Origin of the sequence: Micromonospora arida (assembly GCF_042873195.1) — a bacterium.
GTDB classification, from domain to species: domain Bacteria; phylum Actinomycetota; class Actinomycetes; order Mycobacteriales; family Micromonosporaceae; genus Micromonospora; species Micromonospora arida.
On the sequence record NZ_JBIALC010000003.1, the window covers coordinates 171,255 to 285,169 of the forward strand.

Sequence of the window (113,915 nt, forward strand, 5' to 3'; positions counted from 1 at the left end):
GGCCACGTCCCGTACTGCCGACCGGGGCCGGTAGGAGATGACGTTGGCGACCTGGGCGGCGTGCTCCCGGCCATAACGGGTGTAGACGTGCTGGATCACCTCCTCCCGGCGGTCGGACTCGATGTCCACGTCGATGTCGGGTGGGCCGTCCCGTTCCGGGGCGAGGAACCGCTCGAAGAGCAGTTGGTGCCGAACCGCGTCCACATTGGTGATCCGCAACGCGTAGCAGACCGCCGAGTTGGCCGCCGAACCCCGACCCTGGCAGTAGATGTCCTGGTCGCGGCAGAACGTGACGATGTCGTAGACCACCAGGAAGTAGCCGGGGAAACCCAGCTCCTCGATCATGTTCAGTTCGTGGTCGAGTTGCGCATACGCCGTCGGGTGCGCCTGCGGCGGCCCGTAGCGCTCGTGCGCCCCGTCAGCGGTCAGCTTCCGCAGCCAGCTCATCTCGGTGTGCCCCGGCGGCACCGGGTACGCCGGTAGCTGCGGCGCGACGAGCTGGAGGTCGAAGGCCAACTCGGCGCCGAACTCGGCGGCCCGCGCCACCGCACCCGGGTACGCGGCGAACCGGGCCGCCATCTCCGCGCCGCTGCGCAGGTGGGCGGTGGCCGCCGCGGGCAACCAGCCGTCGATCTCGTCCAGGCTGCGTCGGGCCCGGACCGCGGCGACGGTGGTGGCCAGCCGACGCCGGCCGGGGCTGGCGTAGTGCACGTTGTTGCTGGCCACCGTCGGCAACCCGGCCGCGGCGGCCAGCTCGGCGAGCGCGTCGTTACGGTCGGCGTCGATGGGATGGCCGTGGTCGGTCAGCTCCACGGCCACCGTCTCCGCGCCGAAGAGCGCGGTCAGCCGGTCCAACTCGCGGGCCGCCGCGTCCACCCCCTCGGTGAGCAGCGCCCCCGGCACGTGCCCCTTGCGGCAGCCGGTCAGCACCAGCACATGGTCACGCAGCTCGGCGGCGACCTCCTCCAGGTCCCCGTAGTCCGGGCGGCCCTTCTCCCCGCCACGTAGCTGGGCGCGGGCGATGGTGGTGGCCAGCCGGGCGTACCCCTCGTGGCCGTGCGCGAGCACCAGCAGGTGCGCGCCGTGCGGGTCGGGCTCGCCGTTCTGCGGGCCGGGCAGGCCGAGGGACAGCTCCGCGCCGAAGATGGTCGGCAGGCCCAGCGTACGAGCCGCCTCGGCGAAGCGGACCACCCCGTAGAAGCCGTCGTGGTCGGTGACGGCGAGCGCGGTGAGCCCCAGCCGGGCCGCCTCCTCGGCCAGCTCCTCCGGGTGGCTGGCGCCGTCGAGGAAGCTGAAGTTGGTGTGCGCGTGCAGCTCCGCGTAGGGCACCACGCCGTCGGGGCGGGTCAGCTCCGGTGGCTGGTACTGCTCGCGGCGGCGGCTCCAGGCCGGGGAGTCGCCGCCATCGGCGTCCACGGCGAGCGGATCCACCACGTGCAGGTGCCGCTCGCCCCGGCTCCCCCGCTTGTCTCCGGCCCGCCCGGAGAGCACCCGCTCCAGCTCCGACCAGGGCATCTTCGGGTTGTGGAAGCTCATCCGGCCGCTCCGGCCGCGTTGCTCGGCCCGGTACTGCTCGGCCGAGGGATGCTGGGCGACCGGGTCGACGACGAACACGACGGCGGTCGCCCCGACGGCGGCGAGAGGTGCGATGAGCGTGATGACTCACAGGCATCTTGATGTCTGTGAGTCATCACGCTCATCAGGACATCTGCTCCCCGGCCAGCGCGGAGCCAGCCGACGCCGGGCAGGGATCGACCTGACTTAGTCATAGATCGCTTCTACCAACCACTGCCCCGACTCCACGGCCAGCAGCAGGGCGGCACCGTCGGCCAGGCTGACCTGGAACCGGGCCCGGCGGCGGGCCTCGACCGGCGCCCACCACCGCTCGTCCACCGGCCACGGGCCGGCCCAGCCCACGATCTCCGCCGGCTGGCCGGTGCCGACCACCAGACGAGCAGGTGGGGCGCTCACCGCCAACCGCGCGCTGATCACCACCGGCTCGCCGGCGGCGTCGTGCACAGTCGCCGCGAGCGGACTGGGCAGCACCACCGCCGGCGCGGGCGCCGGCAGCCGGCCCGGCCACGGCGGAGCCCCGCCTGCACCCCGGCCGGTGGCCGGGTCGGCGCCGGCATCGGCCGGCGGGCCAGGACGGGCGGGGACGCGTTCGTCGCCCCACGGCACCAGTCGCACCTGGTCGGCCGGGGAGCGCCCACCACCGAGCACCGCGGTGACCACCGCTTCCGGACCGAGGATGCCCTGCACCCGGCTCAACGCCCGGTGCGCGCGTTCCCGCTCCTCGCCGGTCTCCCCCCAGAGGCCGGCCTGCAGACCGGCCTGGGCGATCACCCCGTCCGGGATCAGTCGCAGCCGGATGATGCCGGCCGTCGGTCGGGCCGGTCGGGCGCCGGCGCGGCCGTTGCTGCCGGAGAGCCACCCGTCGAGCTGCCAGCGCACCCGGTCGGCGATCGCCGCGGCGGTGAGCAGGCCATCGTGCCGCCACACCCGGTGCAGCTCCTGCCCGTGCTCGGTGACCGCCTCGATGCCGAGCCGGGTGCAGGCCAGCCCGTGCCCGGCCAGCCGTTCGTGCAGCCGCTCGGCCAGCGCCCGGGCCACGAACGCCGCCGCGTCGACCCGGTCGATCGGCTCGTCGTGCTCCGCGGTCACCGTCAGGTCGGCCGGCGGCTGCCGGACGGCGAGTGGGCGGTGGTCCCGCCCGGCGGCCAGCCGGTGGGCCAGCGCACCGTCGAACCCGAACCGGGCCAGCACGTCGCCGGCCGGTAGGGCGGCGAAGTCGCCGAGGGTGCGTACCCCCAGCCGGCGCAGCAGGTCGGCCAGCGCCGACCGGCCGAGCGCCTCGACCGGCAACCCGGCCAGGAACTCCGGTGTCCCGCCCGGTGCCACCACCCGGCCAGCGCGAGCGGCCAACCCGGCCGCGAACACCCCGTCGGCGATGCCGACCTGGCTCTCCACCAGGCACGACTGCGCCACGTGCTCGATGATCCGCTCGGCGGCCGCCTCCTCGCCGCCGAGGTAACGGCCCGGCCCCCGGGCGGCCACCGCGCAGGCTCCCGGACGGACCACCTCGACGCCGGCGACCAACTCCTCCACAGCGGCGACCACCGGCTCGAACGCCCGGGCGTCCCGGCCGGGGTCGTACTCCACGACGGTGAGTTGCGGGCAGCGCCCCTGCGCCTCCCGCTTGCGCAGCCCTCGACGCACCCCCTCGGCGCGGGCCCGCTCGGAGCAGGCGACCACCCTGTTGGCGTGCAGCACGGCGACCGGGCCGGTCGCCGGCACCCCGTCGACGATCTCGGCGGCGAGCACCGGCCAGTCTGGGCACCACAGCAGCAGCGTGCGTGCCGGCGCGCCGGTCACCCCCGACCGACCAGGGCGAGTGGCACGGCCGATCGACCCACGGGCGACGGCAGCGTACGAGGGATCACCCGGGTCAGCTCGTCACCCGGGAGCCAGACCTTGATCTCCTTGGGCCGGGCGGCCGCTCCGCGCCCGCGCGCCGAGACGGTGATCTCCCGGCGGCGCAACCGCCCCCGGCCCAGCCCGAGCCCCTCCCACACTCCCCGAACCACCTGCAACGTCACGTCCGCGCCGTCCCACCGGCCGTACGGGACGAGCACACTGCCGCGCTGCCGGGCCCGGGCGGCCAGCCGGGTGGCGACCGAGGCGGAGACCGAGGCCGGCACGGTGGTGACCACGACGTCCACCCCGTCGATCAGCGCGGCGACCACGGTGGCCCACTCGGGGCCCGGGTTCGGCACCAGGGCCAGCCGGTCCAGGGCGATGCCCAGCTCAGCCGCCGCGCCCGCGCCGAACGTCGGCACCCCGACCACGGCGCACCACGAGCCGGCCCGGGACGCCTCGGCGAGCAGGGCCAGCATCAGAGAGGTGCCACCGCTGCGGCGGGGCTGGCCGGCGGCGACCGCGATGGTGCTGCCCCGGCGCAGGCCCCGGTTGGGCAGCAGACCGGTCAGCTCGGGCACCACCGGCAGCACCCGGTGGCCACCGACCGGGTCGGGTGCGCTCGCCGGGCGCACCAGATCGGCCAGCGCGGCGGAACCGACCACCATGCGGCCCGCCATTGGACCAACTCCCCCGTCGTTGCTGTGGATCAGATCAGGACCGGCACGCCGTGCCACCGGCCGCCCGGCTCCCCCCGCGGGGCGGCCGGTGGCACGGCGGGATCAGGCGGCGAGGCCGTCCAGGGCCGGTTGGTGGGCCACGCCGAGCGCGGTTTCCACCACCGTGACGAACTGTTCGGCAGCGCGGAGCAGGTCGTCGGCCTCCCGGGCGCTGACCACCCGGGGGATGCCGGCCTCGGCGGCGGCGCGCTTGCTGGCCCCTGCGGCGAAGAACCGGGACCACTCGTCGAGCTCCGGAGCGACGGCGCAGAGGAGGACCCAGACGCTGGTGATCCGGTTGCGTCGACTCGGCGCGGGTCGGGCCCGGGCGGCGAGCAGGGCCGCCGCCGCGCGCAGGGCGGCCAGGTGGGCAGCCGCGTAGCGCAGACCGTCAGGTCGGGTCTGGCCGGCCTCGACCAGCCCACGGCGGGCCAACGTGAGGAGCTGGGCGGGGGTGCGGTGCGGCAGCACGTGCGCCGGCACCGTCGGTGCCTGAGCCGGGTTGGTCGGCATGGATGTCTCTCCTCCACGTGGCCGAGACGTCACTGCGGCGGCTGATGCCGCCGACGAGACGCCGAGGTCGGGGTGGTGCGGAGGAAGACGCACCGGGTGTGGCCGGCCGGGTGTGGATGCTTCCCCACACCACACCCGGCCGGCGGACCGGCGGGTGCGTCGCCCGCCGCCCGGGGGTCGTGGGCGGCGGGCGACGCTCCTGCCTGTTGGGACCAGGCTCGCGACTGCCCGGAAACCCAGGTGCGGCCCGCGGAGCCGCACCGCCCGGAGGTGGCGCCGCGAAACGCCGCGCTCCGGCTGGTTGGAACGGGCGTTCGAGGCAATCGAACACTCGTTCTAACTGCTGCTGACAGTACACCTCCCCTCCGACGAAAATGCAACGTGTGACGCGCCGAGCGTGCCGGCCGGCTGAACCGGCCATCAGCGGACCGGGAAGAATGGCGGGATGCAGCCACACCCGAACGTACGGGCGGTGCAGAACGCGCTCACCGCCGCCGGCACGCTCGACGGCGCCGGTGAGCCCAGCATGGTCCGTCTGCTGCCCGACGCGGTGCACACCGCCGCGGCGGCCGCCGAGGCGCTCGACGTCGAGGTCGGCCAGATCGCCAACTCACTGATCTTCGACGCGGACGACGCGCCGCTGCTCGTCCTCACCTCCGGCGCGCACCGGGTCGACACCGCCGGCCTGGCGGCATCGATCGGCGTCACCCGACTGCGCCGGGCCACCCCGGAGTTCGTCCGGGCCCACACCGGGCAGCCGATCGGCGGGGTCGCCCCACTCGGGCACCCGCACCCGCTGCGCACCCTGGTGGACACGGCGCTGGCGGCGTACCCGGAGATCTGGGCCGCGGGTGGCGTACCCCAGGCGGTCTTCCCGACCACCTACCCCGAGCTGTTGCGGGTCACCGCCGGCACCCCGGCCGAGGTGGCGTGAGCGAGCGAAGCGAGCGCGCCAGCAGGCCCAGCAGCGACGCCAGCGCGGCTCCGGAGCTGGTCACGCTGCACGTGTGGCGGACCTCCCACGGTGCGCTGCCCCGGGCGCTGACCCGGATGGCGGTGGACCCCCGCCGGTTGCGGGCCCTTCCCGGCGTTCGGTTCGGCAAGCTGCTGGGCACCGGGACCGGCACCGACTTCGGGCCACGGGACGCCGACCTGACCCGGTGGGCGGCGCTGACCGTCTGGGACTCTCCCGCCGCGGCGGCCGGCTTCGACGACTCGCCGGTCGGGCGGGCCTGGGCGCGCATCGCCCACGCCCAGGCGCGAATCGACCTACGCCCGCTGACCAGCCGGGGCGAGTGGTCCGGCCAGCGGCCGTTCGGCGACCCGTCGGGCGGTCGGGTCACCGGCCCGGTGCTGGCGCTGACCCGGGCCCGGCTGCGGGCCCGCCGGGCGGCCACCTTCTGGCGGGCGATCCCGCCGGTGGCCGCCGCCCTGCGCGACGCGCCCGGGCTGCTGGCCCGGTTCGGGGTCGGAGAGGCCCCGTTGGGTTGGCAGGGCACGGTGAGCGTGTGGCGCGACCCGACGGACCTGGTGGCGTTCGCGTACCGTCACCCGGAGCATCGGGCGGCGATCATGCGAACCCCCACCGCGGGCTGGTACGCCGAGGAGCTGTTCGCCCGGTTCGAGGTACGCGGCGTGGTCGGCGACCGGTCGGTGCTCGGATGGGTCGCCGACGGCGGCCCGGAAACGGTGAAGGGTGGACGGGCATGAGGTTGGTGCGCTGGACGCCGGACGATCTCGTCCGGCGGCTGGACGACGTGGTGGCCGTCTACGGCGAGGCGATGGGATACCGCACCGACCTGCTGGAGGCCCGGCGCGGTTACATCGCCACCCACGTCCGCCGCCCGGGTTTCCGGGCGGTCGCCAGCCTGACCAGCGAGGGTCAGCTCGCCGGCTTCGGCTACGGCTACCTGGGCGCCTCCGGTCAGTGGTGGCACGACCAGGTGCACCGCGCGCTGGACGCCCCGACTCGCACGCGCTGGCTCACCCACTGCTTCGAGGTGGTCGAGCTGCACGTCCGGCCACCGGCGCAGGGGCACGGCCTGGGCGCCGGTCAGCTGCGCGCACTGCTCGGCATGGCGGAGGGCGACACCGTGCTGCTGTCCACCCCGGAGGCCGACGAGCAGACCTCGCGGGCCTGGCGGTTGTACCGACGGTTCGGCTTCGTCGACGTGCTGCGCGACTTCCACTTCCCCGGCGACGAGCGACCGTTCGGCGTACTCGGTCGGGACCTGCCGCTCGAGCCACCGGCGTCATGACCCGCCGGATCTCCTGGACGCTGCTCGCCGTCCTGGTGCTCGCCCAGATCTGCTACCCGCTCACCACCGGCGCCACCCGGGCCGGGCTCACGGTGGCCACCGTCGTCCTCGGTTGGCTGCTCTCGGTCGGCCACGCGCTGCTCAGCCGGGGCCCACGGGTGGCAGCGGCGCTGGTCGCTGTGGCCACCGGCGGCGGGTTCGCGATCGAGGCGATCGGGGTGGCCACCGGCGTGCCGTTCGGCAGCTACGACTACTCCGGAGAGCTGGGCCCCAAGCTGGCCGGCGTGCCGCTGATCATTCCGCTGGCCTGGACCTGGATGGCCTGGCCGGCCTGGCTGGCAGCGGTCCGACTGACCGGCGGCAGGGCCGCAACGGCCAACGGCAGCGGGACGACGGCCGGCGGCAGCGGGTCGACGGTGGGTCGATGGGTGGGGCGGATCGCGCTGGCCACCGTGGGGCTGGCCACCTGGGACCTCTTCCTCGACCCGCAGATGGTGGCCGAGGGCTACTGGGTCTGGCGCGACGCCACCCCGGCCCTGCCCGGCCTGGCCGGCATCCCGGTCAGCAACTACCTGGGCTGGCTGCTCTTCGCGGTGCTGATGATGAGCGCGCTGCGCCCGCTGGCCGGGCCGGCCGCCGAGCACACCGATCGGCGGGACCACCCGATGGTCGCGCTCTACCTGTGGACCTACTTCTCCAGCATCCTGGCCCACGCCGTCTTCCTCGACCTGCCCGCCTCCGCGCTCTGGGGGGCCGCCGGCATGTCGGTGACCGCCGTACCCCTGACGGTGACCCTCCTGCGTGCCCGCCGGGGCGGTGACCCCGGTCGGGAGGCCCACCAGCTCCACCGCCCCGGCGTCGACGCGACCCGATGACCGTCCTGCTCGCCCTGCTCATCGCCGTCGCCGCGTTGACCGGGCACACCTGGCTCAACGCCACCCGGTGGCTGCGCCGACCCACCGACCGGCCAAAGGACGTCGACGAGCCGGTCACCGTGCTGCTGCCGCTGCGCGACGAGGCCACCCGGGTCACGCCCTGCCTGCGCGCCCTGCTGGCCCAGCGCGGCGTACCCGGGCTGCGCGTCGTGGTCCTCGACGACGGGTCCACCGACGGCACCGCCGACGTGGTCCGCGCGGTGACCGGCGACGACCCCCGGGTCACGCTGCTCACCGGGGTCGCCCCACCGCCGGGCTGGCTGGGCAAGCCGCACGCCTGCTGGCAGCTGGCCAGCCGGGCCGACCCGGACGCCACAGCGCTGGTCTTCGTCGACGCCGACGTGGTGCTCGCCCCGCACGCCGTGGCCGCTGCCGTCACCGAGTTGCGCGCCGCCCGGGCGACGCTGCTGTCGCCGTACCCCCGGATCGTGGTGGCGACGGCCGGCGACCGGTTGGTGCAGCCGCTGTTGCAATGGCTCTGGCTGACCTTCCTGCCGCTGCGCGCGATGGAGCGCTCGTCGCGGCCGTCGCTGGCCGCGGCGGGCGGGCAGTTCCTGGTGGTGGACCGGGCCGGCTACACCGCCGCCGGCGGGCACGCCGCGGTCGCCGACAAGATCCTGGAGGACGTCGAGCTGGCCCGGGCGGTCAAGCGGGCCGGTGGGCGGATCGCCCTGGCCGACGGCTCCCGGCTGGCCACCTGCCGGATGTACGACAACTGGCCGCAACTGCGCGACGGGTACTCGAAGTCGCTCTGGTCGTCGTTCGGGCACCCGGGCGCGGCGGCAGCAGTGGTGGCGGCGCTGCTGCTGCTCTACACCGCACCACCGCTGATCGCGCTGACGAGTGCGGCGGCTGGCGCACCGAGGGTGGCCGCGGTGGGCCTGGCCGCGTACGTACTCGGGGTGGCCGGACGGGTGGTCACCGCCCGCGCGACCGGTGGCCGGTGGTGGCCCGACGCGCTCGCACACCCCGTGTCGGTCGTGGTCCTCGGTTGGTTGACCCTGCGGTCGTACCATCTGCGAAAGCGACGCCGCCTGACCTGGCGGGGTCGCCCGGTCAGCTAGGGAGGACGCGGCATGGCGCGGATCGTGGTCGTCGGCGCCGGGGTGGGTGGCCTCGCCACCGCCGCCCGGCTGGCCGCTACCGGGCACCAGGTGACCGTCTTCGAGCGGGCCGACACGGTCGGCGGCAAGCTCGGCCGGTACGCGCACGACACCCCGGCCGGGTCGTTCCACTTCGACACCGGGCCGAGCCTGCTCACCCTGCCCGAGGTCTTCCACGACCTGTTCGAGGCGACCGGGGCGAAGCTCGACGAATATCTGGACCTGGTCCCGCTGGACCCGATCGTCCGGCACGTCTTTCCCGACGGTGGCCCGACCCTGGACTCGTGCGCCGACCCGGTGGAGTTCACCGCCCGGATCGGGGCCGCGTTCGGTGACCGGGCGGCAGCCGACTGGCAGCGGCTGTGGCGCCGGGCGGCGCGGGTGTGGCAGGCCTCCTCACGGGACATCCTGCGTCGTACCGTCGACTCTCCCCGCGACCTCGCGTCGCTGGCCTGGCGTGTCGGCGACCTGGCCGCCATCGCCCCGGGCCGCAGTCTGCGCGGCCTGGGCCGCCGGCACCTGTCCGACCCGCGGCTGCGGATGCTGCTGGACCGGTACGCCACCTACACCGGCGCCGACCCACGTCGGGCGCCGGCGGCGCTGGTCGCGGTCCCCTACGCCGAGCTGGCCTTCGGCGGCTGGTACCTGCGCGGCGGGCTGGGCACGCTCGCCGACTCGCTGCTGACCCGCTGCCTGGACCTCGGCGTGGTCGTACAGACCGACGCCACGGTCACCCGGATCGACGCCACCGGCGGCCGGGTGCACGGGGTACGCCTCGCCGGCGTCACCACCCCGGTGCCCGCCGACGTGGTGGTGGCCAACGTGGACGCGCTCACCGTCTACCGTGACCTGCTGCCGCACCCGCGTCGGCTGGCCGGGCTGACCGACCGCAGCCTCGCCGGCTTCGTGCTGCTGCTCGGCGTCTCCGGCAGCACCGGGCTGGCCCACCACAACGTCTTCTTCCCGGACGACTACGACGCCGAGTTCGACGCGGTCTTCGGTGACCCCGGGCGCGGCGTTCGGGCCCGACCGGCGGCCGACCCGGCCGTGTTCGTCACCGTGGCCGACGACCCGATGGTCCGCCCAGCCGGACACGAGGCGTGGTTCGTGCTGGTCAACGCCGCCCGGCAGGGCACCGCGGCGGGCGCTGTCGACTGGCGACGCCCGGGGCTGGCCGACGCGTACGCCGACCGGATCCTGGACGTGCTGGCGCGGCGCGGCGTGGACGTGCGCGACCGGCTGCTGTTCCGCGAGGTCCGCACCCCGGCCGACCTGGACGTGGCGACCGGCGCGCCAGGTGGCTCGATCTACGGCACCGCCGGTGGGTTGCTCCGCCCGGCGAACCGGGGCCCGGCGAACGGGCTGTGGCTGGTGGGTGGCTCCACCCACCCGGGCGGCGGGTTGCCGATGGTGACCCTTTCCGCGCAGATCGTCGCCGACGAGATCGGCCCCGCCTGGTAGACCCGGCCTGCTCTACCGGTGTCTGTCTCGGCAGGCGCCTTTCAGTCGGCGCCTGTTTCGGTCGGCGTCCGGCTGGCCCGCTCAGTCCGCGTCGAGCAGGGCGCGGCGGATGCTGGAGAGCAGTTGCCCCAGGCCGAAACCGGCCAGCAGCACCCAGACCGCCGTCGCCATGGTGATGGTACCGGCGGCCAGGTCCGGCTCGATCAGCCCGGCCAGCCCGGCGACCAGCAAGCCGGCCAGCGCCACCGAGACCCGGGTGGGGCGTTCGCCCACGGTCACCGCGCCGATCTCCCGCATGCCGGCGGCGACCGCCCGCGCCCGGACGTACTCGTGCAACCAGGACAGCGCGCCGCCCGCGACGACCAGCCCACCCGGCGCGCCCACCAGCCAGAACGCCAGCAGCCACGCCACCTCACCGAGCCGGTCGGCGACCGAGTCGTAGACGTAGCCGAGCCGGGTGGTGCGGCCGGTGGCGACCGCCACCGCACCGTCCACGCTGTCCGCCACGGCGGCGAGCAGCACGAACAGCGCGCCGAGGAACGGCCCGTCCCCCGGCCGGCCCACCAGCAGCGGTACGCAGAAGCAGAGCAGCACCCCGGCCACGGTGACCGCGGTGGGGCTGACCCGCAGCCGGCCCAGCACGTATCCGACGTGGTAGGCGAATCGCAGCCAGGCGCGCACCACCGGCGCCGCGACCCGCGGGTCGAACCCGCCGTGCAACCGCGCCCACGCCGTGGCGTACTGATCCCAGTTCAGCTGTGTGCTCACCACGGATCAACCGTCGTGCCGGGCAACAGGTGTCGCAGACGCAGCGTTCACACGCGGGCGCCGGCCTTCAGGTTCTGCCAGACTTCGCGGGTCGCGGTGGACCGGTTGAGGGTGATGAAGTGGATTCCCGGCACGCCCTCGTCCAGCAGCCGGCGGCACATCTCGCTGGCCTGCTCGATGCCGAGCCGGCGGACGGCGTCCGGGTTGTCGGCGACGCGCTCGAAGCGGGCCGCCAACGCCGGTGGAAACGGCGCACCGGACAGCTGCACGGACCGCTCGATGGTGCTGAACTGGGTCACCGGCATCACGCCGGCCAGGATCGGGGTGTCACAGCCGGCGGCGGCCACCCGGTCACGTAGCCGCAGGTAGTCGTCGGCGTCGAAGAACATCTGGGTGACCGCGAACTCCGCGCCGGCCCGACACTTGCGGACGAACTGAGCGGTGTCGCTGGCCACGTCGGGCGAGCGGGGGTGCTTGTACGGGAAGGCCGCCACGCCGACGCTGAAGTCACCGGCGTCGCGCACCAGCCGGACCAGGTCCTCGGCGTAGTCCACGCCCTCGGGGTGGCGGATCCACTCGCCGCCCGGGTTGCCCGGGGGATCACCACGAACGGCCAGCACGTTGCGCACCCCCACCCCGGCGAGCCGGCCGACCACGTGCCGCAGCTCGGCCACGGAGTGGTTGACCGCGGTGAGGTGGGCCATCGGCAGCAGGGTGGTTTCCGTGGCGATCCGCTCGGTCACCGCCACGGTGGTGTCCCGGGTCGAGCCGCCGGCGCCGTACGTGATCGACACGAACGACGGGCGCAGCGACTCCAACTCGCGGATGGCCTGCCAGAGCAGTTGCTCCCCCGCCTCGGTCTTGGGCGGGAAGAACTCGAACGAGAAGGTCGGCTGGTGCTCACGGATGAGCTCCCCGATCGCCGGCTGCGGATTGGGGAGTGTCGAGGGAAGACCGAGCGCCACGACCCGACTCTAGCGGTCGATGGCACCAGGACCCAGGCCCTTCCCACCCCCGACGGCCGGGCCGGCCCCCCGCGTCCCGATCCGACGGGCGGAAAGGCGTCGTACCTCCGAGGTAGGAAAGGGCGGTGCGGGAGGGGCGGCGGGGGTGGCCCGGGTCCCGCGCGGGGGTCAGCAACCAAGCAGTGACGTCGGTCCCGTCCGGTCGGGCGGGTGGGTCGTCACCGCACCGACGCCCGCCAGGAGGACAGATGATCCCGCCCGCACCGCCGCGCCCCGCGCAGCTCGGGCCGCTGCTGGCCCGATGCCGACTCGACCGGGGCTTGAGCCAGCAGCGAGCCGCCGCCGAGTTGTGTGCCGCCGCCGGGGTGCCGACGCTCAGTCGGCACGAGGTTTCCCGGTGGGAACGACAGCGTCGCGTGCCGGGCGGGTTCTGGCTCGGCTGGCTCGCCGTCGTCCTGGACGTGCCGCTGGTGGTGCTCGCCGAGGCCGCCGCGGCCACCCGTCGGGCCGGCTCGACGCGGGCCACCGGGCCGGGCCGTGCCGCGGCGGCCGGCGCGCGACCGGCCGGGCGGACGGGCCCCGGCCGCACCGACGGGACTACGCGTGGCGGTGGAGCACGAGCACGGACGACCGGCTAGCGTCGGGGCGTGACCCACGCTGCTCCCGTGTCCCCCGTCGACCGCGCCGGCCTGCGGCAGCGGGTCGACAAGGCTCTCACCGAGTTCCTGGCCGGCCAACGGGTCCGGCTCGCCGCCGTGGACGACGCGCTGAGTCCGGTGGCCGAGACGATCGAGACGTTCGTGCTCGGCGGCGGCAAGCGGCTGCGTCCCGCATTCGCGTACTGGGGGTTCCGGGGAGCCGGCGGGCTGGACGGCGACCAGGTGCTGACCGCCCTGGCCGCACTGGAGTTCGTCCAGGCCAGCGCCCTGATCCACGACGACCTGATGGACCGTTCCGACACCCGTCGCGGTGAGCCCGCGGTACACCGACGGTTCGCCACCCGGCACCGGGAGGCCGGCTGGGGCGGCGACCCGGACGGTTTCGGCGACGCCGCGGCCATCCTGCTCGGTGACCTGTGCCTGGTCTGGTCCGACGAGCTGCTGCACTCCGCCGGCCTGGACCTGTGGTCGTTGGCCCGGGCCCGGCCGGTCTTCGACGAGATGCGCACCGAGGTCACCGTCGGGCAGTACCTCGACGTGCTGACGCAGGTCACCGGGGACACCTCGGTGGAACGGGCCAGCAAGGTCGCCCGGTACAAGTCCGCGAAGTACACGGTCGAGCGTCCGATGCTGCTCGGCGCCGCGCTGGCCGACGCGCCGGAGGACGTACGGACGGCCTACTCGGCGTACGGGCTGCCGCTGGGCGAGGCGTTCCAGCTCCGCGACGACGTGCTGGGGGTCTTCGGCGACCCGGCGCTGACCGGCAAACCGGCCGGGGACGATCTACGCGAGGGCAAGCGCACCTACCTGGTGGCGGCGGCCGTGGAGGCTACCGACGACGCGGGCCGCGAACTGCTGCTCGGCCGGCTCGGCGACCCGGAGCTGGACGAGCACGGGGTGGCCCGGCTCCGCGAGGTGATCTCGGGGAGCGGGGCGCTGGCCCGTACCGAACAGCGGATCGCCACACTCACCGACGCCGCCCTGGCTGCCCTGACCGCCGTCGACCTCGACACCGAAGCCCGCCAAGCCCTGGTAGACCTGGCCGTAGCCGCAACCCGCCGATCCGACTAACCCCCACCCTGCCCCGTCCCCCACCCCCACCCACCCCCGCCCCCACCCCCAGGGTTGATCATGAGGTTAGCGACCTTCGCCTCGGCGTGTCGCGCCGCTACCCTCATGATCAACGCGGGGGGAGGGTGGGGGGGGGAAGCAGGGGGGTTAGAAGCCTTGGGCTTGGGCTCGGCGTTTTACCTCGCGGGCCTGGTCGCCGGAGAGGGCGGCGGCCGGGGTGGCGCCGGGGAGGGTGTCGTCCGGCTCGTAGAGCCAGCGCAAGACGGCCTCGTCGTCATAGCCGTTGTCGGCGAGCAGATTGAGCACGCCGGGCAGGTGCTTGAGCACGGTCTGGTTGGCAACCAGGTCTGCTGGGATCCGGCGGACGCCGTCGCGGCGGACCGCCAACAGCTCCCGGTCACGGATCATCTGGTGCACCTTGCTGATCGACACGTCGAGGCGTTCGGCGACGTCGGGCAGGGTCAACCAGTCGGCCGGGTCGGTGGGGCCGGCGAGCTCCAGGCCGGGCGCGGCCTGGTCGGGTACGGGTTCGGTCACCCGACCACCCTGCCACGCCGTCGCCGCGACCAGCCACCGGCACCCCGGGCGGCCCATCTGCGCCTTCTTCCCTGATCGCCGCTGACCAGCGAATAAGGGGCCGGGAGCGCGGCGGGACGGACCGGTTCGGCGTACGGCTGTAGCATCCTGTTCATCCTTCACCCCCTGGACACATAGACTGCCTGCCGATGGACACTCAGGTCGCCGACACGTTGCTGGGCTCGCTGATCGACGGGCGCTACCGCATTCGCGGTCGCGTGGCCCGTGGTGGCATGGCGACCGTGTACACCGCCACCGACGAACGCCTTGAGCGCACCGTCGCTGTCAAGATCATTCACCCGACCCAGGCGAGCGAGGCACGGGCCCGGGTCGCCAACTTCGTGGCCCGGTTCACCGACGAGGCGAAGACCATCGCCCGGCTGACCCACCCGAACGTGGTGGCGGTCTACGACCAGGGCACGCACGCCGGCCTGCCGTACCTGGTGATGGAGTACGTCCGTGGCCGCACGCTGCGTGACGTGCTGGCCGAGCGACGCCGGCTCAACCCGGACGAGGCGCTGGCCATCGCCGAGCAGATGCTCGCGGCGATCGCCGCCGCGCACCGGGCCGGTCTCGTGCACCGCGACGTCAAACCGGAGAACGTGCTGGTCGCGGAGGCGCCGACCGGTGGCGTCGCCAACCTGGTCGACAGCGTCGTGAAGGTGGCCGACTTCGGGCTGGCCCGGGCGGTCGAGGCGAGCGCCGACGAGGAGCAGGGCAACCAGCTGATGGCCACCGTGGCGTACGTCGCCCCGGAGCTGGTCACCGAGGGCCGCGCCGATCCGCGCACCGACGTCTACTCGGCCGGCATCGTGCTGTTCGAGATGCTCACCGGCCGGGTGCCGTACGACGGGGCTCGCCCGGTGGACGTCGCCTGGCAGCACGTCGACCGGGACGTGCCGGCGCCCTCGACGCTGGTGCCGGGCCTGCCGTCGGTCCTCGACGACCTGGTGCAGCGGGCCACCCGCCGTGATCCGGAAGCGCGGCCCGCAGACGCCGGCGCGTTGTTGGCCGAGGTGCAGGTGGCCCGGGATCGTCTGGGCGACGCCAACAGCCACACCGCCGTACTCCGCCCGATCAGTGACGAACCGTCGCTCTCCCAGCCGACAATGATGGTCGCGACGGTCCAGCCGCCCAACCGCCCGTCGTGGGCACGACTGCCCGAGGGCGCCAGCAGCCAGGGGCCGGGGCGGCGTCGGGCCGCCCCGGAGCCGACGGAGGGCCTGGGCGCCCGGCTCGCCGCGCTGAGCAGCACGGCGCTGAGCAACCCCCGTGGCCGGCTGGCCGTCGCGGCCGTTGTCGTGACGCTGGGCCTGGTGGCCGCGCTCGGGGGTTGGTGGTTCGGCGTCGGCCGCTACACGGACGCTCCGCAACTGGTGAGTTTGAGCAAGGCCGAGGCGCAGGCGCAGGCCGACCGCACCGGGCTTCTCGTCAAGTACGCTGAGCCGCGCTTCGACGAGAAGGCCCCGAAGGACAGCGTGCTGGAGCAGAGCCCGGCGTCCGCCGCCAAGATCATCAAGGGTGGCACGATCACCCTGACCCTCTCCCTCGGCCCGGAGCGTTTCCCCGTACCGGACGTGATCGGCAAGGAGTTCGAGCTCGCCGAGGCGGACCTGGTCAACGCGAAGCTGGTGGTGGCCAAGGGCACCCCCCGTTACGACGACAGCCTGCCGGCCGGGGTCGTGGTGGACAGCTCCCCCAAGGTGGGCGCCGAGGTCAAACCAGGTGCGAAGGTCACCCTCATCCTGAGCCGGGGCAGGGCGCCGGTGACGGTGCCGAACCTGGTCGGCAAGAGCCTGACCGACGCCCGGACGGCCCTCGCCCAGCTCAACCTGGTGCTGAAGGAGACCTACAAGGACTCCGACAAGCCGAGGGACCAGATCCTCGGCCAGAGCCCGGCCGATGGCGCCGGCGTGGAGAAGGGCACCGAGGTCAAGCTGGACGTCAGCAAGGGGCCACCGCTGGTCGCCATGCCGCGGGTGATCGACCTGCCGTGCCAGCAGGCCAAGCAGGCGTTGGAGGGTCAGGGCTTCCCGGTGACGATGGCGATCAACCCGAACGCCGTGGTCCGGATCCAGCTCCCGGGCGAAAATTCGCAGGTGGCACCCGGCACCCCGGTCACACTGACGTGCTTCTGATGCCGACGATCTCCACGCGGCCGGTGGGCACGCACACTCCGACCTCGGGTGGGCTGGCGAAGGCTGCCCTGCCGTACGCCGACGCGACCGGTGCGCAGGTGGTGCAGGTCTACGTCTCCAACTCGCGAGGCTGGGCTCTGCCCAACGGCGACCCGGTGCAGGACGCCCTGTTCCGCGACGGTTGCGCCGAGCGGGGCATTCCCGCGTTCATCCACGCCGCGCTGCTGGTCAACCTCGGCTCGCCCACCCCGGCCACGGTCGAGAAGTCGGGCGAGACGCTGGCGCACGCGCTGCGGCGGGGCGTGGCGATCGGCGCGCGCGGGGTGGTGTTCCACGCGGGCAGTTCGGTGGACGAGGGGCACGCCGAGGCGGCGATGCGACAGGTCCGCGAGGTGCTGCTGCCGCTGCTCGACTGGGCTGCCGACGCTGGTGGGCCGATGTTGCTGGTCGAGCCGAGCGCCGGCGGTGGACGGTCACTTGCCTCCCGGGTGGAGCAGCTCGGGCCCTACCTGGACGCGGTGGACGGGCACCCCATGCTCGGGGTCTGCTTCGACACCTGCCACGCCTGGGCGGCCGGCCACGACCTGGCGGCCGAGGGCGGCATGACGGCGACCCTGGACACCCTGGTGGCCACTGTCGGCGCGGACCGGCTGCGGCTGGTCCACGCCAACGACTCGAAGGATCTGTGCGGCTCCACCCGGGATCGGCACGAGAACATCGGCAAGGGCAGCATCGGCGAGCCCGCCTTCGCCGAGCTGATGACGCACCCGGCGACCGCCGGCGTCCCGTTCGTGGTGGAAACGCCCAGCGAGAAGCAGTTGGGCCACGCCGCCGACATCGCCACCCTCACCCGCCTGTCCCACCCCTGACCCCAACCTTGTCGATCAAGAGGTTCGCGTCACCCGGCGACCGGAATCTGACGCGAACCTCTTGATCACCGAGGAACGCAGGGCGAGCGGGCGGGCTTCAGGCTGCGGCGAGGATGCGGGGTAGGGCTGCCAGGGCGCGGTCGATGTCCGCGTCGCTGAGGCCCAGGTGCGTGACCAGGCGGGCGGTACGGGGGCCGAGCACCGAGATCAGTACGCCCTCGGCCCGCGCTGCGGCGGCCAGGGCCCGGGCGTCCAGGGTGTGCTTGGTGAGGTCCAGCGCGACCAGGTTGGTACGGACCGTGGTGGCCAGCACACCGAACGGCGCGACCGCCTCGGCGAGCCGGGCCGCCTTCGCGTGGTCGTCGGCCAACCGGTCGATGTGCTGCGCGAGCGCGTACCGACCGGCGGCGGCGAGAATGCCGGCCTGGCGCATGCCCCCGCCCATCCGCTTGCGGATCAGCCGGGCCCGTTCGATCTTCTCCGCGCTGCCCACCACCAGCGAACCGACCGGCGCGCCAAGGCCCTTGGAGAGGCACACCGACAGCGTGTCGAAGAGCCGGCCGTACTCGATCAGCGGCACATGGTCGGCGACGTGCGCGTGCCAGATCCGGGCGCCGTCACAGTGCAGCGCGACGCCCGCCTCGTCAGCGACCCCGCGCAGATCCCGCAGGGTTGCCAGCGGAATCACCCCGCCGCCGCCGCGATTGTGGGTCTGCTCGACGGCGATCGCGCGGGTGGGGACGGCGAAGTAACCGTCCGGCCGGATCATCCCGGCCACCACCTCCGGGTCGATGTCCGCGCCCACCGCGGGCCAGGTCCGCGAGGAGATCCCGCCGTACGCGGCCGCGGCGCCGATCTCGTACGTGACCACGTGCGCGTCGGCGTCGCAGAGCAACTCCTCGGCGGGCGACACCAGCAGTTGCAGGGCGATCTGGTTCGCCATCGAACCACTCGGGGCGAACAGCGCCGCCTCGTGCCCGAACAACGCGGCGACCTCGGCCTCCAGCGCGTTGACGCTCGGGTCCTCGCCGTAGACGTCGTCACCGACCTCAGCGGCGGCCATCGCCTCCCGCATCCCGGGGGTGGGTCGGGTCACCGTGTCGGACCGCAGGTCCACGAACAGATCAGGCACTGTCATCCTTTCAACTGCCGACTGAGGGCTGGCAAGCTCACCCTCGCGTCAGCCATGGTCATCCTCTGACTTGCCGGCTGCGGGCTCGCAAGCTCAGCCACGCAGCATTTCCGCTACGAGGAAGGCCAACTCCAACGACTGCTGGGTGTTCAGTCGCGGGTCGCAGGCGGTCTCGTACCGGTCGGGCAGGTCGAGATCCTCGATCCCCTGGGCGCCACCGAGACACTCGGTGACGTCCTCGCCGGTCAACTCGACGTGCAGGCCGCCGGGGTGGGTGTCCAGCCCCCGGTGCACCTCGAAGTAGCCGAGCACCTCGTCGACGATGCGGTCGAAGTGCCGGGTCTTGTAGCCGTTGGACGACTCGTGCGTGTTGCCGTGCATCGGGTCGCACTGCCAGACCACCTTGGCGCCGGCGGCGGTGACCTTGGCGACGATCGGCGGCAGCGCGTCGCGGACCCGGTGGTTGCCCATCCGGCTGATCAGGGTGAGCCGCCCGGGGATGTTGTCCGGGTTGAGCTTCTCGCACAACTCGATCGCCTCGTCCGGGGAGGTGGTCGGGCCGAGCTTGACCCCGATCGGGTTGGCGATCCGGGAGATGAAGTCGATGTGCGCCCCGCTGATCTGCCGGGTGCGCTCGCCGATCCAGAGGAAGTGCCCGGAGAGCCCGTACGCCCGTCGGTCGGAGACCCGGGTGAGCGCCCGGTCGTACTCCAGGGCCAGGGCCTCGTGGGAGCAGTAGAGCGTGACGGTGCGCAGCGCCTCGTCGTCGGTCATGCCGCAGGCCCGGATGAAGGCCAGCGCCCGGTCGATCTCCCGAGCGATCGCCTCGTAACGCTCCCCCGCCGGGGAGTTCTTCACGAAGCCCTTGTTCCAGTCGTGCACGGCGTGCAGGTCGGCGAGCCCGCCGGCGAGGTACGCCCGGAGCATGTTCATCGCCGCCGCCGAGTTGGCGTACGCGCGGATCATGCGCTGCGGGTCGGCGACCCGGGCGGCCGGGTCGGCCTCCAGCGAGTTGATCATGTCGCCGCGGTACGCGGGCAGGCCGCGGGCGTCGGTCGGCAGTGAACGGGGCTTCGTGTACTGCCCGGCGACCCGGGCGACCTTGACCACCGGCAGCGACGCGCCGTAGGTGAGCACGATCGCCATCTGGAGCAGGGTGCGGGCGTTGGCCAGCAGGTGGCTCTCGGTGTTGTCCACGAACGTCTCGGCGCAGTCACCGCCCTGCAGCAGGAACGCCTTGCCCTCGCAGACCAGGGCGAGCTTCTGCCGGAGCTGGTCCACCTCGTAGGGCGCGACGACCGACGGCACGGTGTCGAGGACCTTGCAGACCGCGGCCACGGCAGCCGGGTCGGACCACGGCGGGACCTGCTCGCGGGGCAGCTCCCGCCATCGGTCCAGGCCGAGCGCGGCGTCCTCGGCGGAGTCGACGGTCGGTCGGCTGGTCTGCAGGCCCGGGCTGCTCACCGCGGGATGGCTCAGCTGATGCCACTCATGGCGCATGACAGAAAGCGTACGGCGACCGTCGGGGTGGCCGGGCGCCGAGGGGGACGGTTCCGGCAGATGGGAGATCAATCTGCCGGGCGCTGGTCAGGACGCGGGGGTAGGGGCGACGCCGGTCGGCGTCGCTTTGGCACCCGGCGGGCCGGTGGGCGCCTCCCCGGCGATGCACCAGTCGCTGCCGTCACGGGTCACGGTGAAGACCAGTGGCCGGATGACGGTGCGCTTGCCCGCGGTGACCGAGACCGAGACGCTGACCTCCTGTCCGCGTGGACCGGACCGGATGTCGGTGATGGCCGCCTCAGGCACCTGGAAGTGGTCGGCGAAGTCACCGTTGGGGCCGGTGGCGCCCAGGTCGAAACCGTCGTGCAGCAGAGCGCAGAGCTGGCTGCGGCCGGCGGCGACGTCCTTGGCCGCCATCGCGTCGAGGTACGCCTGCACGCGCTCACGGGAGCGGGTTGCGGCCTCCTCGGCGGGGGCCTGGGCCGGCTTGGCGGCGGACTTCTCCTCGTCCTCGTTCCCGCCGCCGATCCCGCAGCCGACCAGGGCGACCGGCAGCAGCACCAGCCCGGCGGCGGTCGCCGCCAGCCTGCGGTGGGTCGCGCGCATGATCACCTCCGTTGGCGGTGAGATCGAGACGTGCCGAGCCGCGAGTCTGCCACATCCAGCTGACCGAGCCCAACGGCGGCGGTCCGATCGACGCTGGGCGTCGACCGGACCGCTGTGTCACGGGCGGGAAGGGACGGTGCGGGCCCCTTCCCGCCGTGTGGGTGGTGCGTCGGCCCTCGGCTCAGCCGAGACCGCCCTTGATGGCGCCGATGAGCTCGCCGTTGCTCGTGTCACCGGAGAGCTCCCAGAAGAACGCGCCACCGAGGCCCTGGTTGTTGGCGTACGTCATCTTGCCGTTGATGGTCGACGGGGTGTCGTAGCTCCACCAGTTGCTGCCGCACTTGGCGTACGCGGTGCCGGCGATCGTGCCGGTGGCCGGGCAGGTGTTCTTGAGGATCTTGTAGTCCTCGATGCCGGCCTCGTAGGTGCCCGGCGCCGCGCCGGTGGCGCTGCCGCCAGGAGCGGCCTGGGTGACACCGGTCCAGCCCCGTCCGTAGAAGCCGATGCCGAGCAGCAGCTTGTTGGCCGGGACGCCCTTGCTCTTGAGCTTCTGGATCGCCGCGTCGGAGTTGAAGCCCTGCTGCGGGATGCCGGTGTACGAGGTGAGCGGTGAGTGCGGTGCCGTCGGGCCCTGGGCGGCGAAGGCGCCGAAGTAGTCGTAGGTCATCGGCATCAGCCAGTTGAGGTTGCCGATGGCGCCGGCGTAGTCGGTGGCGTCGATCTTGCCGCCGTTGCTGCCGTCCGCGGTGATGGCGGCGGTGACCAGGGCGCTGGACCCGAACTTCGACCGCAACGCGCTGATCACGTTCTTGAACGCGTTCGGGCCGCTGCTGTCACAGGTCAGACCACAGGCGTTGGGGTACTCCCAGTCGACGTCGATGCCGTCGAAGACGTCCGCCCAGCGCGGGTCCTCGACCAGGTTGTAGCAGCTCTCGGCGAAGGCGGCCGGGTTCTGCGCGGCCTGGGTGAAGCCGCCGGACCAGGTCCAGCCACCGAAGGACCAGATCACCTTGAGGTGCGGGTTCAGCTGCTTGAGCTTGCGCAGCTGGTTGAAGCTGCCGCGCAGCGGCTGGTCCCACGTGTCGGCGACGCCGTCCACGCTGTCCGCCGCGGTGTACGCCTTCTCGTAGTCGGCGTAGCTGTCGCCGATGGAGCAGCGACCGCCGGTGGTGTTGCCGAAGGCGTACAGGATGTGGGTCAGCTTGGCGGCCGACCCGCTGGTCTGGATGTTCTTGACGTGGTAATTGCGCCCGTAGACGCCCCACTCCGCGAAGTAGCCGACGACCTTCTTGCCACCCGTGTTCGGCGGTGGCGTGGTGGGCGGTGGCGTGGTCGGCGGAGGGGTGGTGGGTGGCGTCGTCGTCGGCGGAGTCGTGGTCGGCGGAGTCGTGGTCGGCGGGGTCGTTCCGCCGCCGCACGCGGCACCGTTGATGGTGCAGTTCAGCGGTGCCTTGTAGGCGCCGCTGCCGTTGTAACCCCAGCTGAACGAGGCGCCGGGAGCGATGCCGCCGGCCCAGCTCTTCTTGACTGCGACGTAGTGGTTGCCGCTGCTGGTGACGTCGGCGTCCCACGCGCTGCTGATGGTGGTGCCCGACGGCAGGTCGAACTCGATGCGCCAGGTGGTGACCGTGGCGCTGGAGCCGTTGGTGACGGTCACCCTCGTCTCGTGACCGGTCCCCCAGTCCTGCGCCTTGGTGAAGGTGGTGGTGACAGTGCCGGCGCCGAACGCGGTGGTGACCGGCACCGCTGCGACGGTCACGGCGACCACGGCACCGGCCCAGAGGGCCCGGCGGAGCGATCTTTTCATGAGACGTCTCCCGAACTGTTAGGAAACTTTCCAAAAGAGATGGTGAGACGGTACTCACGGCGTCATCAGTTCGTCAAGATGTGCATGTTTCGATTTCTTCTGGTGCACGGAGTGCGTACGCTGCGTCCACCCCCGGTCGGCACCCGGCCGGCGCGTAACCTCGGCCCATGACCGTCTTCGACATCCCGATCGACGCCCTCAACGGCGGCCCCGCCGACCTGGCCCGCCACCGCGGCAAGGCGTTGCTGGTCGTCAACGTGGCCTCCCGCTGCGGCCTCACCCCGCAGTACGCCGGCCTCCAGACGCTCGCCGACTCCTACGCCGACCAGGGCCTCGTGGTGCTCGGCGTGCCGTGCAACCAGTTCGCCGGGCAGGAGCCGGGCAGCGCCGCCGAGATCAGCGACTTCTGCCAGGTCAACTACGGGGTCACCTTCCCGCTGACCGAGAAGGTCGACGTCAACGGCCCCGACCGGCACCCGCTCTACGCCGCACTCGTGGACACCCCGGACGCCGACGGGCACACCGGTGACGTGCGTTGGAACTTCGAGAAGTTCCTGGTGGCCCCGGACGGCTCGGTCGCCGCCCGCTTCGCCCCCACTGTCGAGCCCGACTCCGACGAGCTGCGCGCAGCCATCGAAAAGACCCTCCCCACCCCCTGAGTCGACTTTCCCGACCTCCGGGCCGCCTTGATCACGCTCGAACATGGATGTAGTGGCCTCCCGGCTTCCGGACGCCACTACATCCTGGATCGAGCGCGATCAAGACCGGACCGCTCGCCACCGGAGAGTGGCAGGTCCCCGGAGTGCCGGTCGGCGATCGGCGTGAGCAGTACGTTGGGCGGGACGGGCGCGCGGCGCCGCCACCAGGCACCCGCCGGGACGGCGACGGTCGCGAGCGGTCTGCGCAGCTACCCGATGGGCGGGTGATCAAAATAACCCACCAGTCTGGTCGGGAATGCGTCGCGGGTGGACGGAGTTGGGGACGAGCATGACAACTGTGGGACTGATCGGCAGTGGCAACATCGGCGGCACCGTGGCCCGGCTGGCCGTGGACGCCGGCTACGACGTGGTGCTGAGCAACTCGCGGGGCCCGGAGACCCTCACCGACCTGGTGGAGACCCTGGGCGAGCACGCCAGCGCCGGCACCACGCAGGACGCGGCGCAGGTCGGCGACCTGGTGGTGGTCAGCGTGCCGCTGAAGGCGTACCGCGCGGTGCCCGTGGAACCGCTGGCCGGCAAGGTCGTCATCGACACCAACAACTACTACCCGCAGCGCGATGGCACCTTCCCGGAGCTGGACTCCGGCGAGACCACCAGCAGCGAGTTGCTCCAGCGACACCTGCCGGACTCGCGAGTGGTCAAGGTCTTCAACAACATCTACTTCAAGGGCCTGGCCGCGCTCCCCCGGCCGACCGGCGCGGCCGACCGCAGCGCCCTCGCGATCGCCGGTGACGACGCCGCCGCGAAGGCCGAGGTGACCGCCTTCCTGGACCGGATCGGCTACGACACGGTGGACGTCGGCCCGCTGGCCGAGGGGTGGCGCTACCAGCCGGACACCCCGGCGTACGGCACGCTCTACTCCGCGAGCCCGACCGACTGGGAGCACCCGGCCCCGGGCGACGCCGCGAAGGTGCGCGCCGCCCTGGCCGCCGCCACCCGCTGAGCAACGCCAGCCGCCGTCCTCCCCCGCGATCGCCTACCGGGTGGTCGTGCGGAGGGCGGCGGCGAGTTCGTCGTCGTAGCTGGCGATCGGCTGCCCGTCCGAGTCGTACGCGACGAGCCGACCGTGGGCCATCGTCGCGGACCGGAACGAGAAGGTACGCGAACCCGGGTAGGCGGCGAGCAGCGGAATGGCCCGGGGTGCTCCACCCGGTGCGGAGTAGTACTCCAGGCGGGTCACCTGCGGGGAGACCACGCCGTTGACCCGGACCTTGGTCTTCTCGGCGCGGGTGCCGAAGGTGACCGGCGCGCCGGTGGCGTAGTCGACGCATTCGGCCGGGCCACGGCAGACGAAGAAGTATCGCGGGTTGACCACGTCGTCGAGGCTGTACGCCTTGAAGGTGGGGTCGGCGCCGGCCGGCAGCGGCTGCACGGCGAAGAACGCGACCGCGACAGTGGCCGTGACGCCCACCCGCAGCCAGGCACGGCCGGCGGCCGGTCGTCTGCTCGTGCGCTGGGCGGCGACGGCGACACCGCCGAAGCCGACGAGGCACAGGAGGCACACCCCGACGGCACGGGCGTTCTCGAAGAGGAACTGCACCCCCGGCCGCGTCGAGACCGGGGTGAGCACCGCGCCCAACGAGACGACCATGGCGGCGAGCAGTGCCGCGCCGGCGGCCCGCTGGGTGACACCGGATGCGCCGATCAGCAGCATCGCGGCGAGCACCGGCCACACCTGGTGGTGGGTCCAGGACACCGGGGACGCGGCCACTGTGGCGCAGCCGACGAGCACGGCGGCGTGCCCGGGGCGGGCCTGCCGCGTCAGCTGCCGGGCCCGGAGCAGCGCCGCCACGCAGATCAGTGCCACCAGGGCGGCCCAGAGCAGGGGCAGCGCCGTCTCGTCGACGCCGACGCGCAGCAACATTCCGTGCAGGGACTGGTTGCCCAACGAGGACAGATTGCCGATGCGGGAGGTCTGTCGCACGGTCTCGGTCCAGTAGGCCCAGCTCTCCGAGGGCAGCACGATCGCGGCGAACCCCGCGCAGGCCACGAAGGTGGCCGCCGACCGGCCGGCGTCACGGTAGCGCCCGACGGCGAGGAAATAGACCACGAACAGCAGCGGGGTGAGCTTGATCGCCGCGGCCACCCCGACCAGCGTCCCGCGCAGTCGGGGTGGGACGACCCCCAGCCCGTCGAGCAGGGCCATCAGCACGATGAAGATGCTGACCTGCCCGAAGCGTAGGTTGCTCTGCACCGGCGCGGAGAGCATCAGCACGATGGCCGCCAGCGCCACGACGAGCGGGCGTCGGGACTGTCGGGTGGTCAACGCGACACCCACCGACCCAGCGATGGCGACGACCGCCGCGCACGTCGCCACCAGCCAGATCCCCTGGAGTACGCCCTCGCTGACGGCGGTGATCGGCCACAGCACGAGAGCGGCGAACGGCGGATAGGTGAACGGACCGCCGTTCTCCGCCACATACCCGTACAGCGGCTCGCCGGCGCGCAGGTCGGACAGCGCACCGTAGTAGATGTGCAGGTCGGAGAGGCGATCCGGACGGCGCAGAACGAGCACACAGGACACCAGCGCGACGACGACGAAGGCCGCCCACGCCAGCGTCACCCGGCGATCCCGCATCGCCCGAGAATAGGCGACCGTCGTGGTCCGTGTGGGCCCAGTAACGGCAGACGCGGGGCTTCGGCCGGGTCAGGCCAGTACCAGCCTGCGCCAGCTCCATGTCTGCCCTCGGAAGAACGGGTGTCGCTGGTTGGATGTCGATTCGTAGCCTCGGCGAATGGGGACGGCGAGCACTCCGGCGTACGACGCCCACGCGGACTGGTACGAGGGCTACATCTCCGGCGGCGGCGACTATCTGCGGCGGGTGCACGCGACGGTGGCGGACCTGCTCGGCGCGGGCGAGGGTCGCTGCCTCGACATCTGCTGCGGTACCGGCGCGCACGCCTCGGTGCCGGCGGGTCTGGGTTGGACGCCGGTGGGGGTGGACCTGTCCGGCGGGCAGTTGCGGCACGCGCGAGGGCGGTTGCCGGTGGTCCGGGGTGACGCGGGCGCCCTGCCGGTCGCCGACGCGTCGCTGCCGGCCGCGATGTGCGTGCTGGCCAGCACCGACCTGCCCGACTACCCGGCCGTGCTGCGCGAGGTCGCCCGGGTGCTGCGCCCCGGCGGACGTTTCGTGCACGTGGGTGTGCACCCGTGTTTCGTGGGCGCGTTCGCCGACTGGGGTCAGCATCCGCGTGTCGGCGTCGACGCCCGGTACGCCGACCGGTCGCGCAGCTTCGACAGTTGGAACGCCAGCGGCGTGCGGGTACGGGTGGGTGCCTGGCACCTCCCCCTCGCTGATCTGATCAACGCGACCGTCGGCGTCGGCCTGCGGCTGGTCCGGGTCGTCGAGGCGGGCCCGGGCGGGGTCCCCGACCTGTTCGGCCTCCTCGCCCTGCGCGATCGGTAGCGACAGCCGACAGAAACACCGCTGTGGCAACTTGCGCCGCAGTCCTGTTCACGGGACCCTGTTCTCTGGGTTGCCGCCCGCTCACCGAACGTGTCCCCCCGGAGGCGACATGCACACGCTCCGTACCGTGCCCCGCCGGCTGCTGGCCGGCTCCGGCGCGCTCCTGCTCGGCACCGCCCTCGCCACCGCCGCCATTCCGGTTCCGGCGAACGCCGCGACCGGCGCGGACACCGTCGGATACGTCCGGCTCGCGCACCTCTCCCCGGACACCCCGGCTGTGGACGTCTACCTTGCCGCGCCGGGCGCGGCGAAGCCGCAGGTCTTCCCCGGGGTCGGTTACGGCGTGGTCTCCGACTACCTCGAACTCGCCCCGGGCCGGTACGCGGTGGCCATGCGCGAGGCCGGCGCCCCCGCCAGCGACCCACCGGTGCTCACCACCGAGGTCGCGGTGACCAGCGGTGACGCCTTCACGGTGGCCGGTGTCGGCCGGCACGCCGACCTCGGCCTGCGGGTGCTCAACGACGATCTCAGCGCCCCCACCGACGGCCGCGCCAAGGTGCGGGTCATACAGGCGTCGGTGCGGACCCCCGTGCTCGACGTGGCCGCCGCCGACGGTCCGATGATCGCCGACGGGGTGCAGTTCGCCACCACGACCGACTACCAGCAGGTCGAGCCGGGCAGTTGGCGGCTGAAGCTCACGGGTGCCGGCGGGCCGAGCACCGACGCCGAGGTGCGGCTCACCGGCGGCGCGGTCTACTCGCTGCTGGTGCTCGACGCGAAACAGGGCGGGCTCACCGCCGAGCTGCGCCGCGACGCCGAGGGCGGCACCGTCGTCCCGGCCGGCGGGGTGGACACCGGCGCCGGTGGCACCGCCGGGGTCGGGCTCGACGCGTACCCCCTGACGGCCGGCGGTCTGGCCGCGGCGGCCGGCGCGGTGGCCCTGCTGCTCTGGCGTCGGCGACGGCGCACCACCTGGTGAGCGCCGGGCCGGACCCGTCGATCCGGCGGCACCGTGACCGCCGGATACCGCTGGCCGCGCTGGTCGCGGCCGGCGCGGCGGTCTGCCTGGCCGTCGGCACCGGGGTCGGGCTGGCCACCACCGGCCCGCCACCGCCGGTGGCGCGCTGGCACCCCGGCTGCGGCGACGCCTGCCCGTCGGTGGCCGCCGCGCCCACGCCACACGGTCCACCCACGCGGGTACGCGTACCGCGCATCGACGTCGACTCACCGCTCACCGTGCTGGGTCTGGACCGCGCCGGCGCGCTGATTCCGCCGACCGACTTCCACACCGCTGGCTGGTACGGCGGCGGCCCGGCCCCGGGCGACACCGGCCCGGCCGTACTCGCCGGGCACCTGGACTCACGACGCGGCCCGGCGGTCTTCGCCCGGCTCGGCGAGCTACGGCCCGGCGACGTCGTGGAGGTGTGGCGCGGCGGGCAGCGGTTGCCGTTCCGGGTGACCGGGTCGCTGCGTACTCCCAAGGACCAGTTTCCGACCGCCGCGGTCTACGGCCCGACGCCCGGGGCGGAGCTGCGCCTGGTCACCTGCGGGGGCGACTTCGACCGGCGGCGGGGCCACTACGTCGACAACGTGGTGGTGTTCGCGGTGACCGAGGCCCCCGACCCGGTCCTGCCGACGTCCGCCGCAGGCTGAGCCACGCACCGGGCTTGATCCACTCGGGTCCAGGGAAATCGCGGTATCCGGGAGCGCTTGATGCCCCGACTTCCCTGAACCCGAGTGGATCAAGTGGGTGGGGGCGCGAGAAGGGGCGGGCCCGGGGCGTGGCGCGGGGGCGCGGGGTTCAGAGGGGGCGGCGGCCGGCGAAGCCGCACTCGGCCCGGTGGTACCAGCGCACGTCGGAATCGCCCTCCAGCCAGCACCAGAGCACGGCGCGGCCGGCCCGCTCGCCGGGGAAGTCGAGCAGCACCGGGGCGATGCCCTTGACCTGGATGTCGTGCTGGTGCAGCTCGTCGACGACGGCGTGCAGCCGAGCTTCCAGCGCCTTGACCTCGGCCAACCCGCCGAGCGCGCTCACGCCGTGATCGGCCAGGTCGGCGCGCAACTCGGCCAGGTCGGCCCGGACCCGGATCAACTCGTCGACGCGCGGTTGCAGGGTGGCCACCAGGTGCCGGGCCTGGGCAAGTGTGAACACCGGGCCAGTATGCGGCACGCACGGCCCCGCGACGCGCCCCGACCGCTCAGTCGGCCTGTGCCGCCAGCTCGCGGGCGCGATCCCGGGCGGCCTCCAGCGCGGCGAGCAGCGCCGCCCGTACGCCGTGCTTCTCCAGCTCACGAATCGCGGAGATGGTGGTGCCGGCCGGCGAGGTGACCGCCTCGCGCAGCTTGACCGGGTGCTCGCCGGAGTCGCGCAGCATCACCGCCGACCCGATCGCGGTCTGCACGATCAACTCGTGCGCCACCTGACGGGGCAGCCCGAGCAGGATCCCCGCGTCGATCATGGCTTCGACCAGGAGGTAGAAGTAGGCCGGGCCGGAGCCGGAGAGCGCGGTGACCGCGTCCTGCTGCGACTCGGGCACCCGGATCGTCTGGCCGAGCGGCTTGAACATCTCCTCGGCCAGCGTGAGGTGCGCCCCGGTGGCGTGCGCGCCGGCGGAGATCGCGGTCATCGCCTGGTCGACCAGCGCCGGGGTGTTGGTCATCACCCGCACGACCGGGGTGCCCTCGGGCAACCGGCGGCTGAAGAAGCTGGTGGGCAGGCCGGCGCAGAGCGAGATGACCAGCTTGTCGGCCGGCACCTTGGGGCCGATCTCGTCGAGGAGCGCGGCGGCGTCCTGCGGCTTGACCGAGACCGCGAGCACTGCGGCCTCGTCCACCGCGGTCAGGTTGTCGACCACCCGTACGCCGTACCGGGCGGTCAGCTCCTCGGCGCGAGCGGGTCGGCGGGCGGTGGCCAGCAGCCGGTCCACCGGCCATCCCGAGCGCAGCAGGCCGGAGAGCATCAGCTCACCGATCTTGCCCGCGCCGATCACCGCGACCGTGTGAACTCCGGCTGACATGTCGGCCCGTACCCCCTCGAATTGGGTCGCGGCGCGGCGGACCCGCAGGCCCGCCGCGCCGCCGACGATCGATCAGCTGCCGAAGAAGACCTCAGCCTCGGCGTACCGCTCCAGCGGCACGGTCTTCAGCTCGCGGGTGGCCTCGGCGAGGGGCACCCGGACGATGTCGGTGCTCTGCATCGCGACCATCTTGCCCCAGTCGCCCTCGTTGACGGCGTCGATGGCCTGCAGGCCCAGGCGGGTGGCGAGCACCCGGTCGAAGGCGGTCGGGGTGCCACCGCGCTGGATGTGACCCAGCACCACGGTGCGGGCCTCCTTGCCGGTCTTGGCCTCCAACTGCTCGGCGAGCCACTGGCCGATGCCGCCGAGGCGGACGTGGCCGAACGAGTCGAGCTCCTGGTTGGCGAGGACCATCTGGCCGTCGAGCGGCTGTGCGCCCTCGGCGACCACGACGATCGGGGCGTACTGGTGCTGGAAGCGCTTCTCGACATAGCCGGCCACCTGGTCGACGTCGAACTGACGCTCGGGCAGCAGGATCACGTTGGCGCCGCCGGCCAGGCCGGCGTGCAGGGCGATCCAGCCGGCGTGCCGGCCCATGACCTCGACGACCAGGGTGCGGTGGTGGCTCTCCGCGGTGGTGTGCAGCCGGTCGATGGCCTCCATCGCGATGTTGACCGCGGTGTCGAAGCCGAAGGTGTAGTCGGTGGCGCCGAGGTCGTTGTCGATCGTCTTCGGCACGCCGACGACGTGCACGCCCAGCTCGTAGAGCTTGGTGGCCACGCCGAGGGTGTCCTCGCCGCCGATCGCGATCAGGGCGTCCACGCCCTGGGCGGCGAGGTTGTCCTTGATCCGCTCGACGCCGTTCTCGATCTTGAACGGGTTGGTACGGGACGAGCCGAGGATGGTGCCGCCGCGGGGCAGGATGCCGCGAACGTCGGCGATGTCCAGCGGGCGGGACAGACCCTCGAGCGGGCCCTTCCAGCCGTCCCGGAAGCCCACGAACTCGTGACCGTAAGTGGCGACGCCCTTGCGGACCACCGCCCGGATGACCGCGTTGAGACCGGGGCAGTCGCCGCCGCCGGTGAGCACGCCGATACGCATGATCCGCTCATCCTCCTGGAGCATCAGGTAAAGCCCGATATGCCCCAGGGTATGTGTCAGGTCAGACCATCGGCGCCGTTGCCGGCCCGGGGCGGGCCGTCACTGCGAACTGTAGTCGGCCCGCCAGTACGACGACAGCGCGCCCCGGGCATCCCACCCCCGGTCAGTAGGTCACCTCGTGGTTCTCGCCGCCCGTTGGTGGCCGGCCGGTGACCGCGGCCCTCGCGTAGTCGAGCAGGTTCACCACAGTGCTGTTCGGCGAGTCCCAGTACTCGGCCGAGCTGGCGTGCACCTTGATCAGCGTGAGACCGGGGGTGTCCAGCCCGTCGGGGAACCACGCCTTGAGCAGCGGGTTCCACAGCTGCTCGGCCCGGGCCCGGTCGAACCCCTCGGTGGCGGTGCCGGAGATCGACACCCACGCGTTGTGCTTCTGGTCGGAAAAGGCGACGTTGACCTCCGGGTTCACCCGGATCTGGCGGACCTTGGCCGAGTCGGCGTAGGCGAAGAACCACAGCTCGCCGTCGAACTCGGCCTCCTGGAGCCCCATCGGTCGACTCACCTGCCGCCCGTCCAGAGCAGTCGTGGTGAGCATGCAGATCCGCGCGGCCCGGGCCAGGCCGGTGACCCGGGCGCGTGCCTCCGCGGCGCTGCTCGGCTGGTCGCTCATGGCAATCTCCCTCGGCTCGGCTGGTCGAACCGTTGCCCGGGACAGAACCGGTCAAACCTACGGCGGAGGGGCCACCACTCAACGGGCGGTCATCGCCCGCCAGCGGGCCAGATTGTGCCGGGCATCGACCAGAGCGTCGTGCCGGGCCGCGTCCGCGTCCGGCAGGGGCGGCCGGCCCCGGTCGTCCCAGAGCTGCCGCAGCTCCTTGGTGTAGCGGGGAATCTCCCGGGGCAGCGCCGGCATCGCACCCCAGAGCTGGGCGAGCACCACGTGGTCGTACGCGGCGAACCAGGCCCACAGCTCCAGCTGCTCCCCCGGCCGATCCCGGATCGGCTCCACCAGGAAGTCGTACAGGTCGTCGCGGATGCGCTCACGCGAGCGCCACGCCCGGTCCGCCGGAGAGGGCAGCTTGTCCAGCACGTTGCGTCGGACCCAGGGCACGGCGCGGGAGTCGTCGAACTCGGTGGAGACCGCGTAGAACTCGCGGCCGTACTCGTCGACGACACCGATCGAGACGAGGTCGACGGTCGTGCCGTCCTCGATGAACTCGCAGTCGTAGAAGTAGCGGTAGACCATTCCGGGCATCCTCGCCCACCGCCGTACGACCGCGCCCGGCGGGGCCCGTCCGGAGGCCGACCGGCCACGGCGACACCTCGTGAACGGCGCGTCGCAGCTCGTGACGGTCACGGAAGTGCTTCGAGGGGTGTACAGCAAGCGACCGGACCGTCATGATCTGATGTGTACCGCTACCGGACGCCGAATCGGTGTCAGTTCACCTTGTCTGGGCCCATCAGGTTCGCCCGGTGAGCGAGTTGTGGTCCATGACCGGGGGAGGGGTTGGGCCGTGGAGGTTCGCCTGCCGGAGCCGGGTGACGCGCTCACGGGTGTCGAGATGTTCGCCGGGCTGGAGCCCGAGGTGCGGCAGCGTGTCATCGCCGCCGCCGTTCCGCGCACCTACCGCAAGGGCCAACTGCTCTTCGTGGAGAACGACCCGGGCGAGTCCCTGATCGTGCTGCGCCGCGGCGCGGTGGCGGTCTTTCGCACCGCACCCACCGGCGAGCGGGCCGTGCTGTCGGTTATCCGTCCACCGGACGTGCTCGGTGAGGTCTCCCTGCTCGACGCGTCCACCCGGTCCGCCTCGGCGGAGGCCATCGAGGACTGCGCGGCGCTCGCGCTCTCTCGGGGCGCGTTCATGGAGTTGGTGCACTCCAACCCCCGCATCCTGGACGCGGTGATGCGCTCACTGGGCGGGCTGATCCGCCGGCTCACCGAGCAGAACGCCGACCACGTCTTCCTCGACCTGCCCGGTCGGGTGGCCAAGACGCTGGTGCGGTTGGCCGGCGAGAGCCAGGCACCGATGATCACGATCGAGCTCAACCAGAGCCAACTGGCCGAGATGGCCGGTGGTTCCCGGCAGAGCGTCAACCAGGCGATCGGCTCGTTCGCCAGCCGTGGCTGGCTGCGCACCGAGGGCCGCCGGATCGTGGTGACCGACGTGGCCGCGCTGCGCCGCCGCGCCGGCATGGCCGACCGCTGACCGACCGACCTGTCGCCGGCCTCGTCACCGACCTGACCTCCGGTGTGGACGTCCGCCGCCAGTCGCCGACCAGCCCACCCGCAGCCACGGCTGATGCCGGCCGCCACTGGCGACCGGCATCAGCAAACGTGCAGGACAGACGGGTGCGGCCGGTGGACCGATGGCCCGCCGACCGCACCCGGGCGATCAGTTCTCCGTGCTGTCGGCCGGCGGCGCACCCGGCCCCGGCCCGATCTTCTTGGGATCGGTCGGCTTACCAGCCGTGGACGTGCTCGACGAGGTGGTCGTGGTCTCCCCCGACCCGCCCGACTGACCCTCAGGCTCTTCCACCATGCCCTGCTCCTCCAGTTCGGCGAGAGTGACCGCATCGACGTCGATCGTGTCGCCCGGCGCCCACAGCGTGCCACCCGGATCGGTCCACGAGGCGGACAGTCGTACCTGCACGGCACTCTCCCTGACATGAAACTTCCTGGTACGGAACACTAACCCCGACCGATCGATGCCGTTGCCCGTCCGCACGTCGGGTACCCGACTGGGCCGACCAGCCGCGATACTGACCTCTTTCGCCCACGGAGCTGAACATCGACCTCAAGTGTGGACACTGCGCACGCGCGGCCGGGCCGGACGACCGCTTCTGCGGCGGGTGTGGCCAGCCGCTCGGGGTCAACTGTGCGCACTGCGGGCACGCCAACAGCACCGAGGTCAACTTCTGCACGAGCTGCGGTCAACCGCTGCGGGACCACGCCGCCGCGGTGCAGGAGGACCGGCGTCAGGTCAGCGTGCTCTTCGTCGACATCGTGGACTTCACCAGCTACGCGGAGCGGGCCGACCCGGAGCAGGCCCGCAGTCTGCAGCAGACCTACTTCGCCACGGTGCGCCGCATCGTGCACCAGTACGGCGGGGTGGTCGAGAAGTACATCGGCGACGCGGCGATGGCGCTGTTCGGCGCGCCGGTGGCCACCGACAACGACGCGTTGCGGTGCGTCCGCGCCGGCCTGGAGCTGCAACGGAACCTTGCCCGCCAGCCCGCCGGGCCGCAGCCGCCGCTGGGCTTCCGGGTCGGCATCGCGACCGGCGAGGCCCTGGTCGACCTCTCCGCCACCCGTGACGGTGGGCAGGCCTTCGTGACCGGAGACGTGGTCAACACGGCCTCCCGCCTACAGGGGTTCGCCCCGCCGGGCGGTGTCGTCGTCGACGAGAGCACCTGGTCGGCCACCCGACACGAGATGGAGTACGCCGACCAGCCACCGGTCACCCTGCGCGGCCGGTCCGCGGTGAGCCGGATCTGGCTGGCCGTCCAGGTGCGACCACACCGGGACCCGCGCGGCGCCGAGCTGACTCCGATGGTGGACCGGGAACACGAGCGCGGCCTGCTGGTCAACGCGCTGCACCGGATGGTGACCGAGCGGACCTCCCAGTTGGTGACGGTGTTCGGCCCGGCCGGTGTGGGCAAGAGCCGGCTGCTGCGGGAGCTGGCCCGGCACGCCGGCAGCATGCCCGGCCCGCCGATCACCTGGCTCGTCGGGCAGTGCCCGCCGTTCGGCGAGAACGTCACCTGGGCCGCACTGTCGGACATCGTGAAGACCTGGGTGGGCGTGCCCGAGGTCGACGACCCGGTCGCGCTGCGCGAGCGGCTGCGGGCCCGGCTGGGGCAACTCGCCGACCCGCACGCGACCCGGTTGGCCGAGGCGCTCGGGCCGCTGATCGGCGTGCCCGGCGAACGGCTCACCCCCGGCGAGACCGAGGCCGCCTGGCGACGGTTCCTGCTCGCCCTGGCGACCGCCGGCCCGACCGTGCTGGTCTTCGAGGACATGCACTGGGCGGACCAGGCGATGCTCGCCTTCGTCGAGCAGTTGGGCGCGTCAGCGCGCGGCGTACCGCTGCTCGTCGTCGCGACCGCCCGGCCGGAGCTGCGGGAACGGCACCCGGCCTGGACCGGCACGATCAGTGGCGCGATGTCCATCTCGGTGCCGCCGATGCACGACACCGACATCGACACGCTCTACTCGCTGCTCCTCGGGCAGGCGACGCTGCCGTCCAGCTCGCGTACCCCGCTGATCGAGTTCGCCGACGGCAACCCGCTCTACGCCCAGGAGTACGCGCGGATGCTGCTGGACGGCGGCCTGCTCGACGCCGTCGGTTCGGCCGCCCGCCCCGACCTCGACGGTGGCGCGGAGATGCCCCGCACCGTGCAGGCGGTCATCGCCAACCGGCTCGACCTGCTGGACCCGGCCGACCGGGCGGTGCTCCAGGCCGCCGCCGTGGTCGGCGTGGTGTTCTGGGCCGCGCCGGTGGCGATGGCGTTGGGCCGGCCGGTGGAGTGGGTGGAGCGTGCGCTGGACCGCCTGCAACGTCGCGACCTGGTGTACGAGCAGAGCACGTCGACGATGCCCGGTCAGTCCGAGTACCGCTTCCGGCACATCCTGGTGCGCGACGTCTGCTACCAGCGGCTGCCCAGGGCCGAACGGGTGCTGCGCCACCAACGCACCGCCGACTGGATGGCACAGCTCACCGACGGCCGGCAGTACGACCTGGCCGAGGTGCTGGCCAACCATCGCTGGGCGGCCCACGAGATCGCCCGGACGGTCGGGCTGGACACCGCCCCCTACGCCCCGTCGGCACGGGCCGCGCTGCACCGGGCGGCCCGCCGCGCGTACGAGCTGCACGCGCTGGACACCGCCGCCGCGCTGGTCGGCCGGGCGCTGGCGATGGACGTCGGGCCGGACCCGGCACTGGAGCTGTTCGACGCCGAGTTGGCGTTCTATCGGGACGGGGACGCCTTCCTGGTGGCGGGGGGCACGGACACCCTCACCCGGCTGGCTGAGCGGCTCACCACGAGCGGCGACCGGACGGGGGCGGCGCGCGCCTGGACGCTGCTCGCCACCGCCGCCTGGAGTCGGGCCGACCGGTCGGCGACCCTGCACTGCCTGGACCAGGCGATCGGCATCTACGGCGACCTACCGGACAGTCAGGAGAAGGCGAGCGCCCTGCTGGAGCTGGCCCGGGTGCACATGCTCAACGCGGAAACCGAGCCGGCGTGCACCGCAGCGCGGGCGGCAGCGTCCCTCGCCGAGCGGCTCCAGCTGCGCGAGGTCCAGGCCAACGCTCGGATCACCCTCGCCGTGGCGCGCTACCTGGCCGGCTCCGCCTCGGCGTTCCCGGAGCTGGCGGAGGTGACCGAGCACTGCCGGGTGGAGCGGCTGACCAGTCGGCGCCGGGCGGTGCAGAACCTGGCCTGGGCGTTGCAGGAGGAGGGCGACCTGGCCGGCTCGGCCCGGTTGGTTGACGAGCAGCTCACCCTCGACCTGGGCGGCGAGCACAGCCTGGCCACCAGCTTCGCCGACCAGTGGGCGCGGTCGTACTACGCGTCCGACTGGACGGCGGCGCTGGCGATGGCGGCGGAGTCGACCCGACGGCCGACCGCCGAGTGGGATCTGCACATCGTGGCGGTCTCGGGTTGGATGCGCGGGCTGGCCGGAGCCGAGCTGGTCGGCCCCGACCGGCCCGAGGAAACTGCGGGGCCGGCCGCGACGGGTGGGGATCTGGTCGAGCAGGCGCTGGTCGCGGCGCGGCGAACCGGTTTCCACCGGGTGCTGCGCTCCACCCTGGCGCACGCCGCTCTCTGCCGGGCGGTGCAGGGCCGCCGTGACGAGGCGATGGCGCTGCTCACCGAGCTGGACGAGGACTGGCAACGGACCCGGATGATTCCGTTCGCGGAGTGGGTGCCGGCTGTCGGGCACGTCGCCGGGGTGCTCGGCGCGGACGCGGCCCGGCTGGTCCGGCAGCTGCTCGACCGGGCGCCCCGGATGACCCCGTGGGCTCACGCGGCCGGTCAGGTAGCCGACGCCACGTTGGCCCGGCACGCCGGGGACGCCTCGACCGCGGCGAGACTGCTGCGCTCGGCGGCGGCGAGCTATGCCCGGATGACCGACGTGACCGACGAGATCATCACGCTGGCGCTGGCCATCGGCCCGCTGGCCGAGACCGACCCACCCGCCGCCGCGGCGACCCGCGCCCGCCTGCACGACTTCGCCACCCGCCACCACGCGCCGGCCCTGCTCCACCTGCCCGGACCGCCGACCGGGCCGGCCCGGCGGTGACTCAGGCGGCCAACGGTGTCGGGACGGGCTGCTTGAGCTTCTGGGCGTAGACGTCCACGTACTCCCGACCGGAGAGCTCCATCAACTCGTACATGATCTCGTCGGTGACCGCGCGCTCGACGAACCGGTCGCCGGCCAGCCCGGCGTAGCGGGAGAAGTCCAGCGGCGCCCCGAACCGGATCTTCACCCGGTCGATCCTGGGGATGAGCTTGCCCGGCGGCTGGATCTCGTCGGCGTTGAGCATCGCCACCGGCACCACCACCGCGCCGCTCTCCAGGGCGAGCCGGGCCACCCCGGTCTTGCCCCGGTAGAGCCGCCCGTCGGGGGACCGGGTGCCCTCGGGGTAGATGCCGGCCACTCCCCCGGACCGCAGCACCTGCAACTGGGTGTCCAGGGCGGCGCGCGCGGCCCGGCCACCAGAGCGGTCCACCGGAATCGTGCCGGTGCCGACGAAGAACATCTTGGTCAGCCAGCCCTTGATTCCCTTGCCGGTGAAGTACTCGGCCTTGGCGACGAAGGTGACCTTCCGAGCGGTGATCAACGGTGTGAAGATCGAGTCGGAGAAGGAGAGGTGGTTGCTGGCCAGGATCACCGGGCCGGTCGCCGGCACGTTGCGCAGGCCCTCCACCTGCGGGCGGAAGATCAGCTTGAGCAGCGGACCGAGGATGACGTACTTCAGCAGCCAGTAGAGCACCGGCGTCCTTTCCCGTGCTGTGCCCGCGACAGCGCCAGCCGTCGTCGCCGACGAGCCTACGAAGCGAGCGCTCTCACCACAACGGACGACGTCCGGGGGCCGAGGCATCGCCGTCCGCGTTCACCGAGATCGCACTTGTCGCGCAAGAACGGACAAAGGAGCCGCGCCGCGACCTGCGGGAGCAGCCGTGACTTTGGAAGACGCGACACAACGCACTCCCGGAACCATGCCCTGACGTGTCACGATTCACGGGGCGTCTACCGTCCGGCCCGGTCCGGCTCCGTACGGTTCGATACGTCTGAGTACGGCTCCGTCGCCCCGTCGTCCGGCTCCGTACGGCTCCGTCGTCGCCCGTACGGCTCCGTTCCCTAACAGCGGCCCTAACCGCTAGGAGCCAAACCGCCGGCCTAGCTCATGCCCTGGTTGTAGATGTCAAACCCGACCTTCGCCACCTGCGCCAGGTTGTGCAGGTCCTGCGGAGCCCCCTCCAACAGACCCGTCGCCCGGTCAAGCAGTGCCCTGACCCAGCCCTTGTTCGGCTGGTCCTTCGTGGCCTCCCGCTCCAGCGCGGCGGCGACCTCCTCGTACTCCGGCTGCTGCTCCGCCGGCAGAAGCTGACCGAACTCGCGGAGGGCCTTTGCGAAGATCGCGAGCGCCTCGACCTGGTTGGTGTTGGTCTGGTTCTGGGCGACGTCCCGGTTCGCCACCGCGAGCTGGCCGCTGTTGTTGCCCATGATGGTCACGTTCACGCCGGCCCCGTCTCCCCGGTTCAGGTAGTCCACGACACTCCCGTACTGCTCGATGCACTCGGTCCCGGCCGGCTCGATGGTCGGGGTCTCGTCTGTCCCGCCCAGTAGCCGCCGCTCCCGGAGGAACCGGACCGACTCCACCAGGTCGGCCGCGCTGAACTGCGCTCCGTTGAACCAGCCATACGGGCTGCTGACAATCTCGGCGATGTCTGTCGGCTCGCCGTTTGCGTCCTGCTCGTATACCCAACGCAACACAGCGTCCCGGCAGGTGACGCGGCGAGTCCGGTTGTCCTTGCGGCGCTCGATCCGGGCGACCGCCTCGCGACGCCCCGCCTCGGACAGCCAGACCGCCCGAGCTACAGAGGAACTACCGCCAAGCCTGTCGGACTCATTAAGGAGTCCCATTTCGATGAGCGCATCGACAGCCACGTCAGCGTAAGACTCGACCAAGGGCGCGCGATCAGGGGCATCCGCTTGGCGCAGAAGTTCGATAACCGACGGCACCATGCCCCGCTTGCCCTCCGAGTAGATGTACGCCCAATCGATCAGCCACCCAGCGACCAATTCCGGGTACGACCACTCAACGCCCACGCCCCCGACGCTACCGCCGACCGTGGCGTGCAGGGCCACCTGCGCGGGGTCCTTTGCGAACTCCCGTTCAATCTTGCGCTTGATCTGCTGGATGCCGCGTGGATTGATCTTGAACCCGCTCGCCATGCGGTCCCCCCGAATCGCTCGTGGTCACATCGATCAGCAGGGTACTGGCTGCGTACGACACCGGAGGCTCCTGACCTGAGCGACTCTCCAGGTCTGGAAACATCGGCCTGAACGGGCAAGCCCTGCTGTCCGGCGGGGCGACACCAGCCAGCCGGAAGCCGTGGGCGGCAGCTACTTGGAGTCGCGCCCCTCGGCCACGAACACACCCTTGCCCTGCCGGCCGTAGACCAGCCCACGGTCATGTAGCAGGCCAAACGCGCGATTGACGGTCGCCCACGAGACATGGTGTTCTTCGGATAGCTCCGAGGTGGACGGCAGTTTGTCGTGCGCCTTCAACTCGCCGGACTTGATCCGCTCGGTGATCAAGTCGGCGATTCGCCGGTACTCAGCCTGCTCGTAGGGCACGGCCCAGACACTAACCGTCAAACCCATCAGTTACCACAAGATCAAACTTAGGTCAAGCTTCGACTTAAGTCAAGGTCCGACATAAGTGGCGAGGAGGCCGCCGTGTTGCCGCAGGTCAGAGAGGTCCCGTTCCTCGTGCAGATCGCCGGGACCCGCATCGACGCCCACCGAGGAGAGCGGTGCCGGGAGTGCCACCCGTGCGGTTGGTGCCCCGGGTTGGCGATGGCCCGAGCGCGGATCGCCGCGTGGCGGAAGACCCGCCCATGGTGACCGGGTTGAAGGCCGGCGACCTGCTGCAGATCGACCGGGCCGCGTCGGTCCAGTTCGCCATCCCGTTCCGGTTCCGGCTGATCAAGGTCCTGGCCGACCGGATCACCTACGACGGGTGGGTGTGGTTGGAGGGGTACCAACTCGACAGCCGGGGTGAGGCGCTCGCCCGCCGGGAGCTGTTCGTCCGCAAGGAGGGGCTGCGACTGCTGGTCGAACCGCCGCCGCAGGGTCGGCCGGTTCCGGTGCGGGGGCGGATGAACCAGGCCACCCACCGGCACCGGCAACCGGACCCGTCTCGGAAGCCCTCCCCCGCGCCGCGCCGCCCGACCCCGCCCTGACACCCCGCCGGGCGGCGAGAGGCCGCCGGGAGCCACGGGAGACCCACGACGACCCCACCGGGGCGCGCAGGGGGCCGTCGGCAAGCGCGAAACTGGAGAGATGGAAGCAACCACTCCCTTGTGGGTGCCGATCGTCGTGGCTGCGGCTGGCGTCGGGGGCACCGTGACCGCAGCTTGGCTCACCCAGCGTGCAAGCAAGAAGCGGGAGGACGAGCGGTGGCTAAGGGAACGAGAGATCGACGATATCCGCTGGCAGCGCGAGAGGGCCGATCGGCTTCGCGAGCTGCGGATCAAGCTCTACGTAGATCTGGCCGAGTACTCGCAGAACTTCGAGGAAGCCTTGAGTGCGGTCACCGACGAACTTGGCATCACCAAAGCCAGAGGAGCAGACGGCCTAATCCACCACGAAAAGCTCACCGCACAGGTCAAGCTTCTAGCGCCGAAATCTGTACGGGATGCGTGGTACCGGCTGCGCCAGTCGGAGGAGAGCGTGTACTGGGAGCTGTACGAAGGCAGTCCGAACCACACTCCGCAGGGCCAGCCCTACTTGGATGCCGACAGCCAATTCATTATTGGCATACATCGAGACCTGTCCGAGTTGCAGTCTTGCCTCCGTGCCGCGATGGCTGACCCGGATCTGTCGGACTGATCTCAGAAGACCTCCCCGGCGGGCAGTCGCAGTTCGTCCAACCCATGCGGGACGGAGGCAGGCGGACCGCCCTCCGGCGACACAGACCAGCCCCCACCCAGATCCGCCCAAGGTTAGGTGGGGGCCGGAGTCTGTGTCGGTCAGGTGGTCGTGTGCTGCGTACCCTCGACCGTCTTCGTGTGCGCCGCCCGGCTACGAGCATCCGCCGCGTCCTTGGTCGACCGGTCCCGCTCCAGCGCCCGACCCGACGCAGCGACGTCCTCCGTCGGCTGGACCTTGCCCAGCGGGGTCGCCCTCGCCGAACGCTGACCGCCCCGAACAACCTTGCCCATCGTCACCACTCCTCGTCCTGGTCGTCTTGCACCCGGTCCAACGGCCGGCTGCGCTCGGCCGCCTTGACCACCCACGCGGGGTGTTCGTTCCCCGGTCCGTGGCTGGCTCGCGGCTGCTTCGCCGCCACCTCCTGCGCCCACGCCCGGCCGTTTTCGCTGCTGCCGAGCACCCGACGCATCCCGTCTTCCTGCTCGCCGGCCATCCGCTGCGCCAGCTCGGCCGGCGACGGGTACAGCCGCTCCAGCTCCTGCTGCCGCTCGACCGCCCGCTGTCGGGTCAGCTCCTCCTGCTGCCGCTGGCTTAACGGCGGCGCGGTGTACCTGCTCCTGGTCTTCGGCATCGTTCAGCCCTCCTGCGGGGCGAGCGCCCACTCGGCCAGGGACCGCACCCGGCGGACTTCGGTCAGCTCCGTGTTCAGATTGGCGATCCGCAGCGCCACGAACTGGTCGGGAACCTCGCGCTCCTGGGCGCGGCGGTTCTCGCACTTCGGCTGTTGCAACTCGGCCATGTTCGCTTCGACCAGCCGCTGCATCTGCTGCGCGGTCGCCAGCTCGGCCACCAACTCCTGCTCCCGGGCGGTCGCCCAGTCGAGGGCGGCGGTCGCGTCGTCTTGCACGCTCACCTGTGCCTCAATTCGCATGTAGTTCGATTGGGTGTTGGGTGGTTGCCCCTGGGCGACGTGGCGAGGGTGCGGGTCGGGCGGGCTCTGTTGAGCCGGGCCAACCGGCGTTCTGGGCACGGTCTGCGGTTCGGGCGGGGGCCGGTTGTCGTCGTCGCTGCGGGACCTCCGCCGGGCCTGGGCGGTGGTGCGGCAACGCTCCGGGTCGACTTAGGCGGCATTCGTACATCTGTGCTAAGTCTACCGCAACGTCGGGTTGGGACGCACGGGCCGAGCTGGTCACATCCGCCAGATGGTCCGCCCGGCGGAGTTCTCCGCGCGGTACAGGCCCTTCGCGTTCAGGTCACATCCGTTGTCCGACCAGGTGAGGTGCCGCCAGTAGGCGCGGTCGGAGCTGAACAGTTCGTGGCACCCGTCGAGCCCGCCGCAGTGCACGATCCGCAGGGGTGGCCAGGTCTGGCCGCAGGCGTCGCAGGGGCCGCCGCCTTCCAACCGCTGCGGGCCGACCGACACCACCACATCGGCCCTGGAGTGGTACACCGGTCACCGCCGCCGACTGCCCGGGACGGTGTCGATTGAGTCGATGAACCCGGCAGGGCGGCGGGGTCGCTTCTTCGGTGGGGTCGGTGTGGGGTCTTCCGTGGTCTCCGGAGCCACAGGAGCCGGCTCCCGGGGGTCAGGGCGGGGTGCGGCTGCCGGGGGCTCCGGAAAGACCTCCGGGCAGGTTGGCGGTTCGGCCACCAAGCAACCCTGCGGCGGGTGGTCGGGTGCTCTGAACTCAGGAGGCACCGGAGTGTGCGTGGTGCCCGCCCGGAGCGCCACCTGCTGCCGATCGACCGCCTGCTTCGCCTCGGCCACCAACCCGGCCAACTCCCGAGCCGACCGCTTCCGAGACGCCTCCGTGCACGGCTTCCTCGGCTCCACAAACGGCCCCGGGTCCGGACGGCCCTCCCGCACCGCCACCGCCCGGTGCGCCTCGTACAACATCGTCATCAGCTCCCGCTCATCTGGTCGGCGGGTCGCCCACCAATCCGGGCAGGACGGGCCGCAGACGTTGTGCGTCGTGCGCCGCTTACCTGGCAGAACGAGCGCCACCGGGCACCTCCAGACCATTCGCCTCGATCTCCAACGTCGCGATCATGTGCGACGGCCACTTCGCCCCGAGCAAATCGACGCGCTCCCGGTTGCACTGCAACACCAGCCGCAGCACGTTGGACCGTTCGCTCACCGTCAGATTCGGCAGGTCCAACAGGTCGTACGCGTACCGCCGCACCGTGTAGATCTGATCTTCCGCCTCCCGCCGGACCTGCTCGGCCGTGTCCGACCCGACCCGCTGCAGCGCCTCCTGGTACCGGCGTTCGACCGTCCGCCGGCTGATGCCCATCTCCGCCGCGATCTGCTCGTACGTGACACCCCTGCGGCGCAGCTCCAACACCCGAAGCTCCTGCGTCGCGCGCTCCATTGCCGTCTTCGCAGCCACCTCGCCCCCTCTCAAGATCAACTTGCGCGTCAAGAAAAGCACACCGGACCGCCACCGATGGGCACCCCGAAACCCGCCGTGCCCGTTCACATGGCACGCACGACCCGGCCTGACCTGCGGCGGGAACCCCGTTGTTAGGGCGAGCACTAGGTCAGATGGTGCTCGGACCCGCCAGAGAGGGGCACCGGCCAGGCCCCGGCGGGCGACCTGCGGAAGGCCGGCAGCAGCTTCCTACGGCGAGGGTTGAATCGAGTCCAGCCAGTCGAAGAGCTGGGTCGCGGCGAGTATGAGCTGGTCGCACTCCTCGCGGTCGACCGGCTCGCCCCTATGCGCGATGTTGTTCCGCAGGGCGCTGAGCCGCTTGACTTTCCTGAACAGTTCTTGGTTCGACAGCCTGAGAGATACGCCGAATGCTCGTTGGTAGAACTGGTCGACGATCTTGTCGAGATCGGACATCCCGCCGAGCCCTTGACGGCGCTCGGGCTCGGCTCGCTCGACGACGACTCGCTTGGCTTTGACCTCACAGGCGATGGCGGCTACCAGGACGGCGCGTTGCGCGTCAACGGTGTCGGCTCCGCCAGCGAGGAATCGAGCATCTGCGAGCAGCGCTTCGGCTGCTGGCGGGTCTCCGGTGAGCACCAGGTCGCGTGCGCGGTCGAGCCGTTCGGCAGAAAGCGCTAGGCCCCCATGGCGGAAGGTCATAGCTTCCCGGGGGCCGAAGGCCATGAAACCTTCTCCGGACGCTTCGTCGATCAGCGGGCTTCGACCGTACTGCTGGGGGATTTCGGCGGTGATGCCCAGCCAGGGCTGTCCTGCGATGGTGCGGACATGGGATAGCCATGCGTGGGTGAGCCGTTCGGCGACCGCCCGTCCTTGCAACCAGAGGTCCTGGGCTCGATTGCCGAACTCGCTGAATTGACGGCCGCGCGTCCCGCCGGGGCCGGCTGCGGCGGTTTCCTTGTCCTTGAGCCAGAGGGGTCCATCGAAGGTGACTCGGACCTCGATGACGTGCACGACGGCGGCTGGGACGCTGCCGCTTCCTTGGAAGACAGGTGCGGCAGTGATGGCGGGGATGGGTTCGACTTCCGGTTCGTCGTCTTTGATGAAGTCTTCTGGGCTTCGGGGCAGGGTAAGGGTGACGTGGTATCCGTCAGTTGCCCAGGTGTATTGGCTGCCGAGAGTGCTGGGCTCTACCCACACGCCTCGTAGCGCGAATCGAATGATGGTGGCGAGCCGGTTGCCGGTGGTGCCGACCTGTTCCGCGTCCCGGTCCGGTTCCGTAGTAGTCACGGTTCAGTTTTTCAGGTTGGCGTTGGCGGCGGGGTCCTGCGGGGCTGCGTCTGGTCAGTGTTGGGTGATTTCGGCGATGCGGTTGGTGGGGATGGCCAGTCGGGTGGTGGTGGGTCTGACCGGTCGTCGGTACCAGTCGTGCTCTTGGGCGTTGTGGAGGATGACCCAGCCGGGGGTGAGTTCGTAGTTGGTGCAGGTGTACCGCTCGGTGGTGCGGTGGGTGTCGCGTCTGGGTCGGTAGTGGAGGGTGAGTCGGAGTCGGGGTTGGGTTCGGTTCTTGGCCATTGGTTGCCGTCCTGGTCTGTTCGTGGGGGGTCGGGTTGGCTCTTCAACCCGCAGTTACTTCTGGTTTTGGGGTTGTCACTCGTCCCGCGTAATCGCCGTAAGCGACGCGTAGTCGACTACGTGTACGCGTAGTCGCCCCCTAAAGAGGGGCGGGCGACTACGCGTCCACGATTACGCCGCGCTCGTGGTCGTCTCAGTACGGGTAGTAACCGTCGTTTTCTCGGCGGGCGTCTCGGTCTTGGTCGTCCAACGTCGCCGCGCAGCCCCGGCACCAGTTGAGACCTTCGGGCAGCGGTTTCCGGCACCCGGGGCACCGCGCCACGTCGTCGTCTGCCACGTCGTCCGGGCTCTCGGCCAGCCACCACAGCGTCTGCTCACCGGGGCGACTGCCGGACTTCCGCCGGACCAGGTGGTACTCCCCCAACAGGAGATTGAGTTGACTCGACGCGGTGACCCGCGTCATCTCCTTCTCCTCCTGGTAGGTGTGCTGCACCCAAGCGGTCAACTGTTTGATCGTCTGCTTCTTACTGCCGCCGGCCCGCAGTGCCTCCAGGAGCTTGCCCTGAGACGGCGGCATCTTCCGCTGCCTGGTGCCGTCGCCCTGGTCGTCGTCGTTCTGGCCGGGCGGGTCGACCTTGACCTTGATCGTCTTGCGGTCGGTGGAATCGACCCACACCCAGGCGGCGAGTTGGGTCCGGTCCTTCTGGAACGCCCCGCACTTCGGCCGGACCTGGCCGGGCCGGTCCTTCCCGACCCGCAGCTCGATCAAGCCCTCCATGCCCTGCCCGAGCGCCCGCTTCACCTCGGCGGTGTACGCCGCCCCGTCGAGGGCGTTCATCTTCGCCTGGCTGCCCAGGGCGAACCGCCCGCGCTTCTCCGAGTCCTTGGTGACGTGGTCGATCAACACCACCGCCGCGCCGGTCTTCCGGGCGATCTTCTTCGGCAGCCGGCGGAACCAGTCGGTGAACTCGTCTTCGTTCCGCCCGGCCTTCCCGAACGTCACGAGCGCTTCGGTGACCCCGTCGATCACGCACAGGTCGGCGGGTTGGCTGACCAACACCTTGAACGCTGCCCGGCTCTCCAGGCTGACGCCGTAGTCGAACTGCGGCCGGACGTACTTGAAGCGTTGGCTGATCGCGTCTCTCGGGACGCCCATCGGCAGCAGCCGCCCACCGACCACCAACGCGGCGTCGGACTCGAAGTCGACGTACGTGACGGTCCCGCCTTCGACCAACACCCGGGCGGTTTCGGCTTGGGCGACCATGCTCTTGCCGGACTCGGACTCGCCGTGCAGCGAGTGGACCCGACCGGGGTAGAGAAGCGCCACCCCGTCGGTGCGCGGGAGGAGCTTAGGCAGCTCCGGTTCGTAGTTCCCGTCCAAGATCGCGGTGAGGTCCTCCGGTGCCCACCCGCCCGTACTTTGGTCGTCGCCCGGCTCGGGTTCGTCCTCGTCGGTGGTGGCCGCTACCTGTCGGGCGGCTTCCTTCTGCGCCCGCAGTTTGTTCGCTTCGTACGCGACACGGGCTTCGAATTGCTCGCGTTCCTTCGCGGCCTCGGCGGCTTCCCGTTCCGCTGCGCCGTCTTGCCAAGCCCGGTACGTCTCGCGTGCCCAGCCGACGACCACGGGGTCGTTGCGGTCCCGGCCAAGCCTGCGCAGCCCTTCCGCCTCGACGTAACGCCAAGCGGCATGGATCTTTGCCTGGTCTTCGGGGTCGACGCTTGCGGGGTCGAGTTCGCTGAACTGTTGTTTGATCGCGCTCCGCGTCCACTCTTCCCAATCGGGGTGAAACTTGCACTCATCTGGGTCGTTCGGGTGAAGCCTGCATCCCCGAGCACCGTCCTCAGTCGACGTTTGCCCTGATATAATTGGGTTCGCCTCGGTTTTGCCTTGGTTGTCGTGTCGGGTGTTGGTCCAGTCAGCCCCCGGGTGGTCGTTTTCGGTGTCGGCCATCTGGGGGCTTTCTGCTGCCCGGGTCTGCTCGTTCACCGGGCACCCCCGTCCGGGGCTTCGGTGGCCTCTCCGAGCGCCCGGAGCAGCGCGGCCCGGGTGACGACCAACCGACGGCCGAGCCGCAGGACGGGGACCGGGAACGCACCTTGCCGTGCGAGGTCGTAGGACAGATCGCGGCCGATGCCGAAGCACCTGCCGGCGGTCGGGACATCGACGGTCACTGGGAACGCCCAGACCTCGTCGACGGTGGGGACGGTGACGTTCACTCGGCCACCGCCTCGAACAGGTCGCCGACCTCGCAGTCGAGCACTTCGGCGAGCTGTAGCAGGACCGGCGAGAAGGGTGCCCGCCGCCCGGTCTCCCAGCTACTGACCGAGCAGGGGGCTACGCCCACTTGCTGGGCAAGGGTGGTTTGGTGGAAACCGGCAGCTTCCCGTCTTGCGCGTAGGTTGGTACCGCTGAATTTGCGTCGTGTTGCCATCGAGGGTCTCCCGAAGTCGGTTCGGAAGAGCGCTGACCGAGACCCCCGCCGTCCTTGGGTGACCGTCCTTGTGGTTCGACGGGCAGCTCGGCGTGGGGTGTTGTTCTCGGCAGCGGCGTCCGACGCGCAGGACGCTCTCTCTGACCCTCTACGCGCTTCGTTTCCGGAAGTCGACTGCGGGTCGCTGACGCTCACTTGTCGTTCTGACAACAAGTAAAGCAGTTCCTGCCGGCGACTAACCATGTTGACTGCGCCACGCACAATGCGTGCCACGCCGCGTGTTCTGTTCCACGTGAAACGGGCAATTCGCTTGACCTTAAGAAGTGGCGTCGATCACAGACCGGAAGAACTTCTCCCCTTTGTGACTCATCTAGCGCACCGCTATACCACCTATAGATTGTGTATAGACGTGCTCTAGTGGTGGGATTTTTCTGCGGGGCTCTTGTCCCCTGCCCACCCTGGGGGGCAAGGGCTCCGCAAATAGAACCCAATTCGAGGAGCACCCGAAGTGGACCCTGAACTCCGCAATGACGCCAAGGTAATGCTGTTGATGCCCACCCCTATGAAGACCGACCTCGAACAGCGCGCCCGCGAGGACCGCCGTCCGGTCAACTTCCTGATCCGGGAGGCGATCACCGACTACCTCGCCCGCCGCGACCAGGCGACCGCGAAGTGAAGGCCGAACCGCGCGACTGGCTGGCCGAACGGGTCGCCCGAGCGCTCGCGCTGCGGCCAGAACCGCAGCCCACCCCGGCCAGGCCGGCGACCGCCCAGCCCACCCCCACCGTCGATCCTCGCCCCAGGAGCAACGGTTGACCAGAAACGTCCTCGGCATTGGGTATCAGCCCATCATCTCCCCCTACACCCGCGCCGAATTGGCCAAACAGGCTGCCGAATGCCGACGTCGTTTCATGGCTGGTGAGCGGATTGCCGACATTGCGCGGGCAGTGGGGCTCGGCTATTCGACCACTGCCAGTCGGATCGGTCAGGACGTGCGCAAAGCGCGCCTGGCTGCGATGGATTGGAACAGGGCTCGCCCGGCGGTTACGGCGGAAGAGGTCGACGAATGTGTCCGCCGGTTCGACGCGGGCGAGGGCGTCGCTAGCCTCGCCATCGCTTTCGAGGTGATCCCGTCCAAAGTGAGGGATTGGGTGGGGCCGGACCGCCTCGCAGCGCGCCGGGCCGTGATTTCCGAGCACCGTGCGGCGGTCGCCAAGAACCCAACCGGAGGTCGCCCAGTGTTTCGTCTTGCCTCGCCAAGGGCTCGCCGGAACAGGTTCGCCCCCTATGGCGTGAGCGAACGAGCCGAGCAGGCCGCCAGGTGTCTGGCGCTGCACCGACAAGGCGTCGGCATGAAGACCATCGGCCAACGACTCGGCATCAGCATCCAGACCGTCAAGAGGCGGCTCAAGGAAGCCCCACGCAACACCGATCAGGCACCAACCGCGCAGCCCCAATAGAAAGCGGCCCCGGGACGGTGCACCACCACCAACCCGGGGCCTTGACCGCCTAACAGGAGGCGACCCGTGGACAACCTACCCACCAGCGCGAACTACCCAGTCCCCCGCCACGAACCCGACCACCGGCTGTCGTACGGCCTGCTGCTCGACCTGCGGATCGTCCTGCTGCGGCACGGCTACCCCGAACTGACCAGCGCCGACCTCGCGGAGCTGATGAACGCCATCGACAGCTTCGCCTACGGCCCCCGACCGGCACCCGCCGAGTACGGGCACGACCAGGACACCCCCGCCGGGCAGCCCCTCCCCGCCGGGGTCGAAGGCACCCCGATCAGCACCCGCAAGACCAGGAGGAACCAGCGGTGAACCGCAACCGAGCCTTCGTCTACCGAGGACAGAAGGTCGCCGGGGTGTACCAGCGGTGCAACCGCGACTGCCCCGCCAGCAGGTGCACCGAACACCGTTGGGCGTTCCACATCGAGCTGCCCGCCGGGCCGGACGGACGTCGCCGGCAAGTCACCAAGGGCGCGTTCCCGACTGGCCGGGACGCAATGAAAGCCCGCGAAGATGTTGGGACCGCCGACCGGGACGGGAAGATCAGCACAGGCCCTCGGACGACCTTCGCCGGCTGGTCTGCCGAGTGGCTGGCCACCAAGGTCGAAATGGGCAAGCTTCGCCCCTCGACCAAACGAGCCCACGAGGACGCGCTCGAACTGCACTTGGTGCCCCGGCTCGGCAAGCACAAGCTGAAAGACCTCACCGTCGGCCACCTCGAACGGGCGTACGGCGCGATCATGCGCGACCGGCAGAAGCTGATCGAAGAGGCAGCTAGAACCGGCAGGAAAGCCGTGGGGGCGAAAGGGCAGATCCTCCGGCCGATCTCCCCCTCCAGCATCCGCCGGATGCACTCGATCGTCAGCAACTGCCTCGCCAGCGCCGAGAAAAACAATCTGGTCCCCCGCAACGTCGCCCGGCTCGTGGACCTCCCCGACACCGACGAGCAGAAACCCAACTACTGGACACCCCAACAAGGCCAGCAGTTCCTGAGTTGGCTGCACGAACACGGCGACCGGCTCTACCCGCTGATCCACCTCGCGATGTACAACGGGCTGCGCCGGGGGGAGCTGCTCGCGCTCGGCTGGGCGGACGTGGACCTCGACGACGGAACATTCAAGGTGTGGCGGCAGCGGGTCACGGTCGCCGGGGAGGTGTCGGTGGTCGAGAAGCCAAAGACCAAAGCCGGTGACCGGCGGATGCCGCTGTTTGCGGACACCGTCGCCGCCCTGCGGCAGTGGCGGGCGCAGCAGAACCGGGAGCGCCTGCAGTGGGGGCCGGCTTGGAACGACGGGGGCTGGGTGTTCACCCACGAGGACGGGAAGCCGCTGTACCCGGACAGCGTGGGGCGGACCTTCCGGAAGCTGACCGACCAAGCGGGGCTCCCCCGGCTGCGCTTCCACGACCTGCGGCACACGTTCGCCACCACGGGGCGGACCGGCGGAGTCGACATGGCCACCCTGTCGAAGGTCATGGGGCACTCCAGCCAGAAGATCACCAACGACCGGTACGCCCATGTCTCTCTGGAGGCGCACCTCCAGGTGATCAACAGGATCGGCGAGACCTTCCGAGACGCCACCGGCTGACCCCTTCCCTAATGCTCCCCTAGCAAGAACGGACATAGAGCCCCTGCCGTGACCAGCGGCAGGGGCTCTGGTTTTGGAAGACGCGACCTAACGCACTCCCGGAACCATGCCCTGACGTGTCACGATTCAGAGCACGGCGTGCGGACGGGCGCCGAAGGGCAGCGGTGGCCGCGCCGGAAGGCGCGTTAAGGGGGATGTCCGGGTGTCAGCGGGTGGGGCCCGCCGGGGACGGCGGGACAACGGGCTCGACGCGAACGAGTACGCCGTCGTCGGCGATGTCGATCCGCGCGTCGGTGAGCACCTGCTCGACGTGCTGGCCGCCGGCGGGATCGCCGCCTACCTCCAGCCCTCCGCCGACCTCAACCCGGTCACCCGCACCACGACCGTGCCGGCCCGCCCGGTCGACCGGCTCTACGTCGACCGCTCGCACCTGACCACCGCCCGGGACTACCTGACCCAGCTCGCCGACGAGACCGCTCCGGAGCAGCCACCGGCTCGCGACGAACCGGACATCGACGCCGAGTGGGCGCGGATCGTGGCGGGCTTCCACACCACCTCCACGCCCGGTGACCACCCGTGGCCGGCCTCGGAGGACGTGGACGAGCGGGACAACCGGGACGGGCCGACGTCCGGGCCGTTGACCCGCTCCGGCACCGACGAACCCGGTCCGACCGCCACCGACGTTCGCCGGCTGCCGTCCGCGACGGACATCTCCGGGATCTCCGTGGGGCGCGGCACCCGACCGGACGAGCCGTCGCTGCTGGACGGGTTGGACACCTTCGGCGCCGACCTGCCCGACGACGAGGACGACGAGGGCTATCACCCGCCGCCACCGCCACCGCTGCCGCGGGTCAGCAAGTACGCGGTGATCGGTGTGCTCGGTGTGGTCGTCGGTTTCGTGCTGTTCCTCTTCCCGTGGCTGCTCCCGATCGACCGATCCGCGGTCACGCTGTTCGGGTTCACCGGTATCCTGGCCGGTTTCGTCACGCTGATCTGGCGGCTGCGTCCCGGCGACGAGGACGAGGACGATCCCGACAACGGCGCCGTCGTCTGAAGGTCGGCCCGCATCCCGGGACAGCAGCGCCCCGCCGGGCGCGTAACAGTGGTGTAACTTACTGTCAGTAGGAATACCGCTGTACGTCACTTCCCCCGCTGACTGACCGGTTTTTCCTTGCTCGCGGCGGTCAGTCCTCTGCTGATCGGAATGCCCGAGATGCGACAGAGTTCTCTCGTGGTGGTGGCCAACCGCCTCCCCATCGACGACAATCAGGCCCCCGACGGGGCCTGCGAGTGGCGGCGCAGCCCGGGCGGGTTGGTCAGCGCGCTGCTCCCGCTCCTACGGCACACCCCGGCGACCTGGGTCGGCTGGGCCGGCGGCACCGGGCCCGCCCCCGCCCTGCCGGACGTGGACGGCGTGCGGATGCACACCGTCGCGCTCAGCTCGGAAGACCTGCGCGACCACTACGAGGGGTTCGCCAACGCCACCCTCTGGCCGCTCTACCACGACTCCGTGGAGCAGCCGCAACACCACCGCCGATGGTGGGAGGCGTACCAGCGGGTCAACCAGCGCTTCGCCGAGGCGACCGCGGAGGTGGCCGAGCCGGGCGGAGTGGTCTGGGTGCAGGACTACCACCTGCAACTGGTCCCCGGCCTGCTGCGCGCGCTCCGCCCCGACCTGCGCATCGGGTTCTTCCTGCACGTGCCGTTCCCGCCGCCGGAGCTGTTCATGCAACTGCCCCGCCGGGCCGAGTTGCTGCGCGGCATGCTCGGCGCCGACCTGGTCGGCTTCCAGCGGGTGCAGGCGGCGCACAACTTCGCCCAGTTGGTGACCAGGGTGCTGGAGCTGCCGGCAACCGACCGGCGGATCGGCATCGACGACCGGGTCGTCCGCATCGGCGCCTTCCCGGTCTCCATCGACACCGCCGAGATGGCCGCGCTCGCCGACCGGCCGGACGTGGCCGCCCGGGCCCACCGACTCCGCCAGGACCTCGGCGATCCCCGGCAGGTCGTCCTCAGCGTGGACCGGATGGACTACACCAAGGGCATCGAGCAGCGCCTCAAGGCGTACAGCGAGTTGCTCGCCAGCGGCGACGTCAAGGTCCGCGACACGGTGCTGGTGCAGGTCGCCATGCCGAGCCGGGAACGCGTCGGCCAGTACCAGATCCTGCGCGAGCGCATCGAACGCGAAGTCGGCCGGATCAACGGCGAGTTCGGCCGGGTCGGTGAGCCGGCGATCCACTACCTCACCCAGCCCTTCGACCGGGCCGAACTGGCCGCGCTCTACCGGGTCGCCGACGTGATGGCGGTGACCCCGCTGCGCGACGGTATGAACCTGGTCGCCAAGGAGTACGTGGCCGCGCGGGTCGACGACACGGGCGCACTGCTGCTCAGCGAGTTCGCCGGCACCGCCGCCGAGCTGTCCCAGGCGTACCTGGTCAACCCGCACGACCTGGAAGGACTGAAGCAGGGCCTGCGGGCGGCGCTGCGGGCCGACCCGGCCGACACCACCCAGCGGATGCGCGCCATGCGCGCCCACCTGCACCAGCACGACATCCGGGCCTGGGCCCGCTCCTACCTACGAGCCCTGGACGAGGGCGGCGCCCTGATCAGTCGCCTGACCAGCACCGACACCGGCTCCGACAGCGCCGCTCGGGTGCCCCGGCCGGCCACCCCGGCCGGCAGCCCGGGCGTCCACCAGGCCGGCGGCTGACCGCCGACGGCCTGGCTGCTCAGCGCGCCACCGGCTCCTTCTCCAGCCAGTCCAGGATCGCGTCGATCGGCTCCGCCCACCGCGCGTCCAGCATCAGGTCGTGGCCCATCCCGGGAAAGAGTAACGGGGCCGACCCGTACCGGCGGGCCACCCGGGTCAACGTCGACGCCGGCACCACCCGGTCGTCCGGGCTGCCCAGCACCAACACCGGGGGCGCTCCCACGGCCGGCTCGGCCTCCGGCTCACCCAGCAACGCCCACTGCGCCCGCCGACCCGCCCGACCGAGGCGTCCGACATACCGCCGGGCCTCCTCGTCGGGCAACTCACGGCTGAACAACTGCCCCCGGTTGAGCCGCAACGGCCCGCCGAACACCGCCGGCAACGTACCCGCGGGGTTGCGGCGCAACGCCGCGCCCAGCACTTTCCAACCGCCGAAGACCGGCGCCACCAGCACCGCGCCCCGCGCCGGGTAGCGGGCCAACGCGTGCGCCACCACCAGGGCCCCGGCGCCGTGCCCCACCAGCACCGCCTGCCGCGGCAGGCTCGCGGCCACCTGGACCACGTCGTGGGCGTACGCCCGCAGCGTCGCCTCCGGTGCCGGCTCGCTGCCACCGTGTCCGCGCAGGCTCACCGCGTACGCCGGGAACCCCCGCGACGCCACGTGACCCAACCAGTGCTCGGCGAACGCCCACGCGCCGTGCCCGAACCCGGGTACGAACAGCAGCGGCGGACGCCCCTCCTCCAGCTCGGGGACCGCGCTGAGCACCTCCCGCCGGGCCGGCCGGACCGGCCGGGACCACTCCCGGCCCCGCATGATCCGCAGCTCGCTACTCGCGCTCACCGTGCCAGCCTTTCATTCGCGACTGCGGGGCTCGCAAGCTCACTCCTCGCGCTCACTTGCCCTCCAGCTCGACCAGGGCGCGTTGGATAGCGCGCAGATAGTCGGCGTGCCCGACCTCGAACCAGTGCCGGCTGCTGTCCTTGACCGGCCCGGAGTACCGCTCCCCCGCCCGTTCCCGCACCCGAGACGCGAACGCCGTGGCCCGCTCCGGACGGTCCCGACGGGCCTGTAGCAGCCGGGCGAAGAGCACCGTCTGCCAGTGCGACAGGGTGAACAGCCCGGAGTCCGGTTGCAGCAGGCCGGCGACGGCCAGGGTCGGATGCCCCGGGGTGAACGCGTTGAGCCACAGCGTGGGCCTGCCCGCGCCCGCGCTGTCGCCGAACACCGACGCGTCGAGGAACTCGAAGCGCGGCAGGTAACCGGTGGCGAAGACGACCACCTCGGGGTCGATCTCGCGGCCGTCGGCCAACTCCACGGCGTACGGGTGGAACCGGGCGACGTCCGGCACCGGGCCGATCCCGCCGTGGCCCACGTAGTAGACGAGCTGACTGTTCGCGATCGGGTGCGTCTCATACACCCGGTGGTCGGGCTTGGGCAGCCCGAAGCGGGTCAGGTCGCCCACGGTCAGCCGCAGCGTCCAGTGGTAGAGCCACTGCCGCACCCGCAGCGGCACCCGCAGCGCCAACAGGCTGTCGTTGACCTGGTCGGCGGGGCGACCGAGCACGTACTTCGGCGCGTACCAGTAGCCCCGGCGGGTGGAGTGCCAGCAGCGCGACGCCTGCTGGGCGGCCTCGACGGCGATGTCGCAGCCGGTGTTGCCGGCGCCGACCACCAGCACCCGCTTGCCGCGCAGCTGCGCCGGGTCCTTGTAGGACGAGGCGTGCATGATCTCGCCGCGGAACTCCTCCAGGCCCTCGTAGCGGGGCAGCTTCGGCGACCAGTTGTGGCCGTTGGCGATCACCACGGCGGCGTACCGGGCGGTGCGCTCGGGGCCGTACCCGCCGGTGGAGCGGGTGGTCACGTCCCACCGGTCCCCCTCGACGGGCTCGACCCGGACCACCTCGGTGCCGAACCAGATGTGCGAACGCAGGTCGAAGTGGTCGGCGTACCGCTCGAAGTAGGACAGCAGCTGACCGTGGTGCGGGTAGTCCGGCCAGGAGTCCGGCATCGGGAAGTCGGGGAACTGGGTGAACGGCTTCGACGAGATCAGGTGGGTGCTGGCGTACACCGGGCTGCGGTCGTGTCGCCAGTTCCAGGCGCCGCCGACGCCCGTCTCCCGCTCGTAGCAGTCCACACCGAACCCGTGCTCACGCAGGTTCTTGATGGCGGTCAGGCCGCTGGCCCCGGCCCCGATGACGCAGACCGTGTCGCCCCGGTCGGAGACCGGGCGGCCGTCGCTGTTCGCCGCGGGCGAGGTCGCCTCCGGGTCGGGCCGGCCGTGGTCGGTGGAGGTGGACACCGGGGACATCTCCTTTTGGTACGGCAGGCGTGCCGGTCGCCGCGAAATCCTCTCCACAACCGGGCCGGATGTCCAGTCCTGAGCCGGACGCGCCGACGGTCGAGCCGGAGTCGGGGGTCAGTCGGTGGCGGGCAGCAGCAGGTCGACCAGGACCGGGAAGTGGTCGCTGGCCCGGCGGGTCTGCGGGGTGTCCACCACGTCGTAGTCGACGACTGTGATCCGCGGGTCGACGAAGAGCGCGTCGATGCGCCGGCGCGGGTCGGCACAGGAGTAGGTGAGCCGTTCGGCCCGGTCGGCCGCCACCGCCGCGTCGGTCAACCCGCGCGACACGGTGGCCCAGGCGGGCCCGTCCGGACCCTCGTTGAGGTCCGCCCCGGCCACCACCGGGCTGGTCGCCGCGTCCAGACCACGCTTGAACTCGGTGGCCTGGGAGGGCCGCTCGGCCGGGTCGGTGGACAGGTGCGAGCCGGCGAGGGTGAACCGGGCGTCACCGACCCGGCAGTCGGCGTACGCGGCGCCGCGCAGGTGCCGGCCGGGGGTCAGCGGAAAGCGCTGGCAGCGGGTGCCCAACACCTGGACCCGCAGGCTGGTCAGGAGCAGGTTGCCCAGAGCGGGAAGCCCACCGGCGGCCACCACCAGACCGAACGACTCGGCCAACGTGGCGGACTTCTGCCGCCACCGGAACCGGCGCGGCCCCTCCTGCACGATCACCACGTCCGGCGTCGCGGCCCGGACCACCGCCGCCAGCGCGGCGGTGTCGTCGCGCTGGCTGTGGATGTTGTACGACACCACGCGCAGCGGCACACCCATCCCGGGCCGCCTCAGATCCGGCGGGCCAGGTCAGCGGCGCCGATCACCCCGGCGCTGTTGCCCAGCTCCGCCGGGAGCACCTCGGCCACCGGCAGGCGACCGCGCTGGGCGAGCGCGTCGAGGTACGAGCGGCGGGTGGGACCGAGCAGCAGGTCACCGGCGTCGATCACGCCGCCGCCGACCACCAGGGTCTGCGGGTCGAGGATCTGCGCCATGTCGGCGAGGCTGGTGCCCAGCCACCGACCGATCTGGGCGAACGCCTCGGCGGAGACCGGGTCGCCACCCTGCGCGGCGGTGGTCACCATCGGGCCGGTGATCGCCTCGGCCTCGCCGCCGGCCAGCTTCAGCAGGGCGGCGGCCCGGTTGGGCTCCTGCCGGGCGCCGGCCCGCGCGAACCGCACCAGGGCGCTGCCGCTGGCGTACTGCTCGATGCAGCCCAGCCGGCCGCAGCCGCACTGGTGCCCGTCCGGCACGGCCAGCATGTGGCCCAGCTCCGCGGCGATGCCGTGCGCGCCGCGCATCAGGTCGCCGCCGAGGACGATGCCGCCACCCACACCGGTGCCGATGGTGAACATGATCATCGAGTCGTCGGCGTCGCGGGCCGCGCCGTAGCGGAACTCGGCCCACGCGGCGACGTTCCCGTCGTTCTCCACGATCACGGGCAGCCCGACGGCCTCGCTGACGTACTCGCGCAGCGGTTCGTCACGCCAGGCCAGGTTGGGAGCGAAGAGCACCGTCGAACGGCTGGCGTCGATCCAACCGGCCGCGCCGATGCCGACGGCCTCGATGGTCCGCCCGGCAGCCAGCTCGCCGACCAACTCGATGATGACGTCGCGGGTCTTGGCCACGTCATCGGCGGGAGTGTCCCGTCGGGTCTGCACGAGGACCGTGCCGGTGTCGTCCACGACACCGCCGGCCACCTTCGTGCCACCGACGTCGACTCCGATGGTCAGCGTCACCGCTACCGCCCCCCTCTGCTGTGCTGTCCGGCCCAGGTTCCGGCCCAGTGCCGGTCCGGGTCGGAAGGTCCCGCGCTCAGGCGCCGTCGCCCGATGCTTCCGCGTCGGCGTCATCGGGCACCCGCGAGGCGGGCACCACGGGACGGGTGGTCGGTGCCGGTACGGTCGCCGTCCCGGCGTCGTCGACGGGTGGTACGGCGGCCGGGGCGAGTGGGTCCGCCGTCCGGGTGGCGACCGACCAGACATCCCGCTCCGGCGCCGGCTGAGAATCATGCCCGGTACGGGTGGCATCGCGCCACACGTGGTCGTCGACGGTAGCGGTGGGCGGGGCGCTCGGGGGTGGCTCGGGGAGCACGTCGTCGGTGCTCGCGGCGGGTGCTGGCGCGGGCGGGGCGGTCGGCTCGGTGGCCGGCGCGGCGGGGCTCGGCGCGGACGGTTCCGGCGGGGAGAACGCGCGGAGCAGGCTGGCGACGCCGGCGGCGAGGTCACCGGCGCCGGTCGCGAGCCGTTCGGCGAATTCCGGACTCGGGTCCCGCAACGCGGCGATGCCCCGACAGACCGGGCAGACGCAGCATTCGGCCGAACCGGTGGCGAAAGCACCACCGGTGCCGGAGCGGGCGTCGGGGCCCGCGCTGTGACCGAGGACACCGGACAGCATCCCGCCCAACGAGCCGAACGCGCCGCCCGCCGAGCCGGCGGAGGCCAGTCGCGCCCCTGCCAGCAGGGTGGCGACCAGCCGCTCCGCCTCTTCCCGGGCCGAACCCGGATCCGTTCCGCCCACCGTCGGCTCCTCTACCGTGCCACCGGACACGTCACTGCGCCGCACCGGTTGCTTCTACCCGGCGCTTGAGCTGCTTCAACGCGGTGTCCATGATCATCTTTTCGGCTTTGCGCCGAAACATCCCGAGCATGCCGACCGACAGGTCGACCTCCAGCGTGTAGGTCACCGTCGTGCTGCCGTCCGGGTTACCCACCAGGTCGTACGAACCACGCTGTGCCTTCTGCATCTTCGAGGGGGCGACCAGGTGCCACTCGATGCGGGACACGTCCTCGGCGTACTCGTAGGCGAGCACGTACTCGTCGGCCATCACCCCGGCGTCGATGGTGAAATGCACCTGGCTGGCGTAGCCGTCCTCGTACTCCTCGACGACCTCGGCGCGACGCACCGCGTCGGTCCATTCCGGGTAGCGCGCGAAGTCGCAGATGACCGCCGTCACCCGATCCGGTGCGGCGCCGATGATGATCGACTGGGTGGAGGAGTCCGCCATGGGGGGAGGCTACCCGCCTCCTGGTTGTCTCACCTTGACCGCCCGCCGGGTAGGTTTCGACACAGCCGACGCCCACGGCGCCGGCCAGCCCCACCAGTGCGAGCACGAAGGAGTGCAGGTGCGCGAGTTCTCCGTCCCGCCGATCGTCACCATTGGCGACGCGGCCAACCTCACCGATCCGGTGTGGGACAACGCCGAAGTCGCGCCCGACGCCGTCCAGTTCGCCCGCCCCACCCCACACGCCGACGGCACCGTCACCGAATGGACCGAGGTGACCTGCCTCCAGTTCCGCGACGAGGTGGCCGCGGTGGCCCGGGGGCTGATCGCCGCCGGCATCGAGCCCGGTGTCCGGGTCGGGCTGATGAGCCGCACCCGCTACGAGTGGACGCTGCTGGACTACGCCATCTGGGCCGTCGGCGCGGTGACCGTGCCGATCTACGAGACGTCCAGCGCCGAGCAGGCCGCGTGGATCCTCGAAGACTCCAACGCGGTCGCCGTCGTGGTGGAGAGCGAGGCGCACGCCGCCCTGATCGCCGGTGTCCGGCACCGGCTGCCCGAGCTGGGCCAGGTCTGGCAGATCGACCTCGGCGGGGTCGACGAGCTGGTCAGGACCGGCGCCACGGTCGAGTTGGCCGAGGTCGAGCGGCGGCGCAAGGCCGTCGGCGCCGGCGACCTGGCCACGATCATCTACACCAGCGGCACCACCGGCCGGCCCAAGGGTTGCGTACTCACCCACCGCAACATGTACGCCGACATCGCCAACGCGGTACCGGTGCTGCCGAACCTCTTCAACGCCGGCGCGAGCACCCTGCTCTTCCTTCCGCTGGCGCACGCCTTCGCCCGGCTGATCCAGATCGGCGTCGTGCAGGCCCGGGTCACCATGGCGCACTGCGCGGACACCAAGAACCTGGTCGCCGAGCTGCAGGCGTTCCGGCCGACCTTCGTGCTCTCCGTACCCCGGGTCTTCGAGAAGGTCTACAACGCCGCCAAGCAGAAGGCCGAGGCGGACGGCAAGGGCGGCATCTTCGCCCGCGCCGAGCAGGTCGCCATCGCGTACAGCGAGGCGCTGGAGACCCCCGGCGGACCGGGCCTGGCGCTGCGCGCCCAACACGCGGTCTTCGACCGGCTGGTCTACCGCAAGCTGCGTGCCGCGCTCGGCGGACGGTGCCGGGACGCGATCTCCGGCGGGGCGCCGCTCGGCGCCCGACTGGGTCACTTCTTCCGGGGCATCGGCGTGACGATCCTGGAGGGCTACGGCCTGACCGAGACCTCGCCCGCCGCCGCGTCGAACCTGCCCACCGCCACCCGGATGGGCACCGTCGGCCGTCCGTTCCCGGGCGTGACGGTGCGGATCGAGGACGACGGCGAGATCCTGCTCTCCGGCGAGTTGATCTTCCAGGGTTACTGGCGCAACGAGACCGCGACCGCCGAGGCGATCAGCGCCGACGGCTGGTTCCGCACCGGCGACCTGGGTCAGCTCGACTCCGACGGCTACCTGAGCATCACCGGCCGAAAGAAGGAGCTGATCGTCACCGCCGGCGGCAAGAACGTCGCCCCGGCGGTGCTGGAGGACCTGGTCCGGGCGCATCCGTTGATCAGCCAGTGTGTCGTGGTCGGCGACGCCAAGCCGTTCATCGCGGCGCTGGTCACCGTCGACGAGGAGGCGCTGCCGAACTGGCTGGAGAACGCCGGCATGCCCCTCGACACCTCCGTCGAGCAGCTGCGCGAGCACGAGGGCCTGCGCAAGGAGATCCAGACCGCCATCGACACCGCGAACCAGGCCGTGTCGAAGGCCGAAGCGATCAAGGTGTTCCGGGTCCTGCCCCGCGACTTCACCGAGACGACCGGCGAGCTGACCCCGTCGCTCAAGGTCAAGCGCCAGGTTGTCCACAAGACGTACGCGGCGGAGATCGCCGATATCTACCGAGGCTGACTACCATCCGTCACGTGCCCGCATCCACAGCCACCGCACCACACCCGCATCCCCTCGCCGCGGCCGCCCGCCTGGTGATGCTGGCGCTGGTCGCCGTCCTGACCCTGTTCGCCACCCGCGATGTCACCCAGCTGTGGTGGATCGCGTTGCTGGCGGTGGCCGGGCTGCCGTCGCTGCTGGCACCGCAGCACCGGCTGGTCGGCCCTCTGAGCCGGGTGGCCGAGGTGGTGGTGCTGGGGCTCGCCGCGAGCCACGTCGCCGCGGTGGCGTCCATCGGCGGCACGGTCGACGGCCTGGGCGCGTCGGCGGTGCTGCCCTACCTGGCGGTCCCGGTGACCGTCACCGCGCTGCGCCGCCGCTTCCCGGAAGGCGCCGCGCTGCTCGTGGTCACCGCCGCCACCCTGCTGCTCAGCGGCGCGCTGACCCGGGTAGACGGTGGTCTCCAGCTCGGCCAGCTGGGTTACCTCGCGGTCTGCGCGCAGTGGCTGATCCTGGCGGCGCTGGGGCTCTACGCCGCCGGCACGCTGCACCGGGTGATGGCGGTCCGCGGTGAGGGCAAACCCCAGCCGTACGCCGAGGCCACCCGGCTGCTGACCCAGCTGCGTACGGTGGCCCGGCAGCTGCCCGGGGCGACCCTGGACCCGGGCGGCATCTCCGAGCACCTGCTGGAGGAGCTGCGCACTGTGGCCCGCGCCGATCGGGGCGCGGTGCTCTCGGCCAGCGGTGGTGGTCGGCTCGTGGTGCTCGCCCAGGCCGGCGTCGACCGGGTGGACTGGGAGACGACGCTGGACGCGGACTCGGCGATCGCCGACGCCTGGGCCACCCAGCAGGCCACCACGGCCGCCCGGTCGCAGTCCCGCTCGCACCGCGGTGGCGACGTGTCGGCGCTGATCGTTCCGCTGGTCGCCGGAGTGCGCACGGTGGGGCTGGTGGTGCTGGAGGCCGACGCCGCGCACGCGTACCCGCCGCCGGTGGTGTCCCGGGTGACCGGGCTGACCCGCCCAGCCGCGCTGCGGCTGGAGGCGGCGCTGCTCTTCGACGAGGTGCGCTCGCTGGCCACCAACGAGGAGCGGCAGCGGCTGGCCCGGGAGATCCACGACGGGGTGGCCCAGGAGCTGGTGATGGTCGGCTACGGCATCGACAACGCCCTGGCCACCGTCTTCGACGACGCCGACGAGACCGCCGAGGCCCTGCGTACGCTGCGCGGCGAGGTGACCCGGGTGATCCAGGAGCTGCGGCTGAGCCTCTTCGAGCTGCGCAGCGAGGTGGACCGGCAGGGTGGGTTGGCCGCGGCGATCGCCGAGTACGCGCGCACCGTGGGCGCGTCCGGCGGGCTGCGGGTGCACCTCTCGCTGGACGAGTCCACCGCCCGGTTGCCGGCCGCCACCGAGGCCGAGTTGCTGCGCATCGCGCAGGAGGCGGTGACCAACGCGCGCAAGCACGCCGGGGCGTCGAATTTGTGGGTCACCTGTGAGGTCGACCCCCCGTACGCGCAAATAGAAGTGTCGGATGACGGTCAGGGGATGGCTGACCAGCGCCCGGACGGGCGGTACGGTCTTGCGATCATGGCCGAGAGGGCGGAACGTATCCGGGGCCGGTTGGAGATCAGGCCGCGGCAACCCAGCGGCACGACCGTGGCGGTGGTTCTCGGCACCTCGGCCCGGCGCGATAACGTGCGCGGCAGCGCAGCACCAGAAGGGGAGTAACCCGAGGATGACCACAAGTCCGATACCGGCCACCCGTACCAAGGTCCTCCTTGTCGACGATCATGACCTGATTCGCAAGGGTTTGCGGCACGCCTTCGAGCGCGACCGCCAGTTCGAGGTCGTCGGTGAGGCGGCCACGGCGGCGGAGGGGGTACGCCAGGCCGGCGCCTTGCAGCCGGACGTGGTGATCATGGATCTGCGGCTGCCCGACGGCAGCGGCCTGGAGGCCACCCGCGCACTGCGTAAGTCCAGCGCGTCGATGGGCATCGTCGTGCTGACCATGTACGCCGGCGACGACCAGCTCTTCGGCGCCCTGGAGGCCGGCGCGAGCGCCTTCGTGCCGAAGACCGCCCCGGCCGACGAGGTGGTGGCCGCCGCACGGCACGCCGCCTCCTCCCCCAGCGCGTTCACCGCGGCCGACCTGGCCGAGGCGATGAAGCGCCGGCTCGCCCCGTCCGGTCCGCAGCTGTCTCCCCGGGAGGGGCAGGTGCTGCGGCTGCTCGCCGACGGGATGAGCGTGGCGGGCATCGCCAAGCAGCTGTTCGTCAGCGAGTCCACGGCGAAGACGCACATCTCGAAGCTCTACGAGAAGCTCGGCGCGGCCAACCGGGCTCAGGCCCTGATGACCGCGCTCCGGCTGGGCCTGCTCGAGGCACCGGACGCGCCGAAGTTCTGATCTGCCCCCCGCTCGTCGAGCGGGACGACGCGACCGACGGTCCGCGCCAGCTTCGGCCGGCGCGGACCGTCGCGCATCGACCGACGTCGGCGGGCAACCTTCGGCGCGCTATGGTCTGGCGTGCGTGGCGGGTGCACAATACCCGCGCGGGCTCGACGATGCTCGCGTCGCGGATTCGAGGGGTGAAACGCATGCAGCGGCCGGACTGGGCACCCGACACCATCGACATCGAGCGCCCGAGCGTCGCGCGGATGTACGACTACTACCTCGGTGGCTCGCACAACTTCGCCGCCGACCGGGCCGCGGCGCAGGCGATGGTCGCCGCGGTGCCCGAGGCGCCGTTGATGGCCCAGGCCAACCGGGCGTTCCTACGCCGGGCCGTGCACCACCTCGCCGACGCCGGGATCCGGCAGTTCCTGGACATCGGTTCGGGCATCCCGACCGTCGGCAACGTGCACGAGATCGCCCAGCAGATCGACCCGCAGTCGCGAGTGGTCTATGTGGACGTCGACCCGGTGGCGGTGGCGCACAGCCGCGAGATCCTCGCCGGCAACGAGCAGGCCGCGGTCGTGCAGGAGGACCTGCGCAACCCGGAGGCGATCCTCACCCATCCGGACGTCCGCAAGCTGCTCGACCTGAGCCAACCGGTGGCCGTGATGGTCGTGGCCGTCCTGCACTTCGTCTCCGACGACGACCGGCCGGCGGAGCTGCTGCGGACGCTGCGGGACGCGTTGGCGCCCGGCAGCTACCTGGTGCTGTCACAGGCCAGCGACGACGGGCGCAGCGAGGACGAACGCGCCGAGGCGGAGCGGGTCTACCGGCGCACCGACAACCCGCTGTGGGTGCGCAGCCGTGCCGAGCTGACCGCACTCTTCGACGGCTTCGAGCTGCTCGAACCCGGCGTGGTCTGGGTACCCGAGTGGCGACCGGACACTCCGGAGAGCGCGGAGGACGCCGAGCGCGCGGTCTTCATGGGCGGCGTCGGGCGCCTCGGTGACTGAGTCGCCCGGGGCGACCCCCTGCCCGGGGGCGTTCGCCCGGGCCTGGGCGAAGGCGGTCTCCGGCACCAGCTACCTACCGATGACCCAGGCCCAGTTGGAGTCCCTGCTGGACCGGCTCACCGGGCAACTGGCCGGGGCGTTGCTCACCGAGCCGTTCGACCTGCGTGCCGGGCACCGGGTCGGCGCCGAGCTGGTCGCCGCGCACATCGCTTCCGCCGAGGGGCTGGGTCGTACCGTCGAGGTCATCCAGCTCCGCCTGGTGCGTGACCTGGGCTTGGTGGCCGAGGACGTCGAGGACCGGATGGCCCGGCTGCTGGCGGCCGTGGCGACCGGCTACGCCCGCGCGCTGCGCGACCGGACGCTCGACGAGCAGGAGTCGATCCGCCGCGCCGCCATGCGGGCCCGCACCCAGGCGGAGCGGGCGCTGCGGGCCAGCGAGGCCCGGTTCCGGCATCAGGCCACCCACGATCCGCTCACCGGCCTGCCCAACCGGACGCTGTTCACCGAACGGCTCGCCGCAGCGCTCAACGAGCCGGGCCGGGGCGCGCAGCGGGTCGGGGTGTGCTTCCTGGACCTGGACCGCTTCAAGGTGGTCAACGACACGCTGGGGCACCAGATCGGTGACCTGCTGCTGGCCACGGTGGCCGAGCGGCTGCGCAAGGCCATGGGTGAGCACCTGGTGGCCCGGCTCGGCGGCGACGAGTTCGTCATCCTGGTGGAACGCAGCGCCGGCACCGACGACATGGTGGCGGTGGCCGAGACCGCGCTCGCCGCGGTACGCACACCGGCCCTGGTCGACGGGCACGAGCTGCAGATCTCGGCGAGCATCGGCATCGTCGAGCGCCAGGTGGCCGGGGCCAACCCCACGGACCTGATGCGGGCCGCCGACAGCACCCTGCACTGGGCGAAGTCCGCCGGTGGGGCGCGCTGGTCGCTCTACGACGCCGAGCGCAACCAACGTGAACTGGCCCGCTACGCGCTCTCCGCGGCCATCCCGGCGGCGTTGGAGCGGGGCGAGTTCTACCTCGACTACCAGCCGCTGACCTCGCTGCGCGACGGCAGCCTGGTCGGCGTGGAGGCGCTGGTCCGCTGGCGGCACCCCGAGTTGGGGGTGCTGCGCCCGGACAGCTTCATCGGGTTGGCCGAGGAGACCGGCCTGATCGTCCAGCTGGGCGGTTGGGTGTTGGCCGAGGCGTGCCGCGAGGCCGAGGCGTGGTCGGCCGGGGGTGCCGCCGCGCCCTTCGTCAGCGTCAACCTTGCGGTACGGCAGGTGCACCGGCCCGGGTTGGTGCAGGAGGTCCGCGCGCTGCTGCGGCAGACCGGCCTGCCACCGGAGCGGCTCCAACTGGAGATCACCGAGAGCACGATGATGAGCACCGCCGAAGAGCCGGTCCGCGCCCTGCGGGTCCTTGCCGACCTCGGGGTGCGTATCGCCATCGACGACTTCGGCACCGGTTACAGCAACCTGGCGTACCTGCGGGACCTGCCGGTGACCGAACTGAAGGTGGCCGGGGAGTTCGTCGCGGGCCTGCGCTCGCCGTCCGTCGGCCGCACCGACGAGCGGATCCTCGCCTCCCTGGTCTCGCTGGCGCACGCGCTGGACCTGACCGTCACCGCCGAAGGGGTGGAGACCGCCGGGCAGGCCGAGCGGCTACGGGCGATCGGCTGCGACGCAGCCCAGGGCTGGCACTTCGGCCGCCCCGCCCCCGCCGATCGCATCCTGGCCCGCATCCGCTGATCGGCGGAGACATTCCGCACCGGAGGTAGACACCGTCTACGACGGCTGGTAGACAGTGTCTATGGACGTGGACGAGCCGGGGCTACGAGCGCGGTTGGTGGCCGCCGGGGTGGACCTGGTGCTGCGCGAGGGCCAGTCGGCGGTGTCGCTGCGGGAGATCGCCCGCCGTGCCGGGGTTTCGCACGGCGCACCGCGCCGCTACTTCCCGACCCACGTCGACCTGCTCTCCGCCATTGCCCGGGAGGGCTTCGCCGACCTCACCGCCCGGCTCGAGCAGACGATGCGCGTGGTCGACGCGGACCCGCGTACCCGATTGACCGCGCTGGCCCGGACGTACCTGGACTACGCGGCGGCCCACCGCGGCATGTTCGAGCTGATGTTCCGCCACGACCTGCTGGACAGCGGCCGGCTACGGTTGCGCGAGACGAGCCTGCCGTTGTTCGCCGTTCTGGCGGACCTCGTGGCCCAGCTCCGTCGGCCGACCGACGCGCCCGCACCGGTGCTGGCCGGCGCGCTCTGGGCCAACCTGCACGGCATCGCCCAGCTCTGGGCCTGGGGCAGCCTGCCGCTGGCCACCGGCGCCGCCGACGACGACGCCCTGCTGCGTGCCACGCTCGACGCCCATCTCGGTCCGACGCTCACCTGAATCCCCGATCCCCGGAGAACACGTGCCCCTGCTGTACGACCTCACCAAGCTCACCGTCCGCACCACACTGCGGCTGGGCTGGCGGCCCCGGGTGGAAGGGCTGGAGCACATTCCCCGGCATGGCGGCGCGATCCTCGCCGGCAACCACCTGTCCGTCGCCGACGAGTTGTTCCTCGTCAGCGCGACGCCGCGACACGTCACCTTCTGGGCCAAGGCCGAGTACTTCACCGGTCGAGGTCCGGGCGGCTGGCTCAACCGGCAGATCGTCGCCGGCATGGGCGCCATCCCGGTCGACCGCTCCGACGGCCGGGCCGCCCTGCGCGCCCTCGACGCCGCCGTCCCGGTGCTGCGCGCCGGCGGCCTGGTCGCCGTCTACCCGGAGGGCACCCGCTCCCCGGACGGGCGGCTCTACCGGGGCCGGGTCGGAATGACCCGGCTGGCCCGCGACGCCGGGGTGCCGATCATCCCGGTCGGCGTGCTCGGCACCGCCGAGGTGCTGCCGGTCGACGCGCGGCTGCCCCGTCGACACCCGATCACCCTGCGGTTCGGCCCGCCGATCCCGGTCGCCGAGCGGATCAACGGGCCGCGTGACATCCGAACGGTCACCGACGAGGTGATGGCGGCGATCCAGCAGCTCACCGGCCAGGAGTACGTGCCGCGCTACGCGCCCACCCGGGAGAGCTGAACGCGGGCGGCGATCAGCCGGCGAGCAGTGCCGTCATGCGTTCCGCCTGCGCCTCCCAGCGCCACTCCCGTTCCACCCACGCCCGGCCAGCCGCGCCCAGCTGACGGGCCAGGTCCCGATCGGCGAGCAGCCGGGCGACCCGGTCGGCGAGCTGCGCGACGTCCCGACCGCGCACGACGTAGCCGGTCTCCCCCTCCCGGACCGCGTCCGGTGCGCCCCCGGAGTCACCGGCCACCACCGGCAGGCCGGTCGCGGACGCCTCCAGGTAGACGATGCCCAGCCCTTCGACGTCGAGGCCACGGTTGCGGGTGCGGCACGGCATCGCGTAGACGTCGCCGGCCGCGTAGTGCGCCGGCAACTCGACCGACGGCACCGTGCCGGTGAACACCACATCCCGTTCCACACCGGCCTGGCGGGCCAGCTTCTCCAGGGTCGCCCGGTACGGCCCACCACCGACGATCAGCAGCGCCGCGTCGGGCACCCGACGGCGGATCTCCGGCAGGGCCCGGATCAGGGTGTCCTGACCCTTGCGCGGCACCAGCCGGGACACACAGACGACCACCGGCCGGTCGGTCAGACCGAGCCGGGCCCGGACCTGCTCACCGTCCACGCTCGGGTGGTAGGTGTCCACGTCGACCCCGGGCGCGAGGCGGCGCAGCTCGGTCACCCCGTCCAGCACCCGGGCCAACCGGCTGCGGGTGTACTCGCCGAGATAGGTGGTCACGTCCACACCCCGGCCGATGCGGCGCAGCGCCGGCCGGGCGGCCGGCACCGCCGCCCAACCGACCTCGTGGCCGTGGGTCTGCGCCACCACCCGGCGGATGCCGGCGCGCCGCCGCAGCCCGGCCGCGAGCAGGCCCAACGGGGCCGCCGCGCCGAACCACACCGTGTCGCAGTCGTACGCGCGGGCCAACCGGGCCGCCCTGCGGGCGATCAACGGGGTGGGCAGCAACACCCGGGTACGCTCCCGGATCACCTCGAACGGCTGGTCGGCGTCGAACTTCGCGGACCCGCGCCAGCTCGACGCGTAGACGACCACCGAGCCGGCCGGTTGACGGACCGCGAGGTTGTGCACGAAGGACTGGATCCCACCCGGGCGGGGCGGAAAGTCATTGGTGATCAGCAGGGTGCGGCTCATCGGCCGACCTCCCGGGCGTACGCGCGGGCGGCGGCCATCCGCTCCACGGTGGACGGATGTGAGGCCGAATAGAGGTATTCCCAGCGGGGCGGGTCGGGGTCACCGAGGTTGACCGAGCCGAGCCGACGCTGCATCGACTCGAAGGACTCCGGGTCGTTGGTGAGCGCGAGCGCGTGCGCGTCGGCCCGCGCCTCGACCCGTCGGGACATCAGCGCCTGCACCGGAGCGGCAACCAGCCCGGCCACCGTGACCAGGGCCACCAACAGCGGGAACGCGCGCGGTTGGGCCACCGAGTCGACACCGGTCAGCCGTAGCAGTGGCCCCCACGAGCCGAGCAGGTAGAGCGCCACCACGGCGGCCGCGGCGCCCAGCGCCCCGGTCAGCGTGCCGGCCGCCACGTCGGAGTCCTTCGCGTGCCCCAACTCGTGCGCCACGACGGCGGTCACCTCGGCCGGGGTCGCCTCGCGCAGCAGCGTGTCGTAGACGACCACCCGTCGGGTCGGCCCGAGACCGGAGACGTACGCGTTGACCGCCCTGGTGCGCCGGGAGGCATCGGCGACCAGCACGTCACGCACCGGCACCCCGTCGCGGGCCGCCATGCTCATCAGCTCGGTGCGCAACGGGCCCTGCTCCATCGGGGTGAACCGGTTGAACACCGGCTCCACCACCACCGGCAGCACGAACGACAGCAACACCACCAGCACTGCGGCGCCGGCCGCACCGAACGCCCACCACCAGCGTGGCGCGAGCCGGATGACCGCGTAGAAGCCGAACAGCGCCACCGCGCCGATCACCGCGCTGACGGCGTACGACTTGAGCAGGTCGACCGCCCAGCCGCTCCAGCCGTTGGTGCTCAACCCGTAGCGGGTGAGCACGCTCTGCCGCCAGGCGGCGAACGGGAGCGTCACCAGGTCGGCGACGAGGACCACCGCAAGCCCGCCGAGCACAGCCTGCGCTGCCCAGTGCCCACCGAAAGGCCGGCCCACCAGCTCGACCAGGCGACTGCCCAGCGGGGTCAACCCGAGCGCGAGGGCGATCAGCAGCCCGATGGCGAGCGCGGCGTAGCCGCCGGGACGCAGCGCGGCCCGGAACTCCCGCCCCTTGGCCACCTGCTCGGCCGGCAGATCGCCCAGCGCGGCGAGCTGGTCGGCCCGGGGTGCCGGCGGGCGGTGCCACGGGATGAGCAGCGCGGCCAGCACGACCAGCGCGATGGTCAGCCCGGCCAGGGTCAGCAGCGCCCAGCCGCGCGGTGTCACCGCGTCACCGCCCGTCGTTCCCCGCTCATCGCGCTCCTCCCGCCGTGACCGCTCATCCTATGGCCCGCGAGAAGCCCGCTTCCGGGCGCGGTGTCGCGCTCAGGCAACGCGGCGGGTGGCGCGGTGTCGCGCTCAGGCGACGCGGCGGGCGGCGCGACGGCGAGCCGCCTCCGGGCGCGCGGGCGCGACCAGCACCTCCACGTCGAAGCCGGCCCGGGCGAGCACCTCGATGGCCTCGACCTCGGCGGCGACCAACCCGGCCGCCGGGGACGTCTCGTCGAACAGAGCGGTCAGCGGGCAGCCGGAACAGCCGTCGGCCCGCTTCGCGCACCCGTCGCAGTCGATGAGCATCACGCCTCCTGATCGGCTCGCGGCGCCCGGGCGACTCCTGTCGTCGCCGGCCGAACACCGTCGGTGACATCGACACTAACCACCGGGTACGACAGGAACCGCGTCCGATCGCCCGTTTCAGTGCTAGATCCACTCCAGATCAGCGATATCGGGGTATCCCACCCGGCGGAACCCCCAACATCACGGAACCCGACACCACGGAATTCATGCCGATCGAGCGAAGGGGGCATCGTTTGGCCGAACGGCCTCCCGGGCACTGGGCGACGGTGGCCGACCTCGATGCTCCGTCCGTCGTGGACTTCCGGTACTCCCCGCGCCGACATCGCCTCGCGAAGGTCCTCGCCGTGCTGGGCGCAGCGGCTCTCCTGGCTGCCTACGCAGCGCTGTTCGACGAGCCCTGGTGGCAGGTGCTGCTGCGGTTCGGCTTGATCGGCGTCGTCGTCGCGCTGATCACCAACTGGCAGCTACGCCGTCAGCCTCGTCTGCCGCTGCGGTGGACCGACGAGGCGCTGCACCTGACCGGACCGAACGGGACCAGGCTCAGCATCGACTGGGTCAACATGGCCGGCGCCCGGGTCCGAGGCCGCGTGGATCCGCGGCTGGTGGTCACGCCACTCGACCCGCAGCAGACCCGGCCACCCATGGGACCCGGGCAGTGGTCGACTCCCGGACGCGGCCCCTACGAACTGGTCGTCCGGCTCTCCTGGATGAGGCCGGGCCCAGACGCACTGCGTCGTGAGCTGGCCCGGCGACTACCGACCGCCTGACTGGTGGCCGCCCGACCGCCCGACCGGCCCAGCCCCGGAGCGGCAGCGCCCGACCGGCCGAGCGCCGGAGCGGCAGAGCAGCCTTCTGGGGGCGAAATTTCAGCCCTGTGCGTCGAGGTCACGCAACGCGAAGCGGAGGTGCTGCCACTCCTCGTCGAAGATGACGTGAAGGCAGTGCAGGACGGACACCTGCTTCTCGGGCCACCAGGCGGCCGGCCGAGTCTCGGCGAGCAGGTCCGGCGTGGCGGCAGCGAGAAAGTCGCGCACCATCGCCTGCCGCTCGGCCCGTAGCTCAAGGGTCGCGGCGAACGTCGGCTGCTCGACGGCGAAGATCGACATGTCGAAGCCATCGGTCTCGTACTCGGCGTGTGGTTGCCCGAGCGGGTGGAAGGGCTGCGGCCGACGCAGGATCGCCTTGCCCAACCAGGTGTCGGCGGCGAACGCGAGGTGGCGCAGTGTCTGCGCGAACGACCACTCCCCGTCGACCGAGACGTCGACGGCACCCTCGGGCATGGACAGAGCCCGGTCGACCGCCGCCGCCCAGGACCGTTCGAGTGCCGCCCACGCCACGCGGAGGTCGTCCGGATTCTTGGCCCGCCGGAGGTCGCGCCCGGGAAATCGTCGGTTGAGCTCGGCCTCGACCAGCGGCACGACATCGACACCGTTGATCAGGAACGTGCCCTCGGCCAGCCACGGCGCGTCGATGTCCAGGGCATCGACATCGACGCCGCGCATCACCGCACCGGCCAGCGTCGACCTGTTGAACCGGGCACCTCGCAGGTCCCGGTCGACGAAGACCTTGACGTCGTCCCGTGCCATGGCGACTCCCATCCTTCGGCGGTCGCGGCGATGCTAGCTCCGGGGTGGGACAGGTTGAGGCACAGTGCGACGTGTGGTGCGCCGGCCGGGCTCGCCCAACCCTCGCCGGGACCCGTCGACGTGTCGGCCGCCGCGGTCAGGAGCGGGCGAGCCGCCGTAGCAGCGAGTCCGCGCCCAGCGGGTACGCGCCGTGCCGGCGTACCCCGTCGGCGACCTCGCGGTCCGACGAGACCACGACCACCGGCCGGCCCGCGGGCTCGGCACGGACCAGTCGCCGGATCAGCTCGTCGGCGGTCTCACCCTTGCGGGAGAAGAGCACCCGTACGCCGCGCGGCGCGGGCGGCAACCCGTGCATCCGTTCCGCGCCGTCGAAGACCACTGTGACCTCGTCGCCGGTCTGCGCGGCGATCCCGCCCAGCCCGGTGATCAGGCGTTTGCGCTGCTGCTCCAGGGACATCTCGCCGAAGCCACGCTTGGTGACGTTGTAGCCGTCCACCACGAGGTGCGCCCGGGGCAGGGCGAGCAACTGGTCGAGCCGGGCCGGGTCGTCGGTGTCGCGGGCACGGGCGGCGGGGCCGGCCGGGGCGGTGCCCGGCTGCTCGGCGAACGCGTCGGCGACGAAGTCGGCGGGGAGTTTGTCCACCGGGTCGAGCGCCAGCTCCCGGCGCAGCCCGACGGCGGCCTGGCCGATGGTCTCCAGGAGCAGCCAGAGCCGGGCGTCGTCGACCGAGCGCGCCTCCTTTGCGCTGGCCCGGGCCACCCCGGCGGCGGCCTCGGCCTCGGCCAGCCGGGCCCGGGCGCGGCGGAGCTCGGCGTCCACGTCGGCGCTGGCGCGGGCGGCCCGGCCGCGCTCGGTGGCCAGCAGTTCGGTGGCCTTCCGCTCGCGGGCCTGGGTCTCCCGCAGGGTGCGGGCCACCTGTCGGGACTCCTCGCGGAGCTGACCCAGCTCCTCGCGGACGCGGGCCAGCTCGTCGCGGAGCTTCTCGGCCTCGACCCGGGCCACCGCGCGGTCGTGCTCGGCCCGGGTGGCCCGCTGCTCGGCCTCGCGGACCAGCTCGGCGACGACGGCGCTGTCCGCCTCGGCGCGCACGGCCGCGCCGCTGGCGTCGATCAGCTCCCGCCAGCCTCGGGGCCGGGCCAGGTAGGCCAACGCGGCCACCTCGACCGGGTCGGCGGCGGCCGGCGCGGTGCCCTCGACCACGGCCGCACCGAGGTCACCGGCGTCGGCCAGGACCCGCGCGGTGACCCGCTGCCGGAACAGCGGGTCGGCGGTGAGCTGGGCGGCGATGACCGGCGCGCCGAGCCGGGCGCGTCGGTTGGGGGCGAACTTGGCCACCCGGCGCAACGGCACCGGGACCTCGTCGAGGGGGAGGGTGGGCAGCACCGCGGCGGTCAGCGTCACGATCCGCTGCCGGACCGGCTCGGGCAGTGTCGGTTCCGGCTCGGCGGCGGGACCCTCGCCCGTTGTGGGGTCCGATGCGCTCGGAGTGTCGTTGACTACGTTGTCGTCCGGGTTGCCCACAGCACCGTCGAGCGCGACCGGATCCTCCTGCGGGAGGTGGTCGTCGTACGACTCGGTGAGGGGCATGTGGCAAGTCTCCCACCGCGACCGGGCCCACCGCCCGGTGAGTGAGCCGATCTCTCATCCTAGCCCCATGGTGACGGATGGGACGGCTGCGACGGGAGTGTCGGACCGGGGCGCTAGCGTGCCGCCGATGGCACAGGCGGAGTACGTCCAGGAGTCACTGGCCGGTCTCGACCCGGCGGTGGGCGGGGTGGACCCGGCGCTGCCGCTCTACGCGACGACGTTCGTGGTGGTCGACCTGGAGACCACCGGCGGCGCGCCGGACGGCGGCGGCATCACCGAGATCGGCGCGGTCAAGGTGCGCGGTGGCGAGCAGTTGGGGGTGCTGGCGACCCTGGTCAACCCGGGCCAGCCGATTCCGCCGTTCATCACCGTGCTGACCGGCATCACCCAGGCCATGCTGGTGCCGGCGCCGCCGATCGAGCAGGTGCTGCCGAGCTTCCTGGAGTTCATCGACGACGCGGTGCTGGTGGCCCACAACGCCCCGTACGACGTGGGCTTCCTCAAGGCCGCCTGCGCCAAGCACGGCTACCGCTGGCCCAACCCCCGCGTCCTGGACACGGCGGCGCTCGCCCGCCGGGTGCTGACCCGCGACGAGGTGCCCAACCGCAAGCTGGGCACCCTGGCCGCCTACTTCCGCACCGCCACCCAGCCCACCCACCGGGCGTTGGACGACGCGAAGGCCACCGTCGACGTGCTGCACGGGCTGATCGGTCGGCTCGGCGGGCACCGGGTGGACACGATCGGCGACGCCATCGAGTTCGCCCGCGCGGTCACCCCGACCCAGCGCCGCAAAAGGCACCTGGCCGAGGGGTTGCCCAAGGTGCCGGGGGTCTACATCTTCCGGGCCGCCGACGACCGGCCGCTCTACGTGGGCACCTCGGTCGACATCGCGACCCGGGTGCGCAGCTACTTCACCGCCGGCGAGAAGCGTGCCCGGATCTCCGAGATGCTGGGCGCGGCCGAACGGGTCGAGGCGGTGGAGTGCGCCCACTCGTTGGAGGCGGAGGTCCGTGAGCTGCGGTTGATCGCCGCGCACGCTCCGCCGTACAACCGCCGGTCCAAATACCCGGAACGGATGGTCTGGCTCAAGCTGACCGACGGGCCGTACCCTCGGCTGTCGATCGTCCGCGACCTCTCCCCCACCGACACCGCGTACCTCGGGCCGTTCACCTCCCGGCGGGCCGCCGAGCTGGCCGCCGCCGGTTTCCACGACGCGGTGCCACTGCGCCAGTGCACGCACCGGCTCTCGCTGCGCACCGTCACGCCGGCCTGCGCGCTGGCCGAGCTGGGTCGCTGCCCGGCGCCCTGCGAACACAAGATCACCCCCGAGGAGTACGACGACAGCGCCGCCGCGCCCTTCCGTACCGCGACGGCCAGCGACCCCCAGCCGGTGGTGGACGCGCTACTCGCGCGGATCGACGTGCTCTCCCGCGACCAGCGCTACGAGGAGGCCGCCGTGGTGCGGTCCCGGCTGGCCGCCGTGCTGCGGGCCACCGTGCGGATGCAGCGGCTGGCCGCGCTGACCGGGATCGTCGAGTTGGCCGCGGCCCGGCCGGCCGCCCGGGGCGGCTGGGAGTTGGCGCTGGTCCGGCACGGCCGACTCGCCGGCGCGGGGGTGTCCCCGCCGGGCGCGCACCCGCGTCCCACGTTGGCCGCGATCCGGGCCACCGCCGAGACGGTGTCGGGCGGGCACGGTCCGGTGCCGGCCGCCACCGCCGAGGAGTCCGAGCGGATCCTGTCCTGGTTGGAGCGACCGGAGACCCGACTCGTCGAGATGTCCTCCGGTTGGTCCTCTCCGGCGAGTAGCGCGGGCCGGTTCCGTGACCTGCTGGTTAAGGCCGAGGGCGGCGCGTCCCACCAACTCTCGACCGAACGCTCATGACCAACTGACCGATCGGACTACGTCGACTCGCTTAGGCTGTTAGAGAAGTGCAGTCCTGCCCGATTCGTGGGCCTGCTCCCTCGCCGGCTTCCGGCGATGCGGAGCCGGGGTGAGGAGGTGTCCCTCGTGGACGTCGACGCCGGACACGGCGCCGCCCTGGGGGGCGCCCTGCCGACGCAGCCGGGTGAGCTGCCGCTCGCTCGCCGGCTGCGGTCGCTGCTCAGCTGGCCGACCACCGACTCGGACCCGGTCACCCAACTGGTCCGCACGCACCGGGGCATCCACGCCGGCACCGACCCCGCGGTGCTGCGCCGTGCCTACACGATCGCGGAGAACATGCACCGCGGGCAGTTCCGCAAGAGCGGGGAACCGTACATCACCCATCCCCTCGCGGTGGCGCAGATCTGCGCCGAGCTGGGGATGGACACCACCACCCTGGTCGCGGCGCTGCTGCACGACACCGTGGAGGACACCCGCTACACCCTCCAGGCGCTCTCCGAGGACTTCGGCGGCGAGGTGGCCCACCTGGTCGACGGGGTGACCAAGTTCGACAAGGCGTTCTACGGCAAGGCCGCCGAGGCGGAGACGGTCCGCAAGATGATCGTCGCGGCCGCCAAGGACGTCCGGGTGTTGATCATCAAGCTGGCCGACCGGCTGCACAACATGCGGACGCTCGGGGTGCGCTCCGCGTCGTCGCGGGAACGGATCGCCCGCAAGACCCAGGAGGTGCTGGTCCCGCTCTGTGACCGGCTGGGCATCCAGACCCTCAAACGCGAGCTGGACGACGTGGTGCTGCTGCACCTCGAGCCCGACGAGCACGCCCGGCTGGCCCGGCACGTGCACGATCGGCCGGGCTGGGACTCATACCTCGACTCGGTGGTCACCCGGGCACGGGTGGCACTGCGCCGCAGCCGGGTCGACGCCGAGGTGAGCCCCCGTCCCCGGCACCTCTACTCGATCTGGAAGGACACCATCGCCGGCGGCCACACCGCCCCGTACGACCTGCCCCGCATCGTGGTGGTGGTCGACGGCCCGGCCACCGACTGTTACGCCGCGCTGGGCGCGATCCACGGCACCTGGCGACCGGTGCCCGGCCGTTTCAAGGACTTCATCGCCTCGCCGAAGAACAACCTCTACCGTTCGCTGCACACCAGCGTCTGCGGCCCCCAGGACCGCACCGTGGAGGTGCTGATCCGCACCGAGGAGATGCACCGCTCGGCCGAGTACGGCATCGCCGCCGACTTCCGTTTCCCCCGCTCCGGCAGCAGCACCGCCGCGGCCCGTGCCGAACAGCTGGACTGGCTGCGCCGGGTGCTCGACTGGGAGCCGGACGCCGCCGACCCGGCACAGTTCTACGAGTCGCTGCGCTGCGACCTGGCCGAGGGGCAGATCCAGGTCTTCGCCGACGGGCGTCAGGTCGTGCTCCCGGCCGGCGCCACGCCTGTCGACCTCGCGTACGAGCTGGGCAACGACCGGGGCGACCGCTGCCTCGCCGCACGCATCAACGGTCGGCTGGCCCCGCTCAGTTCGGAGCTGGACGAGGGCGACGTGGTGGAGATCTTCACCGAGAACGACGGCGACAACGGCTTCGAGGCCGGTGTGGCGCCGCGCGGCCCCCGGCGGGAGTGGCTGACGTTCGTCAAGTCGCCGCACGCGCAGATGCAGATCAACCGGTGGTTCGCCGAGCACACCGAGCCGGGCATCACGATCAGCGACAAGGTGCGCCTCGGTCGGGCCACCATCGGGCTCGCCCTGCGCCAGCACAACCGGGGCCTCGCCAGTGACCTGCCACTGCTGCGCCTCTCCGAGGAGTTGGGCTATCCCGACCTGGAGACCCTGCTGGTCGCGGTCTTCGACCGGGTGATCGAACCGGACACCGTGGTCCGCCAGCTCATCGACCTGGTCGACCATCGACAGTGACCTGGCGGCCCCAGCGCGTCCGAAGAACATTCGTGACCACTAGCCTGGAGTCATGATCCCCCGCTCCCGCGCCACCGGTCGGGCCCTCTTCTACCAGGCCTTCTACCGGCTGCCCCTGCCGGTGCGTCGGCGCCTGGTCCGGCTGGCCGTGCCCAAGTACATCGTCGGCGCGGTGACCCTGGTCCGGGACGCCGAGGCGACGGGCGCGGGTCGGTTGCTCATGCTGCGCCAGCCGCCCGGCAAGGGTTGGTCACTCCCCGCCGGCCTGCTCAACCGGGGTGAGGCCCCGGTGGTGGGTGCGGCCCGTGAGCTGTTCGAGGAATCCGGCGTCCGGCTCCCACCGTCGCGGCTGCGTCCGGCGGTGCCGAATGCGATCGTGCACGCCAAGGGCTGGGTGGACATGGTCTTCGAGGCCGAGGTGCCGGCGTCCAGCACCGAGTTGACCGTCGACGGCGCGGAAGTCTTCGAGGCCGCCTGGCACCCCCTGGACGACCTGCCCAAGCTGACCTGGCCGACGGCCCGGCTGCTCGCCTACTACGACATCGGGCCGCTGGCCGGACAGTTCCCGCCGCCGGCGCCCGACGACACCCCGTGATCGTCGCGGCCGGTGTGCCGGCGGATCTGTGCGCGGTGGTGCTGGCCGCCGGCGAGGGCACGCGGCTGCGCCCGCTCACCGAACGGGTGCCCAAGGCGCTCTGCCCGGTGGGCAACGTGCCCCTGCTGGATCGGGCGTTGGCGCGGCTGGCCGGCCTGGGCCTGACCGGTCCCGATCGGGTCGCGGTGAACGCCTGCTACCTCGGCGAGCAGGTGGTGGCGCACGTCGGCGACCGCGCACACCTGTCGGTGGAGCCGGGCGACCCGCTGGGCACCGCGGGTGGGGTGGCCAACCTGCGGGACTGGATCGACGGGCGGCCGGTGCTGGTCGGCAACGCCGACGCGTACCTCGCCGACCCGGCTGCTCCCCCGGGCCCGGACGTCGCCGCCCTGCTCGACGGCTGGGACGGGCACACCGTACGCCTGCTCGGCCAGCCCGCCGCGGACCCGGCGGCGCCGGGCACCTTCGCCGGGCACTGCTTCACCGGCTTCTCGCTGCTGCCCTGGCGGCTGGTCCGGGACCTGCCGGTCGTCTTCTCGGACCTGGTTCGCGCCGTGTGGCGTCCGGCCGAGGCGGCGGGCGCCCTGGCGGTGGTGCCCTACCCCGGCACCTTCTTCGACACCGGCACCCCGGCCGACTACCTGGCGGCCAACCTGCACGCCGCGGCCGGCGGCGTTCTCGTCGAGGAGACCGCGACGGTGACCGGCCGCTGTGTGGAGTCGGTCGTCGGCGCGGGCGCGCGGGTGGACGGTGACGTGTCCCGCACTGTGGTGTGGCCGGGCGCGACCGTACGGGCCGGCGAGCGGCTGCGGAACGTGATCCGGGCCGGGAGCGACCTCACCGTGCCCTGCCCCGCCCAGGGCTGAGCCCGGACGGCTCCCGCCTCCGGTCTCGGGCCAGAACATCTAGCATGGGCGACGACGCCGACGAACGGAGAAATGCCCCGTGATCACCGCGATCGTGCTGATCGACTGCGCCACCGATGCGATCCCCGAGGTGGCGGAGAACCTGGCCAACCTTCCCGGCGTCAGCGAGGTCTACTCGGTGGCCGGGCACGTCGACCTCATCGCCATCGTCCGGGTCCGCGAGTTCGACCAGATCGCACAGGTCATCGCGGGCAGCATCTCCAAGGTCCCGGGCGTGCTCAACACCGAGTCGCACATCGCCTTCCGGGCGTACTCGCAGCACGACCTGGAGGAGGCGTTCGCGATCGGTCTGGCCAGCGCCGACTGATCCACTCGCCGTTTCGGGGGCCGTACCGGCCGCACGGCGGCGCGTAGCGCGCACAGGGCGGCCGGCCCACCGCGAGGGTGGACCGGCCGTCTGCTGTGGCTACGTCAGCTCTCGCTGGGAGCCGGTACCTCGGTGGTGCCGCCGCCCGGAGCCGGCGACTCGGTGCCGGTGCCGCCCGGAGCCGGCGACTCGGTGACAGTGCCGCCCGGAGCCGGCGACTCGGTGCCGGTGCCGCCCGGACTGGGCGTACCGCTGGCGCTGGTCTGCGGAACCGGGATGCCCAACTTGTTGGCGAGCGCCACCAACTCGTCGTAGTGCGTCTGCAGCGTCGGCAGTGCCGTCTGCGCCAACTGGACCACCGACTGCTCGGAGCCCTGCGAGATCTCCGTCTGGGTGGCCTGGATGGCCTGGACGTGGCCGGCCAGCTCACTGGTCACCCAGAGCCGGTCGAACTCCGCGCCGCTGGCGTTGTTCAGCTTGTCGATGACCGCCTGCTGATCGGCGCTGGGCTCGTTCGGCAGTTCCACCCCGAGCTGCGACGCGGTCTGCTGCACCGTCTGGTCCAGCTGGGTGTGGTCGGTCTTCAGCATCGCGCCCAGGTCCTTGACCCCCTGGTCCTGACCCTTCTGCTGAGCCAGGTCACCAGCGGTGATCTCGAACAGGTTGACCTGGTGTACCGCCTGCAGGTACTGGGTGTCCTGCGTTGACGGCTGTGCCGCGGCCTGCGCGGCCGCAGCCGGCGCGACACCGACCAGTACCAGCGCGGCCAACAGGCCGAGGCGTTTGATACCCAACATGCTTCCCCCCCTTGAGACGTTGGACCGCACGGATACCCGGCTCACCGGGGTTATTCCTGCGATCGCCCGTCGCACGGGGTCGACCGGTCCCACCAGGGCCGTCCTACTCCTGGTCAGATGGGTCGGGGGGTGTGAATACGACGGGGCGCCCGCCGGAATCCGGCGGGCGCCCCGTAACGGTGCGACTGGGCGGTCAGCGGCGGCTTTCGCCGCTGCCGATCTCCTCGCGCTCGGGTCGGGCCTCGACCGGCGGGTGCCCCGGCGAGACCGGTGCCTCGACCGGCTTCTCGATCGGGTAGAAGAAGCCCCGGATGGCCGGGCCGAGGGCCCCCAGCCGGTTCATCTTCTTGGGCACGACCCAGCCGACGTAGTCGAGCTGACCGTGACCGTCCGCGTGCCCGTTGGACGCGCTGAGCGGCTGGTGCACCTCGACGAACCGGCCGTCCGGCATGCGCCGGATGATGCCGGTCTCCACGCCGTGCGCGAGCACCTCCCGGTCGTGCTGCTGCAGACCCAGGCAGAGCCGGTAGGTGACGTAGTACGCCAGCGGCGGGAGCACCAGCAGGCCGATCCGGCCCGCCCAGGTCATCGCGTTCAGGCTGATCTGGAACTTGTCCGCGATCACGTCGTTGGCGCCGGAGAGCGTCAACACGATGTAGAACGAGACGGCCATGGCGCCGACCGCGGTCCGGGCCGGAGCATCCCGGGGACGCTGGAGCAGGTTGTGGCTCTTGCGGTCCTTGAGGTGCCGGGCTTCCAGGAACGGGTACATCGTCGACAGGCCCACCAGGATGCCGGGCAGCACGACCGTCGGCCAGAACAGCGGCGGGATGACGTACCCGTCGCCGATCGGGATGGGAATCTCCCAGGCCGGCATGAGTCGGGTCGACCCGTCGAGGAACATGACGTACCAGTCGGGCTGACTGGCGGCCGAGACCACCCACGCCTCGTACGGGCCGAACAGCCAGATCGGGTTGATCTGGAACAGACCGCCCATCAGCGCGATGACGCCGAAGACGACCATGAAGAAGCCGCCCTGCTTCAGCGCGTACCGCGGGAACATCCGCTCGCCGACCACGTTGTTGTTGGTCCGGCCGGGGCCGGGCCACTGGGTGTGCTTCTGCTTGAAGACCAGACCCAGGTGGACGCTGATCAGCGCGACCAGCAGACCCGGGATGAGCAGCACGTGGGCGATGAAGAAGCGGCTGATGATGATCGTGCCCGGGAACTCGCCGCCGAAGATCGACGAGGTCACCCAGGAGCCGATCACCGGGATGGACAGCATGATCGCCGAGGCGATCCGCAGGCCGGTGCCGGACAGGCCGTCGTCCGGCAGCGAGTAGCCGGTGAAGCCGGCCAGGAAGCCGACCCAGAACAGCAGCGAACCGATGATCCAGTTGGTCTCACGCGGCTTGCGGAAGGCGCCGGTGAAGAAGACCCGCAGCATGTGCACAACGATCGCGGCCATGAACAGCAGCGCCGCCCAGTGGTGCATCTGCCGCATCACCAGACCGCCGCGGACGTCGAACGAGATGTCCAGGCTGGAGGCGTAGGCGGCGGACATCGGGGTGCCCTGCAACGGCGCGTAGCTGCCGTCGTAGACCACCTCGGTCATCGCCGGCTCGAAGAAGAAGGTGAGGAACACACCGGTCAGCAGCAGCACGACGAACGAGAACAGCGCGATCTCGCCGAGCAGGAAGGACCAGTGGTCCGGGAAGACCTTGTTCAGCAGTTTGCGCAGCGGGGTGGCCACCGCGAAGCGGTCGTCCACTCCCACCGCGGCCTTGCCCGGCGTCGCCGCAAGGTCAAGCTTTCGACGCTTCATGGCCGCTCCCAGAAATCAGGCCCGACGGTCTCGGTGTAGTCGGACTTCGCCACGAAGAAGCCCTCGGAATCCACCTCGATCGGCAGCTGCGGCAGCCGCCGGCTGGCGGGGCCGAAGATGGGCCGGGCGTTGTCGGTGATCAGGAACTGGGACTGGTGGCACGGGCAGAGCAGCCGGTTGGTCTGCTGCTCGTACAGGCTGGCCGGGCATCCCGCGTGCGTGCAGATCTTCGAAAACGCCGCGTAGTTGCCCCACATGTAGTCACCGTGGCCGACCTTCTCGTTGGCCCGGCGCGACTCCTGCGCGTCGGAGTCGCGGAGGTGGATCAGCAGCGTCGGCGAGTCGGCGTGCCTGTTGCTCACGCCGTGGTCGATGCCGGGGAAGACGGTCAGCTGCCCACCGGTGCTGATGTCCGCCGGGCGGATCGGCCGGCCGTCCTCGCGGACCAGACGGATCCGCTGGCCGCCCTCGGCCGCGGCGAACCCGGTGGTGAACATCTGGTTGTTCTTGTGCGGCTGCGAGATCAGGCCGCCGACCAGCGGTGCCGCAGCGACCGCGGCGACCGGTGCGAGACCGGCCAGCAGCGAGATGCCGAGCAGGGGGCGACGCTTCACGCCCAGCTCGTCCGCCATGTAGAGCATGGTCTGGCCGGTGATGGTGCGGCCTTCGGAGTCCACCTGGCCCTCGTGCCGGTCCTGGATCGAGACCTCCTTGGGCAGCAACTTCTTGCCCCAGGTCAGGATGCCGAAGCCGACGGCGAGCAGCGCGACGCCGAGGGTGAAGCCGAGCAGCGGGGTGTAGAACTTGTCGCCGCCGCGGCCCGCCTCGTACTGCCACGGCCACCAGATGTAGATGGCCAGGAAGGCGGTCGCGGCCAGGCCGGTGATCAGGAACAAGCCGGCGACCACCCGGGTCAGCCGACGCTCCGCCTTGGTGCCCGGCAGCACCTGCGGCTCGTAGTGGACGATCTCGATGTCGTCCCGACGCGCGCCCTCACGAACGATGTCGAAACGGGTCAGCTTGGGGTCGTTCACGTCGAGCGGCTCCGGGCCCTGTGAGGCCTGGTGCTCGGTGTGGGTGCTCATGCCGTCACCTCGCTACGGGTGGCGCCGAGCGGCACCACAGCACTGATTAGGAGTATCCGCTCGGTCACGACTTGCCCGCAATCCACAGGCTGGCGAAGACGAGCGCCACGATGCCGACCAGGAAGATCGCCAGGCCCTCGGTGGACGGGCCGTACCGCCCGAGGTTGAACCCGCCCGGGTCCTGGTCGTGCTTCAGCGTCTCCTGGATGTAGGCGATGATGTCGGCCTTCTGTTCCGGCCGGAGCTGGTTGTCGCCGAACACCGGCATGTTCTGCGGGCCGCTCAACATCGCCGCGTAGATCTGGCGGTCGGTCGCGGGGTGCAGGCTCGGGGCGAACTTGCCCGAGGAGAGCGCACCGCCGCCGCCACCGAACGCGTGGCACTGCGAGCAGTTGATCCGGAACAGCTCACCACCGGACGCGATGTTGCCGTCCTCACGCAGTTCGTCGCCCTCGGGCACGACCGGCCCGCCGCCCAACTCCTGGATGTACTGGGCCAGCTGACGGGTCTGCTCGTCGGTGAAGACCGGGGGCTTGCGGTGCGCCTGGGCCTCCTGGCGGGCCATCGGCATCCGCCCGGAGCTGACCTGGAACTCGACCGAGGCCGCGCCGACGCCGACCAGGCTCGGCCCGCGGCCCTCGACGCCCTGGGCGTTGCGGCCGTGGCAGGTCACGCAGCTCACGTCGAACAGCGCCTTGCCCTCGGCGGCGGCGCCGGTCAGCTGCGGGTTGTCCTGCGCCTGGGCGCCCGGGGCGAAGACGGTGTACGCGCCACCGGCGAGCATCAGCGCGGCGATCAGCCGGACCGCGGCGCCCAGCCGGCGGCGGCCCCTGCTGCGCGCGGCGGGCCGCTCGCGCAACCGCGCGAGCAGACCGCGTCGGCGGTCGTTGTCAGAAGTCATGAGCGGTGTCCTTAACCGGTTGGACCTGTCTCAGGGGACGGAGCAGCAGCGCGGAATGTGACGCGCAAGATCACTGGAGCCAGTAGATCATGGCGTACAGCCCGATCCACACGACGTCGACGAAGTGCCAGTAGTACGACACGACGATCGCCGACGTCGCCTGCGCCGGAGTGAACCGGCCCATGGTCGTACGGACCATGAAGATGATGAAGGCGATCAGACCACCGGTCACGTGCAGGCCGTGGAAGCCGGTGGTCAGGTAGAACACCGACCCGTACCCGTCTTCGTTGATCTTGATGCCGTCGGCGACCAGGTGCCGGTACTCGTTCAGCTGGCCGAGGACGAAGATCAGACCCATCACGAAGGTGACGGTGAACCAGCGCCGCAGCGCGTGCACGTCACCCTTCTCCGCCGCGAAGACGCCGAGCTGGCACGTCACCGAGGACAGCACCAGGATCACCGTGAAGGTGGTCGCGTAGGGGATGTTCAGCGCCTCGGTGTGCTTCTCCCACTGCTCCGGCGCAGCCGCGCGGATGGAGAAGTACATCGCGAACAGCGCCGCGAAGAACATGAGTTCGCTTGAGAGCCACACGATCGTCCCGACGCTGACCATGTTTGGTCGGGTCAGAGAGTGGATCCGGCTCTTGTCAATGGCTGGGGCCGCAGTCACGCCGTCATTATTGCCCCTGACCGGGGCCGCCGATCAGCGGGGTGGCAAACCTGCGCCTTCCGTGGCCCGAGCGTCAGGGTCCGGTTCGCCTGGCCTAGCCTGAAAAGCGTGCTGCACGTCGATCCGATCTTCGCCGCCACCTCGGCCCCGCCGCCGTTCACCGTCGGCGCGGTGCTGACCGAGACCCGGCTGGACAGCTGGCTGGCCCTCGGCCTGGTGCTCGCCGCCGGCCTGTACCTCTACGGGGTGTACCGACTGCGCCTGCGGGGCGACCGCTGGCCCATCGCCCGTACCGTGTTCTTCCTCGGCCCCGGCCTGGGCGGCATCGCGCTCGTCACGGTCAGCGGGCTGCACGCGTACGACACCGCGCTGCTGTCCGTGCACATGATCCAGCACATGGTGCTCTCCATGGTGGCGCCGATCTTCCTGGCGCTGGGCGCGCCGATGACCCTGGCCCTGCGGACCCTGCCGGTCGGGCCACGCAAGCGCCTGCTCGCGATCGTGCACAGCCGCGTCGCCCGGGTCTACAGCTTCCCGCTGGTGGCGTTCGCCATCTTCGTGGTCAACCCGTTCGTGCTGTACTTCAGTGATCTGTACCGCTACACCCTCGAACACGCCTGGGCGCACGAGCTGGTGCACGCCCACTTCATCATGACCGGCTGCGTGTTCTTCTGGCCGCTGCTCGGCCTCGACCCGCTGCCCGGCCGCTGGCCGTACCCGGCGCGTGCGCTGCTGATGCTGCTCTCCGTGCCGTTCCACACGGTGCTCGGCCTCACCATCATGCAGAGCAGCACGCTCTTCGGCGGCGACTGGTACCCGTCGCTCAACCTCGGTTGGGTCGACCCGTGGCAGGACCAGGTGGTCGCCGGCGGCATCCTGTGGGCCGGTGGCGAGTTCGTCAGTGTGACCATGCTCGCGGTGCTGGTGGTTCAGTGGGTCAAGCAGTCCGAGCGGGAGGCCCGCCGGGTGGACCGCGAGCTGGACCGCCAGGAGGCCCGCGAACGCGCAGCCGACGCCGCGCCCGCCTGAGCTGCCCGGACGGTACGCCCCGACGCACGACGTCGGGCGGGATGTCGGCTACGTCACGCCGACCGGTACGATCTGCGGGCAGCTACGAGGTGGGAGTTCCGGCATGACCGATCGTCTTTGCACCGTGTTGCTCTACAGCGACGACCCGCAGGTCCGTGATCGGATGCGGATGGCCGTCGGCACCCGGCCCGCTCCCGGTCTGCAGATCGAGTTCGTCGAGGCGTCGACCTACGCGGAGACCATCCGACTGGTCGACGACTACGAGATCGACCTGCTTCTGCTCGACGGTGAGGCGAGCCCGGGCGGCGGCATCGGCATCGCCCGGCAGGTCAAGGACGACCGGGACGACGCTCCCCCGACCTGCCTCGTGATCGCCCGCGCCGCCGACCGATGGCTCGCCGCGTACGCCGAGGTCGACGCGACGCTGGTGCACCCGCTCGACCCGGTGACCACCGGCGGCACGGTGGCCGAGCTGCTGCGGACGCACGCACCCGCCTGACGTCCCACGCTCCTCCGGCACCCCCACGGCGCCGGATCTCCTCGGCGCCGGTTCCAGCCCACCCGCACTTCGCATGCTCGGGAGGCCCGCCATGGGCGATCGGACCTGGCCGCACCTGCTCAACGCGCTGCTGCGCGGCGACGAACTCTCCACCGCCGACACCGCCTGGGCGATGGACGAGATCATGACCGGCTCGGCGAGCGCGGCGCAGATCGCCGCCTTCGCCGTGGCGCTGCGGGCCAAGGGCGAGACCCCCGCGGAGCTGGCCGGCCTGGTGGAGGCGATGCTCGGTCGCGCGGTCCCGGTCGCACTGCCCGAGGAGCTGCGCCGTACCGCGCTCGACGTGGTCGGCACCGGCGGTGACCTCGCCCACACGGTGAACATCTCCACGATGACGGCGCTGGTGGTCGCCGGCACGGGCGTCCGTGTCGTGAAGCACGGCAACCGGGCCGCCTCCTCCCTGTGCGGCACCGCCGACCTGCTGGAGTTCCTCGGCATCCCGCTGGATCTCGGCCCGGAGCAGGTTGCCCGCTGTGTCGAGGAGGCCGGCATCGGGTTCTGCTTCGCAGCCCGCTTCCACCCCGGGATGCGGCACGCCGGCCCGGTCCGCCGCGAGGTGGGCGTGCCCACCTTCTTCAACTTCCTCGGCCCGCTGACCAACCCGGCCCGCCCCCGGGCCGGCGCGGTCGGCTGCTTCGACCTGCGGATGGCCCCGGTGATGGCCAGCGTGTTCGCGGCCCGTGGCGACTCGGCGATCGTGATGCGCGGCGAGGACGGGCTGGACGAGTTCACCACCGCCGCGCCGACCCGGATCTGGGCGGCCCAGGGCGGCACCGTACGTGAGGCTGTGCTGGACGCGACGGACCTGGGGGTACCCCGGTCCACCCTCGCCGACCTGCGCGGCGGTGACGCCGCGTACAACGCCGGCGTGGCCCGTCGCCTGCTGGCCGGCGAGACGGGCCCGGTCCGGGACGCGGTGCTGGTCAACGCGGCGGCGGCGCTGGCCACCCAGGGCCCGCTGGACGGCGACCTGACCGAGGCGCTGCGCGCCGGCCTGGCCCGCGCGGCCGAGTCGATCGACTCCGGCGCGGCCGCCGCGACCCTGGACCGCTGGATCGAGACCGCCACCGCCTGACCTCACCGCCGCCCGACCCGTCGGGCGGCGTCTCGGCCGGTGATCGACTCGGGTTCCGTGAATCCGCGGTGTCCGGGCAGCCCGGAAGCCCCGACTTCGATGATGTCGGGTGGATCACGCGCGGATGCCGACGAGCGGCGACTGTGCGCGGAGATTTGTCGGACCCGTCTGGGAAACTACAGCTGAGTAGTTCTCTGCTGCCGTCGGTGCGTCACTGTCGCATCCGGGGGCGGTCCGCCTGGTATCCGAGAGGAGACGGCCGTGTCGCACCGCGAGCTCTACTGCGACGTCTGCGAGGGCGTGGCGCTGTTCGAGGCTCCGCCCTGCGTCGACGGCCACGGCACCGACTGTCCAGAGCTGATCTGCACCGACTGCGGCGCCGCCGTGGTGGTCAGCGCGGTCGCCTTCCCGGTCACCCGGCTGGCCGCCCGCCACCGCCAGCCCGCCCGCCGCCGCGCCGCCTGACCACAGCACCTCCCGACCGCCTAACCACCTGACCACCTGACCGCCGCACCACGCCGGGCAGGGTGGAACATGACCGAAGGCCCGCTCCCCTCTCGGGGAACGGGCCTTCGTCGTGCCGGGTCGGTCGCGACGGCGACCGGGTGGGTCAGTGCTCGGCGGTACGCCGGGTGCCGCTGTAGTACTCGAACAGAAGCCCACAGGCGGAGAAGACGACGGCCAGCAGGCCGGCACCGATCAGCCAGTACTGCCAGAACACCATGCCGAGCGCGGCGATCGCGGCGGCCAGCGCCAGACCGAACGGCCAGTAGCTGCCCGGGCTGAAGAAGCCGACCTCACCAGCGCCGTCGGCGATCTCGGCGTCCGGGCGGTCCTCCGGGCGCAGGTCGATGCGGCGGGAGACGAACCAGAAGAAGCCACCGCACATCGAGCAGAGCAGGAACGACAGCAGCAGGGCGACGGTGCCGACCCACTCGATGCCGCCCGACTCACCGTTCGTCCAGGCGCCGTAGAGGATGGTGGCGCCGAGGAGGAACCCGGCGATGATCAGGAAGATACGCCACTCGGTCTTCATGCGGCTGCCTCAGCTTCCCGTGCGGGCCGGAACGTCGTCCGGGTTGAAGTTGTCCTGCGTCCGCCGCGTGTCGAACGGCTGCGTGGTCGTCGCGTACGGCTCCTCACCGATCGCGGACAGCGCATCCTGGGTGGACTTGCCGTCTTGCTTGGCCGCGAGGAACTGGTCGTACTTCTCCGGCGAGACCACCCGCAGCTCGAAGTTCATGAACGCGTGGTAGCTGCCGCACAGTTCGGCGCAGCGCCCGACGTAGGCGCCCTCCGCGTCCAGGCTTGAGACCTCGAACACGTTGCGGATCTTGCCCGGCATGACGTCCCGCTTGAAGAGCAGCTCCGGCACCCAGAACGAGTGGATGACGTCGCGGCTGGTCTCCTCGAACCGGATGGACCGGTTGGTCGGCAGCACCAGCACCGGGATGACCTCACTGGTGCCGAGCGTCGACGCGGTGGTGCCGGCTTCCGTGCCCTGGCCGTCCCGGTAGTTGAACTGCCAGTTCCACTTGAACGCGACGACCTCGACCGTGACGTCCGGGTTCTTCGACAACTTGTCGACGTCGGTCTGCACGATCGCCGTGTAGTAGAAGAGCACGGAGACGATCAGGATCGGCGCGATGGTGTAGAGGAACTCCATCGGCATGTTGTAGCGGGTCTGCACCGGCAGCGCGTTGCCACGCTTGCGGTAGCGCACGACGCACCAGAAGATCAGGCCCCACACGAAGACGCCGACCGCGAGCGCGGCGATGCAGGAGGCGATCCACAGGTCGTACATCCGCTTGGACTCCGGCGAGATGCCGCCCTGCGGCCAGCCGAAGCCGTCGAACGTCTGACCCACGTCACAGCCCGTGAGCAGAACCAGCAACGCCACGCCACCGAGACCGAGCCCGGCCAGGCGACCAGCACCACGCCCCCGGCGTCCACCAACCCCTGGGGAAGCGCTGTGCCGTACGGCCGACGGCCGTACCTCCGAACTCCTTGCGACCACCTGGTCCTGCCTCCCTAGCGCGCCGCGGTGCGTCTTTCCTCGGCACCCGCGGCAAAGGCGTCACCGACGGTCGCAGATTACTCGACCATGACGGACTCGGCCGTGGTGGGGTCACTGTCCGGCCCCCATCGGGGGGATCCTAGGCATACCGCCGCGATAGCGTCTTGGTCTGTGAGCGCGAGGAGTGAGCCGGGGTTGCGAGCCCCGCAGCCGCGAACGAAGGCAGGTCTGTGAGCGCGAGGAGTGAGCCGGGGTTGCGAGCCCCGCAGCCACGAACGAAGGCAGGTCTGTGAGCGCGAGGAGTGAGCCGGGGTTGCGAGCCCCGCAGCCGCGAACGAAGGCAGGTCTGTGAGCGCATCCCCGGTCTACCTGGACGCGGCGACCGCCGCGCCGATGCATCCGGTCGCGCGGCAGGCGCTGCTGGCCGCGCTCGACGACGGCTGGGCCGACCCGGGCAAGCTGTACACGCAGGCCCGCCGGGCCCGGCAACTGCTCGACGCCGCCCGCGAGGCCACCGCGCTGACGCTCGGCGTCCGCGCCGACGAGGTCTCCTTCACCCCCAGTGGTACGACCGCAGCCCACGGCGCGGTGCTCGGGGGCCTGACCGGGCGGCGCCGGGTCGGGTCGACGCTGGTGCACTCGGCGATCGAGCACTCGGCGGTGCTGCACGCGGCGGAACGGCATGTCGGCGCGGGCGGGACCGCCACCGCGGTGCCGGTCGACCGGTTGGGCCGGCTGGACCTGACCGCGTGGTCGAGTGCCGTTCAGGCCCCGGGGGTCGCGCTGGCCGCGTTGATCACCGCCAGTCACGAGGTGGGGACGGTGCAGCCGGTCGCCGAGGCGGCGGCGGCGTGCGCCGACGTGGGTGTGCCGCTGTACGTGGATGCTGCGCAGTCGGTGGGCCGGGTGCCCCTGCCGGCCGGCTGGTCGGTGCTCACTGCGAGCGCCCACAAGTGGGGTGGGCCACCCGGCGTGGGGGTGCTGGCGGTCCGGAAGGGCGTTCGCTGGGAGTCGCCCTGGCCGGCCGACGAGCGGGAGAGCGGACGTACCCCCGGAGTGGTGAATCTGCCCGCGGTCGTGGCGGCGGCGGCGAGCCTGCGGGCGGCGGCGGCCGACGCGGCGGCCGAGGCGGCCCGGTTGGCCCCCCTGGTGGACCGGGTCCGGGAGCGGGTCGCGGCGGAGGTGCCCGACGTGGAGGTGGTCGGCGACCCGGTGCTCCGGCTCCCCCACCTGGTCACGTTCTCGTGCCTGTACGTCGACGGGGAGGCGTTGCTGCACGCCCTGGACCGGCGGGGGTTCGCCGTGTCGTCCGGCTCGTCCTGCACCTCGTCCACGTTGCGTCCGTCGCACGTGCTGGAGGCGATGGGGGTGCTCTCGCACGGCAACGTGCGGGTCAGCCTGCACCGGGAGACGACCGAGGCGGACGTGGAGCGGTTCCTGACCGAGTTGCCGGGGATCGTGGCCGGGCTGCGCGCGGAGGCTGGGGTGGTGGGGCTGTGACGATGCCGGACGAGGTGATCGACTGCCGGGGGCAACGCTGCCCGCTGCCGGTGATCGCGGCGGCGCGACGGATGCCCGAGGTGCCGGTCGGCACGGTGGTCCGGGTGCTGGCCGACGACCCGGCGGCAGCGGTCGACATCCCCGCCTGGTGCCGGATGCGCGGCCAGGAGTTCCTCGGCTCCGTCAACGGCCCGGAAGGCCCCGCCTACGACGTCCGCCGCACCCACTAACCCCCCGCCACCCCCCCGCCTCACCCCGCTCACCCCCCGCCACCCCCCGCCTCACCCCCGCGATCTTGCAGTTTCTGCGTGGACAAAGGGGTGCAGAAGCCGCGATACGGCGACAGAAAGTGCAAGATCGCCGGGGTGGCGGCGGGGGTTACGCCGGGAGGAGGTGGGGGCGGACCTCTTCCGCGGCGGTGTCGCCGTAGGACTCGGCGAGCCGCTTGACGAACAGGTCGCGGCGGACGTCGTACTCCTGGGTGCCGACGGTCTCCAGGACCAGCGTGGCCAGCAGCGAGCCGACCTGGGCGGCGCGTTCCAGGCCGAGGCCCCAGGAGAGCGCGGTGAAGAAGCCGGCCCGGAAGCCGTCGCCGACGCCGGTCGGGTCGACCGCGCGGATCTCCCGCGCGATCGGTACGTGGATCGGGTCGATGCCGCGCCCGGCGATCTCCACACCGTGCTTGCCCAGCGTGGTGACCCGCACCTTGACCAGGTCCAGCAGTTGGTCGTCGCTGAGCTGCGCCTTGCTCTGCAACAGCGACTTCTCGTAGTCGTTGGTCATCAGGTACTCGGCGCCCTCGATCAGCGCCACCACGTCCTCGCCGGGCATCCGGGCGAGCTGCTGGGACGGGTCGGCGGCGAAGGCGTACCCGCGGGTGCGGCACTCGGCCGAGTGGCGCAGCATCGCCTCGGGGTCGTTGGCGCCGACCAGCACCAGGTCCAGACCGCCGAGCCGGTCGGCGACCGGAGCCAGCTCGATGTTGCGGGCCTCGCTCATCGCACCGGCGTAGAACGACGCGATCTGGCACATGTCGGTGTCGGTGGTGCAGACGAAGCGGGCGGTGTGCGCCACCTCGCTGATGTGCACCGAGTCGCAGTCCACCCCGTGGCGCTCCAGCCAGGAGCGGTAGTCGGCGAAGTCGGCGCCGACCGCGCCGAGCAGCACCGGGCGCAGCCCGAGCTGACCCATCCCGAAGGAGATGTTCGCCGCCACGCCGCCGCGACGGAGCACCAGGTCGTCCACCAGGAAGGAGAGGGACACCTTGTGCAGTTGATCGGCGATGAGCTGGTCGGCGAAGCGACCGGGGAAGCTCATCAGGTGATCGGTGGCGATCGAGCCGGTGACGGCGATCTTCATGTCAACCCTCGGGGTCGGGAGCAGGGCGCGGTCAGCCTACCGGGACGGCAACCCGATGGTCACCGCTCGGTCGGACAACGGCAACCAGCCCGCCACGGCCCCTTCGGGACCGCTTCCGGACCGGTGCGACAGCCGACCGGTACGGCGATGGGGCCGTCCCGAAGAACGGCCCCATCGTCGCTGGTGTGTGGTGTGACTCAGTTGAACGAGTCACCGCAGGCGCAGGAACTGCCCGCGTTGGGGTTGTCGATGGTGAAGCCCTGGGCGTCGATCCGGTCGGCGAAGTCGATCGTCGCGCCGGAAAGGTACGGGGCGCTCATCCGGTCGACGACGACCTCGACGCCACCGAAGTCGGTCACGACGTCACCGTCGAGCGAACGCTCGTCGAAGAAGAGCTGGTACCGCAGGCCGGAGCAGCCGCCCGGCTGCACGGCGACGCGGAGCCGCAGGTCGTCGCGGCCCTCCTGCTCGATCAGGGCCTTGACCTTCTGCGCCGCGACGTCGGTGAGGACGACGGAAGTAGGGGCCTTGGCCTCGGTCGACTCGGTCTGCGCTGGCGTGGTCACGTGGAAGTCTCCCTGCGCGGTTTGGGTCCGGACGCACTGGCCAACGTCGCGCGCCGTCCAGTGATTCCCGGTTGTGGTCCTCAACCGATCGTACGCCGCCTTGGCCGGGCTCACCCGCGTGGCGTTACCCCCGCCGCAGGTCGGCCCTCGGTCGGGGCGGGCGCACGGGCGGTTGGGACGCTCAGCGGCTCCACTGCCGGGCCAGCCGGGCACCCAGTTCGCGCAACCCCTCCGCTGGTCGGCTCAGCGCCGCGTCGAGCCCGCCGCCCTCCTCGCCGCCGAAGTGCTCCACCAGGCTGTACGCGTCGGTCACCCCGGCCGAGGCGGCCTCCCGCCGGCCGGTGCTCACCTGCCCGGCCACCACCACGCAGGGCACTCCCCGGTCGCGGGCGGCGCCGGCCACTCCGGCGACGACCTTGCCGCGCAGCGACTGGTGGTCGAACGACCCCTCACCGGTGATCACCAGGTCGGCGGTGTCCAGCGCGGTGTCGAGTCGGGTGGCCCGGGTGACCAGGCCGATCCCCGACTCGCAGTCGCCGCCCAGGGCGAGGAGCGCCGCGCCGATGCCACCGGCGGCCCCGCCTCCGGGCAGCGCGCCGAGCCCCACCGGGCAGCCGGCCAGGTCCTCCTCCAGCACCGCCGCGAAACGCTCCAGGGCCGCGTCGAGCAGCAGCACGTCGGCCCGGTCGGCGCCCTTCTGCGGGCCGAACACGTTGCTGGCGCCGTGCAGGCCGAGCAGGGGGTTGTCCACGTCGGTGGCCGCGACCAGCCGGACGCCGCGCAGCCGGGGCGCGCCGTCCAGCGCGTCGACCGCGGCGAGCGCCGCCCCGCCGTACGGCAGCGCGGCACCGCCCTGGTCGAGGGGGGTCACGCCCAGCGCGGCGAGCATTCCGGCGCCGGCGTCGTTGGTGCCGGAACCGCCCAGCCCGATCACCACCGTGCGGGCACCGCTCTCCACCGCGGCGGCCACCAACAGACCCAGCCCGTACGAGGTGGTGGTCTTCGGGTCGCGCTCGGCTGCGGAGAGCAGGTGCAGGCCGCACGCCTGCGCGCTCTCCAGGTAGGCGGTCGAGCGGTCGGCGGTGAGCAGGATCTCACCGGCCGCCGGCCGGCCCAGAGGGTCGACCGTCGACACCGCCACGCGCCGGCCGCCGAGGGCTTCGGCGAGCACCTCCACGAAGCCCGGTCCGCCGTCGGCGAGGGGCCGGATCAGCAGATCGTCTCCGTCGGTGACGGTGCGCCAACCGGCGGCGACGGCGGCGGCCACCTCCGGTGCGGACAGGGTGCCGGCGAACTTGTCCGGGCAGAGCAGCACGCGCATGCCGAGCAGTGTGGCAGCCCACACCGAGCGAGGCTGCGTCGCGCTCGCGCTGTGGGACCATGGGCTACGTGACTTCGACCTGGGTGGAACCCTCCAACACGGCGACGGCTCTGCTGCTGCTCGGCCGGGGCAGCGACCCCGACACCGAGCGCGGCGTGGAGTGTCCGGGCGACCTGCCGGCGCCCAGCGATCCGGATCTGGTGGCCCGTGCCACCGCCGCGAAGGCGAAGCTGGGCAGCAAGGTCTTCGTGCTGGGGCACCACTACCAGCGCGACGAGGTGATCCAGTTCGCCGACGTGACCGGCGACTCGTTCAAGCTGGCCCGGGAGGCCGCGGCCCGCCCGGACGCGGAGTACATCGTCTTCTGCGGCGTGCACTTCATGGCCGAGAGCGCCGACATCCTCACCACCGACAGCCAGCGGGTGATCCTGCCCGACCTCGCGGCGGGTTGCTCGATGGCGGACATGGCGGTGCTGGGCCAGGTCGAGGCCGCGTGGGACACGCTGACCGAGCTGGGCATCGCCGGCGACACCGTGCCGGTGACGTACATGAACTCCTCGGCCGACATCAAGGGTTTCGTGGGCCGCAACGGCGGCGTGGTCTGCACCTCGTCCAACGCCAAGCGCGCCCTGGACTGGGCCTTCGAGCAGGGGTCGAAGGTGCTCTTCCTGCCGGATCAGCACCTGGGCCGTAACACCGCGGTGCTGGAGATGGGCCTGTCGCTGGACGACTGCGTGCTCTACGACCCGCACAAGCCCGGTGGCGGGCTCACCCCGGAGCAGCTGCGCGACGCCAAGATGATCCTGTGGCGGGGGCACTGCTCGGTGCACGGCCGGTTCACCCTGGAAAGCGTCAACGACGTACGGGAGCGCGTGCCCGGGGTCAACGTCCTGGTCCACCCGGAGTGCCGGCACGAGGTGGTCACGGCCTCCGACTACGTCGGGTCCACCGAATACATCATCAAGACGATCGAGGCGGCTCCGGCCGGCTCGGCGTGGGCGCTCGGCACCGAGCTGAACCTGGTCCGCCGGCTCGCGCTGGCGCACCCGGACAAGCAGATCATGTTCCTGGACAAGGCCGTCTGCTACTGCTCGACGATGAACCGGATCGATCTGCCGCACCTGGTCTGGGCCCTGGAGGAGCTGGTCGCGGGCCGGGTCGTCAACCAGATCACGGTGGACGCCGACACCGCGCACCACGCCCGGGTCGCGCTTGATCAGATGCTCGCGCTGCCCGGCGCGGACACTCCGCCGCCGACGGCGTCCTGATCACGATCCGTAGCGCTCTTGGTACGCAAAAGTGCCGGATCACCGATTAATGCCACACACGCCGATGTGACCGAGTCCTTTTTCGTCACCGAGGGCTATGCTGCCCAAGCGACGACACACGCGGGCCGTTTCGATATGGCCGCATCCGGGGTAGCGACAACGTTCAGGCGCCCCACCATCAACACGGCAGCACCGACGCGCTGGAGGTTGCGTTGACCGACGACGTCCTGGTTGTGCACGGAGGTACTCCGCTCGAAGGGCGGATCCGCGTGCGCGGCGCGAAGAACCTGGTATCGAAGGCGATGGTCGCCGCGTTGCTCGGCGACAGCCCGAGCCGGCTGTTCGACGTGCCCAAGATCCGCGATGTCGAGGTGGTGCGAGGTCTGCTCGGCCTGCACGGCGTCAAGGTCACCGACGGTACCGAGGACGGCGAGCTCGTCTTCGACCCGGCGAACGTGGAGAGCGCCAGCACCGACCAGATCAACGTGCACGCCGGTTCCAGCCGGATCCCGATCCTGTTCTGCGGCCCGCTGCTGCACCGCCTCGGGCACGCGTTCATCCCGGATCTGGGTGGCTGCCACATCGGCCCTCGCCCGATCGACTTCCACCTGCAGGCGCTGCGGGAGTTCGGCGCCACGGTCGAGAAACGGCCCGAGGGGCTGCACCTGTCCGCGCCGAACGGGCTGCACGGCACCAAGTTCGCCCTGCCGTACCCGAGCGTCGGCGCCACCGAGCAGGTGCTGCTGACCGCCGTGATGGCCGAGGGCGTCACCGAGCTGCGCAACGCCGCGGTGGAGCCGGAGATCATCGACCTGATCTGCATCCTGCAGAAGATGGGCGCGATCATCAAGGTCCACACCGACCGGGTGATCGAGATTCAGGGCGTGCCCAAGCTGCACGGCTACACCCACCGGCCCATCCCGGACCGGATCGAGGCGGCGAGCTGGGCGGCCGCCGCCCTGGCGACCCGTGGTCACGTCGAGGTGCTGGGCGCGCAGCAGGCCGACATGATGACCTTCCTGAACGTCTTCCGCTCGGTCGGCGGCGAGTACGAGGTCACCGACGCCCGCGCGCCGAAGCTGGGCGACCCCGGCCAGGAGGGCGGCATCCGCTTCTGGCACCCGGGTGGCGAGCTGAACGCGGTGGCGTTGGAGACCGACGTGCACCCCGGCTTCATGACCGACTGGCAGCAGCCGCTGGTCGTGGCGCTGACCCAGGCCCGCGGCCTGTCGATCGTCCACGAGACGGTCTACGAGCAGCGACTGGGCTACACCGAGGCCCTCAACTCGATGGGCGCCAACATCCAGGTCTACCGGGACTGCCTCGGCGGCACCCCGTGCCGCTTCGGCCGGCGTAACTTCAAGCACTCCGCGGTGATCGCCGGGCCGAGCAAGCTGCACGCCGCCGACCTGGTCATCCCGGACCTGCGGGCCGGGTTCAGCCACCTGATCGCGGCGCTCGCGGCCGAGGGCACCTCCCGGGTGTACGGCGTGGACCTGATCAACCGGGGCTACGAGGACTTCGAGGCGAAGCTCGCCGACCTGGGCGCGCACACCGAGCGTCCGTAACCTCGGTCACCCCATCGTTCGACTACGACGGCTCCAGGTCGCGCTGCGACCCGGAGCCGTCGGCCGCTGTACCGCGATGTGCACCGGGCACGGACCGTTGGCTACCCTTGCCGCGTGCCGTCGCTCTTTCGCCGCAAGTCCACCGACCTCGTCGACGAGGCCGTCACCTCGGTGACCCCCGAGGAGACCGCTGAGCGTCCCCGGGGTTACACCCCGGCCAAGGGTCGGGAGACGCCCAAGCGGCCGACCGCCGGCCGTCGCCCGGCCGGCCCCACTCGTCCCCTCACCAAGGAGGAGGAGCGGGAGCGCCGCCGTCAACTGCGCGCCGAGGCGGCGTCGGAGTTCCGCCGCGAGGGTGGCCCCCGCGACCGTGGCCCGGAGCGGCTGCTGGCCCGCAACGTGGTCGACTCCCGGCGTACCGTCGGCACCTGGTTCTTCGGCGGCGCGCTGATCGTGCTGGTCGGGTCGAACGCGGCCATGCCGCCGCTGGTCCGGCTGATCTCCAACGTGCTCTGGGGCGCGCTGGCGCTGGGCGTGGTCGTCGACTCGGTGCTGATCTGCCGCAAGATCAGCAAGCTGGTCCGGGAGCGCTTCCCGAAGACCGACCAGCGGATGGGCTCGCTCTTCCTCTACGCGGTCATGCGGTCGATCACCTTCCGGCGGATGCGCGCTCCGGCGCCCCAGGTCAAGCTGGGCGACAAGGTCTGACCCCGGGCTCCACGCCGCACCCTGGCGCCCGCACCCGCGAGACCCGCGCAACATCAACGAAACTGCTGCCTCAGACATATCAGAGGCAGCAGTTTCGCCGTATCTGCGCGGATCTTGCCGCGCGTTCATCATGCTGAACGGGTTGTCGTTGTTCGCCACACCGAACGTTCGACCCAATGGAGCGAAGGCATGCCTTCGGAACCGGCTGCCCCGCTGGCCACCATCGCCGTCGCCCTGCGCCGGGAGCGGGAACGGGTCGGCATCTCGCTGACCGAGCTGGCCCGCCGGGCGGGGGTGGCCAAGTCCACCCTCTCCCAACTGGAGTCGGGCACCGGCAACCCGAGCGTGGAGACGCTCTGGGCGCTGGGCGTCGCACTCGGTGTGCCGTTCAGCCGACTGGTGGAGCCCGTCGACGACGGCGTACGGGTCATCCGGGCCGGGGACGGGCCGCACGTCCGCTCCGAGCAGGCCGACTTCAGCGGAACGCTGCTCAGCGCCGGCGCGGCGCACCTGCGCCGGGACGTCTACCTGATCAGGCTGGAGCCGGGCGCGGTCCGAGCCGGGCAGGGACACACCCCGCGCAGTATCGAGCACGTGGTGGTCGCTGCCGGCCGGCTGCGGGTGGGGCCCGCGGCGACACCGGTCGAACTCGAACCCGGCGACTACGCCACGTTCCCCGGCGACGCCCCGCACCGTTACGAGGCGCTCGCTCCCGGTACGTTCGCCGTCCTCATCATGGAGCACCCCTGAACGAGGACGGCGATCCCGCCGCAGTCGGGTGGTCTTCGAGTGCGGTATCGTCGACGCCAGATTCGCTTATAGGGTCAAATGTCCGAAACCAATGGGATAACGTTTGCGCCGGTGGACGGCACCACAGTGGCGGTGAGCGAGCCCACGCCGTTACCCTCCATCCGCAGCTACGGCCTGCCGGAGCGGCGATCTGACCGGCACGTGCGGCCCCAGCGCGACAATTTGCAACGAGGTGACAACGCGTGAGCGAGCGGACGCGAGCCGGCCACCGGGGCGTGGCAGGCGGCGACCGGACGCCCAGCGGACACCCGACGGCGGCTGCGGACACCTCACCCCCGGCGAGAATCGGCCCAGCGGCCGGGTGTGGCGACGGGCTCGACGGATGAACGGCCGCTACACCGACCGGTGGTCAGACCCGAACGAACCGTCCTGGGTGGTCGAGCCGACCACCGAGTGGCACCCCCAGTTCCCCGGCCAGCGTTACGCCGGCGACATCGGCATGCCGCATCAGCCGCCACCGCGCGGCCGCGCGACGGTGTCCGGTCGCGCCGAGGTGCCACCGCTGGCGCCCACCCGCCCGGACGGCACCTACCTCGGTCGGTCCTGGTCCGACGAACCACCGGAGGAACAGGCACCTCACGGCCGTTCCTGGGTGGACGACGAGCCGGGCGAGACACCGGCCTACGGCCGACTCCGCGGCGACGAGCGCTCGGCGGACACCTCCGCCCACGGCCGGCCCGACAGCGCCGACTCCCGTCACTACGACCACGAGCCGTACCGTCGTCCGCTGCCCGAGCCACCCCGCCGCGACGACCGCCGCTCGCCCGAGTCGGACCGACGTACCGCCTGGTCCGACCGACGCCCCGCCGACGAGCGGGGGCCCGCGCGGGAAGCCGCCTGGCACCGGGACCAGCCCGCCTCCGAGCGGTACGACAGCCGCCGTCCCCGGCAGGAGCCCACCGAGCGGGATCGGGGTTACCGGGGCACGCCGCCGGTCTCCCCCGCGCCCCGGCCCGAACCCGGCTGGGTGCCCGAGCCGGACGACACACCACGTCGGCGCGGCACACCGGAACGACAGGCCGCTGATTACGAACGGCACACCGGCGACGGGTACGGCCTCCGACCTACCCGCGACCACGACGGCCGCATCGCCGACGCGGCCGACCCGTGGGCACCCGTGGACGGCCGCACGCGATACCGCGCCGACGGGTACCCGGACCGGGCCGCCGACGACCTGCGCCGCCCGGAGTCCGACCTGCGCCGCCCGGAGTCGCGCTACCGCGCGGACGAGGGGATCGGCGCAGCGCCCTCACCCAACGGTGGACGACGGCGTCGCCCCGAGACGGACCTGCCCGATCAGCCCCGCCTCGACGACGACCGGCGGCGGCCCGACACCGACCCGCACCGGCAGCAGCCCCGTGAGGCGGCGGCCCGCGCCGAGGCGTACCCGGATCGGCGACCCCGCGAGCAGGCCCGCCCGGACGGGTACCGCGACAACGGGTACCGCGAGGACGCGCCTCGTGAGGACGCGTACCGCGAGCCCCGGCCACAGCCGGGCCAACGGTCGGACGGCAGTCTGCCCTGGCCAGCACCGGGTCCGGTGCGCCAGGACCGCACCTCGGACCGCAACCGGGAGCCCGGCCACCGCACCGACCCACACGGCAGCCCCGACCCGCACCGCACAGCGGACCCGTACCGCAGCCCTGACCCGCACCGCAGCCCCGAGCCGCACCGCACCACAGACCCGTACCGCAGCGCCGAGCCGGGCATCGCGTCGCGGCCGGCCGCCCGGCCCGACCGGCCGGCGGCCACGCCGTCCCGGCCTGACGAGCGGCCGGCGGCCACTCCGGCACGGTACGACGAGCGACAGGCACGTCCGGCCGCGACAGCGCCGCCCGCCTCCGGCCGTGCCATGCCGGTGCCACCGGTCTCCCCGGAGCGACCGGTGTCGCCGGCACCCGTCTCACCCGCGTGGGACCGACCGGTGTCAGCCACCCCGGTCTCCCCGGAGCGACCGGTGTCGCCAGCGCCCGTCTCACCCGCTTGGGACCGACCGGTGTCAGCCACCCCGGCCTCACCGGAACGACCGGTGTCGCCGGCACCCGGCTCCCCCGCCAGCCGTGGCTGGGACCGACCGGTGTCAGCAGCCCCCGTCTCCCCCGCCGCGACCGGTTGGGACCGGCCGGTGTCGGCCGCTCCGGTCTCGCCCGCCTCCGACCGGCCCGTCTCGGGGCCACCCGCCGCGCGCCTGCGGCTGGAGTACCTGCCCGCACCGGTGGACCCGCCCAGCGCCGACGAGCGCTCGGATGCCCCGCCAGCATCGGGACGCCGGCCGCTGGCCGAACCGCCACCGGCATCCGGGGCGCATCCCGCCCCGCCGCCGCGTTACCCCGGCCCCGACACCAGGGACCGTCCGGCGGACCAGCGGCGCGGCGAGGAGCCGGACCCGGACCGCCGTCGGGTCGGCGACCCGCTGGCCGGCACCCCACCGACCGACCGCCGCCCGGCCGCCCCGGACCGCTCGCCCCCGGCGGAGCGGCCGCACCCCGCCGATCGCCCGGCGGCGCCGCAGCGTCCGTACTCGCCGGAGCGACTGGCCCCGACGGCGGGCGCACGCCCGTCGGTGGCCCCGCCACCCACCTGGCAGGCACCGCCGCCACCGGCGACCCGCCCCGACCCGACCCCGGCCGACCCGACCCGGGCGGTTCCGGCTCCGGCGGCCCCGCAGCCACCGGCGGCGGAGGTCGCGCCGGTGCTTCCGCCGGCCCCCGGTACGCCGCGCCGCTACGTACCCCCGCAGCCCTCGGAAGAGCCGGTGGCGGCCGTTCACGAGCCGGACGACGTCCCGGGCACCCGCGGGCCGGAAGCGTGGTTCAGCCCCGCTCAGCCCGCCGAGTCCGACCAGGCCGAGCCGGCTACGGACCAGCAGTCGTCCGGCACGGTCGACAACGACTCGACGGCCGGCGACCTCGACCTCTCCGCGACACCGGTCGCACCGGACGCGCAGACGTCGACGCCGACGGCCGACACCCACCTCGACGTGGCCGACGAGCACGCCAGCGGGTCGACACCAGACGACGCATTCGACCCGGTCTCCGCGCCGCCCGCCCACCCGGTCTCCGGCGCCCCTCGGCTCTGGGCGGACGACCTCGACGACGACCCACAGCCCGATTTCGACACGGGAACGGTGGACGGCGACCAGCCTGTCTCCGGCGCACCTGTCGTCGCGATGCCCCAGCAGCGGACCGACGCCGACCAGCAGCCCTTCGCCGCTTCGCCCGGCGAGGACACCGATCCGGTCGAGCACGACCCGACGGACGAACTCGCGCCACTCGACGAGCCTGCGGACGCGCTCGACGATCCGAACGCCAGCCGGGCGGATGGCTCGCGAGTCGACGAGTGGCGGGGCGACGCGGCGCTGCACGTCACGGCTACGGACGACACGAACCCGCCGTTCTCCGCACCGCCCGCCTCGGTCACGCCGGTCTCCGCTCCTCCGGCACCGCCGGTATCGGCCCCACCCGCGGCACCCGTCTCCGCGCCACCAGCGTCCGCGACAGCGCCCGTCTCCGCGCCGCCATCACCCACCGCAGTCCCCGTCTCCGCGCCGCCATCACCCACCGCAGCGCCCGTCTCCGCGCCGCCAGCAGCCCCGGTGTCCGCACCACCCGCCTCAGCACAGCCGTACTCCGTAGCGCCCGTCTCCGCGCCACCCGCGCCGGCACAGCCGTACTCCGGAGCACCGGTCTCCGCACCGCCAGCGCCGGCCGCCGCGCCCGTCTCCGCGCCACCGGCCTCGACTCCACCGCCCGCCACGGCGCCCGCCTTCGGGCCGCCGGCGTCGGTGGTGCCGACATCCGGGCCACCCGCCTCGGCCGTACCCGGCCCGAGGATCGGCTCGGACGGGGAGAACGAGCCGGTGTCCGCGCCACCCGACGACGCACCGCCGGTGGTGACCCGCCCGTCGCTGGCCGACCCGGGCGACCCGGAGCAGGTGCTGGCCGCGTACCGGTGGCGGTTGGACCCGGTCACCCTGCGCGAGGAGCTGACGGAGTCGGACGATCTGCGGGCCATCCGGCGGCGGCTGACCGAGAAGTTGGGCTCGGCGGTCGACAACCGTGCCCGGGCCCGGCTGCTCAGCCTGCGGGCGGTGGCCTCGCGGATTCTCGGCGATCTGGACGACGCGCTGGCCGACGGTCGGCTCGCCCTCACCTACGCCGAGGCCACCGGCGAGCTGCGCCGGACCGCGCTGGCCCAGGCCCGGCTGGCCCACGTGCTGCGCTGGCGCGGTGACTTCGCCGAGGCCGACCAGCTCTTCGCCCAGGCCAACTCGGTCGAGTTGCCCGACCGGTTGCGGGCCGCGCTGCACGAGCACGCCGGGCGGTCGTGTTACGACCAGGGGCGGCTCATGGAGGCCTGCGAGCACTTCGAGAAGGCGCTCGACCTGCGCGGCGCGGGCGACGCCGAACTGCTGGACCGGGTCCGGGTGGCCCTCGACGCGGTCACCGTCCGGGCCGAGACGGAGGGCTTCGGGGCGTACCCCCGGAGTCGGGACGAGGTGCTCGACCGGGACCGACCCCCGTTGCCGGACCGCGACGGGCCGCTGTGGGGTTACACCAGCCAGGACGGCGACATGGTCGTGCCCGCCCGGTACGCCGAGGCGCAGCCCTTCCACGACGGGCTGGCCTGGGTCCGCCGGCCGGACACCGACCGCTGGTCGCTGATCAACCTGCTCGGTACGACGGTGATCCCGCCGTCCTTCCGTGCCGCGCAGCCGTTCAGCGACGGCCTTGCCTGGGTGGTCGGCGAGGGTGGATGGACGGCGATCGACGCGACCGGGGCGGTGCAGGTCGCGCCCAACTTCGCCGAGGTACGACCGTTCCGGCGTGGGCTGGCCGCGGTGCGGCGCGAGGGGTGGGGGGCGGTCGACCGGACCGGTCGGGTCATCGTGCCCACCCGCTACCACGGCTTCGTCACCGAGTTGGCCGACGGCCAGCAGATCGACGGTTTCACCGACGAGGGGCTCGCGGTGGTCGACGTGGCGGGTCGAAGGGGCGTGGTGGACCGCACCGGCACGGTGCTGGTCCCGCCGGCGCACCCGATGCTGGTCATCCACCCGGTGGCGTTCCTGATCGAGAGCGACAACGGGCGGTGGGGCGCACTGGACCGGCGCGGCGTGCCGCTCATCGATCCGGTGCACCGCGATCGCGCCGAGGTGCTGGAGGAGATCGACCGGCTACTCACCGACGCCAACCCGGTGCTCTGAGTCGCCGGTCGCCGGTGTTGATCCACTGGGGCTAGGGTCGGTACATGGAATTCCGACACCTGGGCCGTTCCGGCCTGATGGTCAGCGAGATCTCGTACGGCAACTGGATCACCCACGGTTCGCAGGTCGAGGAGGACGCGGCGTTCGCCTGCGTGCGGGCCGCTCTCGACGCAGGCATCACGACCTTCGACACCGCCGACGGGTACGCCGGGGGTCGAGCCGAGGACGTGCTCGGCCGGGCGTTGCAGAACGAGCGCCGTGAAAGCCTGGAGATCTTCACCAAGGTCTACTGGCCGACCGGACCCACCCGCAACAACCGTGGCCTGTCCCGCAAGCACATCATGGAGTCGATCAACGGCTCGCTGCGCCGACTGCGCACCGACTACGTTGACCTCTACCAGGCCCACCGCTACGACAACAGCACGCCGCTGGAAGAGACGATGGAGGCGTTCGCCGACGTCGTCCGCTCCGGTAAGGCGCACTACATCGGCGTCTCCGAGTGGTCCGCCGCCCAGCTGCGCGCCGCCTACCCGCTCGCCCGGGAGTTGCACATCCCGCTGATCTCCAACCAGCCGCAGTACTCGCTGCTCTGGCGAGTCATCGAGGCCGAGGTCGTGCCGGCCAGCGAGGAGCTGGGCATCGGGCAGATCGTCTGGTCGCCGATGGCGCAGGGCGTGCTCTCCGGCAAGTACCTGCCGGGCCAGCCGCCGCCGGCCGGTTCCCGCGCCACCGACGAGAAGTCGGGCAAGGGCTTCATCTCCCGCTTCATGAACGACGACGTGCTGACCCGGGTCCAGCAGCTCAAGCCCCTCGCCGAGCAGGCCGGGCTCAGCATGGCCCAGCTGGCCGTGGCGTGGGTGTTGCAGAACCCGAACGTCGCCTCGGCGATCATCGGCGCGTCCCGCCCCGAGCAGGTGCACGACAACGTGAAGGCCGTCGGTGTGAAGCTCGACGCCGACCTGCTCAAGGCGATCGACGACGCCGTCGAGCCGATCGTCGAGCGGAACCCGGCGAAGACCGAGTCCCCCGCGCAGCGTCCCTGACGCCGTTCCGGCCCGGCCGGCGCGAACACCTCGCGCCGACCGGGCCGGGTCAGGTCAGGTCCGGCTGGTCGCCGGGTCAGGTCAACTCTGCCCGGTCACCGGTCACCGGTCACCGCCAGAAACGGATCAGCTCCAGGCCGGTGGCGTAGAGCCACGACGGCAGACCGAGCAGGTCACCGACCGCGAAGACCGCGTCAAAGAACCAGCCGCCGATGCGCGGGTTCCACAACAGGGCGAAGAGCAGGATGAAGCCGTACGGCGCGAACAGGTCGTACATCTTGCGCCACTGCGGGTTGAGCCACGGCTGGATCATGTTGCCGCCGTCCAGGCCGGGCACCGGCAGCAGGTTCAGCACACTGGCGGTGAGCTGGAGGAAGGCGAGCAGCGCCACCCCGGCCCAGAACTCCACCGGACCATCCGACTGGGTGCCGAGCCGCACCGCCACCACCAACACCAACGTGAACAGCACGTTGGTCGCCGGGCCGGCGAGGCTGACCAGGGTGTGCCGCAGTCGACCCGGGATGGCGTGCCGGTCCACCCAGACCGCGCCACCCGGCAGGCCGATGCCGCCGAGCAGCACCACCACCACCGGCAGCACGATCGACAGCAACGGGTGGGTGTACTTCAACGGGTTGAGCGTCAGGTAGCCGCGATGGGCGATGTCCCGGTCGCCGGCCCGGTAGGCCACCACCGCGTGCGCGTACTCGTGCAGGCAGAGCGACACCAGCCAGCCGGACACCACGAAGAGGAACACGTTGAACCGGACGCTGCCGTACCCGTTCCAGGTCAGCACCCCGCTGACCGCGAAGAGCGCGACAAGGCCGAGGAAGACCGGGCTGGGCCGGAACGCCGCCTTGGGTACGCCGAGGACCAGCCCGTCACCGCCCGGGCGGTCGTAGGCCATCACTCGGCCGTGGGCAACAGGCTCATCCGGTACTCCACCCGGTCGTCCTCCACGAGCGCGACCGAGGTGACGCCGGACGCCGCGAGCTCCCGCCAGGCCTGACCGATCCAGGATTCGGCGTCGGCCTGGCTGCCGAACGACTCCGCCGGTCCCTCGACCGTCTGGCCGTCCGTGCCCTCGTACCGCCAGCTCCACGCCATGCCGCGTCTCCCCTCGCCGCTGAAGTCCCCGTGGGACGAACCCTCGCCAGCGTAGTCGGCCCGGCGCGCAACGGCCGCTCGCTCGCCCCGGCGGGACCCACGGGGTGGATCAATCCGATCGGCGCCGGCCGGTACGGTGGCTCGGTGCTGACACGGGGAGTGCTGCTCGGCGACCGGTACCGGCTGGGCGAGCGGGTGGCGACGGGTGGGATGGGCGCGGTCTGGCGCGGCACGGACGTGCTGCTGGAACGCGAGGTCGCCGTGAAGGTGCTGCTGCCGTCGCTGGTCGCCGATGCGGAGTTCACCGCCCGCTTCCGGGCCGAGGCGCGGATGCTGGCCGCGCTGCGGCACCCCGGCGTGGTGCCGGTGCACGACGTGGGGCAGGCGGCGCTCGACGACGGCAGCCAGGTCGACTACCTGGTGATGGAGTACGTCGAGGGCGAGCCGTTGTCCGCCCGGGTGCGCGCGGTGGGGCGGCTGGATCCGGCCACCACCATGTCGGTGCTGGCCCAGTCGGCCGACGCGCTGCACACCGCCCACCTCGCCGGCATCGTGCACCGCGACGTGAAGCCGGGCAACCTGCTGGTCAAGGCCGACGGCAGAGTGGTGCTCGTCGACTTCGGCATCGCCCGGTCCCGCAACATGGCCGGGCTCACCGCCGCGAACATGGTGCTCGGCACCGCCTCGTACATGTCTCCCGAGCAGGCCACCGGGCAGCCAGTCTCGGCCGCCACCGACATCTACGCGCTCGGCGCGGTGGCGTACTTCTGCCTTGCCGGGCAGCCGCCCTTCCACGGTGACAACCCCCTCGCGGTGGCGCTGCGGCACGCCCAGGAGGACCCGGCGGCGCTGCCGGCGGACACCCCACCGGCGGTTGCCGCCGTGGTGACCCGCGCGCTGGCCAAGCGTCCGGAGGACCGGTTCGGCAGCGCGGCCGAGTTGGCCGCTGCCGCCGCCGATGCCCGCGACGCGACCCTGGCGAGGATTCCGGTCTCGGCCCGCCCACCGTGGGCGCTTGCCGCTCCCACCCCGGGCCTCGCGGCCTCCGCCGCTCCCCCCGCGCCGCTGGTCGGCCCGGCTGCCGCGCCGCCGGTCGCGGCGACGCCGTCCGCCGGGCCGGTGCCGGCGGGGCCCGCCGCGCCGCGCCCACCGGCGAGTGTCGCGGCCGAACCGACGACCGAGCCGAAGCCGACCCGGGAGGACGCGCTCGGACGCCGGCCGGCGGGCCGACGCCGTGCACTGCTGGTCGGGGCCGGTGCGGTCGTCCTCGTCGCGGTAGCCGTGGTGGCCGTGGTGGCGCTGCGACCCGGAGCCGACCCGGGTGCGGCGGACCAGCCACCCGCGCTGGCCGGCGAGTCCGCGGCGATCGCCGACGCTCCGCTGCCGCCCGGAGAAGCGACCACCAGCGGGCCTCGGCCCAGCGCGACGCCGGGCGGCAGTCGCACCGCGACGGCCGACCCGACCGGGTCCCCCGCCGACACGACGACCAGCAGCGACCCCGCCCGCACCGGGGCGCCGGGCGGCACGCCGACCGGTACGGCCAGCAGCCGACCGACGCCCAGCCGCACCCCGTCGAGTCGGCCCAACCCGTACACGGCCGCACAGGCGTGCGGCAGCGGCTACCAGGTGATCGACTCGGCGACGCTGACCGGCGGGGACGGGCAGCGCAAGGGCCGGGTCTTCCTGCTGTACCACGGGGGCACCGGCACCAACTGCGTGGTCACCCTCAAGGACAGCGCGGTCGGAGCGAAGTCGGCCGCCTCGGCGTACCTGGAGGTGCAGGGGCGGGCACGCAGCACCGACAGCGGGTCCTTCGACTACTACGCCGGACCGGTGCGTGCCACCGCCGCCGGGACGTGCGTCAAGTGGGGCGGCTCCACCGGCGGGGTCAGTTACGGCAGCGGGTTCGAACACTGCGACTGAACGCCGGCGAGCACCGGGCCGGCAGGCACCGCAACCCTGGACGGCCATCCGGTACGGCTAGGTTGTAGCGGTTTCCGTGGTGCGGAGGCGATTGCTCTGACGTGACGGGTGGGCATGATCACCGAAGGGCAGCGCCCTGGTCCACTGGGATCACCGCTCCGCCGACTGGCCGACCACCTGGTCGCCAAGAGGGCTGCGCCGGTACAGCACGTGCCGTCCGTCGCGGGCGCGAGTGATCAGGCCTGTTGCGTGGAGGACCTGTAGGTGTTGTGACACGGCGCTGGGTGTGACTGTGAGCCGGCGGGCGATCTCCACGGTCGGTAGCGGCTCGGCAAGGAGGTGGAGCAGTCGCGCTCTGGGCGCGCCGAGGAGCGATGTGACGGCGGTCGCGTCGGCGGTCGGTGTCGGTGCCCAGAGCGTTGCTACTCCACGGCAGGGGTAAGCCAGCATTGGTGGCTCGTCCGGGCTGACTGGCGGGGCGGGCCTGTGGGAGAAGATGGATGGCACCAGCAGCAGGCCTCGGCCGGCTGCCGCGACGTGGTGCCTGCCGATCATCTTGTCGACGTGCAGGACGCCGTCCTGCCAGCGCAGATTCGGGTGCATGTCGGCGAAGAGCAGGCGTGCGCCTCCTACGGCCAGTTGTCGGGCGCGGTAGGTCGTGTCCGCTTCCAGGACGAGTCGCATCTGCGGCCAGGTCGGCTTGATCGCTGCTCGCCAATAGCGGTCCAGGAGGTCGCAGATGGCGTCGCGGAGTGCGAGCACCGGCTCATCCTCGTTCGCGGTGATTTCCTGAAAGACGGCCGGTAGCCCGGCACGTGGGTACACGGCCAGCACGTCGCGGCGTACGACGTCCGGAGGTGTTCGGCGTACGACGGCCAGTTCGTCCTCGAAGGTCGCGGCGAAGCTCGCCGGCCGGGGCGTGAGGAAGTCCGGAACGCAGCGGTCTGGCCCGACCAGGGACATCAGCAGGTCGGCACCGGGCGCGTCGAGTCTGTCGAGAACCGACCTGCGCCAGGGCAGGTGCAGCGCGTAAAGGCCAGGCTCGCGTAACACTCGCAGGCTGAGCACGGCCTCGTGGATCGGCGAGATCGCGAAGCGGGTGTCGGCGAGGTCTTCGACGCCGAGCGTGATGCTGATCATTAAGCCATACCCTACATCCTTTGGTGTGCGCCGCCAGGTGCCGTGGACTTCCAGGCATGACACAGAGCAACATGACAGACCAGGCCATTCGGCGCACAGCAATCGTCACGGGCGCGGCACGCGGCATCGGCGCCGGAGTGGCCAAGCGTCTGGCGCGCGATGGCCTCGCGGTCGCCGTGGTCGACCTGGTCGAGGAAGACTGCGCCGGCACCGTGGATGCCATCACCCGCGACGGCGGAACGGCGGCGGCGTTCGCCGCCGACGTCAACGACGAGACCGCCGTAGCCACTGTGGTCACCCGGATCGCCGCCGAGTTGGGATCACCGACGGTGTTGATCAACAACGCCGGCATCGGCGGCCCCAATGCCGGCGTGGAGGAGACCAGCACCCAGCAGTGGGACGCCGTCGTCGGGGTCAGTCTGCGCGGGGCGTTCTTCCTCACCCGGGCCGTGACCCCCTACATGATGGCGGCCGGCTGGGGACGGATCGTCAACATGTCGAGCATCTCCGCGCTCGGCGATTCCGGCCGCGTTGACTACGCCGCCGCGAAGGCCGGTCTGATCGGCTTCACCAAATCGCTCGCGCTGCGGCTCGGGCAGCACGGCGTGACGGCGAACGCCATCGGCCCGGGCTTTGTGGTCAGTGACATGACCAGGGTCGGGGGCCAGCGGCGGGGCCGCAGCTTCGAGGAGCACCAGCGGATCGTGGCGCAGACCATCCCGGTGCGCCGGGTCGGCCAGCCCGAGGACATCGCGCACACCGCGTCGTACCTGGTCAGCACCGAGGCCGGGTTCGTCTCCGGCCAGGTCATCTACGTCGCCGGCGGGCCGGTGGACTGACGTGATCGACGCTTTCGGACAGGCGGTTCGCACATGAGTCGCAGGCTGCTGATGCTCCTCGCCCTCACCTGCGGAGTCGCCGTCGGAAACATCTACTTCCCCCAGACGATCAGCCCGCTGGTCGCCGCCAGCCTGCACGTCAGCGCTGACTCGGCCGCCCCGGTGGTGACCGCGGTGCAGCTCGGCTATGCCGCCGGGATCTTCCTGTTGGTGCCGCTCGGCGACCGGCTCCCGCACCGCCCGCTGATCGTCACCCTGCTCGGCCTCACCGGGCTGGGGCTGCTCGCCGCGAGCGCCGCACCCGCGCTGGCGCCGCTCGTCGGCGCGAGCGCCCTCGTCGGGGTCACGACCGTGGTCGCGCCGATCATCGGCTCGATGGCAGCCGGCCTCGTTGCCGACGACCAACTCGGCATGGTCAGCGGCACCCTGCTGAGCGGTTCCATCGCTGGCATGCTGCTGTCCCGCACCGTCGCGGGCACCATCGGCGACTGGTTCGGATGGCGGGCCCCCTACCTGACGGCGGCGGCATCCGTGCTGTTCATCGCGGTGGTCATGGCCCGCGTACTGCCGACAACACGGCCGCCGTCCGGGCACCGATACCCGGCGCTGTTGGCCGAGTCGCTGCGCCTGCTGCGCACCGAGGCCGATCTGCGCCGCTCCTGCTTCTACCAGGCGACGGTCTTCGCCGGTTTCTCCGCGGTCTGGACCGCCGTCGCGCTGCTGCTCACCGGCCCCACATACGACTTGGGCGCACCGGCGGTCGGAACGCTCGCACTGGTCAACGCGGCGACAATGCTGTGCACCCCGGTCGCCGGACGGCAGGTGGATCGTCGGGGCAGCGACGCGGTGAACCTGGCCTGCCTGCTTGCGATCATCGCCTCGGCCGCCGTCCTCGCGTTCGCCAGTCTCGGCGGGGCCGGGGGCCTCGCGGCGCTGGCGCTCGGCACGTTGCTGCTCGACGTCGGAATGCAGTGCGGCATGGTCGCCAACCAGGTACGCATCTACGCCCTGCGGCCCGAAGCCCGGAGCAGACTCAACACCGCCTACATGACCTGCGCCTACCTCGGCGGCAGCCTCGGCTCCTGGCTCGGAGCCCGCGCCTACGCCCACGTCGGGTGGCTGGGCGTATGCGCGGTCCTGGTGCTCCTCGCCGCGATCGCTCTTGCCCGCCACCTGGCGTCAAGCGCTGCCACCGGCCACCCTCGAGCCACAGTCGCCGCCCAGAACACCTGACTAAGGATGATTGTCGTGCCAGCCTCTACCCACCGCGCACCCCTGTCGCCGGATGTGCCGATGCACGATGGCCAGCTCACAGTCTCACTCAACGCGGTTCGTGAGCTGGTGGACGCGCAGTTCCCCGAGTGGCGGAGCCTGCCTCTCAGGCCCGTCGCTTCGCAGGGAACGGTCAATGCCATCTTCCGTATCGGGGAACGGTTCACGGCCCGGTTCCCCCTTCAGCCTCGTGAGGTCGACGCGGCGCGGGGCTGGCTGGAACGCGAAGCGGAAGCGGCCCGAGAACTGATGGGTCGTACGCGATTTCCCAGCCCCGAGCCGGTCGTCATCGGTGAACCCGGCGCCGGCTACCCGCTTCCATGGTCGGTACAGACGTGGGTACCCGGTGTCGTAGCCACCGATAAGGACCCGGGCGACTCGGTCGCGTTCGCGCACGACCTGGCCGAGTTCGTCAGTGGCGTGCGAGCCATCGACACACGGGGACGCACGTTTACAGGCCAGGGCCGCGGTGGCGAGCTACCAGCGCACGACGGGTGGATGGAAACCTGCTTCGGGCACAGCGAGACGCTCCTGGACGTCCCGCTGCTCCGCCGGATCTGGGAGGTCATGAGGGAACTGCCGCGGGGCGAGACCCCGGACAGGATGAACCATGGTGATCTCATTCCGGGAAACGTCCTCGTCTCCGACGGGCGGCTGGCCGGGGTTCTCGACGTGGGCGGACTGGGGCCTGCCGACCCTGCCCTTGACCTCGTAAGTGCCTGGCACCTGCTGGAGCGCGAGCCACGTCAGGCATTTCGGCAGCAACTCGGCTGCGACGATCTCGAATGGGAGCGCGGCAAAGCGTGGGCCTTCCAGCAGGCAATGGGGGTGGTTTGGTACTACCACCAGACCAACGCCGCCATGAGTCGGATGGGCCGACGCACTCTCGCGCGCATCATTGCCGACCCACCATCAGCCTGAGTCGGCACGCCGAACGAGTCGTCGTAGCCAGAGCAATACCGCCGCGTCGGCCCGCGCCGGATAGCCGCAACCAGCTGGCCGCTGGGGGTGTCGGCTCCCGGAAACGGCCCTCTGGCCTGCAACGGACGCAGGACGGACTTTCGAGCGTCGAGAGGGCTGGGGCGACGTGCCCAGACACAAGGCAGGCGAACTAAGGTACGGGCATGTCCGTAGACGGGTGGAACACGGTCCTGGTGCTCGGCGGTATCCGGTCCGGCAAGTCCGAGTTCGCCGAGTCCCTGGTCACCGACGCGCCGGTGGTCCGCTACGTCGCCACCGCGCCCGAGGGCGACCCGGAGGACACCGAGTGGGCCACCCGGCTGGCGGCGCACCGCGCCCGACGGCCGGGCAGCTGGACCACCGAGGAGACCACCGAGGACCCGCGCCGGCTGGCCGACGTGCTCGCGTCCGCCGAGCCCAACGAGATGGTGCTCGTCGACGACCTGGGCGGCTGGGTGACGGTGCTGCTCGACCCGGACCACCAGCCCGCCGACGACGTGGCGACCATCGCCGAGCTGGCCGAGGCGATCCGCGGGTGTGCCGCCCGGGTGGTGCTGGTGAGCCCCGAGGTGGGGCTGTCGCTGGTGCCGACCACCCCGCTGGGCCGGGCGTTCACCGACGCGTTGGGCGCGGCCAACCGCGCGGTCGCCGACGCCTGCGACGCGGTCGTACTGGTCGTCGCCGGTCAGCCGGTCTGGCTCAAGTCGGCCGCCACCGCGACCGAACCGTCCGCTCCCGCCACCATGACCGCGCCGACGGCCGCTGCCAGCGCAACGGTGAGGAGCCTGGCCGACGCCGAGCCCACCCCCGAGGTGCAGCTGCCCGACGTGCTGACCCACACACCGCCGGCCATCCCGACCCAGGAGCCGGGCAACGCCTGGGCCGCGCCGACCATGGCGTTGCCGATGGTGTCCACCGGGCTGGTCATCCAGCCCGGCATGGAGCTGCCGATGCCCGACGAGTACGCCGGCCCGCAGGCGGTCGACCGGCTGACCACGCTGGACGTACCGGGTGCCGGTCTGGGCGTGCTGGACCGGGTGGTGGGCTTCGCCGCCGCCACCCAGGGCACCCCGACCCCCGCCGCCTGGGGCTCGGTGCGGGTGCTGCTGCTGCACGGCGACCACGCCGGTGGGGCGGCGGCCGGCACCGTCGCCGGTGAGTCGGCGCGCCGCGCCGCACAGGCCCGCGCCGGCCAGGGCGCGTTGGCGCGGCTGGCCGCCGAGAGCGGCGCCAGTCTCCAGGTGGTGGACACTCCGGCCTCCGCGCCGATCGAGGACGAGCCTGCCCTCGCGCCGGAGCAGGTGGAGTCCGCGCTGCGCTACGGCTGGCGGTTGGCCGAGCAGGCCGCCGACGCCGGCGTACAACTGCTGGTGCTCGGCGCGTGCGGCGCCGGCACCGAGGCGGCGGCCGCGGCGGTGCTCGCGGCGACCGCGGGCGCGGAGCCGCCCGCCGTGCTGGGCCGGGTGATCACCGACTCCGGGGAGATCGACGACGCGGCGTGGATGATCCGCTGCGCGGCGGTACGCGACGCGCTGCACCGCACCCGGCGCTCGTCACGCGGCGCCAAGGACATCCTGGCCGAGCTGGGCGGCGGCGACGTGGCCGTGGCCACCGGTGTGCTGCTCGGCGCCACCGCCCGCCGGGTACCGGTGCTGCTCGACGGGCCGGTCGGGTTGGCCGCCGGGATGGTGAGCCGTGACCTGGCCGGCCAGGCCCGGCACTGGTGCCTGCTGGCCGACCACGGCGGGCACCCGGCCGTGCGGCTCGCCGCCGACGTGCTGGGCCTCACCCCGCTGCTCGACCTGCGGATGGATCTCGGCGAGGGCGCGAACGCGCTGGTGGCGCTGCCGCTGCTGCGCTCGGTGCTGGCGCTGTCCGCCGCGCTGCCGGTGCACCCGTCGCTGGGCGGCCCGGACGACACCGACCCGAGCTACGCCGACGAGCCGGAGTCCACCGACCCGAGCTACGCCGACCCGGATCTCACCGAGCCCGACTCGACCGAGCCCGACTTCGCCGAGCCGGAGCCGGCCGGGCCGGGCCCGGCCAGCACCGGGGCGGACGAGCAGCCGGCGACGGGCTGGCGTGCCGGCTGAACCACGGCTGCTCGCGGGAGCCCGGCTGGCGGTCACCACGTTCACCACGCTGCCGGTGCGGGCCGGGCGCATCGACCGCCCGGTCGCCGGCACGGCGATGGCCCTCGCCCCGGTGGTCGGCGCGCTGCTCGGCGCCCTGCTCGCCGGTGTGCTGCTGCTGGCCGGGGCGCTCGCCCCACCGCTGGTGGCGGCCGGTGTGACCGTCGGCGTCGCCGCGCTGCTCACCCGAGGGCTGCACCTGGACGGGCTGGCCGACACCGTGGACGCGCTCGGCTCGTACCGGCGGGGCGCGGCCGCCCTGGAGATCATGAAGAAGCCGGACGTCGGCCCGTTCGGGGTGGTCGCCCTGGTGGTCGTACTCCTGGTGCAGGCGGCGGCGCTCGCCGACCTCGCCGGTCGGTCCTGGCCGGCGTGCCTCGCGGCGGTGGTCACGGCGACCGCGGCCGGGCGGCTCGGTGTCACGGTGGCCTGCCGGCGGGGAGTGCCGGCGGCCCGGCCCGACGGGCTGGGCGCGCTGGTCGCCGGCACGGTCGGCCCGGTGGCAGCGGCCGCCGGCGCGGTCGTCGTCGTGCTGCTGGCGGTGCCCGCGGTGCCGGGCCGCCCATGGCAGGGGCCGCTGGCCGTCGTCGCCGCGATCGCCGTCGCGCTACCGCTGCTCAACCACGTGGTACGCCGCCTCGGCGGGATCACCGGCGACGTCCTGGGCGCGACCGTCGAGGTGGTCACCACGCTGGTCTACCTGGGTCTGGTGCTGTCCGGCTGAGCCGGCCCCGGCGGGCCGGGTAGCGTTCGGCTCGACAACACCGGCGCGGCCACCGGGGGATCCCACAATGCTCATCACGGACGACTTCCTGCCCGTTCCGGTGCCGGAGTCGCTCAGCGCGACCTACCTG

112 protein-coding genes (2 of these 112 cut by a window edge) are annotated in these 113,915 nt (G+C 72.0%); 57 read left to right on the forward strand and 55 right to left on the reverse strand.

The genetic code is table 11. The features are described from left to right. The 4 genes from ACFYP0_RS11910 to ACFYP0_RS11925 form a co-directional block, all read right to left on the reverse strand. On the reverse strand, positions 1-1,536 hold the beginning of the coding sequence (locus ACFYP0_RS11910) for an error-prone DNA polymerase (protein WP_356981100.1). Its footprint begins 1,833 nt before the window's first position; the window shows 1,536 of its 3,369 coding nt (coding positions 1-1,536); its start codon is at positions 1,534-1,536; its stop codon lies beyond the left edge, outside the window. 225 nt (positions 1,537-1,761) lie between these two features. Then, complete coding sequence (locus ACFYP0_RS11915; RefSeq protein ID WP_356981095.1) at positions 1,762-3,375, reverse strand: DNA polymerase Y family protein; 1,614 nt, start codon at positions 3,373-3,375, stop codon at positions 1,762-1,764. Further along, on the reverse strand, positions 3,372-4,097 hold the full coding sequence (locus ACFYP0_RS11920; RefSeq protein ID WP_112668563.1) for a hypothetical protein: 726 nt from the start codon (positions 4,095-4,097) through the stop codon (positions 3,372-3,374). Before ACFYP0_RS11920 ends, ACFYP0_RS11915 begins: the two co-directional genes overlap by 4 nt. Positions 4,098-4,199: 102 nt before the next feature. Continuing rightward, positions 4,200-4,649 carry an SAV_6107 family HEPN domain-containing protein gene (locus ACFYP0_RS11925; RefSeq protein WP_007463070.1) on the reverse strand — a complete coding sequence of 150 codons (450 nt, stop codon included), beginning with the start codon at positions 4,647-4,649 and terminating at the stop codon, positions 4,200-4,202. Positions 4,650-5,094: 445 nt separating this feature from the next. Here ACFYP0_RS11925 and ACFYP0_RS11930 point away from each other — a divergent pair, with 445 nt between their 5' ends. Genes ACFYP0_RS11930 through ACFYP0_RS11955 form a run of 6 tightly spaced genes read left to right on the forward strand, consistent with a single transcriptional unit; the run spans position 5,095 to position 10,406 of the window. After that, positions 5,095-5,583, forward strand: coding sequence for a YbaK/EbsC family protein (locus ACFYP0_RS11930; protein ID WP_124853938.1), 489 nt, complete (start codon positions 5,095-5,097; stop codon positions 5,581-5,583). Further along, entirely contained in the window at positions 5,580-6,359 is a 780-nt protein-coding gene (locus ACFYP0_RS11935; RefSeq protein WP_124853939.1) for a monooxygenase, read from the forward strand. The genes ACFYP0_RS11930 and ACFYP0_RS11935 overlap by 4 nt, the downstream gene beginning before the upstream one ends. Beyond that, positions 6,356-6,907, forward strand: coding sequence for a GNAT family N-acetyltransferase (locus ACFYP0_RS11940; RefSeq protein ID WP_124853940.1), 552 nt, complete (start codon positions 6,356-6,358; stop codon positions 6,905-6,907). The genes ACFYP0_RS11935 and ACFYP0_RS11940 overlap by 4 nt, the downstream gene beginning before the upstream one ends. Next, complete coding sequence (locus tag ACFYP0_RS11945; RefSeq protein WP_124853941.1) at positions 6,904-7,782, forward strand: carotenoid biosynthesis protein; 879 nt, start codon at positions 6,904-6,906, stop codon at positions 7,780-7,782. The genes ACFYP0_RS11940 and ACFYP0_RS11945 overlap by 4 nt, the downstream gene beginning before the upstream one ends. Next, positions 7,779-8,906, forward strand: coding sequence for a glycosyltransferase (locus ACFYP0_RS11950; protein WP_124853942.1), 1,128 nt, complete (start codon positions 7,779-7,781; stop codon positions 8,904-8,906). Before ACFYP0_RS11945 ends, ACFYP0_RS11950 begins: the two co-directional genes overlap by 4 nt. A 12-nt stretch (positions 8,907-8,918) precedes the next feature. Next, positions 8,919-10,406, forward strand: coding sequence for a phytoene desaturase family protein (locus ACFYP0_RS11955; protein ID WP_124853943.1), 1,488 nt, complete (start codon positions 8,919-8,921; stop codon positions 10,404-10,406). Positions 10,407-10,487: 81 nt separating this feature from the next. On the opposite strand, the gene ACFYP0_RS11960 is transcribed toward ACFYP0_RS11955, so the two are convergent. Both ACFYP0_RS11960 and metF read right to left on the reverse strand, forming a co-directional pair. Then, positions 10,488-11,177 carry a CDP-alcohol phosphatidyltransferase family protein gene (locus tag ACFYP0_RS11960; protein ID WP_124853944.1) on the reverse strand — a complete coding sequence of 230 codons (690 nt, stop codon included), beginning with the start codon at positions 11,175-11,177 and terminating at the stop codon, positions 10,488-10,490. 44 nt (positions 11,178-11,221) lie between these two features. Beyond that, positions 11,222-12,139 (reverse strand): methylenetetrahydrofolate reductase [NAD(P)H], encoded by a 918-nt coding sequence (metF, locus tag ACFYP0_RS11965; RefSeq protein ID WP_124853945.1) that lies wholly within the window; start codon positions 12,137-12,139, stop codon positions 11,222-11,224. A gap of 248 nt (positions 12,140-12,387) precedes the next feature. On the opposite strand from metF, the gene ACFYP0_RS11970 reads away from it, so the two are divergent. Beyond that, positions 12,388-12,777 carry a helix-turn-helix domain-containing protein gene (locus ACFYP0_RS11970; protein ID WP_355494208.1) on the forward strand — a complete coding sequence of 130 codons (390 nt, stop codon included), beginning with the start codon at positions 12,388-12,390 and terminating at the stop codon, positions 12,775-12,777. A gap of 9 nt (positions 12,778-12,786) precedes the next feature. Further along, positions 12,787-13,869 carry a polyprenyl synthetase family protein gene (locus ACFYP0_RS11975; RefSeq protein ID WP_356981085.1) on the forward strand — a complete coding sequence of 361 codons (1,083 nt, stop codon included), beginning with the start codon at positions 12,787-12,789 and terminating at the stop codon, positions 13,867-13,869. Positions 13,870-14,016: 147 nt separating this feature from the next. Here the strand turns inward: ACFYP0_RS11975 and ACFYP0_RS11980 are convergent, their stop codons facing one another. Beyond that, positions 14,017-14,406, reverse strand: coding sequence for an Rv2175c family DNA-binding protein (locus ACFYP0_RS11980; RefSeq protein WP_091408069.1), 390 nt, complete (start codon positions 14,404-14,406; stop codon positions 14,017-14,019). Between the two features lie 188 nt (positions 14,407-14,594). Here ACFYP0_RS11980 and pknB point away from each other — a divergent pair, with 188 nt between their 5' ends. Both pknB and ACFYP0_RS11990 read left to right on the forward strand, forming a co-directional pair. Then, positions 14,595-16,583, forward strand: a complete 1,989-nt coding sequence (pknB, locus tag ACFYP0_RS11985; RefSeq protein WP_386995627.1) for a Stk1 family PASTA domain-containing Ser/Thr kinase — start codon at positions 14,595-14,597, stop codon at positions 16,581-16,583. Further along, positions 16,583-17,452 (forward strand): deoxyribonuclease IV, encoded by an 870-nt coding sequence (locus ACFYP0_RS11990; RefSeq protein WP_124853454.1) that lies wholly within the window; start codon positions 16,583-16,585, stop codon positions 17,450-17,452. The genes pknB and ACFYP0_RS11990 overlap by 1 nt, the downstream gene beginning before the upstream one ends. Positions 17,453-17,549: 97 nt before the next feature. Here the strand turns inward: ACFYP0_RS11990 and ACFYP0_RS11995 are convergent, their stop codons facing one another. From ACFYP0_RS11995 to ACFYP0_RS12010, 4 genes are all read right to left on the reverse strand, one after another. Beyond that, positions 17,550-18,590, reverse strand: coding sequence for a threonine aldolase family protein (locus ACFYP0_RS11995; protein ID WP_386995629.1), 1,041 nt, complete (start codon positions 18,588-18,590; stop codon positions 17,550-17,552). A gap of 87 nt (positions 18,591-18,677) precedes the next feature. Beyond that, complete coding sequence (locus ACFYP0_RS12000; protein ID WP_124853452.1) at positions 18,678-20,084, reverse strand: class II 3-deoxy-7-phosphoheptulonate synthase; 1,407 nt, start codon at positions 20,082-20,084, stop codon at positions 18,678-18,680. A gap of 87 nt (positions 20,085-20,171) precedes the next feature. Further along, on the reverse strand, positions 20,172-20,690 hold the full coding sequence (locus tag ACFYP0_RS12005; RefSeq protein ID WP_356981076.1) for a hypothetical protein: 519 nt from the start codon (positions 20,688-20,690) through the stop codon (positions 20,172-20,174). A gap of 181 nt (positions 20,691-20,871) precedes the next feature. Next, positions 20,872-22,497 (reverse strand): glycosyl hydrolase family 18 protein, encoded by a 1,626-nt coding sequence (locus ACFYP0_RS12010; protein ID WP_386995632.1) that lies wholly within the window; start codon positions 22,495-22,497, stop codon positions 20,872-20,874. Positions 22,498-22,664: 167 nt separating this feature from the next. Here ACFYP0_RS12010 and ACFYP0_RS12015 point away from each other — a divergent pair, with 167 nt between their 5' ends. Both ACFYP0_RS12015 and ACFYP0_RS12020 read left to right on the forward strand, forming a co-directional pair. Further along, positions 22,665-23,156 carry a glutathione peroxidase gene (locus tag ACFYP0_RS12015; RefSeq protein ID WP_356981072.1) on the forward strand — a complete coding sequence of 164 codons (492 nt, stop codon included), beginning with the start codon at positions 22,665-22,667 and terminating at the stop codon, positions 23,154-23,156. A 328-nt stretch (positions 23,157-23,484) separates the two neighbouring features. Continuing rightward, positions 23,485-24,159 carry an NADPH-dependent F420 reductase gene (locus ACFYP0_RS12020; RefSeq protein WP_124855532.1) on the forward strand — a complete coding sequence of 225 codons (675 nt, stop codon included), beginning with the start codon at positions 23,485-23,487 and terminating at the stop codon, positions 24,157-24,159. A gap of 33 nt (positions 24,160-24,192) precedes the next feature. Here ACFYP0_RS12020 and ACFYP0_RS12025 read toward each other — a convergent pair whose 3' ends face one another. Then, complete coding sequence (locus ACFYP0_RS12025; protein WP_386995636.1) at positions 24,193-25,794, reverse strand: glycosyltransferase 87 family protein; 1,602 nt, start codon at positions 25,792-25,794, stop codon at positions 24,193-24,195. 157 nt (positions 25,795-25,951) lie between these two features. On the opposite strand from ACFYP0_RS12025, the gene ACFYP0_RS12030 reads away from it, so the two are divergent. From ACFYP0_RS12030 to ACFYP0_RS12040, 3 genes are all read left to right on the forward strand, one after another. Then, positions 25,952-26,623, forward strand: a complete 672-nt coding sequence (locus tag ACFYP0_RS12030) for a class I SAM-dependent methyltransferase (RefSeq protein ID WP_124855528.1) — start codon at positions 25,952-25,954, stop codon at positions 26,621-26,623. A gap of 109 nt (positions 26,624-26,732) precedes the next feature. Continuing rightward, positions 26,733-27,602 (forward strand): DUF4397 domain-containing protein, encoded by an 870-nt coding sequence (locus ACFYP0_RS12035; protein ID WP_124855526.1) that lies wholly within the window; start codon positions 26,733-26,735, stop codon positions 27,600-27,602. Next, positions 27,599-28,276 (forward strand): class F sortase, encoded by a 678-nt coding sequence (locus ACFYP0_RS12040; protein ID WP_244218886.1) that lies wholly within the window; start codon positions 27,599-27,601, stop codon positions 28,274-28,276. Before ACFYP0_RS12035 ends, ACFYP0_RS12040 begins: the two co-directional genes overlap by 4 nt. Positions 28,277-28,424: 148 nt before the next feature. Here the strand turns inward: ACFYP0_RS12040 and ACFYP0_RS12045 are convergent, their stop codons facing one another. The 5 genes from ACFYP0_RS12045 to ACFYP0_RS12065 form a co-directional block, all read right to left on the reverse strand. Then, the gene (locus ACFYP0_RS12045) at positions 28,425-28,775 is read right to left on the reverse strand and encodes a DUF2203 domain-containing protein (protein WP_036412622.1); all 351 of its coding nucleotides are present in this window, start codon (positions 28,773-28,775) and stop codon (positions 28,425-28,427) included. A 46-nt stretch (positions 28,776-28,821) separates the two neighbouring features. Further along, positions 28,822-29,640 (reverse strand): pyrroline-5-carboxylate reductase, encoded by an 819-nt coding sequence (proC, locus tag ACFYP0_RS12050; protein ID WP_124861122.1) that lies wholly within the window; start codon positions 29,638-29,640, stop codon positions 28,822-28,824. Between the two features lie 72 nt (positions 29,641-29,712). Next, on the reverse strand, positions 29,713-30,741 hold the full coding sequence (locus ACFYP0_RS12055) for a 6-phosphofructokinase (RefSeq protein WP_124861126.1): 1,029 nt from the start codon (positions 30,739-30,741) through the stop codon (positions 29,713-29,715). A 163-nt stretch (positions 30,742-30,904) separates the two neighbouring features. Then, positions 30,905-31,408 (reverse strand): pyridoxamine 5'-phosphate oxidase family protein, encoded by a 504-nt coding sequence (locus ACFYP0_RS12060; protein ID WP_357008201.1) that lies wholly within the window; start codon positions 31,406-31,408, stop codon positions 30,905-30,907. 78 nt (positions 31,409-31,486) lie between these two features. Beyond that, positions 31,487-31,984, reverse strand: a complete 498-nt coding sequence (locus tag ACFYP0_RS12065) for a polyadenylate-specific 3'-exoribonuclease AS (RefSeq protein WP_112582786.1) — start codon at positions 31,982-31,984, stop codon at positions 31,487-31,489. Positions 31,985-32,252: 268 nt separating this feature from the next. Here ACFYP0_RS12065 and ACFYP0_RS12070 point away from each other — a divergent pair, with 268 nt between their 5' ends. After that, positions 32,253-32,945, forward strand: a complete 693-nt coding sequence (locus ACFYP0_RS12070) for a Crp/Fnr family transcriptional regulator (RefSeq protein ID WP_091407574.1) — start codon at positions 32,253-32,255, stop codon at positions 32,943-32,945. Positions 32,946-33,131: 186 nt separating this feature from the next. Here ACFYP0_RS12070 and ACFYP0_RS12075 read toward each other — a convergent pair whose 3' ends face one another. Next, complete coding sequence (locus ACFYP0_RS12075) at positions 33,132-33,389, reverse strand: hypothetical protein (protein ID WP_084597913.1); 258 nt, start codon at positions 33,387-33,389, stop codon at positions 33,132-33,134. 137 nt (positions 33,390-33,526) lie between these two features. Here ACFYP0_RS12075 and ACFYP0_RS12080 point away from each other — a divergent pair, with 137 nt between their 5' ends. Then, the gene (locus tag ACFYP0_RS12080; RefSeq protein ID WP_124861118.1) at positions 33,527-37,045 is read left to right on the forward strand and encodes an AAA family ATPase; all 3,519 of its coding nucleotides are present in this window, start codon (positions 33,527-33,529) and stop codon (positions 37,043-37,045) included. A gap of 1 nt (position 37,046) precedes the next feature. Here ACFYP0_RS12080 and ACFYP0_RS12085 read toward each other — a convergent pair whose 3' ends face one another. The 3 genes from ACFYP0_RS12085 to ACFYP0_RS12095 all read right to left on the reverse strand — a co-directional run bounded on the left by ACFYP0_RS12085 (position 37,047) and on the right by ACFYP0_RS12095 (position 39,610). Further along, positions 37,047-37,739 (reverse strand): lysophospholipid acyltransferase family protein, encoded by a 693-nt coding sequence (locus tag ACFYP0_RS12085; protein ID WP_386995642.1) that lies wholly within the window; start codon positions 37,737-37,739, stop codon positions 37,047-37,049. 407 nt (positions 37,740-38,146) lie between these two features. Then, the gene (locus tag ACFYP0_RS12090; RefSeq protein WP_386995644.1) at positions 38,147-39,205 is read right to left on the reverse strand and encodes a hypothetical protein; all 1,059 of its coding nucleotides are present in this window, start codon (positions 39,203-39,205) and stop codon (positions 38,147-38,149) included. 171 nt (positions 39,206-39,376) lie between these two features. Beyond that, a complete protein-coding gene (locus ACFYP0_RS12095) occupies positions 39,377-39,610 on the reverse strand; it encodes a GntR family transcriptional regulator (RefSeq protein WP_386995646.1) in 234 nt (77 codons plus the stop codon). 245 nt (positions 39,611-39,855) lie between these two features. On the opposite strand from ACFYP0_RS12095, the gene ACFYP0_RS12100 reads away from it, so the two are divergent. Both ACFYP0_RS12100 and ACFYP0_RS12105 read left to right on the forward strand, forming a co-directional pair. Then, a complete protein-coding gene (locus tag ACFYP0_RS12100) occupies positions 39,856-40,218 on the forward strand; it encodes a hypothetical protein (protein WP_386995648.1) in 363 nt (120 codons plus the stop codon). A 100-nt stretch (positions 40,219-40,318) separates the two neighbouring features. Further along, entirely contained in the window at positions 40,319-40,867 is a 549-nt protein-coding gene (locus ACFYP0_RS12105) for a hypothetical protein (protein ID WP_386995650.1), read from the forward strand. A 140-nt stretch (positions 40,868-41,007) separates the two neighbouring features. Here ACFYP0_RS12105 and ACFYP0_RS12110 read toward each other — a convergent pair whose 3' ends face one another. The 10 genes from ACFYP0_RS12110 to ACFYP0_RS12155 all read right to left on the reverse strand — a co-directional run bounded on the left by ACFYP0_RS12110 (position 41,008) and on the right by ACFYP0_RS12155 (position 47,549). After that, entirely contained in the window at positions 41,008-41,199 is a 192-nt protein-coding gene (locus ACFYP0_RS12110; RefSeq protein ID WP_386995653.1) for a hypothetical protein, read from the reverse strand. Positions 41,200-41,201: 2 nt separating this feature from the next. Next, positions 41,202-41,540, reverse strand: coding sequence for a hypothetical protein (locus ACFYP0_RS12115; protein WP_386995656.1), 339 nt, complete (start codon positions 41,538-41,540; stop codon positions 41,202-41,204). Positions 41,541-41,543: 3 nt separating this feature from the next. Then, entirely contained in the window at positions 41,544-41,822 is a 279-nt protein-coding gene (locus ACFYP0_RS12120; RefSeq protein WP_386995658.1) for a hypothetical protein, read from the reverse strand. Positions 41,823-42,098: 276 nt separating this feature from the next. Beyond that, complete coding sequence (locus tag ACFYP0_RS12125) at positions 42,099-42,359, reverse strand: hypothetical protein (protein WP_386995660.1); 261 nt, start codon at positions 42,357-42,359, stop codon at positions 42,099-42,101. A gap of 532 nt (positions 42,360-42,891) precedes the next feature. Continuing rightward, on the reverse strand, positions 42,892-43,299 hold the full coding sequence (locus tag ACFYP0_RS12130) for a helix-turn-helix domain-containing protein (RefSeq protein ID WP_386995662.1): 408 nt from the start codon (positions 43,297-43,299) through the stop codon (positions 42,892-42,894). Positions 43,300-43,530: 231 nt separating this feature from the next. Then, entirely contained in the window at positions 43,531-44,589 is a 1,059-nt protein-coding gene (locus ACFYP0_RS12135; protein ID WP_386995664.1) for a hypothetical protein, read from the reverse strand. 54 nt (positions 44,590-44,643) lie between these two features. Then, complete coding sequence (locus ACFYP0_RS12140) at positions 44,644-44,874, reverse strand: hypothetical protein (protein ID WP_386995666.1); 231 nt, start codon at positions 44,872-44,874, stop codon at positions 44,644-44,646. A 193-nt stretch (positions 44,875-45,067) separates the two neighbouring features. Then, positions 45,068-46,861, reverse strand: a complete 1,794-nt coding sequence (locus ACFYP0_RS12145; RefSeq protein WP_386995668.1) for an AAA family ATPase — start codon at positions 46,859-46,861, stop codon at positions 45,068-45,070. Beyond that, a complete protein-coding gene (locus ACFYP0_RS12150) occupies positions 46,858-47,091 on the reverse strand; it encodes a DNA-binding protein (protein WP_386995670.1) in 234 nt (77 codons plus the stop codon). The genes ACFYP0_RS12145 and ACFYP0_RS12150 overlap by 4 nt, the downstream gene beginning before the upstream one ends. Beyond that, the gene (locus ACFYP0_RS12155; RefSeq protein WP_386996022.1) at positions 47,088-47,549 is read right to left on the reverse strand and encodes a helix-turn-helix domain-containing protein; all 462 of its coding nucleotides are present in this window, start codon (positions 47,547-47,549) and stop codon (positions 47,088-47,090) included. Before ACFYP0_RS12155 ends, ACFYP0_RS12150 begins: the two co-directional genes overlap by 4 nt. A gap of 265 nt (positions 47,550-47,814) precedes the next feature. Between ACFYP0_RS12155 and ACFYP0_RS12160 the strand changes: the two genes are divergently transcribed. The 6 genes from ACFYP0_RS12160 to ACFYP0_RS12185 all read left to right on the forward strand — a co-directional run bounded on the left by ACFYP0_RS12160 (position 47,815) and on the right by ACFYP0_RS12185 (position 53,113). Continuing rightward, on the forward strand, positions 47,815-47,982 hold the full coding sequence (locus tag ACFYP0_RS12160; protein WP_386995672.1) for a hypothetical protein: 168 nt from the start codon (positions 47,815-47,817) through the stop codon (positions 47,980-47,982). 136 nt (positions 47,983-48,118) lie between these two features. Then, positions 48,119-48,766: a hypothetical protein gene (locus tag ACFYP0_RS12165; protein ID WP_386995674.1), complete on the forward strand. Its 648-nt coding sequence runs from the start codon at positions 48,119-48,121 to the stop codon at positions 48,764-48,766. A 66-nt stretch (positions 48,767-48,832) separates the two neighbouring features. Then, entirely contained in the window at positions 48,833-49,129 is a 297-nt protein-coding gene (locus ACFYP0_RS12170) for a hypothetical protein (protein ID WP_386995676.1), read from the forward strand. Beyond that, complete coding sequence (locus ACFYP0_RS12175; RefSeq protein ID WP_386995678.1) at positions 49,126-50,403, forward strand: tyrosine-type recombinase/integrase; 1,278 nt, start codon at positions 49,126-49,128, stop codon at positions 50,401-50,403. Before ACFYP0_RS12170 ends, ACFYP0_RS12175 begins: the two co-directional genes overlap by 4 nt. A gap of 202 nt (positions 50,404-50,605) precedes the next feature. Then, positions 50,606-51,457, forward strand: a complete 852-nt coding sequence (locus ACFYP0_RS12180) for a DUF308 domain-containing protein (protein WP_124861114.1) — start codon at positions 50,606-50,608, stop codon at positions 51,455-51,457. 159 nt (positions 51,458-51,616) lie between these two features. Then, on the forward strand, positions 51,617-53,113 hold the full coding sequence (locus tag ACFYP0_RS12185; protein WP_244219181.1) for an alpha,alpha-trehalose-phosphate synthase (UDP-forming): 1,497 nt from the start codon (positions 51,617-51,619) through the stop codon (positions 53,111-53,113). 19 nt (positions 53,114-53,132) lie between these two features. Here the strand turns inward: ACFYP0_RS12185 and ACFYP0_RS12190 are convergent, their stop codons facing one another. From ACFYP0_RS12190 to ACFYP0_RS12215, 6 genes are all read right to left on the reverse strand, one after another. Beyond that, entirely contained in the window at positions 53,133-53,927 is a 795-nt protein-coding gene (locus ACFYP0_RS12190) for an alpha/beta hydrolase (RefSeq protein ID WP_124861124.1), read from the reverse strand. Between the two features lie 79 nt (positions 53,928-54,006). Then, positions 54,007-55,413: a flavin-containing monooxygenase gene (locus ACFYP0_RS12195; RefSeq protein WP_124861110.1), complete on the reverse strand. Its 1,407-nt coding sequence runs from the start codon at positions 55,411-55,413 to the stop codon at positions 54,007-54,009. A gap of 117 nt (positions 55,414-55,530) precedes the next feature. After that, positions 55,531-56,223 (reverse strand): endonuclease/exonuclease/phosphatase family protein, encoded by a 693-nt coding sequence (locus ACFYP0_RS12200; protein WP_124861108.1) that lies wholly within the window; start codon positions 56,221-56,223, stop codon positions 55,531-55,533. Positions 56,224-56,234: 11 nt separating this feature from the next. Then, complete coding sequence (locus ACFYP0_RS12205; protein WP_124861106.1) at positions 56,235-57,182, reverse strand: ROK family glucokinase; 948 nt, start codon at positions 57,180-57,182, stop codon at positions 56,235-56,237. 76 nt (positions 57,183-57,258) lie between these two features. After that, positions 57,259-57,963, reverse strand: a complete 705-nt coding sequence (locus tag ACFYP0_RS12210; RefSeq protein ID WP_357008209.1) for a hypothetical protein — start codon at positions 57,961-57,963, stop codon at positions 57,259-57,261. 31 nt (positions 57,964-57,994) lie between these two features. Next, positions 57,995-58,450, reverse strand: a complete 456-nt coding sequence (locus ACFYP0_RS12215) for an SRPBCC family protein (RefSeq protein ID WP_124858501.1) — start codon at positions 58,448-58,450, stop codon at positions 57,995-57,997. Between the two features lie 118 nt (positions 58,451-58,568). Here ACFYP0_RS12215 and ACFYP0_RS12220 point away from each other — a divergent pair, with 118 nt between their 5' ends. The 7 genes from ACFYP0_RS12220 (at position 58,569) to ACFYP0_RS12250 (ending at position 66,835) form a co-directional block, all read left to right on the forward strand. Then, positions 58,569-60,383 carry an AMP-dependent synthetase/ligase gene (locus ACFYP0_RS12220; protein ID WP_357008212.1) on the forward strand — a complete coding sequence of 605 codons (1,815 nt, stop codon included), beginning with the start codon at positions 58,569-58,571 and terminating at the stop codon, positions 60,381-60,383. A gap of 14 nt (positions 60,384-60,397) precedes the next feature. Then, on the forward strand, positions 60,398-62,089 hold the full coding sequence (locus ACFYP0_RS12225) for a sensor histidine kinase (protein WP_355494193.1): 1,692 nt from the start codon (positions 60,398-60,400) through the stop codon (positions 62,087-62,089). Positions 62,090-62,096: 7 nt separating this feature from the next. Beyond that, positions 62,097-62,765, forward strand: coding sequence for a response regulator transcription factor (locus tag ACFYP0_RS12230; protein WP_030337723.1), 669 nt, complete (start codon positions 62,097-62,099; stop codon positions 62,763-62,765). A gap of 191 nt (positions 62,766-62,956) precedes the next feature. Next, on the forward strand, positions 62,957-63,766 hold the full coding sequence (locus ACFYP0_RS12235; protein WP_124858504.1) for an SAM-dependent methyltransferase: 810 nt from the start codon (positions 62,957-62,959) through the stop codon (positions 63,764-63,766). A 79-nt stretch (positions 63,767-63,845) separates the two neighbouring features. Beyond that, positions 63,846-65,504 (forward strand): putative bifunctional diguanylate cyclase/phosphodiesterase, encoded by a 1,659-nt coding sequence (locus tag ACFYP0_RS12240; RefSeq protein WP_244219044.1) that lies wholly within the window; start codon positions 63,846-63,848, stop codon positions 65,502-65,504. A 61-nt stretch (positions 65,505-65,565) separates the two neighbouring features. Next, positions 65,566-66,150: a TetR/AcrR family transcriptional regulator gene (locus ACFYP0_RS12245; protein ID WP_386995686.1), complete on the forward strand. Its 585-nt coding sequence runs from the start codon at positions 65,566-65,568 to the stop codon at positions 66,148-66,150. 22 nt (positions 66,151-66,172) lie between these two features. Further along, positions 66,173-66,835, forward strand: coding sequence for a lysophospholipid acyltransferase family protein (locus ACFYP0_RS12250; protein WP_124858507.1), 663 nt, complete (start codon positions 66,173-66,175; stop codon positions 66,833-66,835). Positions 66,836-66,848: 13 nt separating this feature from the next. On the opposite strand, the gene ACFYP0_RS12255 is transcribed toward ACFYP0_RS12250, so the two are convergent. The 3 genes from ACFYP0_RS12255 to ACFYP0_RS12265 form a co-directional block, all read right to left on the reverse strand. Further along, positions 66,849-67,973, reverse strand: coding sequence for a glycosyltransferase family 4 protein (locus ACFYP0_RS12255; RefSeq protein ID WP_386995689.1), 1,125 nt, complete (start codon positions 67,971-67,973; stop codon positions 66,849-66,851). Continuing rightward, complete coding sequence (locus ACFYP0_RS12260; protein WP_386995691.1) at positions 67,970-69,229, reverse strand: M48 family metalloprotease; 1,260 nt, start codon at positions 69,227-69,229, stop codon at positions 67,970-67,972. Before ACFYP0_RS12260 ends, ACFYP0_RS12255 begins: the two co-directional genes overlap by 4 nt. A 132-nt stretch (positions 69,230-69,361) precedes the next feature. Next, positions 69,362-69,580 (reverse strand): hypothetical protein, encoded by a 219-nt coding sequence (locus ACFYP0_RS12265; RefSeq protein ID WP_124858510.1) that lies wholly within the window; start codon positions 69,578-69,580, stop codon positions 69,362-69,364. Between the two features lie 233 nt (positions 69,581-69,813). Here ACFYP0_RS12265 and ACFYP0_RS12270 point away from each other — a divergent pair, with 233 nt between their 5' ends. Further along, positions 69,814-70,347, forward strand: coding sequence for a hypothetical protein (locus tag ACFYP0_RS12270; protein ID WP_386995693.1), 534 nt, complete (start codon positions 69,814-69,816; stop codon positions 70,345-70,347). A 99-nt stretch (positions 70,348-70,446) separates the two neighbouring features. Here ACFYP0_RS12270 and ACFYP0_RS12275 read toward each other — a convergent pair whose 3' ends face one another. Together ACFYP0_RS12275 and ACFYP0_RS12280 are read right to left on the reverse strand one after the other, a co-directional pair. Next, positions 70,447-71,166 carry a DinB family protein gene (locus tag ACFYP0_RS12275; protein WP_386995696.1) on the reverse strand — a complete coding sequence of 240 codons (720 nt, stop codon included), beginning with the start codon at positions 71,164-71,166 and terminating at the stop codon, positions 70,447-70,449. Positions 71,167-71,302: 136 nt separating this feature from the next. Then, positions 71,303-72,754 carry an NYN domain-containing protein gene (locus tag ACFYP0_RS12280; RefSeq protein ID WP_355494188.1) on the reverse strand — a complete coding sequence of 484 codons (1,452 nt, stop codon included), beginning with the start codon at positions 72,752-72,754 and terminating at the stop codon, positions 71,303-71,305. A 127-nt stretch (positions 72,755-72,881) separates the two neighbouring features. On the opposite strand from ACFYP0_RS12280, the gene ACFYP0_RS12285 reads away from it, so the two are divergent. From ACFYP0_RS12285 to ACFYP0_RS12305, 5 genes are all read left to right on the forward strand, one after another. Beyond that, positions 72,882-74,636 (forward strand): DEDD exonuclease domain-containing protein, encoded by a 1,755-nt coding sequence (locus ACFYP0_RS12285; RefSeq protein ID WP_386995699.1) that lies wholly within the window; start codon positions 72,882-72,884, stop codon positions 74,634-74,636. Between the two features lie 126 nt (positions 74,637-74,762). Continuing rightward, positions 74,763-76,556 (forward strand): RelA/SpoT family protein, encoded by a 1,794-nt coding sequence (locus ACFYP0_RS12290; protein WP_124858524.1) that lies wholly within the window; start codon positions 74,763-74,765, stop codon positions 76,554-76,556. 52 nt (positions 76,557-76,608) lie between these two features. Next, positions 76,609-77,151, forward strand: a complete 543-nt coding sequence (locus ACFYP0_RS12295; RefSeq protein WP_386995701.1) for an NUDIX hydrolase — start codon at positions 76,609-76,611, stop codon at positions 77,149-77,151. Beyond that, positions 77,148-78,017: a nucleotidyltransferase family protein gene (locus ACFYP0_RS12300; protein ID WP_357008235.1), complete on the forward strand. Its 870-nt coding sequence runs from the start codon at positions 77,148-77,150 to the stop codon at positions 78,015-78,017. Before ACFYP0_RS12295 ends, ACFYP0_RS12300 begins: the two co-directional genes overlap by 4 nt. 79 nt (positions 78,018-78,096) lie before the next feature. Beyond that, positions 78,097-78,384 carry an Lrp/AsnC family transcriptional regulator gene (locus ACFYP0_RS12305; protein ID WP_074313163.1) on the forward strand — a complete coding sequence of 96 codons (288 nt, stop codon included), beginning with the start codon at positions 78,097-78,099 and terminating at the stop codon, positions 78,382-78,384. A 104-nt stretch (positions 78,385-78,488) separates the two neighbouring features. On the opposite strand, the gene ACFYP0_RS12310 is transcribed toward ACFYP0_RS12305, so the two are convergent. The 5 genes from ACFYP0_RS12310 to ctaE all read right to left on the reverse strand — a co-directional run bounded on the left by ACFYP0_RS12310 (position 78,489) and on the right by ctaE (position 83,662). Beyond that, positions 78,489-79,181 carry a DUF4142 domain-containing protein gene (locus ACFYP0_RS12310; protein ID WP_091407523.1) on the reverse strand — a complete coding sequence of 231 codons (693 nt, stop codon included), beginning with the start codon at positions 79,179-79,181 and terminating at the stop codon, positions 78,489-78,491. A gap of 193 nt (positions 79,182-79,374) precedes the next feature. After that, a complete protein-coding gene (qcrB, locus tag ACFYP0_RS12315) occupies positions 79,375-81,006 on the reverse strand; it encodes a cytochrome bc1 complex cytochrome b subunit (RefSeq protein WP_124858516.1) in 1,632 nt (543 codons plus the stop codon). Continuing rightward, positions 81,003-82,091, reverse strand: a complete 1,089-nt coding sequence (qcrA, locus tag ACFYP0_RS12320) for a cytochrome bc1 complex Rieske iron-sulfur subunit (RefSeq protein WP_124858517.1) — start codon at positions 82,089-82,091, stop codon at positions 81,003-81,005. Before qcrA ends, qcrB begins: the two co-directional genes overlap by 4 nt. Before the next feature lie 64 nt (positions 82,092-82,155). Continuing rightward, positions 82,156-82,992 (reverse strand): cytochrome bc1 complex diheme cytochrome c subunit, encoded by an 837-nt coding sequence (qcrC, locus tag ACFYP0_RS12325; protein ID WP_124858518.1) that lies wholly within the window; start codon positions 82,990-82,992, stop codon positions 82,156-82,158. Positions 82,993-83,062: 70 nt separating this feature from the next. After that, complete coding sequence (ctaE, locus tag ACFYP0_RS12330; RefSeq protein ID WP_112582810.1) at positions 83,063-83,662, reverse strand: aa3-type cytochrome oxidase subunit III; 600 nt, start codon at positions 83,660-83,662, stop codon at positions 83,063-83,065. A 108-nt stretch (positions 83,663-83,770) separates the two neighbouring features. Here ctaE and ACFYP0_RS12335 point away from each other — a divergent pair, with 108 nt between their 5' ends. The 4 genes from ACFYP0_RS12335 (at position 83,771) to ACFYP0_RS12350 (ending at position 86,790) form a co-directional block, all read left to right on the forward strand. Beyond that, entirely contained in the window at positions 83,771-84,691 is a 921-nt protein-coding gene (locus ACFYP0_RS12335; protein ID WP_372494870.1) for a cytochrome c oxidase assembly protein, read from the forward strand. Positions 84,692-84,794: 103 nt separating this feature from the next. Further along, the gene (locus ACFYP0_RS12340; RefSeq protein WP_091407513.1) at positions 84,795-85,190 is read left to right on the forward strand and encodes a hypothetical protein; all 396 of its coding nucleotides are present in this window, start codon (positions 84,795-84,797) and stop codon (positions 85,188-85,190) included. Between the two features lie 91 nt (positions 85,191-85,281). Then, positions 85,282-86,325, forward strand: coding sequence for an anthranilate phosphoribosyltransferase (gene trpD, locus ACFYP0_RS12345; protein ID WP_091407511.1), 1,044 nt, complete (start codon positions 85,282-85,284; stop codon positions 86,323-86,325). Between the two features lie 261 nt (positions 86,326-86,586). Further along, entirely contained in the window at positions 86,587-86,790 is a 204-nt protein-coding gene (locus ACFYP0_RS12350) for a hypothetical protein (protein WP_124858519.1), read from the forward strand. A gap of 145 nt (positions 86,791-86,935) precedes the next feature. Here the strand turns inward: ACFYP0_RS12350 and ACFYP0_RS12355 are convergent, their stop codons facing one another. Together ACFYP0_RS12355 and ctaC are read right to left on the reverse strand one after the other, a co-directional pair. Beyond that, a complete protein-coding gene (locus ACFYP0_RS12355; protein ID WP_124858520.1) occupies positions 86,936-87,361 on the reverse strand; it encodes a cytochrome c oxidase subunit 4 in 426 nt (141 codons plus the stop codon). A gap of 9 nt (positions 87,362-87,370) precedes the next feature. Beyond that, positions 87,371-88,342, reverse strand: coding sequence for an aa3-type cytochrome oxidase subunit II (ctaC, locus tag ACFYP0_RS12360; protein WP_124858521.1), 972 nt, complete (start codon positions 88,340-88,342; stop codon positions 87,371-87,373). A gap of 348 nt (positions 88,343-88,690) precedes the next feature. On the opposite strand from ctaC, the gene ACFYP0_RS12365 reads away from it, so the two are divergent. Both ACFYP0_RS12365 and ACFYP0_RS12370 read left to right on the forward strand, forming a co-directional pair. Then, entirely contained in the window at positions 88,691-89,842 is a 1,152-nt protein-coding gene (locus ACFYP0_RS12365; protein WP_124858522.1) for a cysteine desulfurase family protein, read from the forward strand. Then, a complete protein-coding gene (locus ACFYP0_RS12370) occupies positions 89,839-90,072 on the forward strand; it encodes a sulfurtransferase TusA family protein (RefSeq protein ID WP_124820720.1) in 234 nt (77 codons plus the stop codon). The genes ACFYP0_RS12365 and ACFYP0_RS12370 overlap by 4 nt, the downstream gene beginning before the upstream one ends. 148 nt (positions 90,073-90,220) lie before the next feature. On the opposite strand, the gene ACFYP0_RS12375 is transcribed toward ACFYP0_RS12370, so the two are convergent. The 3 genes from ACFYP0_RS12375 to ACFYP0_RS12385 form a co-directional block, all read right to left on the reverse strand. Continuing rightward, entirely contained in the window at positions 90,221-91,201 is a 981-nt protein-coding gene (locus ACFYP0_RS12375) for a carbohydrate kinase family protein (RefSeq protein WP_124820724.1), read from the reverse strand. 197 nt (positions 91,202-91,398) lie between these two features. After that, entirely contained in the window at positions 91,399-91,767 is a 369-nt protein-coding gene (gene erpA / locus ACFYP0_RS12380; RefSeq protein WP_091407494.1) for an iron-sulfur cluster insertion protein ErpA, read from the reverse strand. Positions 91,768-91,948: 181 nt separating this feature from the next. Further along, positions 91,949-93,088, reverse strand: a complete 1,140-nt coding sequence (locus tag ACFYP0_RS12385; RefSeq protein WP_355494235.1) for a glycerate kinase family protein — start codon at positions 93,086-93,088, stop codon at positions 91,949-91,951. 68 nt (positions 93,089-93,156) lie between these two features. On the opposite strand from ACFYP0_RS12385, the gene nadA reads away from it, so the two are divergent. From nadA to ACFYP0_RS12415, 6 genes are all read left to right on the forward strand, one after another. Then, a complete protein-coding gene (nadA, locus tag ACFYP0_RS12390) occupies positions 93,157-94,356 on the forward strand; it encodes a quinolinate synthase NadA (protein ID WP_112582836.1) in 1,200 nt (399 codons plus the stop codon). 212 nt (positions 94,357-94,568) lie between these two features. Further along, entirely contained in the window at positions 94,569-95,924 is a 1,356-nt protein-coding gene (gene murA, locus ACFYP0_RS12395; RefSeq protein ID WP_124860145.1) for a UDP-N-acetylglucosamine 1-carboxyvinyltransferase, read from the forward strand. A gap of 114 nt (positions 95,925-96,038) precedes the next feature. Continuing rightward, entirely contained in the window at positions 96,039-96,632 is a 594-nt protein-coding gene (locus ACFYP0_RS12400; protein WP_112582817.1) for a DUF3043 domain-containing protein, read from the forward strand. Positions 96,633-96,821: 189 nt separating this feature from the next. Continuing rightward, positions 96,822-97,382, forward strand: a complete 561-nt coding sequence (locus ACFYP0_RS12405; protein WP_355494185.1) for a helix-turn-helix domain-containing protein — start codon at positions 96,822-96,824, stop codon at positions 97,380-97,382. Positions 97,383-97,764: 382 nt separating this feature from the next. Continuing rightward, the gene (locus tag ACFYP0_RS12410) at positions 97,765-102,648 is read left to right on the forward strand and encodes a WG repeat-containing protein (protein WP_355494184.1); all 4,884 of its coding nucleotides are present in this window, start codon (positions 97,765-97,767) and stop codon (positions 102,646-102,648) included. Positions 102,649-102,692: 44 nt separating this feature from the next. Next, positions 102,693-103,691, forward strand: coding sequence for an aldo/keto reductase family protein (locus ACFYP0_RS12415; RefSeq protein WP_355494183.1), 999 nt, complete (start codon positions 102,693-102,695; stop codon positions 103,689-103,691). A gap of 109 nt (positions 103,692-103,800) precedes the next feature. On the opposite strand, the gene ACFYP0_RS12420 is transcribed toward ACFYP0_RS12415, so the two are convergent. Together ACFYP0_RS12420 and ACFYP0_RS12425 are read right to left on the reverse strand one after the other, a co-directional pair. After that, positions 103,801-104,595 (reverse strand): site-2 protease family protein, encoded by a 795-nt coding sequence (locus tag ACFYP0_RS12420; RefSeq protein ID WP_124853378.1) that lies wholly within the window; start codon positions 104,593-104,595, stop codon positions 103,801-103,803. Further along, positions 104,595-104,795: a hypothetical protein gene (locus ACFYP0_RS12425; RefSeq protein ID WP_091407482.1), complete on the reverse strand. Its 201-nt coding sequence runs from the start codon at positions 104,793-104,795 to the stop codon at positions 104,595-104,597. The genes ACFYP0_RS12420 and ACFYP0_RS12425 overlap by 1 nt, the downstream gene beginning before the upstream one ends. 144 nt (positions 104,796-104,939) lie before the next feature. Between ACFYP0_RS12425 and ACFYP0_RS12430 the strand changes: the two genes are divergently transcribed. Next, entirely contained in the window at positions 104,940-106,718 is a 1,779-nt protein-coding gene (locus tag ACFYP0_RS12430; protein ID WP_449289055.1) for a protein kinase domain-containing protein, read from the forward strand. A gap of 150 nt (positions 106,719-106,868) precedes the next feature. Here ACFYP0_RS12430 and ACFYP0_RS12435 read toward each other — a convergent pair whose 3' ends face one another. Beyond that, positions 106,869-107,858 carry an ArsR/SmtB family transcription factor gene (locus tag ACFYP0_RS12435; RefSeq protein ID WP_386995715.1) on the reverse strand — a complete coding sequence of 330 codons (990 nt, stop codon included), beginning with the start codon at positions 107,856-107,858 and terminating at the stop codon, positions 106,869-106,871. 56 nt (positions 107,859-107,914) lie between these two features. On the opposite strand from ACFYP0_RS12435, the gene ACFYP0_RS12440 reads away from it, so the two are divergent. From ACFYP0_RS12440 to ACFYP0_RS12465, 6 genes are all read left to right on the forward strand, one after another. Continuing rightward, entirely contained in the window at positions 107,915-108,697 is a 783-nt protein-coding gene (locus ACFYP0_RS12440; RefSeq protein WP_386995717.1) for an SDR family oxidoreductase, read from the forward strand. Positions 108,698-108,730: 33 nt separating this feature from the next. Continuing rightward, positions 108,731-109,930 carry an MFS transporter gene (locus ACFYP0_RS12445; protein ID WP_386995720.1) on the forward strand — a complete coding sequence of 400 codons (1,200 nt, stop codon included), beginning with the start codon at positions 108,731-108,733 and terminating at the stop codon, positions 109,928-109,930. 15 nt (positions 109,931-109,945) lie between these two features. Next, a complete protein-coding gene (locus tag ACFYP0_RS12450) occupies positions 109,946-110,890 on the forward strand; it encodes an aminoglycoside phosphotransferase family protein (RefSeq protein ID WP_386995722.1) in 945 nt (314 codons plus the stop codon). Between the two features lie 203 nt (positions 110,891-111,093). Then, complete coding sequence (gene cobU / locus ACFYP0_RS12455; RefSeq protein WP_386995724.1) at positions 111,094-113,022, forward strand: bifunctional adenosylcobinamide kinase/adenosylcobinamide-phosphate guanylyltransferase; 1,929 nt, start codon at positions 111,094-111,096, stop codon at positions 113,020-113,022. Continuing rightward, complete coding sequence (locus tag ACFYP0_RS12460; protein ID WP_124853350.1) at positions 113,012-113,785, forward strand: adenosylcobinamide-GDP ribazoletransferase; 774 nt, start codon at positions 113,012-113,014, stop codon at positions 113,783-113,785. Before cobU ends, ACFYP0_RS12460 begins: the two co-directional genes overlap by 11 nt. A gap of 67 nt (positions 113,786-113,852) precedes the next feature. Beyond that, positions 113,853-113,915: the 5' portion of a DUF2314 domain-containing protein gene (locus ACFYP0_RS12465; protein ID WP_124853351.1), read on the forward strand. Its footprint extends 1,233 nt past the window's final position; only the first 63 of its 1,296 coding nucleotides appear in the window; the start codon lies at positions 113,853-113,855; its stop codon lies beyond the right edge, outside the window.

Bases quoted from the DNA above. Each gene is read 5' to 3' on its own strand.
- ACFYP0_RS11920 (WP_112668563.1), bottom strand. From the start codon at position 4,097: ATGGCGGGCCGCATGGTGGTCGGTTCCGCCGCGCTGGCCGATCTGGTG.
- ACFYP0_RS11925 (WP_007463070.1), bottom strand. From the start codon at position 4,649: ATGCCGACCAACCCGGCTCAGGCACCGACGGTGCCGGCGCACGTGCTG.
- ACFYP0_RS11930 (WP_124853938.1), top strand. From the start codon at position 5,095: ATGCAGCCACACCCGAACGTACGGGCGGTGCAGAACGCGCTCACCGCC.
- ACFYP0_RS11940 (WP_124853940.1), top strand. From the start codon at position 6,356: ATGAGGTTGGTGCGCTGGACGCCGGACGATCTCGTCCGGCGGCTGGAC.
- ACFYP0_RS11945 (WP_124853941.1), top strand. From the start codon at position 6,904: ATGACCCGCCGGATCTCCTGGACGCTGCTCGCCGTCCTGGTGCTCGCC.
- ACFYP0_RS11950 (WP_124853942.1), top strand. From the start codon at position 7,779: ATGACCGTCCTGCTCGCCCTGCTCATCGCCGTCGCCGCGTTGACCGGG.
- ACFYP0_RS11955 (WP_124853943.1), top strand. From the start codon at position 8,919: ATGGCGCGGATCGTGGTCGTCGGCGCCGGGGTGGGTGGCCTCGCCACC.
- ACFYP0_RS11970 (WP_355494208.1), top strand. From the start codon at position 12,388: ATGATCCCGCCCGCACCGCCGCGCCCCGCGCAGCTCGGGCCGCTGCTG.
- pknB (WP_386995627.1), top strand. From the start codon at position 14,595: ATGGACACTCAGGTCGCCGACACGTTGCTGGGCTCGCTGATCGACGGG.
- ACFYP0_RS11990 (WP_124853454.1), top strand. From the start codon at position 16,583: ATGCCGACGATCTCCACGCGGCCGGTGGGCACGCACACTCCGACCTCG.
- ACFYP0_RS11995 (WP_386995629.1), bottom strand. From the start codon at position 18,590: ATGACAGTGCCTGATCTGTTCGTGGACCTGCGGTCCGACACGGTGACC.
- ACFYP0_RS12000 (WP_124853452.1), bottom strand. From the start codon at position 20,084: ATGCGCCATGAGTGGCATCAGCTGAGCCATCCCGCGGTGAGCAGCCCG.
- ACFYP0_RS12005 (WP_356981076.1), bottom strand. From the start codon at position 20,690: ATGCGCGCGACCCACCGCAGGCTGGCGGCGACCGCCGCCGGGCTGGTG.
- ACFYP0_RS12010 (WP_386995632.1), bottom strand. From the start codon at position 22,497: ATGAAAAGATCGCTCCGCCGGGCCCTCTGGGCCGGTGCCGTGGTCGCC.
- ACFYP0_RS12015 (WP_356981072.1), top strand. From the start codon at position 22,665: ATGACCGTCTTCGACATCCCGATCGACGCCCTCAACGGCGGCCCCGCC.
- ACFYP0_RS12020 (WP_124855532.1), top strand. From the start codon at position 23,485: ATGACAACTGTGGGACTGATCGGCAGTGGCAACATCGGCGGCACCGTG.
- ACFYP0_RS12025 (WP_386995636.1), bottom strand. From the start codon at position 25,794: ATGCGGGATCGCCGGGTGACGCTGGCGTGGGCGGCCTTCGTCGTCGTC.
- ACFYP0_RS12030 (WP_124855528.1), top strand. From the start codon at position 25,952: ATGGGGACGGCGAGCACTCCGGCGTACGACGCCCACGCGGACTGGTAC.
- ACFYP0_RS12035 (WP_124855526.1), top strand. From the start codon at position 26,733: ATGCACACGCTCCGTACCGTGCCCCGCCGGCTGCTGGCCGGCTCCGGC.
- proC (WP_124861122.1), bottom strand. From the start codon at position 29,640: ATGTCAGCCGGAGTTCACACGGTCGCGGTGATCGGCGCGGGCAAGATC.
- ACFYP0_RS12055 (WP_124861126.1), bottom strand. From the start codon at position 30,741: ATGCGTATCGGCGTGCTCACCGGCGGCGGCGACTGCCCCGGTCTCAAC.
- ACFYP0_RS12060 (WP_357008201.1), bottom strand. From the start codon at position 31,408: ATGAGCGACCAGCCGAGCAGCGCCGCGGAGGCACGCGCCCGGGTCACC.
- ACFYP0_RS12065 (WP_112582786.1), bottom strand. From the start codon at position 31,984: ATGGTCTACCGCTACTTCTACGACTGCGAGTTCATCGAGGACGGCACG.
- ACFYP0_RS12090 (WP_386995644.1), bottom strand. From the start codon at position 39,205: ATGGCGAGCGGGTTCAAGATCAATCCACGCGGCATCCAGCAGATCAAG.
- ACFYP0_RS12105 (WP_386995650.1), top strand. From the start codon at position 40,319: ATGGAAGCAACCACTCCCTTGTGGGTGCCGATCGTCGTGGCTGCGGCT.
- ACFYP0_RS12110 (WP_386995653.1), bottom strand. From the start codon at position 41,199: ATGGGCAAGGTTGTTCGGGGCGGTCAGCGTTCGGCGAGGGCGACCCCG.
- ACFYP0_RS12115 (WP_386995656.1), bottom strand. From the start codon at position 41,540: ATGCCGAAGACCAGGAGCAGGTACACCGCGCCGCCGTTAAGCCAGCGG.
- ACFYP0_RS12140 (WP_386995666.1), bottom strand. From the start codon at position 44,874: ATGGCCAAGAACCGAACCCAACCCCGACTCCGACTCACCCTCCACTAC.
- ACFYP0_RS12155 (WP_386996022.1), bottom strand. From the start codon at position 47,549: ATGGTTAGTCGCCGGCAGGAACTGCTTTACTTGTTGTCAGAACGACAA.
- ACFYP0_RS12185 (WP_244219181.1), top strand. From the start codon at position 51,617: ATGCGACAGAGTTCTCTCGTGGTGGTGGCCAACCGCCTCCCCATCGAC.
- ACFYP0_RS12190 (WP_124861124.1), bottom strand. From the start codon at position 53,927: ATGCGGGGCCGGGAGTGGTCCCGGCCGGTCCGGCCGGCCCGGCGGGAG.
- ACFYP0_RS12200 (WP_124861108.1), bottom strand. From the start codon at position 56,223: ATGGGTGTGCCGCTGCGCGTGGTGTCGTACAACATCCACAGCCAGCGC.
- ACFYP0_RS12215 (WP_124858501.1), bottom strand. From the start codon at position 58,450: ATGGCGGACTCCTCCACCCAGTCGATCATCATCGGCGCCGCACCGGAT.
- ACFYP0_RS12230 (WP_030337723.1), top strand. From the start codon at position 62,097: ATGACCACAAGTCCGATACCGGCCACCCGTACCAAGGTCCTCCTTGTC.
- ACFYP0_RS12235 (WP_124858504.1), top strand. From the start codon at position 62,957: ATGCAGCGGCCGGACTGGGCACCCGACACCATCGACATCGAGCGCCCG.
- ACFYP0_RS12240 (WP_244219044.1), top strand. From the start codon at position 63,846: ATGACCCAGGCCCAGTTGGAGTCCCTGCTGGACCGGCTCACCGGGCAA.
- ACFYP0_RS12245 (WP_386995686.1), top strand. From the start codon at position 65,566: ATGGACGTGGACGAGCCGGGGCTACGAGCGCGGTTGGTGGCCGCCGGG.
- ACFYP0_RS12255 (WP_386995689.1), bottom strand. From the start codon at position 67,973: ATGAGCCGCACCCTGCTGATCACCAATGACTTTCCGCCCCGCCCGGGT.
- ACFYP0_RS12265 (WP_124858510.1), bottom strand. From the start codon at position 69,580: ATGCTCATCGACTGCGACGGGTGCGCGAAGCGGGCCGACGGCTGTTCC.
- ACFYP0_RS12275 (WP_386995696.1), bottom strand. From the start codon at position 71,166: ATGGCACGGGACGACGTCAAGGTCTTCGTCGACCGGGACCTGCGAGGT.
- ACFYP0_RS12280 (WP_355494188.1), bottom strand. From the start codon at position 72,754: ATGCCCCTCACCGAGTCGTACGACGACCACCTCCCGCAGGAGGATCCG.
- ACFYP0_RS12285 (WP_386995699.1), top strand. From the start codon at position 72,882: ATGGCACAGGCGGAGTACGTCCAGGAGTCACTGGCCGGTCTCGACCCG.
- ACFYP0_RS12295 (WP_386995701.1), top strand. From the start codon at position 76,609: ATGATCCCCCGCTCCCGCGCCACCGGTCGGGCCCTCTTCTACCAGGCC.
- ACFYP0_RS12310 (WP_091407523.1), bottom strand. From the start codon at position 79,181: ATGTTGGGTATCAAACGCCTCGGCCTGTTGGCCGCGCTGGTACTGGTC.
- qcrB (WP_124858516.1), bottom strand. From the start codon at position 81,006: ATGAAGCGTCGAAAGCTTGACCTTGCGGCGACGCCGGGCAAGGCCGCG.
- qcrA (WP_124858517.1), bottom strand. From the start codon at position 82,091: ATGAGCACCCACACCGAGCACCAGGCCTCACAGGGCCCGGAGCCGCTC.
- qcrC (WP_124858518.1), bottom strand. From the start codon at position 82,992: ATGACTTCTGACAACGACCGCCGACGCGGTCTGCTCGCGCGGTTGCGC.
- ACFYP0_RS12340 (WP_091407513.1), top strand. From the start codon at position 84,795: ATGACCGATCGTCTTTGCACCGTGTTGCTCTACAGCGACGACCCGCAG.
- trpD (WP_091407511.1), top strand. From the start codon at position 85,282: ATGGGCGATCGGACCTGGCCGCACCTGCTCAACGCGCTGCTGCGCGGC.
- ACFYP0_RS12355 (WP_124858520.1), bottom strand. From the start codon at position 87,361: ATGAAGACCGAGTGGCGTATCTTCCTGATCATCGCCGGGTTCCTCCTC.
- ACFYP0_RS12375 (WP_124820724.1), bottom strand. From the start codon at position 91,201: ATGAAGATCGCCGTCACCGGCTCGATCGCCACCGATCACCTGATGAGC.
- ACFYP0_RS12385 (WP_355494235.1), bottom strand. From the start codon at position 93,088: ATGCGCGTGCTGCTCTGCCCGGACAAGTTCGCCGGCACCCTGTCCGCA.
- ACFYP0_RS12405 (WP_355494185.1), top strand. From the start codon at position 96,822: ATGCCTTCGGAACCGGCTGCCCCGCTGGCCACCATCGCCGTCGCCCTG.
- ACFYP0_RS12410 (WP_355494184.1), top strand. From the start codon at position 97,765: ATGAACGGCCGCTACACCGACCGGTGGTCAGACCCGAACGAACCGTCC.
- ACFYP0_RS12415 (WP_355494183.1), top strand. From the start codon at position 102,693: ATGGAATTCCGACACCTGGGCCGTTCCGGCCTGATGGTCAGCGAGATC.
- ACFYP0_RS12420 (WP_124853378.1), bottom strand. From the start codon at position 104,595: ATGGCCTACGACCGCCCGGGCGGTGACGGGCTGGTCCTCGGCGTACCC.
- ACFYP0_RS12425 (WP_091407482.1), bottom strand. From the start codon at position 104,795: ATGGCGTGGAGCTGGCGGTACGAGGGCACGGACGGCCAGACGGTCGAG.
- ACFYP0_RS12435 (WP_386995715.1), bottom strand. From the start codon at position 107,858: ATGATCAGCATCACGCTCGGCGTCGAAGACCTCGCCGACACCCGCTTC.
- ACFYP0_RS12440 (WP_386995717.1), top strand. From the start codon at position 107,915: ATGACACAGAGCAACATGACAGACCAGGCCATTCGGCGCACAGCAATC.
- ACFYP0_RS12445 (WP_386995720.1), top strand. From the start codon at position 108,731: ATGAGTCGCAGGCTGCTGATGCTCCTCGCCCTCACCTGCGGAGTCGCC.
- cobU (WP_386995724.1), top strand. From the start codon at position 111,094: ATGTCCGTAGACGGGTGGAACACGGTCCTGGTGCTCGGCGGTATCCGG.